This is a genomic window from Chryseobacterium oleae, assembly GCF_900115055.1.
GTDB classification, from domain to species: domain Bacteria; phylum Bacteroidota; class Bacteroidia; order Flavobacteriales; family Weeksellaceae; genus Chryseobacterium; species Chryseobacterium oleae.
In genome coordinates, this window is the sequence record NZ_FOVD01000002.1 from 634385 (window position 1) to 749727 (window position 115343).

Below are 115343 nucleotides of genomic sequence, written 5' to 3' on the forward strand. Positions count from 1 at the left end.
ATTGGGAGAAATATTCATCTCTCCGGCAATGGATTTTACCGAAGGAATTCCATTTTCTATGAGATTTGCGCTGTCAAAATACCTGGAAAGCACTTCCTCAAAACGTTCCAGAAGCTCATGGCTGGATTTTTTCCGGGTGAAAAACTGCCGCTCATAAAAACGTTCAGAATAGATAAGAAGGAGCTCAATCTGCGCCGCAATCAGCTCCTGAGAGAATTTGTCGATATTCGACTGGTATTCTTTTTCTATATTTTTCAGAACATCGACGACAATTTTTTCTTCCCTGTCTGATAGGAAAAGCGCTTCAGTGACGTTATATTTGAAAAAGTCATACGATTTTATCTTTTTTGCAAGCGGCGTATTCCAGAGGAAATCCGGATGAACCACCAGAAGCCAACCCGTGGGTTCTACGACAACATCAGACTTCATTTCCAGCTTCAGAAACTGAAGCGGAGAAACAAAACACAAAACGCCGGAATTAAAATCATATTCCTGCTGACCATAGTTGAACTTCGCATTCACATTTCGCTTCAGCCCGATAGAATAAAAATTCTGAATCCATTTCAACTCATTGTCATCCATAGGGTAGTTGACCTTGCTGTAATCAATCAGACTGATCAAAGGGTGCTCAGGATTGGGAAGATTACAAAAGGCATGAAATTCTGAAATTGAATTGAAGCGGAAGGGAGGTTTCATGATGCTAATTTAATTTTTTTTGTAGAAGTATAATGTAAAAAGTAATGATGGACAAGGTACTAATGTACCAATGTAAAATGTAAAAAGTATTAATGTATTAATGATTGATGCTGTTGTTTAAGGAGTTGGTCTTTTAGTATTAGCGTTGTCATCGTGAGCATAAACTGCAGGTTTACGAACGAAGGTCACAAAGGATCTTTGTGTGGTGTAAAATGTATAATATAAAAGTATTTATTACTAAATGCTTCGACTACGCTCAGCATGACATTTCTAATACATTATGTTCATGTGCTAAGAAAAACATATGATAGACTTGCCATTGTCATTCTGAACATAGACAAAGGATTTAGATTTTAAAGCTATATCACCGTAGACACTGTCAGTGTTTCCCATTGTTTTGCATCGTCGGTAATGGTTTTAATTTTTTGATCCAGCAATTCAGCGGTGCCGCTTCCCAATAAGAAATGAACCGGGGGATTCTGCTCTTCGCTGAGTGCGATGATGGCTGCTGCTCCTTTTTCGGGATCATTGGGCTGGTTGCCATTAATTTCGTTAAGGTGTGCCTGCTCGGAATTTCTCGCGGTTTCATACACTTGAATTGGGGTTTCCGGCGTTTTTACCGAATCTTTACTTAAGAAATCTGTACGGAAATAGCCCGGATATACCACAGTGGCATACACTCCGAATTCTTTGATCTCTTCAGCCAATGCTTCAGTTAATCCCGCTACCGCAAACTTAGTCGCACAATAGATTCCCCAGCCCGGGAAGTTCCCGGCATAGCCTCCGATTGAAGAAATATTGAATATATGTCCTGATTTTTGTTCACGAAGATAAGGAACGGTATTCCTGATGACATTCAGTGTTCCGAAGACATTGACATCGAAATTGGCTCTGGCTTCCCCGTCTCTAAGCTCTTCCAGTGTACCGATCTGCCCGTATCCGGCATTGTTGACCACCACATCAAGCTGTCCAAAATACTCTATTGTTTTTGATACCGCTGACTGTACATCGTCATTATCCGTTAAGTTCAGTTCAATCGGTAAGAATACATCAGATGTTTCTCCAATTTCTGAAATTAAAGACTGTGCATTTCTGGTAGCAGCCGCCACACGGTAGTTATTTTCTAATAATTTTTTCACTAAGGCCAATCCCAGACCTTTTGAGGCTCCCGTTACGAACCATACTTTTTTTGTTTCCATTTTTATTGGGTTTAAATGATGGTACAAAGATCGCAGGATCGGAAAGGGTAGACGTAGCCCAATCAATGAATGATGTAATCAGATCGTGGATGAGATGGGAAAAGAAGATCTTAGGGCTTTCCAGCTGGCTCTTAATGAGGTTCAGGCCGTTGCATAAGTCCCGGGAGCTACTTATCTAACGGTCTTTACCCGCTTTGGAAGGCCATAAAGCCCCTTAGATAAGCCCCTTTATGCCGTTTGTAAACTGCCGATAGTCCCTTAATGAGCCCTGTCTACCCCCTTGGGTAAGGGGGTAGAGGTGGTTGTGGAAGGGGATCGGGATGGTGGTAAGAGGGGATATTGATAGTTAAATGAAGATTGTAGTAAAGTTTTTGCTGTTGCCGTTATTTATTAATAGGGTACTTGTAGCCAGTTGCGAATAATGGGTGTCTTATGATATCCTTTGGTTAATTGATCAATGAGATCTTTTTCATCATTTTTATTGACACCAATTCCTAAATATGTGGAATTCTTATGGATAAGAATCATTCCTTTACGATATTGAGGATGGTTTTTATTCTTAAAATAGAAATCATATTCCCTGTTGGGTTCAGATAAAATAAACGAAAGCATTTCAAAATAATCATCAGTTTCAAACTCTGTTTTTCCAAAATATTGAGGATGGCTAAAATATACCTCTTTAGGCTTAAATCCGACTAACCATTTTTTCATAAAATCAAATATGATTTCTTTATCAATGGTAGGGATGTGTATGTACAGATCCGTTAATTGAGATTCATTAATATCAGTAAAATGTTTGACAACATGTAATGTGCGATTACCCAACCTGGGCACAATAATTTCCATTATTTTAATATAATGATCAATAGATGCAAATGATAATCCAGCCGTAAAGACTACCAGCTTGTTATTTGTTTTTAATAAATAATAAGTATAAACCAGAAAATTTTCTATCGCTTCACATGAGTTTAAGTGATCATCTTTAAAACCAATTATATTTTCAATTTCAAGTTTTAATTTGTTTTTACCTCTTAGTCTGTCATAACTACTACCATAAATTTTAACCGCTTTTTCAATAGGAAAATTCACAGTGGTAAAATCTTTATTATTAATTAAACTTTGATAATCGCTGTCTATGTCTGTTACGAATAAATTCATGCTTTTCAAATGGAATCTGTATCATTGTAAATATAATGGTTCTTACTTAAAATAAAAACCACTACGAGAGCAGTGGTTTATTTTATTTAAATAGTATTGTATAATTTTCCTTTTCCATGAATATCAAAATAATATTCATTTAAGTCTGCATTATCAGGCTGGCAAATAAAATAGTTAAAATTATATTTTTTTTGAAATTCCTCTACCCAATCTTTTAAGTAATCAATACTCATCTTAAAGTTAGATTCCTTCAAATCCTTTAAATCAAAGAAAAATAAGATTTCAACTTCGTCATTATTTCGCCCTAAATTAATAAATACCCTCGGAATAATTTTCCCCTTTATATCTAAAAAATCTGTACTAATAACAAAATCACAGTAAGAATTTGAATTGATTATATTAATCATTTCATCGAAATCTTTGATTGAATTAATTTCGGGATCAATAAAACGAGCTTCTTTGGAGTTTAACAGTAATTTTTCTAAAAAATTAAAATTCAATACAGAAAACAATCCTTTACATATTATTTCTATTAACATTTATATAGTATTTTAATCAATTTCACTTTCAAGGTAGCCAATAACTTCCTCCGAATCTTCACTTAAATAAAATGTTCCTATATAATTGTTATTGTCAATATTTACTCCTTTTAACAGACTTCCGGAATAATTTTTCAGTCCAATTAGTAAATTATTCATTTGCTCTGCGAGTTTATGATGTTTATTATCGACTGCATTTCCTTTTCTTATTTTATATATTCCAATTAAATTTTCTCTTTCAAATCTTCCATTACTTAGCCTCACTTGATAGTCATTAATTTCTCCAGGTAGATTGACTGCTTGTTTTATTAAATTAAAAATATCTTCTATTGTTTTCATATTTTATGGTTTTACGTGTTGTACGTTCTCCCTAATAACAGGTTCGAAAATTAGCCATTTAGCTTCCTGTATTTGTTGTCATGTAGGAGATATGCCGGCTAAGCTTATCATTACGTTAACTAAGTGATCTGTATCATTGTAAATATAATAGTTCTTTTATTAAAATAAAACCACTGCTTAAAACAGTGGCTTATTTTTAAAAGGACACGAGCGTGACGCTCCTCCAACTGAGCGGGTTATCCGATCTTATTTTCAATTCCAAGCCACTGGCAGATTACGGCATATGATACCATAAGAAAAACATACAAAACATACAAAATAATTAAGATTAAAGGAATAATAGAAACTATATTACCTTTTAAATCATTCTCTCTATTGCTTTTCTTTAAATTATAAATAAGTATTAAAGTAAATAGCAATAAACCTGGTATAAAATATAAAAAAATTAAACCAGCTCTTATCTGTTTATATTTATAAGGGTCTATCTGATAAATGAATGCAACACTAATAATAAATAATATAAATATTAATAATATTCTTGTAGGAGTTAAAAAATTAAATATTTTTTTCATAGCTAATTAAATTATTTAGATAAAAGGAATTTACGCCCGTTAGATAAAGATCTTGAATCCGCATTTGTATCTGCTCGACCATTATAAAGAAACTCATAAGTATTAACTCCGAAACTAACTTCATGATTAAGCAATCCAATAAATTTCGACCATCCTCCCCACATAAAGTTTCCAGCATCCATTAAACTATAAATAGTATTTGTATTTCCAAATCTTATATGATAAGAAGAATCATTCTGATTAACATTATTTCCTATATCTAACTTTCGGGATAAATAATGCGCTGAAAAATCAGCCTCTCCATAAGTGGATTCATAGCCAATCAAACTATATGCTAAGAATTGGGCACTTGGAGAGATAATCATGTTTCCTAGTCTTCCTTGGGCGAGCAAAGTTCTAATTTTGTTAGTATTGGGAACACTAGCTATTGCTTTTAAAAATTCATGGTAATCAATGGGATAATAAACATGATCCCCAACATTATACTTCCTTCTTGAGCTTGTTTTATCTACACCTTCAGGATCATTCATAAACAATTCCATCCCGCTCTCATCAAAAAATCTATTAGGCTTTCCATTTCTAACGTAACTTTTGACTTTTCCATTTTTATCTACTGTTATATCATCTCCAATTTTTTTAAAATGAATCCCTTTAAAATATTCAGATTGTTCAATATATGTCATTAGACCTTTAAACTCTTCTGTTTGCCCAAAGGTTGCCGGACCCATTCCTCCTTTGCCGTTTTCTATCAAAAATCTATCCCTATTATCAATTGAGTTTGCTGATCCAAACCATCCTGAGTTGGGATCTTGTCCTAGACCTGGTTCCCCCATAGGAGCCATCGCTTTTCTGCCGTCCGGATCTATAAAGCTTATAGGGTTGTTTAAGGCATAATTGTAAGGTGTAAATCTTCTGGAAGTTTCAGCCAAAGGATCTACAACGCCCCATCTTGCAATATCTGCCATATACATTCTGGCTCCGTAGTCGCTCCAGCCTGTTTCTTTCTGCAGCTCTTTTCCGTTGTAGCCATATTTGTAGGAAGGATTTCCAGCTAAGGCATTATAACCTTCATGTTTCAGTCCGAAAGGATAGAAATTGTTTTCTTCAAGAACTTCTGCGCTGCCATTTGTGTTTTTGGAGTAACTTAATCTGACATTTCCCAAATGGTCGGTATAGCTGTAAATATACTTATTATTTTCAAAATTGTAGTACCCTTCAGATGTCGGAACAAATTTTAGATTAAGAGGGTCATTCTGTGATGTTCCTTTATTTTCGTACTGGAAACCGTTCAGATATTCAGTAATTTTAGTGCTCTCCAGGTTTTGCTTACCCAAACCGTAGGTATAGGTTTTTTTTAGCTTGGTGCCGTCTGCACTGTACAGATATTTCGTGTTTACATTGTACATAAGATTGACCTGATCCCGCGATTTATATTGCATATCGAATTCTACATAATCAGGAAGATCCAGGAAGTTGTAATCAATCTGTAAAATACCTTTATCAATATGGTCTTTCATATTCCCGTTCTCATCATATGAAATGGTAGTTCCTGAAGTATCGGGATATCCGGCATAATCCCCTGAACTGTCTGTAACAGAATTGAGTCGGTTTCCGGTGTAGCTGTACGTAAGGTTATCAATAAGCTGCGCAGTTCCTGTAAAACTTTTCCCGTTTCGCTGCAGTTCGGTGATATTTCCGTTCATATCATAGCCAACGGTTTCATTAAAGAAATTATTCTGCGGTACGGAGGAGTCAGGTTCTGAATATGTCCCCTTTTTCATCCTGTTCAAAGGATCATACTGGTAACTGTATTTTCTCAATATCTGATCCTGTGCGCTTTTCCAGCTTACCTCTTTTATATTTCCGCTGTATTTTCCAGAAGAAGTACCGGCCGGATCAAAATAGGAAACAGCATATCCGAAAAGATCACTTCCCAGAATGGCGGGATCATTTACTTTGGTAATGGATCCTCTTATGTTATAGGTATAATCTATACTTTGCAGATTGTTTCCTACTTTTTTATTGGAAAGCTGTGACAGTTCGTTATAAGTGTTCTCTGACATTAATTCCTGCGGCTGGCTGTTTACCTGATGCCACTGTTTTTTCAGACGATTTTGGCTGTCATATTCAAAGGTTTGGGTAATCACTTTTTCCGTATCCGAAGAAAGCCTTTTGTGATAAACTTTTGTCTGTTGTACCACGGCTGCAAAGTCCAGCTCAGATTCTGTTTTGGTATATCCTCCCAAATGATTCACTGAATAGGTGCCCACAGCTCTTGATTTCTCATCATACCAGATATAGCTTTTGGTCCAGTTATCATCTTCTATATTTTTCACATAAGAAGCAGTAGCCAGATTTTTGGTATTCAGGGAAGCGTCCATAGTATCACCAATGGTGTTTTTTCCCAATACCTGAGCTGGTCTGGAAGGCGAATCCAGCGGGTATGTGTCGTAATAATTTAGGCTTAGTAAGTATTGTACCTTGTCATATTGAGGGTATCCTGCTTCTATTGTGTAATATACAGCCATACCGCTATAATTTACCACTACCGAAGAAGTTCTTGTTTCATTATTTGTGCCTTTAGCATATGCATTATTCTGTTCTTCTTCCCGGGTACTTCCTGCGGCCAGAGATATTCCGGTCATGATAACTCTTGAAAATTGGTCATATTTTGTATACAGCCATTGTCCTTTAGCCCTCATAGCAGCATCCTGTGTAGATACCAGACGGTCCTGCTTATCATACACCATATATTCCCAGCCTTTTCCGGGAATTTTCTTTTCTATCAGCCTGTTTTGTCCGTCATATCTGTACTGGTAGCATAGTTTATCCCGTATGGCCTGATCCGAAACATCTGCGGCAACAGCCAATGGCGGAATGACAAAGGCTAGCTGCCCAAAATCATTATAGGCATAATAGGTGTCAATGTTTTGTGTCCCGTCATTTTTTCTAACCAAAATGATATTTCCGTCAGAGTTCTTGAATTCCGTGGTAGTATTCCCATCCCCGTTTGTTACGGTGCTTTTCATCAGCTGATTGGCTCCGTAGGTTCCGTTTTCAGTAATGGTGGAGACACTGTTTTGCAAGGACGTGGAAACGGTATATTTTTTTACTTCTCCCGGTGTATTGGCTGCATAGGTGATACTGGAAGGATGTGCTGCCCAGTCGTTGCCCGGAGGAGTTATTTTTTTAATTCTTCCTAAAGGCGAATTTTCCAGTTCCTTTTCGGAATAGATTTTTTCGTTTCCAAAGATATTGGCGGCATTATTCAGAGGGTCTGTGTAAATGGCTCCGTTTTGTGTGCCGGTCTGCGGAACAGGAAAATATTCTTTTGTTATTCTTCCGAATTCATCATATTGGATATGGCTGACCACATCTTTTCCGGAAGGCGTTCCTTTAATACTAATCACCTGTTTGGCCCTTCCCAGATTATCAAAATACTGAACCTGTTCAGCTTTTTTGATACAGGATTCATCAAGGCAGGTTTTACTATATATATAATTCTCGTCTGTATTTGCACTGACTGTCTGAGCAGAAGAATATGTCACTAAAAACAGTAGATTCAATAATGATATTATTTTTTTCATCTTAATTAGTTTTATAGTTATACTGATATTCTGAGAGTGTTTTTCCACTGGCATCGGTGATTTTTATAAGCCTGTTGGCGCTGTCATACAGATAAGTGGTTTTTATTCCGTTGGCAGAAATGCTGTTGGTAATACCGATCAGCGGATCATAGGTGGAAGTGGTCACAGAATAGTTTTTTAATACGGGATCTTTCTTTAGGTTTTCTAAAGCCAGCAATAAGGAAGACTCATTGGCCGGATTATCGGCATCAGCATTGGACGCATTCACTGCTGCAATAACGGTCTGGAGATTCATCACCTGACTGTAAGGCAGACCTTCAATTTTAGCAATCGGCTGGGTCTGGTAATATCCCCAGATTGTGGTGGTCGGGATATGCACTTTATTGGAAGCCTGTACAAGATTGCCTTTATCATCATATATATCAAGCGTAGCGGCTGTTATCGGGCTTTGATTCTGCATATTAAATTCAATCACTGATGAAGGATACAGGTTGGATGAACTGTCATATTTTGTCTCCGATTTATTGACAAGAGTTCCGTTTACTTTTACTTCGGTCTGAATAGGGATAGACATCATGTTGGCATTTGTCAGACGGATATTGTTCATATCGGCTGCGTAGCTTATCTTCTTCTCAGTTACTTTCCCTTCAGAAGAAGTGTCCTTTATTAAAGACGTCTGTAAATTGGCCGGATTGGAAAAGGTTTCTGTGATATTCTGTAAGCTGCTTCCGTTATCATAGTAGGTTTTGGATGTGGTTTTGGAAGATTTCATCCAGGAAGCTTTGGACCGGTATCCGGCGCACATGGTATATTCCGGAAGATTGCTGATTTCATCAAAAACATATTCCATGTTTTCATCCGACATTAACTGGTTTTGTTGGCTGAACACTTCTTTTTTGGTCAGAATTCCCGAAGAAACTATATTATAATAAGGCCTGTAGAAAACATTTCCGCCTGAAGTATAGTCATCCGGTGTTTTAAAGTAATATTTTGAATAGCCTATGTTTTCAGACTCTCCGCCATATATTTCCTTTACATTACGGTATAGGATAAAGCCTGTCGCATAGTCTCCATCGCATGATTCTCCAAAAAACTCCTGTCCGCTGGAATCATTGGGATTTGTAAATGAATTATACTGATAGGTGATCGTTTTTTTCAGGCTTAAAATTGAAGTGTAATATTTGATAGTGGCAATACGTGGTACTTCTCTTTGAATCGTATTTTTATAAGGTTGGGGAAGACTCGTAATGGCATATGTTTTAATGGTCCCATTTCCATTGCCTTTTATTTTGAAGGTGTAAGTTCCCGGAGTGAGATTATAATATTTTATTCCGTCACACTTATAAATGGCATATCCATGCATTTCAGCCCCTCCTGAATTCATGAGCTTATAGACTGGTGGGGAAACAATGTCTCCATGTATATCATGAATCGTGTAGACCTCTGAAAGCAAATCGGTTACAAAAAACTTTTTGGTTTCCGTGACTTGGAATGTATAATTTCTGCTGATATTGGTGTCATAATCTGCAGTATTGACAAGATTTAAATACTGTACATCAGGCTGTGTTATTTGATTTGTATCAAACAGGAGCTGACTGCTATCCCGATACATCTCACCGGCTTCAAAGTTATACTCTACATATCCTCCTTCAGGCAGTATCATTTTTTTTAATAGTCCAAGTGTAAAGTGTCCCGGATATTTTGGGCCGTCGACAGGGCATAAGAAATTTCCATATTCGTTCGGATTACCGGACGGACTGTAGTTTGTTTCTGAACCTAATCGGTCATATTCAAGTGTTCTTGCTTCTATAACCCGCTCGTTTTTATCCAGTTTTTTGATATCTGTTAAAATTCTTTTTCCTTGATTACCATTATCCGGAGTACCTTGATACACTGAAAAAGTGGAATATTGTAATCTGTATTTGGAAATAAGATGTGAGTAAGCATCTGACAGTGAAACCGTACTTAACTCATACGGATCATTCTTTCCGGCGTCTTCCATAAAAGCACTGTAACTATACTCAAAAGCCATTTTTCCGTATTTTGTAGAAATAGTCCCTAGCTTACAGTTTTGATAGATAATGACATTTCCTGAGTATTTTGTGTTTTTCTGGTAGCTAAAATCAGCAACAGTAAGATTGTTTTCATCAATTATTTTGGTAAGGAAAAAGGCAGATTTATAATTAAAACCCGCTGCTCCGGTATTGTATCTTGATACACTGTAATCTTCAAAAATATACTTAATGCCTTTATCATTGGTCAGGGTAAAAGAATTAAGGATAAGGGTAGCTGTATTGGAATCTCTTGTATAGTCAATTTTAATATTGTTTCCTGAGATGTTATTTAAGGTGAAAGTATTGTTTAAGGTATCTCTTACAAACTTGAATTTTCCGGATTCTCCCGGAATGTCATAGTAATAAATATCATCAAATATATTTTTCTTATAATTGGGTCTGTTGGGATTGGAGAGTTCTTCATCCACCATACCGTTGATGACTCTTGAAATAACACCGCCTTTCAATAAAGACCATCCTAAACCGACTTCGCTTCCGGGTTTATTACTGATTGCATTATAGGCATGGTAATTCAGGACCGCTGAAAGATCTACGCCTGAATGACCTGAAGGCAGGCTAAATAAAGGAACTGAAATATTGGGGATTCCGGTAGATAAAGAAACCGGCGTATTTACATAAGAAGAAAATGAAGAAACCGATGGCATAGGTTCGGAAGTGTCACCAAAATTTCTTTGCGATAATCCCCAGTTAAAAATTAATATACATAATAGAAGTATCTTTTTCATAATTGTGTTTTATTTCTTGATTAGTTTTGCACTTGCCGTTTTATTATTATCCGTTTTTATCGTCACCAGATAAGCCCCCTGAATCAAATTCTGGGTATTGATCTTCGTGATCTTATTTTTCGTTTTCAAACTCTGCAGCTGCCTTCCACCCATATCATACAGGATAATATCAGCTTCTTTAAAGTCAAAGCCTATTTCTACGTAAGCATAGTCTGAAACAGGATTTGGATAAATTTTAATGTCTTGTTTTTCAATTAATTTATTGATCTGACTGTCACCAAGCTTCACAATCTTCCAGTTCTCTTTTCCAAGCTCTTCCGCGCTGGTTCCTGCCAAAATGATAGAGCCATCTCTGTTTAATCTGATATCCGAAAGTCTTTCCTCTTTCTTTCTGGATTCTCCTTTCACATATTTTCTCCACGCTTCATTGCCATCTTGGTTCAGGTAAAACATCCAGAACGTTTCATCATCTGTTTGTATTTTTCCTTCTGCCTGAGTATAGCCTCCTAAAAGAATTCCCTTTGAGGATTTATCATCTGCTGAATGAAGGACGCTCATACCCATTAAAATATCACGGTTCTTGAAATTGAAAGATTTCTGCCAGATCTCATCGCCTCTTTCATTTAAAGAAATCAACCATAAGTCTGTTCCTTCCTCAATTCCTACCGTTTTATTTCCCGACCTTTCAGATCTGGATTCTCCACCGATTACATATCCTGCAGATGTTAAAGCCAATGTTCTGATATGATCATCACCTTTTCCTCCGTAATTCTTTTCCCATTCTACTTTTCCGGTTTTGTCGAGTTTGACGATCCAATAATCTCCCTCGCCGAAATTATCCGTAGACTTAGCAGTTCGGAATACGGGATACGAGGTTGCCGAAGACGACTTATCTGCGGAACCCGAAATCCGGATCTCGGAACTTCTCGAGTAAATTCCCAACAAGGCTCCTCCATCTCTCGTAGGAATCATTTTCTCCACTTCATCCAAGCCTTTTCCACCCAGAACAGTTTCAGAAAGTATTTTTCCATTTTTATCCAATCTTGAGATCCAAACATCTTTTGATCCATAACCGCTGGTTCCCTGAGGCTCCCGAAGGGAACTTTGTCTGTTTCCGGCTACAAAAAATCCAAGGTCTGTTGTTTGAATAACTGACCTAGCTTCCTCATCAGAAGAACTTCCCAATGTTTTTTGCCAAAGCTCATCTCCGAATTCATTGATTCTGATCATCCAGATATCAGATCCGCCTTTGGAATCTTCTTTTTTATCTAATCCTTTTCCGGAATAAGAAGTTCCGGCCAGAAGAAAACCTCCTTCCTGAGTGGTTACAGAAGCTGACAAATAATCATGGTTTTGCCCTGAGAAATATTTCTCCCAAACCTGCTCACCTTGTTGGTTCAGTTTAATTAAGTGAAAATCGTAACCGTTATTTTGCTTACTGCCTTCAGCCTGAAGCTTACTGCTTTGGATGCTGCTTCCCGAAATAAGATATTGCTGATCGATAGTCGTAGTCACCTGGCTTAGAAAATTCTGCGTAGAAGATCTGATGTCTTTCTGCCACAATACTTCCTGGGCAGACAGCCCCAGAAGCGTGCACAGCGTAAATGCACTGGAGTAGAATCTCTTCATCTATTTGTGTTTTAAGTTAATATTAGTTTTATAAATAAAGCGGCAAATTTAACGTTTTTTAACACACTCACAAGTCTCTTTAATGAGATTTAATGTGAGTTTTATCACCTCTTAGTGTTTTTTACGTCACCTTTAGTTTTGATGAGGTAAAGGTATCATGACATTGCGACAAAAGGTGTCGTATTTTAATTGTTCCGAATTAAATGCGGGGAATTATGGTATTGACAGAATTAATAAAATTAAAGTTTACAGCAAAAAAAAGAGAAACCAGAGTTTCTCTTTTTTGATATATTATTTTCAGTTACAATACTTTTATCCCTGTAAAACCGGAATAATATGCTCCCATTTCAGCTGTTGCGCATAGTCCAGCGCTGTTTTTCCGTTTTTGGATTTTACATTTTTGTCAGCTCCGGCTTCTAACGCGATTTTTACAGAAGTTAAATTTCCTGCAATCGTTTCTTTGTGCAGAAGCGTAAGGCCATTATCATCCGCATGGGTCAGTTCATCAGGATATTCCTGTAGAAATTTCACAAATTCACCTTCCATATTTCTGCTCATTGGATGTTCTGTCAGATTTTCCGGCTTTTCCTTCTGCTCATTGACGACAAGGATCTCGTTGAAATCTCCGAAATCCAGCTGCCAGGCATCATCATGTTCCATTCTTTCATCTTCCGGCATATCGGCACGCATTTTATGAATCGTAAATCCGCCGTAAGTTTTCGGTAGAGGATTTTCAGTTGAAGAAAACAGTTTGGAAAGTCCTGTAGGTTTCTTTACTGCCGGAGTAATGGCAAATAACCAGTCGCTGATCTCATTCAGAGGGATTTCAAAATAATCTCCGGCCTGTATATTGGTCAGATCGTTGGGATTATTGATCAGAAAACCGCTTACGGTGTCACCGTCAAAATCAATTTCATTGATCCACATATGTTCTACAGTAATTTCTCCGGTTCCAGGATCTTCCTGACTGAATGAAGCTTTCACACAGGCAAGGTCAAGGCCCGGTATAATCCTTCTGTTTTCCCAGGACTGCTCCCGCCAGAAATATTTAAAAGTTTCTCTTGCTTTTTCATACGCTTCGATCATTTTGGGATCTTTCCCATCAGTAAATACAAACGAATTCTCTTCCATTGTGATTGGTGGTTGATAAGTTAATAGTTGATAATGATGCCGGGTTCAAAAGTGTCTGAAACGCTCTTAAATCCGGCATATTTTATTTCACTAAAGTACGAAAAAATATAAACAAATGTTTGATTTTTTCGGTAAAATTTCAATGTATTTTATTCTTTATCTGCCATTTTAGGAAGAAGAGCAGCGGTTTTGTAGTAACTTATATCTGCGTCAATTTTGCTTTGCAGATTTTTAAAAGTAGCATATTCATAATGTTCCCATTCCTCATCGTTGTCAGGATTGGGTGTTTTATCAATAGCCAGTTCCAGTTTTCCGTCTTCCTGATAGCTGAATTCGATAGCTGCATATTTTTCGCCGTTTTCATCATCAGCATACCAGCATTTCGTTGTTCTTTCCGGTATGGGCTGAAGCGTTTCATTATCAAGGATTTGAGAGCAGATGAAATTCTCAGGATCATGGTGATAAAAAACGGTCTTTGAAACCAAGGGCTTTTCATCTACAGCCAGCGAATACATTTTATTGGTGGCAATGATGAAATCTCCGGCAGATTCTCTTTTTTCAATATCAAAAAGATCAGATTTTTCCTTCAGATAGTTTACGATCTCTTTTTCATCCTCCTCATGGTTCATGAAATAATTGATGCTGTAGATTTCATCTTCGGTGAGAAACTCGATTTCTTTCAGCACTTCAGAATCTTTTTCGTAATAATATAAATGATAGTCGTCTAATTTCTCAGCTTTGGCTTTTGAAATCACTTCTCCAAAAATGTTTTTGTATACTTTTTTCATGTTAGTCGTTTAATGTACGTTGTGTTACCATTGTGTTTATGTCAGGGAAAATTGGGAATATCTCACACACCCTTAAATCCCGCAGCTTTTAGATGGAATTATCTTGCTTTGGTTAAGTTGGCCATTGAAATTTTATGCAGTTTCATACAGCATTTTTTCAGGATGATTATTCCTGAAGTTCAAAAGCCATTGATATTTACAGTTGTGGTAGAAATTCGTTGATAGTGTTAGGATACACGTATCATTAACGGAATTGTGATCCGTTAAAGGGATTAGGGTTTTATTCTGGTTGTCTGTATGACATACCATTTGTACTTTTTCCCATAAGCATGGATGCTGTCCACGAGTTTAAAATTTTTACTTCTGTACTCAGTTTTCATGGGTGTTTTTTTTATGAGTTCAAATATATTTAAAATCAGAGAATTAAGGAATAATATCTGAATTTTTATAATAAGGATTTTTTGATAAGAAACCCGGGTATATCAGATCTATCTGTGAAGCGTAAATATAGGGGGTCTCTGCATTACAATGTTCGATGGCGGAAAACGCACCATGATCATCATATAAAAGCTCTACACTATACTGAAGTTGTTCGTCAAAATAATATTTTCTGATGATTACCTCTGACTCTCCTTTAAAGTAATTTTCTTCCTTTTCATATATCATCCTATTATTGTTGTCATAAAGGCTGGTAAGATAAAACTCATCATTCTTTCCCTTACTATAGGCTGTACTGAATTCTTTTCTGTATCCACCAATGTTTTCAGTTTTTATCAAAGAAAAATCCACCTCATGAAATGTTTTTACCAAAGCTGAAACTATTTCCTCTTCAGATTCATATTCTTTAAGATAGTACTGAAATTCAGAGTGTTTATCTACAATCGCTTTGTCAAATGGAGCAGTAAGAAGAAAATCTTTCCATGAAAAAAGAAGTTCCTTAAGATCTGAAAAAGGAATTTCCTGCAGGAGGGTCTGCTCAGGATCAATATCCTCAAAAAGAACAGAAATATCCGTGTATCTCATGGTGGGAAAATCAAGATAGATTCCCATGCAGTACTCGGGATCATAGAAACCTTCAGAAATAATGAAATCAATCTCTGAAACTATTTCATCAATGCTGTCGTCATCTTTAAATCGGCTTAGAAAATACCCCAGGAAATCATTGTCCACGCGGTGTATGGCTGTTTTCATATTCACCGTCTTATCACCGGGAAAAGTGAAGGGACGGTCTACAAAAAAAAGCTTATATTTTTCTAAAATCTGCATTATTTCATGATTAAATGTACATTGAAACAGACATTGAGATCTATAGTTTATTAGTTTTTATTAAAAAGACAAAATTCGATTTATTTTATTGCTGTTCGATATTGATTTTTACATTAAACATCTTTTATAAAGTCCTCGTATTCATAGTAAAACCTTTCAAAACCATCCATTTTATCCCAGAAAAATTCGAAAATTTCCTGCCAGGTATTTTTGTTGAATACAGAAACTCCGTGTTTTTCAACCCAGATTTTACTGATGACTTTTCCATTTTCAAGCGTAAAAAATTCTTCCTTTTGAAAGTCTCCGATAAAATCTTTCAAAATATCTTCCAAAGACCAGATCTTCTCATAATAGGCATTCCGGAAGATCTCATCCTTCATTTCGATATCCAATGAGACCTCCGCTTTTTTATTATCGGCATTAAATTTAAATGACATATCCTTGATCTTCGTATCATAGAGGAGCCATTTTCTGGGAAAAGACTTTCCAAAAGCCGTCCAAAATTCCTTTTTTAGCTGTTGAGCTTCTTGTTTACTGAACATGTGACAAACATAAGAATTTAATGGGAAAAGAACAACGTTATGAAAGTTAATGTATCAATAAGAGAAAATACATTTTTTCAATCGTCACGTTCCCATTTATATAATTCAAACTATTTTCTTATTTTTGCTGTAATGCTTTCAAAAAAATCCCAATATGCTTTTAAAGCGCTTTCGTACCTTGTAGAAAAAAGGAATGATGGCCCGGTCCTTATATCCGAAATTGCGGAACGTAAGAAGATCCCTTTAAAGTTTTTAGAAAATATCCTGCTGGAATTAAAAAAGGCAGATATCCTTGACAGTAAAAAAGGTAAGGGAGGAGGATACTTCCTGAGAGAAAACCCTGAAAATGTGAAACTGGCCAAGATTATCAGATTGGTGAACGGCCCTATAGCCATGCTTCCATGTGTCAGCTTAAACTTCTATGAAAAATGTGAAGACTGCAATGAAGATCACTGCGGGCTTCATGATGTACTTATTGAAGTGCGGGACGCCTCACTGAATATTCTTGAGAAAAAAACTTTAATGGATCTGGTTGATTAACCCGGTCCTTTTTTTTGAATAATTAGTCTACTTTTTTGGTAGGATAATATTTTTATTTGATATTTGCAGTAGCCCAAATGACCCAATCACGCTAAAAACTGCTCTGGTGCAGGTATTAAAAGTTTCTGAGACCACAGATCAATCTAAAAAATCAGATTTGTGAAACTGAAAGGGTAGAGCAGGAGCTGTAATGATATGTAATATGATAATTTCAAGAAAAATTCAGATAAGACTCAATGTATTCTTTTTTACAGCCGCAGTCCTGCTGATCTCCGTTTTGTCCATGTACGAACTCGGCTATATGGATGAGCTGCTGAATATTTTAGCCAAAGACAATTATGTATTTTACTGGATGCTTCTGGTAGGAGTTGTAGCAGAAATTGTAGCGGGATCTATGGGAATGGGCTATGGCGTGATTTGTACAACAACACTTCTTTTCCTCAATATTCCGCCTCATATTGTGAGTGCAAGTATCCATTCAGCGGAAAGTTTTACGACAGCTGCGGGAAGTTTAAGCCATATCAAACTCAAAAATGTAAGTAAAAGTCTGGTTAAAAAGCTGGCCATTCCGGCAGTCATCGGGGCTATTATCGGAGCAGTAAGTCTTACATATCTGGGAGAATATTATGCTAAAATCACCAAAACGGTTATTGCTTTCTACACCCTTTACCTGGGAATCCAGATTTTGTCCAACGCTTTTAAAAAGAAACAGAACCGGGCTATGAAAAGGAAGACGAACCTTACAAGGCTGGGTGTCATTGGTGGCTTCATAGATTCTTTTGCCGGGGGAGGTTGGGGACCATTGGTGACCGGAACCCTGATTAAAAATGCATTCACACCAAGATTTGCAGTGGGAAGTTCTACTGTGGCTAAATTTATACTGACCATAACGGCTGCTGTCACTTTTTTCTTTACCCTCGGAATCCAGCACTGGAATATTATCCTGGGACTTCTGATCGGCGGAATTATCACGGCTCCTTTTTCTGCCATGCTTACAGCAAAGCTTCCGGTGAAAAAAATGTTCATAGTCATTGGAATCCTTGTGATTGTGATGAGTTCCATAACTATTTATAAATCAGTTTTTAATTAAATCAGACCTTATTTGTAGAAAAATAAATGCTTGAAAAACATTTTTCGTTTTGAAAATATTCTACTTTTACATCACTAAATATTAGAACATGAATTTACATATAGTAGCACTTTTTAAGTTTAACGAAAACTATCTGATGGACGCTGTAGAGCTCTTCCAAAACCTCGTAAAGGAGACGAGAAAAGAGGAAGGATGTCTTCAGTACGACCTTATTGAAGATAAAGATAACAAAGGAACCTTCTTTCTGATCGAATTATGGGAAAGCGTTGAGCACCATAGCGGGCATCTTGGACAGGACCATCTTCTTAATTTCCGTAAAGATGCTTCAAAAATGATGGAAAGCGCTGCGGAGGTGTATAAGGGGTTTAAGATTTATTGATTTTTAAGATTTAAAGATTTAAAGATTTAAAGATTTAAAAATTGAAGAATTGAAGCATTGAAGCATTTAAAAATTCAGGTTAAGTAATCATAGGATCTCTTAATCTTTAAATCTTTCAATTTTTTAATCTTTCAATTAAAAATAAAATACCACATAAAAGGCGGTCTCAGATTCTGAAACCGCCTTTTGATTAGAAAAAATAGAAAGTATTAAAATTTTGAGTTTATTTATTTCACGATAAGTTTTTTCGTTTCCGTACTGCCTCCGAAAGTGATTTTTACAATATAATTTCCGGCAGTAAGGTGAGATAAGTTCAGATCCTGCTTGTAGAAACCAGCCTGATTGGTCAGTTCTGCAGTATGTACTTTTTTCCCGGTAAGGTCATAGACTTCTATGCTTCCTTTGTTGTTTGCTTTTTCTTTAACGTCAAAAAGAACCGTTACTTTTTTGTCAGCCGTTGTAGGGTTTGGATAGATCCCGAAAGAAGCTTTTTTGCTTACTTCTGTAATCCCTAAAGTGGATGTAATTTTCTTGTATTTGAAATACATATTTCCGGTTTGAGTCCCTTCATTGGAAATGAAATACATTCTGTAATAGTCTGACCCCTGTTTTACGTAATATACCGCATCAGAATATACTCCCGAAGTAGGCTTCCATGAATGACCGATAGTTGTAATATTACTGGAGAATGCATTGGATGCAGGAATAGTAGATGTCGCTGTTTCCTGAGTCTCAGGTCTTACTTTGGCTACTGTGATATTTGAATTCTGGATAACCCCGGACATTCTGTATTTCATGGTTTGTGGGTTTCCCTGTGGGTCTGTATAAGGGTAATCTGTGTAATATCTTGTAAACATCATATCCCAGTTGGCTCTTGAAGGCTCAAGGTTGGAAACCTTTTCACCGGTAGCAAATGAGAAGTAGTTGAAATAAGCATCATCACTTCCGTTGGCAACTGTTTTTGTTTGTGTAGCATCCCATGAAGAGGTAGCTGCATTCCATTTTGCATATTTAAAAGTGTAACCTGAAAAATAATCTTCAATCATAAATTTAACAGATGCTCCTGAAGCGTACTGCATAATGAAGATTACTTTTCCTTCTACATGATGGTTTAAAGGGTTATATTCTCCCCATCCATAGGTTGCCGATCCTTGTTCAAAAGCACCTTCCTGCAGGAAGTTCGTATTGTCAACATTAAAAAGTGGGGCTCCGTAAGAAGCTACGCTATTGCTAGTGATCGTATTCCAGTCAGAAGGGTTAGCAGACGCCTGATACACTTTGATATCATAAGCGTCATTAATTCTTGTTCCAAAATTAGTTGCAGAAGCTCTGTAAAAAGCTACATCCCATGAATTAGCGGGCTGTGATACTATATTATTGGCACTAAAATCGAAAAAAACACGGTTCTGGTAACTGCTCCCCATAGACAGATTAACTGTCGTGTATCCATTAGCATCCGTCTGTGCCAGTACTGTTTGTTGAACTGAAAGTGCAAACAAAGAGGTCAAAAGTAATTTTGTTGTCATAACAAGTAAAATTTATATGTTATTCTTATTTAGAATGATTCTACAAAAGTATATAATTATTTTTAATCATTCTAAATAAAAACATGATATTTGTCGTGTTTCTATTTAATTCTACGATTAATATTCATGATTTTGAAGATAAAAAGAGCCGGCTGGAAAACTTCCAACCGGCTTTATAAAGGGATACTGTCTAATAAACCTTATTTTTTGATGAACTTAGATTTTACTACTGAACCTTCTGCAGTTTCAACAAGCATATAGTAAACGCCTGTATGCAATCCGCTGATGTCAAATTTTTGTGCTTTTAATTTTCCTTCAGCTACTTTTTGTCCTGAAGCAGAATAAACTTCAATATTTTTAGGTTCTGTTCTCGTGATAAATTCTAAAGCTGTGTTGCTTGAATTTACTGCAAATTTGAAGTTCTCATTTACTTTAGCAGTATCATTAACTCCTAAAGAACTAGAAGCTTTATATACTACATCATCAACCTGTATTGCTACGTGAGTGGCTGAAGGTGTAAATTTAAAAACGATATATGAACCTGTAGAAGCTGGAATATTAACAGTGATATTTTGTGTTACTCCAATTGTCGTTACATTAATAAGATTCCCTACTGGTACGAAAGTAGTCATGTCACTAGGGCTTGTAGAAACCCCGATCTGAATGGTTCCAGGACCTGGAGAAGGAGATACCAACGTCGTTGTGAATGTTAAAACTTTATTTCCTGTAGGAGCCTCTATCTGAGGAGAAATAAGGTAAGAAGAAGCTGTTGCATTATTACCTGCATAAGACTGGACAAATCTCTGAGTATTATCACTTTCAAGGGCAGCTACAATCATTCTAGGCGGTGCTGGTGGAAATGCACCTGTTATAGGAGCAACTACCGCAGCCCAGCCACCCTGTGGAAATGTAATGGTTCCGGTAGTAAAGTTGTTGAAATTTTCATTAAGCGTAGCTACTTGTGCATTCGCTGTAAAAGCCGTAAACATTAAAGTTCCTAAAAGTAGTTTTAATTTCATAACGTATCTTTATTTAGAATTATTCCACAAAAATAAGTATTAATTTTTAATTGTTCTAAATAATCATAAATTTAACGTTTAAATTTTATTATTGATCCCATACAAAATCATTGCTTTTTCATTACAAAAAGAGATAAATCAGGTATGGAAGCGGAAAGGAAAGTAGGGAAGTTATTTGAAGTCAGAAATGCATTTACAATAGGGCAGCCACTAATTATAAAGCCAATATCAGCTTCCAGTCTCCGTATTCTGGCTTCCTATCCATTCATTTTCTATTGCCTGCCCCGGATTCATCTGTTTCTAATAAATAACTCTCTTTTTGCAGTTTATTTTAATTTGAACGAAAAAAATTATGATAAATATCAATTTTTGATTAAAAATATTTACACAAGCGCTTCTCTAGAATGTTGTTTGTTGTGAAAAGGCAAAAAAAGAAATAATATTTTCCATTATTTTTAACTATTCTAAATAAAGCGTTATATTTGCCAAAATTTTACTCTATGAAGAAGAAAGTGCTTTCCGTTCTATCATTATCCATTGCCTTTTGGATGAACGCACAACAAAAAGATTCTCTTAATAAAAATAAAATAGAGGAAGTTGTCATTACAGGACAATATACACAGCAGTCGATTAATAAATCCATATATAAAGTTGACGTAATTGATGCCCAGCAGATCAAAAATATGGCTGCAACCAATGTGGCGGATGTTTTAAATCAAAGTCTTAACATACAAATTACACCAGACACCCGCTCAGGAAATTCTACCGCTAATATCATGGGGCTTGACGGGAATTATGTAAAAATACTAATTGATAATATTCCGGTAGTAGGCGATACAGGACTTGGAAGCAATATTGACCTTACCAAACTTTCCCTGAATAATGTAGAAAGAATTGAGATTGTAAAGGGAAGTATGGGTGTAGAATATGGAAATGGGGCAGTAGCCGGAGTCATCAATATTATTACCAGAAAAACAAGCACAAAAAAGGTTGCTGTAAAAGCATCTCTTCAGGAAGAAACGGTAAGAGATAACTACGACCTTAAGAAGAAAGGAAAGGGAAGACATATTCAGAACTTTAACGTAGATTATAATATAGACAACAATTGGTTTGCGAATATCAGTTTCAATCATAACCAATTCATGGGGTACGAAGGCGAGAGTAAAGGATATAAATATTTTGGGACAGACCCGGAGATAAAAAGAGGTTATGAATGGAATCCGAAGGATCAATACGATGCTTCCGCATTGATAAGATACAGCAAAAACAAAACTTCATTCTATTATAAACTTTCTTATCTGAACGAGAAATTTAATTTTTATAATCCTGAGACCAACAGGATTCCTCTTAACGATGGTCTGGGAGGCGTTGTCTATCAGAGCAGAGATAGAGAATACAATACCAACAGATGGGTTCATCAGTTCAATATCCAGGCAAATTTAGGGGATATTCGCTATATGGGAGACTTTTCTTATCAGACCCAGGATAGAAAATACTTTGATTACAACTACGATATTCCTAACAGATCTGTTACCAGTAAAGATGAAAAAAGATCATATTATCAGACAGATATCGTATATTCAAGAGGGATGTTCAGTAATTTCCTGAACAATAAAACTTTTGATTTCCAGCTTGGTTATGAGCTGGACTATACCAATGGCCAGGCAGCGCTTATTGCAGGCCAGTTTTTTGGTGAATCTGTGAAAAGAAAAATCTTTACCTATTCCAATTTCCTTTCAGCGGAATGGAATATCTCAGATAAATTCTCATTAAGACCAGGGGCAAGACTTTCAGTAAGTGATATGTTTGATAATCAATTCAATTACTCCCTTTCTGCGAGACTGAAAACTTCTGAAAATTCAAACCTGAGAGCTGTTGCCGGGACGGCCAACCGTTTTCCTACCTACGATGAGCTGTTTACTTTCTTTGTGAATATTAATCATGATGTTCAGGGAAATCCTGATCTGAATCCTGAAAAAGGGTTTTCTGCAGGTCTTTTCTGGGATCAGAATTTTTCAGCCGCTAATGACTGGAAAATAGCTTATAGTGTTAATGCACTCTATCTGGATGTACAGGATAGAATAGAAATGGTGATGATAAAAAGACCTTCCACCTATAAATATATGAACCTCAATACCTACAGAAACATGCTTTTATCTGCAAACGTAGATTTTAGAAAAGATCAGCTGGCATTTTCTTTAAGAGGTTCGGTGAATGGTACTTCTGTATCATTAAATGAATTGGAACATACTTCTCCTACAGATTTCCAATATCTTGTACAGGCAGGAGCATCCGTAAATTATAAACTGAAAAATATAGGGACAGGCTTTTCTCTATACTATAAATATACAGGTCCCGGAAGAAACTATGTATTGGAAAATGATATTGAAGGTTTCAGACTTGGTAAAACAGACGGTTTTCATATGATGGATTTTATCGTAAGTCAGCCACTTTGGAAAGATCATCTTGAAGTGTCTGCGGGGGTGAAAAATATCTTTGACGTTACAAGTCTGAATTCTACTTCCAGTGCAGGAGCTGGCCATATTGCAGGGGCAGACCGTATTAATTTATATTACGGAAGAAGCTATTTTGCAAGATTAATTTATCAATTTTAAAAATAAGCTATCATTATGAAATATTTAAAAATAGTATCTCTTCTGTCCATCATCGCTCTGCAGTCATGTCTGTCAGCAGATGAAGATCCGGTGCCGGTTGCTCCTCTTACGGGATCAGTAGTAGATGTTGCAGTAGGAGGACCTACAGAACCTAACCAGGTGTGGATTGATTTAAGTGACTACAAGAATGCTGTCACTAATACAAGAACAGACTGGGACCTTGGGTTTTATACAGGAGATGCATTTCGCGTAGTGATCAATGGGTCTATAGCAATGACGGTTGCAAAAGTTCCTAATGCCACAGATATCAATCTGGTAAAGGAATCAGATGTTGCCGCACTTAAAACAACGGCTCAGGTGGGAACATTCAATGCTTCCAATATGCAGTATGTTGATAATCCAATTGGAAATTTCTTGACACAAACTACAGGAATTGATGCCATTAAAGAAAACGATGCAGAAAATCCGATTTATCTGGTGAACATGGGAAGGGATGTTCCACCTTCCAGCAATATTGGAGCCGGATCTGTAAATTTATCAGGAGCTGCGAGAGGCTGGAAGAAAGTGCAGATTCTACGTGCCCTGAACGGATACAAAATACGTTATGCTGATGTAGAAGCGACAACTTATAAGGAATATCTTATCGCAAAAGATACAGAGTATAATTTTACCTATTTCAATCTTAAGACCGGAGCACCCGCTAAGGTACAGCCTAAAAAGAAAAAATGGGATTTAGCATTTACAACGTTTACCAACGAAGTATTCTCAGCTCCGACTACCAGTGCGGGAAGCTATTTCTATGCTGATTTTATTATCACCAATACGCTGGATGGCGTTGGAGTGTACCAGGTAAATGCCGGAGGAAATCTTGAACAGGCTTATAATGCATTCAAATTAAGTGATGTAGATCAGTCTAAATTTATTTTTAATGACCAGCGAGCTCTTGGAGATAAATGGAGAACGACTACCGGAACACCGGATATACCACAACCATTTGTATACTCAGACCGCTTTTTTGTCCTAAAAGATGCAGAAGGATTTTATTTTAAATTGAGATTCAATGCCATGAAAGACAAAAATGGAAATCGTGGTGCTTCCAATTTTGAATTTGACCCTTTATAATCAATCAAATAAATCGTATATCATGAAAAAAATAATCCTTGCAGGTTCTATTCTGATGGCAGTGTATTCATGCAAAAAAGAAGAAGGAGCAAAAAAAGAAAATACAACAGAAACCTCTGCTGAGGTTCCGAGAAGCAATAATAAAATAGTTACCTTAAGCGGTGGCGTTACAGAGATTGTAAGTGCATTGGGCCACGAAAAAGAAATCGTTGGAACAGACGTTACAAGTACTTATCCTGAAACATTAAAAGCTACAGCTAAAGGCCTTGGTCACGTAAGATCAATGACGATTGAGCCGATCATGGCGGTAAATCCTACTTTAATTTTAGCTTCAGAAAAAGATATCAATCCTGAACTGATGACAAAGATCAAATCTTCAGGAATCAAAGTTGAGGTTTTCAAACAGGATTACACCGTAGAAGGAACTAAAAAACTGATTGCTGATGTAGCAAAAGCTGTTGGAAATACAGATTATCAGAAATTAAACGATAAAATCGATGCTGATTTAAAGCAAATCCAGCCTATCGCTAAAAAACCTAAAGTATTGTTCATCTACGCAAGAGGAAATATGCTGATGGTTTCAGGAACAAAAACACCAATGGATGCCCTGATCAGCCTTGCTGGCGGACAGAATGCCGTAACCGATTTCGAAGATTTCAAACCTTTGACACCGGAAGCCGTAGTAAAAGCTAATCCGGATGTTTTATTCTTCTTCTCAACAGGCCTTGAAGGGGCAGGAGGAAACGAAGGAGCTCTTAAAATGCCGGGCGTAGCACAAACCAACGCAGGTAAAAACAAAAAGATCATCGCAATGGATGGAGGGTTAGTTTCAGGTTTCGGGCCTAGACTAGGAGAAGCAGCATTAGGATTAAACAAACTTTTAATTGAGAACACAAAGTAAACTATACTTTTATCTAATAATAGGTGCCGTACTGCTTGCTATCATAGCAGTACTGGCGCTTAATACTGGAGTCTACGACTTTGGAGGAACATCGCCCTTCAAAGTTTTATGGCAATATATAAAAGGAGACCCGGGCTTATCTTTAAGCAACAAATATGTGATCTGGGATGTGCGGGCAGCAAGGATCATTATGGCGATTTTAATAGGAAGCATGCTGGCTGTTTCCGGAACCGGTCTGCAGGGGCTTTTCAAAAACCCTCTGGCGACAGGAGACTTAATAGGTCTTACATCGGGAGCCACACTACTGGCGGCAATTGCTATTGTTTTAGGAGGACATTTCAAACAGTATCTTCCTGAAGCCGTACAATTTTCAATAGTAGGCATTGCAGCATTTATTGGTTCCTTTTTATCCATGATGCTCGTATACAGGATTTCTACAGCTGGTGGAAAAACCAATGTAGTGATGATGCTTCTTTCCGGAGTAGCCATTACCGCAATCGGGTTTTCGATCACCGGATTTTTGATCTACATCTCAAAAGATGAGCAACTCAGAGACCTTACGTTCTGGAACCTGGGAAGTCTGGCAGCAGCAACCTGGACGAAGAATATTATTTTAGCAGTTGTTCTGGTCATTTCTTACATCATTCTGCTTCCCAAAGGAAAGGCTTTAAATGCCATGATGCTTGGGGAAAAAGATGCACAGCATTTAGGAATCAATGTGGAAAAGCTTAAAAAGCAGATCATTATTATTGTAGCATTAATGGTGGGAACGTGTGTGGCATTTTCAGGAACCATAGGATTTGTAGGACTTATTGTCCCTTACATTCTAAGACTTTTATTTAAATCGAATTACACATTTATCCTGCCTTTATCAGCCATATGCGGAAGTATATTATTGTTGACGGCAGATACGTTCAGCAGAAGTATTGTAGAACCTTCGGAACTTCCGATCGGAATTCTTACAGCACTCATGGGAGGTCCTATTTTTATTGCTATTTTAGTTAAATTCAAAAAATCTCTGTAATGATAAAGGCACATCAGATCAGTTACAAACACAAAGACTTCCATATTCTGGACGGGATAGATGTTGCTCTTGGATACGGTGAATTTCTTGCCATTGTAGGTCCGAACGGAGCCGGAAAGTCAAGTTTGCTGAGTGTTTTGGCTAATGAGATCAAGTCCAGACAGAAAATACTGTTTAAAGATAAAGATATCACCCAATGGAATGTGAGAGAACTGTCTCAGCACAAGGCTAAATTTTCCCAGCACAACAGCAATGATATTCCGCTTGAAGTAAAAGATGTGATCATGATGGGAAGGTATCCCTATTTTGATGCCCAACCCGGAAAAGAAGATCTTGAAGCCATGAATAATATGATGTACGAAACCGACATTTTTCACCTTAAAGACAGAGAGTACAATACCCTGTCCGGAGGCGAAAAGCAGCGTGTACATCTTTCAAGAGTTATGGCCCAGCTCGAAAATGAAATTGCCCACAAATTGGTCTTTCTGGATGAGCCGCTGAATAATTTAGACATTAAACATCAGTATAAGGCTTTGGAAATTATTAAAAAATTCACCCAAAAAGCCAACAGTGCTGTCGTTGTACTGCATGATCTGAATCTGGCAGCCCAGTTTGCCGACAAAATTTTATTAATGAAATCAGGAAAGGTGTCTGCATACGGAACGCCACAGGAAGTATTCACAGCTGAAAATATCAGTAATGCCTATAATTTCCCGTGTACTATCTGCGAACACCCTATTACTAATAACCCAATGATCATTTTTGGATAACCATGGAAAAAGATGAATTAAAAATCCTCGCTCAGAACCTTGCCAATCCACAGGGAGAAAAAGGAGTTGAGATCGGCGAGATGATGAACGCTACCAACATCAGCATGACATTAGAAAGCATCAAAACGCTTTTAATAGAAGATGATGAACACATCCTTGAAATAGGACACGGAAATGCCGGACATCTGAAAAATATTTTAAGCAGAGCCCAAAATCTGAAATACACAGGAGTAGATATTTCTGAAACTATGTACAATGAAGCGAAAAAGCTGAACAAAGACTTTGAAAGCCAGGCCGATTTTGTATTGTATGAAGGAAAAAAGCTTCCCTTTGAAGATAAAATTTTTGATAAAATATTTACCGTCAATACCGTTTATTTCTGGGAAAACCCGGTTGAGTTTCTCAATGAGATCTACAGAGTTTTAAAGAATGACGGAACTTTCGTTCTTACTTTCGGACAGAGAAAATTCATGGAAACATTGCCGTTTACGGAATACAATTTCACCATGTACAGTAACAGCGAAATGGAGGAGCTGGTTTCCAAAAGCCACTTCAAGAGAATGAAAATTTCTGAAAAAGAGGAAGATATTCAAAGCAAATCCGGAAACGAAACCATCCACAGAATTTATACAGTTTTAACCATAAAAAAATAAAATAATGAGCACGTTAGTTAATGATTTAAAGGAAAAATGGGAAGCTCTGAAAGCAGAAAATCCACATATAAGAATAAGAAACGCTGCGGCACAGTTAGGCGTAAGCGAAGCTGAATTATTGGTAACAAGCATAGGAGAAGGCGTTACGGTCCTGAATGCTGATTTCCCTGCCATCCTTACCGAAGCAGAGAAGCTTGGAAAAGTAATGGCCCTTACCCGCAACGACGAATGTGTGCACGAAAGAAAAGGAATCTACCAGAACGGTGATTTCAGCAGTCCTCATGCACAGCTTTTCGTAGGAGAAGATATTGACCTTAGAATATTCCTTAACCACTGGAAATCTGCATTTGCAGTAGTGGAAGGAGATAAAAAAAGCCTTCAGTTTTTTGGAAAAGACGGTCTTGCCCTTCATAAAATCTACCTTACAAAAAACAGTGAGGAAGCAGCTTTCGATGCCATTGTAGAACAGTTCAAGGCAGAAGATCAGAACCAGGCATTCGCTGTGGAAGCAGTGGCTCCAAAAGCGCCTGAAAAAGCAGATGCTGAAATTGATGCTGAAGGATTCAAAAAAGCATGGACAGAATTAAAAGATACCCACGATTTCTTTATGATGACAAGAAAATTCGGGGTAAGCAGAACTCAGGCTTTAAGACTGGCTCCGGAAGGATTTGCTAAAAAAATCGATAATGCTAAAGTGGTGAATGTTCTTGAAGATGCTTCAGAAAAGAATATTCCGATCATGGTATTCGTTGGAAACAGAGGAATTATCCAGATTCACACCGGAAATGTAAAGAAAACACTTTGGCACCAGCAGTGGTTCAATGTGATGGATCCGGATTTCAACTTACACCTTGATGTGACGAAAATTGCAGAAGCATGGATCGTGAAGAAACCTACTGAAGACGGAGAAGTAACGGCTATCGAAGTATTCAACAAGGAAGGAGACTTTATCGTTCAGTTCTTCGGAAAGAGAAAGCCCGGAATCCCTGAACTTCAGGAATGGAAAGATCTTGTAGCAGAATTAGAGAAATAATAATTAGATGATTTTGAATGGGCCGTTTTGTTTTTTAATTCAAGACGGCCTTTTGTTTTAAAGCAGATCGCTGGATTTGTGGGAGAATAAATAAACTGCAATTTTTTTTTAGCCACAAAAGTCACAAAAGTTTTTTATTTGAACACTTTAGAGCACTTTAGTTTTAAAGCTCTAGTATCCGGAAAACAACAAGAGCACATAAGCTGAAAATCAAAGACTTTCATGGAACTTAAGTGTACTTCTTGTTCGTAAAGTATTTAACTTTAGAAATAACTTAAGTGTTAAAAGTCTTTTGTGACTTTTGTGGTTAAAAATCAGCGAACAAATTTGTGTTATTTGTGCAGCAACATTTGTGTAATTTGTGTTTAAATCAATTAAAATCAGCGTAAAAATTTGTATAATTTGTGTTTAAATAATATAAAAATGAAGAATATTTTCATAGCCGTTTTGCTGGCAGGTTTTTGCTCATTAAGCGGGCAGGATATCAAAGCCTATCAGTTTTATGACAAGAAAGGAAAAGAAGTAAAGACTGAAAAACTGGTTAAAGAACTGGCTGAATATGATGTGGTTTTCTTTGGTGAAAATCATAACAGTTCTATCAACCACTGGCTTCAGCTGAAGGTGACGGAAGGTTTATTCCAAAAGAAAAACGGACAGATCATCCTGGGGGCAGAAATGTTCGAAAGAGATAATCAAACGCAGTTGAATCAATATCTGGAAGGAAAATTTGATGCTAAAACATTAAAAGATTCCGCCCGTCTATGGAACAATTACGCGACAGATTACAAGCCGCTGGTTGATTTTGCTAAAACCAAAAAACTGAACTTTATCGCGACCAATATTCCAAGAAGATATGCGTCTCAGACTGCAAAAGAAGGCCTGGAATCCCTGAGTAAATTAAGTGACAAAGAGAAAGCTTATATCGCTCAGCTTCCGATTAAAGTGACGCTGGATACTCCCGGGTATCAGGAAATGAAAGCAATGATGGGAGACCATGCGGAAGGCACGAAAGTCATGAATTTCATCTCGGCACAGGCTACGAAAGATGCTACCATGGCTGAATCTATCCTGAAAAGTATGCAGACCGGAAAAACGTTTATTCATTACAACGGAAATTATCACAGCAAGGAATTCGGTGGAATCTACTGGTACATCAAGCAGAAGAACCCGAATCTTAAAATGGCAGTGATCTCTGTTTTTGAATCTGAAGATCCCGAATTGAAAATTCCTGCGAAAGAATATAGCCCGACAGATTTCAATCTGATCATTCCGGCAGATATGACGAAAACATTTTAAAATTCAATAGAAACGGGCTGTGGTCCGTTTTTTTGTTGAAAGATAGGATGGAAAAGGTTTACGAACGTAGTTCACGAAGCCTCCAAAACTAGTGGCCAGTTTATATAAAACCTCCATTCCAGTTACCTGTTTGAAGGACATTATCTATCTTTGTATCACAAATAGTAAAAATGAAAAAAATACCTTTTCTGCTCATCCTCTTTATCGGTTTTATCAACGCACAAAAATTGACACCCGGTGAGATTTCTATCATTAATAAAGGAGACATCAATACGGCTATGCCAATTTATCAGACCACAGATGCCGATCAGCATAAAACCTTATTAAATCTTTCCTCAGAAATCAACGCGTTGGAGCCCAATACCGCTGTTTTAGTGAAAAGAATGAAAGAATCTCTTCTCTCAACAGACGGTGGAGTAGGCATTGCGGCACCACAAGTCGGGATCAACAGAAAAGTGATCTGGGTACAGCGTTTTGACAAAGAAGGAAATCCAATGGAATACTTCATCAATCCGGTGATTGTGTGGAGATCAGAATTACAGAATCTCGGCCCGGAAGGAGATTTATCCATTCCCGAATTCAGGGATCAGTTTTACAGAAGCAAAGTGATTCAGCTGGAATATGTGGATTTGAAAGGACAGAAATACTCAGAGATCGTGGAAGGCTTTACCGCAGTCATTTTCCAGCATGAAATAGACCATCTTTTCGGAATCCTGATTTCAGATAAAAAAGAAAAAGAGAAGAACGATTCTTATAAGAAAGTGGATGCTTTTAAGAAAAGCGATTCTACGACAAGATAATATCTGGTAGAAGCCTTACCTATTGTTTCTTGTATATGTACATTTCGGGAAATTACTACAGCCCCAGAAAGATCCATATTGACCATTTCTTTTAATAAGGTTTCCCCCACAATCTGGGCATGAAATATTTCGGTTGATAGTAGAGGTGGCTATTATTTTTTTATCTTCAGTACGAATGTTTTTCCTTGCAGTGAGAATTGTTGCGACAATTTCGTTCTTGCTCCGTTCATATATATAAGCAGAGTCATATTTTTTTATGGTTTTGATTAACTTATTGGTATACACAACATCAGTATATGTTTTGGTCTTGAGGGTCGCCCTTTTTGTAAATGTAATTATTGAGTAATATCGCAAATAAGGATAGTTTTTCAGGACGTGTTTTAAAGCATAAATATGACCCTGATTTTGTAAAATAGGATTGTAAAACTTACGTCTGTACTTATAAATAACCTGAAACCAATACCTGTCTTTTTCATAGCCTAAAATCCAGCCTTTATAATTCTTGGTTTCAATAACAAATATTCCATAATCTGAAACAATAATGTGATCTATTTGTGAAATGGAACCTTTAATCTTTAATTCTATATTATTCAGGACAATATATTCTTTACTGTTTAATCTTTTGAGAATTTCAGAAACCCTGCGTTCGCCAATATATCCCTTTATTTTTGGAGTATAATATCTAATGATTAAGTACAGGATGACTAAGATAAAAATGATTAAAAAACTACTGTCCATGCTGTTTGTATACTAGTTAAAAATCTGCTTACATAAGAAACAGATTTTATTTTAATTAAAAAAATTAAGCTTGGTTACTCGTAATAGAAAGTTTCACTTCTGATGTCCTTTCCGTCAAAGGGTTCTAAATAAATTGATGATTCTGTTAAGTGCATCGTCAAGGTAGAGGTCTTAAATATTTAATATGTATGAAAAACAATCAATTCTATATGTTTTGATTTTAAATTTTAGTTCACCTCTTTTTCTGGAGTCATTGATAAGTTCATATACCCTTCCATTTTCAGAATCTAAAAAGTATTGATTGTATTGCATTGTTTTTTCAGAATCTTTAAGAATATGCTTGAAAACTGATTGAGTTCTATTAATACAGGAATCGGAATCTTCCGTTTTGTATTTATCCACTCTATAGGTTGAATAAACATAATTTTCGAAAATTTTTGGTTTTAAATAGAGATTGGTTTCAGTATTTAAAATATTGCTCATCATTGCTTTTGTGAAGATTGTAAAGTCTGCCGGTTTTAAATTTAACTCTCTAACTAAAATCTTCATCTGCTTTTCAAAAGTTGTATTGGTTTTCGGATAAAGGAGAGGTTGCTTTTCGTTGATGAAATCCCAATAATCAAGATACATATTTGAAAAGAATGGAATTGAATAAAATCTTTTGTTCTTTTCAAAAACTAAAACTTCGTCGTAATCTTTTTTTTCTGGATTTTTATAAAGCGTTATAGATAAGGAATCCAGATCAATCTTTGTTACTTTTTCTAATTTTTTATCAATCATCGGAAAATTGTCCAATACTGATTTTATACTTTCTTCCGGAGAATCAAAGCCAGATTTGTTTTCTTTATGACATGAAATCAATATTGAGAATGCAATTAGAAGTAAAGTGGCTGGTTTCATTAAAATATCTTTTTTTATAGTCTATTTTTAGTTTCAAATTACAAACATTATTTTCATTATACTCATATTTTTTCCCATTCTTTCCCTCTTCAATCAACTTAAGACTTTTATAAAATTAATAATTTTAACCCGAAAACAATCTTTAAAATATCAGGTATATAAAAATAAAAGCTATTTAACAAAAAAATCTGTTTCGAAAGGAAACAGATTTGATTTTATGAAAGGAATTAAATCTAGTTATTCGTAACCACAATTTTCACCTCCATATTACCTCTCGTCGCATTGGAATACGGGCAAATCTGGTGTGCTTTTTCTGTTAAAGCCTGTGCTTCTTCGATAGAAACTCCGGGAATATTCACATCTAATTCTGCTGCCAGACCGAAACCACCGTTTTCAATCTGTCCGATGCTGATCTGAGCGGTTACCGTTGTTTCTCCTGTTTTGGTTTTCGCTAAACTGATTACTCTGTTAAGTGCACTGTCAAAACAAGCCGAATATCCGGCTGCAAAAAGCATTTCAGGATTGGCAAAATCATCATTACTGCCACCTAAAGCTTTAGGCATTCTTACTTCAAGATCCAAAACTCCGTTTTCACTTTTTACATGGCCATTTCTTCCGCCTTGGGCTGTTACCTGTGTTGTATATAACGTTTTCATTTATTTTTCTATTTTGTTTAATATTTTTTGGATAGTTTCCTTAAGATGAATAAGATCTTCTGTTTCTACTCCGATCTTATTCTGTATTTTTCCGGGAATTTCACATGCCTTTTGCTGTAGCTTTTTCCCAGCTTCAGTCAGGAAAACTTCAACCACTCTTTCATCCTCTTTTTTTCTTTTTCTGTCAATGATTCCCTTACTCTCCAGTCTTTTTAAAAGAGGCGTTAAAGTTCCACTGTCCAGAAAAAGTTTGTCACCAATATGGCTGACTGTAAGACCGTCATTTTCCCATAATACCATCAAAACGAGATACTGCGGATACGTAATGTCGATCTCATCAAGAAACGGGCGGTAAAGTCCCGTAATCTCTTTCGCAATCACATAAAGCGGAAAGCAGATCTGGTTGCCTAGTTGTAACGATTTTGAATTTTCCATAAGGTTGAGCATGAAAGGTTTGTTGTGAATATATTACTTTTCGATGATAAATTCCTCCATAGGAACTCTTACTTTTTTCATCGTTGAAAGCCAGTCTTTTTCTTCGTCTCTGTACCCAAGATACAGAAGGCTGACACTTTTTAATCCTAATTCTTTTAATCCGAGAATTTCATCCACCACTTCATTGCTGAATCCTTCTGCTGGCGTACTGTCGATTTTTAATTCCGCAGCCTGAGCCAAAGCAAAACCTAAAGCAATATAAGTCTGACGGGATGTATGGGCAAAATGTTCCGCAGAAGTCTGATTGCCATACATTTGTTTAAGCATATCCGTATAACTTCCAAAACGTCCCTGTGGCAGTTCTCTTACATCGGTATGATGGTCATACACTTTATCAATTTTTTCATTGGAGTAGCTGTCCCATGCGGCAAACACCAAAACGTGAGAAGAATCTCTCATCACTTCAGGGTTTAGAGCTCCGGCTACCATTTTTTCCTTTAATTCCTGATTTTCCACTACAATGATACGGAAAGGCTGAAGTCCGGATGAAGTAGGCGCCAATCTCGCAGCTTCTAAAATAGTATTAAGATCTTCCTGTGATACTTTTTTTGACGGATCATACGCTTTTACTGCGTGTCTCCATTGTAGGTCTTGTATTAATGACATTTCTATTATTTTAAATTATACTTCTTTATTTAATCATCCCGAAAAATCCGGTGATGAATTTCTTTAGCAAATGTACGATCAATTAAGTTGTGTGCAATTTAATTTTAATAGATTTAATTTATGGCAATTTTAGAAGAAACCGAAAATAGGAATTTCAGGTTGGGGAGTTTGAGGGGTTTAGAGTTTGAGGGTGTGAGGGTTTTAGAGCAGATGAGTTTGAAAGAGGGTTATCAAGTTGCTGGTTAAAAAACGTTCGGGGTTGCTTGTTTGTTGTAAGTAAAATGCACAATCTCAGTCTAAACCTTTGCCTCAACCTTAGTCTAATGTCTGACATCTTGGTTCTTGAATCTATCATTCACCTTTCACTTGCGAAGCAAAATTCACCATTGGCATTTCTAAATCTTAGCCTCAACCTAAAATCAGATATCTAAAACAAATGTTTTATTCCGAACTCACGTTAAAACAATAAAAATCCCCATCATTCTCTGTGATGGGGGATTTTGAAGGATGTGGTTGGTTTTTTTCATCGGCCTGCTTTAAGTGCAGTATTTCGATTGGAAGGAGAGAAAATCCGTGTTAGGGAATTTCATTCACCTGTTTGATAATATTGGTGTTATTTTCTATACCTATATTATATGCTTTTCCTCTTTTTTTACTCTGGCTGGTTTTTTCGAGAAGGGTTTTATAATCTTCCGCTTTTTTAGACAGGTAAAAGATCTGCGGACTTATTCCAATGGATACACGGGTGAATTCCTCCGGTTTTTCCGGATCTTCAGTGACATCAGTGATGACAGAGTTATTATACCAGGTCAGGTTCTGTGAACTTGAGCTTCCGGAACAGGATGTGATCATAAATAGTAATAATAGTATATAAGTCCAGGGTTTCATAGAAAAAATATTTAGTAAACAGCTCCTGCAATTAAATTATTAAAACTGCAGAAGCTGTATAAGTTAATTAAAATCCACAGCTTCCAACATTTGGAGCCGGAGATGGAGAACATCCTGAAAGTGATGAGAATATCGTCAGTACACAATTCGTGTTCACTAAGTTATTGTCATACAGGTAAGAATTGGAAGGGCTTCTGTAGTACACATTTCCTGCAGTATTAGCGTAAGAAGATACTGAAGCAGATCCACATGTCGTGTTGATACAGGCGTTTCTCCATGCTGTATCCGTTACAGGTCCGCTAGGGAACAGGGAAGGATCTATGATTCTTTTTTCAGTAACGCCGGATGCATTTTTATAGCTTACCAGAATGGCAACGTGATAACTCCATGCAACGCAGCAGGTACCGGTAGATGCTTTTAAGTTTCCGTATACAAACTGCTTTTCGCAATCGTAGCCGTTGTTGATCAGGATTTGTCTCATTTTGTGAGCTCTTGCATAGCATCCGTCTACAGGATATCTGAAGGTAATACATGGCGAAGATGCTGTAGAAGTACCGCACGCCTGATTTTTGATCAGGGCAAACATGCTGTTCAATGTAGCTACATTGGGAAGAACGCTGGTTAATTTGTTGGCCTCGCTCTTAGCCTCTTTTGTATAAGCAGATTTGAAGAAACGAACATCTTCTTCGCTTCCTTTTTCTACTTTCGCAATTTCATGCGTGTTTGGCTTGATGAAAACCTGGATTGGAGATTCGTTTTTTACCGCGTCTCTGATCAGGCTGATGTACGCTTCATTCTCCTTTGTAGGCGTAATGGTATAGAACTGAGCTGTAACGATGAAAGATACTTTCAGGGTACCGTTTTCATCTTCAATTCCTACAGGAATCGTTTTTCCAAGAGCTGTTAAAGGCTTATTGCTCGTTTCGTTCTGACTCATTTGCTGTTCTGCGTTAGAGTCGTTACAGGCATTGAATGACAAGGCTGCCACGAATACCATCATTGATAACAGAAATTTTCTCATAATTTTCATAGTTTGGTGGTTAGTAATAAAATGTATTGATCTAAGTTTTGGTGTGTGTCGTTTTTTGGTGAATAATAAAAAAAATAGTTCACTTTAATGTGATATTAAAAGTAGACAAAAATAGTATACTGACAAATTATTTTCCAATAAAATGTTAATTATTTTAACATATGCTTGAACTAAACCTGTATTTTAGGGTGTTGGAATAGGTTTTTAACATTAATATGTAAGTAAATTTTCGATAGTCGTAAAACCTAAATTGAAAGCAGAGAATGACGAGACGTGTGTTTTAGAGATGTAAAAAGGTAAAAAAGTTACTAATGAATCATATAGTTAACCTGCCCGCTTAGCAGAATCAATGCAATTGATTGGCTTACAATAAGCAGTATTAAAGTCAAACTTTGCGTTAAAGAAAAAAAGCATTCTGTATAATGACAACTTATTAAAATATAAAAAGAAAACCGACTGTAGAACTACGGCCGGTTTTTATTGTTATTGCGAAGAATATTATTTGTTTACAAGCTCAGCGCCGAAAACATCTGCAAAATGTTTTCTGATCTTAGCTTTCAGATCTTCCACTTCCTCAGTAGTCAGATCTCTTTCAAGCTCTCTTTTTACAGAAGTTACCTGCTTATCTTTGATTCCACAAGGAACAATGTATTCAAAATAACGCATATCAGTATTGACATTTAAAGCAAAACCATGAAGTGTTACCCATCGAGATGCTTTTACACCCATTGCGCAGATTTTTCTGGCATAAGGTTTTCCCACATCCAGCCAAACTCCGGTTTCGCCAGGTGAACGTTCCCCTTTGAGTCCAAATTCAGCAATGGCCCTGATGATCACTTCTTCCAGATTTCTCATATACAGATGAATATCCGTAAAGAAGTTTTCAAGATCGAGAATAGGGTAGCCAACAATCTGTCCGAAACCATGATAAGTAATATCTCCACCACGATTCACTTTCACGAAAGTAGCATCAATTTCTTTCAGTTTGTCGATTCCGGCAAGCATATTTTCTTCATGACCGCTTTTTCCCAAAGTGTACACATGAGGATGTTCTACCAATAAGAAATGGTTGGGTGTCGTTATGTGCTCTTCTGCCGGTAAATCACGGTTTTTAATTTTGGTATCAATGATATTTTTCATCAGACTCTCCTGATAATCCCAGGCGGGCTGATATTCTTTTACACCAAGATCTTCAAATTCTACTGATTTATTTTGATTTGTATTCATACGTTGCTGTCTGTTTTCTTAATGACCATGGAGTTGTGACGTCCTGCCATTTTTCTGACATACAAATTTAGTGAATTTTAACCTTTTATAGAATGGATAAAATCTATGGCAGCATTCTTCCAGTCTTTATGATTCAAGAGCGTATGCACAAAGGCCGTTCCGATAATTCCACCGTCTGCTTTTTCAGTGACATTTTCAAAGTCTTCTTTAGATTTAATCCCGAAACCAATCATCACGGGGTTCTTAATCGGAAGGGAAGCCAGTCTTGACAAATAGTTTTCATTTTTCAGAACCGCATTGTCATTTCCGGTGGTTGATGATGAACTTACCGCATACAGAAACCCGGAACTTAAGGAATCTAAATACAGAATTCTCTCGTCGGAAGTTTCAGGAGTTACCAGAAACGTAAAATTAAGGTTATACTTTTTTAAGATCTGCTGATAATTGTTTTCAAATTCAATCGGAGGAAGATCAGGAATGATAAGCCCCGAAACTCCGCTTTCCGAACATTCTTTGCAGAATTCTTCAAAACCGAAACTCAAAACCGGGTTGATGTAGCCCATCAGAATAATGGGGATTTGTACTTTGTCTTTGACCGTTTTTAGTTGAGAAAACAGTTTTTCAATGGTCATTCCGTTTTTTAGAGCCTGCTCATGAGCCTGCTGGATCACCGGACCATCTGCCACCGGATCCGAATAAGGCATCCCGATTTCCATCATATCCGCTCCGGACTGCTGGATCAGTTGTATAATATCAGCGGTATCTTCCAGTTGCGGAATTCCTGCTGTGAAGTATATGTTTAGTTTTTTCATTGTTATAATATAGATGTTAGAAATTAGAGATTAGAAGTTAGAAGGGGAATTATAAATTGAGGTTGTCAAAAGACTAATTTCTAATCTCTAGCTTCTAATTTCTCTTAAATACGTTTCCATATCCTTATCTCCACGTCCGCTCAGGCAGATCACGATAATATCATTTTCATTAAATTTCTTTTTATCCAAAACGGCAAGGGCATGAGAACTTTCCAGCGCCGGGATAATTCCTTCCAGTTTTGTCAGTTCAAAAGCAGACTGTAAGGCTTCCTCATCATTGATGCTGAAAAATTCAGCACGTTTTTCTTTAAATAAATGAGCATGAAAAGGTCCTATTCCCGGATAATCTAGTCCTGCAGAGATCGAGTGGGGTTCAATAACCTGTCCGTCTCCGGTTTGCATCACAAGACTTTTGCTTCCATGAAGAACACCTAATGTTCCCAGGAAAGTAGTCGCAGCTGATTTTCCGGAATCAACGCCTAATCCACCAGCTTCCGCAGCAATGATCTTCACCTCTTTTTCTTCCACAAAATGATAGAAAGTTCCCGCTGCATTACTTCCTCCTCCTACACAGGCAATCACATAATCAGGATTTTCCCTTCCTATTTTCTCCTTCAGTTGCTCTCTGATCTCTTTTGAAATAATACTTTGAAATCTGGCCACCAAATCAGGAAACGGATGAGGGCCTACCACGCTTCCGATTACGTAATGGGTGGTCACAGGATTATTGATCCAGTCTCTGAGGGCTTCATTCACTGCGTCTTTTAATGTTTTTGAACCTGAAGTTGCAGGGATGACTTCTGCCCCCAGCATTTTCATTCTTGCCACATTCGGAGCCTGTCGCTGGATGTCGATTTCACCCATATAGACGATACATTCCAGACCCAGTAGAGCACAGGCAGTAGCGGTAGCCACGCCATGTTGTCCGGCACCGGTTTCAGCAATAATTCTGGTTTTGCCCAAACGTTTTGCTAAAAGAACCTGTCCCAGGGCATTGTTGATTTTATGGGCTCCGGTATGGTTGAGATCTTCTCTTTTTAAATAGATCTGAGTATTGTATTTCTGGCTTAAATTCTTAGCGAAATAGAGTGGTGTAGCACGTCCCACATAGTTTTTAAGCAGGTCCTGATACTCATTCTGAAATTCCTCGGATTCTATGATCTCAAGATAATTTTTCTGCAGTTCCTCTACATTCGGGTAAAGCATTTCAGGGATGAAAGCGCCTCCGAATTCACCATAATATCCGTGTTCATCAGGGTTTTTATAATTCATTGTATTATTCTTTAGTGATTAAATAAGCATTGTTTTCCGGGCCAAGCTGTCTGAGCAGCTCTTTTATTTCTTTGGAAGTATTAAAAATTAAAATATCATCATCTTCAGAGCTGATCCATCCGGTTTCATCATTTTCAAGGATGGCTTTGGCTTTATCTTCCAAAATTTCAATATCACAGAGATGGTAAAACGGTCGCAGATCTGTAAAACAGAATCCTATACTTTCAAGATTTCTCTGAATGACATTCTCTGTAAAATACCGGACCAAATGCGATCCGTATCCCTTTTTCTCCTGAGCAGAAACCAAACCAACCGCCTCCGCAAAGGCATATTGTTTTCCGGAGATCTCCAGCACAAAATCAAAATTAAGCCGAATAACCGAAAGTATCTCTTCTTCAGGGCCCAAGAGCAAATGAAATTCCGAATCTTTAAAGGACCTGCGAAAGTCTGAAGGGGTCATCTCGCTCCACTCGGGGACTTCCCAAAGTTTCAGAATAAATCCTATCTCATGATCCGTCAGTTCGTTTGGTTTTTTAATTTGATAATTCATCAGTTAAGCTGTTGATAAAATGGATGTTGTGATTTCGTTGCTGTCTTGTGATCAGTTTTTTATGATGCATAAATTCAATTTTGCTGGTGAGGTCTATTAATGTCGCCGTATCTATTTTAGATTCATACATCGTGACCGCAATTTCCAGATTGTCAATTAAAAAATATGGATCGGAATCTTCATAAAGCAAAAAAATCTTTGCATAAATCTTTCCGAGGTCATATTTAATATTCGCCTTGACATGGCTGTCTAAAAATTTATCAGAAATAATAACCAGATAATAGCTGTTCCAAAGGCTGATTCTTTCAAAGAAATACTGGATATCACTCTCATCAAAGCTTTTGATAATGCCTATGAATTCCTGCAGCTGCCCGTCTATCGTCCAATATTCCGTATCACTGTCATTTTGAGAAACAAAATTATACAGAGACTGGATTTTTTTATTCCCGAATTTTGGCGGAAATAAGGTTTTATAAAATGTTTTTTTTAACTGATGTATGTTCATCATCTTGGTGTGTATTTTTTTAGAGAGTCCCGAAGGGACGATTTAACTGTCGTAAAGGATGAAGTCCTTTACTTCTATCATTGCATTTAATCCCAAACGTATTTTTCATCATAATCAACATGATGTTTTTCCAGCATTTCAATCACTTCATCCTTGAATTTCTGTTTCTGATGATGTACCCGCTGGTTTTTGATGTATTTAATGACCCTGTTCACTTCATCTCTGCAAACCGAAAAAGCTCCATATCCATCCTGCCAGAAGAAGTTTTCATATTGTGGCCCTTTAGTCTTTATCCATTTTGAAGAATGGGCCTTAATTTCCTGAACCAGCTTCATCAACGGTATTTTCCGAGAAAGAAGACATAAAATATGGATATGATCATCACTTCCACCTATCTGCAGTGCCGGGCTTTCAAAATCCTTACACAATACGGCAATATAAGAAAACAACTCTTTTTCTATTTCTTCATCAATGAGATCCTGCCGGTACTTGGTACTGAAAACAATGTGGATGTAGTTTTTTACTAGGGACTGGGGCATTTTATTTTGTGTTTTTTGTTAATCGGACTGTATCCGATTTTTTGTTAAATCGTCCCTTTGGGACTCTTTCGGTATAATTTTTATTTTTTCTGTTTTTATTAATCGGACTGTATCCGATCTTTTGTTAAATCGTCCCTTTGGGACTCTTTTGATATAATTTTTATTTTTTTCTGTGTTTCATTAATCGGACTGTATCCGATTTTTTGTTAAATCGTCCCTTTGGGACTCTTTTGATATAATTTTTTTATTTTTTCCAGGTCTTTATTTCCCGGTTCTATTTCAAATTTTGAGTTGATATCAATAGCAAATGGTTTTTGGTTTAAAAGGTTGATATCTTCAATGTTTTCTTCTGAAATTCCACCGCTCAGAAGATAAGGGAGCGGAATCTCTAATTCATTTAATAAGGTCCAATCGAACTGTTTTCCGGTTCCTCCGAATGCTTTCCCATCTGTATCGAAAAGAAAATAATCGACAATAGAAAGATGAGAATTGATCGTGTTTTCTATTTTTTTTCTGGTTTCCTGATCATTATTCCCAATTCTGATCACCTTTATGATTTTAACATCCGGCTCCAGTTTTTGTCTTAATTCAATAATAAAATCTTCACTTTCATCCCCGTGCAGCTGAATCAGGTTTAGTCCTGCCTGTTCTGCAATTTGAACAATTCTGTCAGTTTCTTCATTCACAAAAACGCCCGTTTTCCCCTGATGATTAATTTTAGCAATATCTTCCGGTTTCAAATAATTCAGAACATATCTCGGCGATTTTTCATAGAAAATAAAGCCAAGAAAATCTGCTTTCATGGAAATCAACTCCTGAATCTGGTCTGGCTTTGTTAAACCACAGACTTTGAGTTGAGGAAGAAGGTTGTTAGTTTCAGCTTTCAGGCTCATAAAATTCATAAAGTTCTTATTTCGCAGTTAATTCATTCCGTTTACACATCACCACATCACCACATCACCACATCATCACATCACCATATTATCACATCTTCAAATCATCAAATCATCACATCATCCAATCGCCAAAGTAAACTCTTCAAACGCTTTCGCCGGATCTTCATTCTTCATAAAATACTCTCCCATCAGAAAACCGTCGAATCCTTTTTCCTTTAAATATTTAAAATCTTCAAGATTATAAATGCCACTTTCAGCGACAGATAGCACATCTTTCGGAAGCTGGTCTTTTAACTGTACCGAATGCTGAAGATCCACTTTAAAGTCTTTTAAATTTCTGTTATTAATCCCCACGAGATCAATGTTAGCATTAAAATGTCCCAATTCTTCCTCCGTATGGATTTCCAATAAAACCTCCAGATTCAGTTCGTGTGCTAATTCAGTGAACTCCTGAACTTGGCTTGGTGAAAGACACGCCGCAATCAATAAAACCGCATCAGCTCCCATGCTTTTGGCTTCATAAAACTGGTATTCATCCACCATAAAATCCTTTCTGAGAATAGGGATTTTGATGTGTTTTCTTACATTCAGAATATCATCAAAACTTCCTCCAAAAAAGTCCTTGTCGGTAAGAATTGAGATTCCGGATGCTCCAAAACTTTCATATGCAGAAGCTACTTCCAGAGGCTGAACCTGATCATTGATGATTCCTTTTGATGGAGATTTTCTTTTAAATTCAGCAATAATTCCGCTTTTGTTTTTTACAGATTCTTTCAGAGAAAAAGTTTTTCTTCCAAAAAATTCAGAATTCTTCAGTTGATCAATGGAGATTCCAGCTTTTGAAACTGCAATTTCTTCTTTTTTTCTTGCAATAATTGTATCGAGTATTGTCATTTTTTTTAACTAGAAGTTAGAAATTAGATTTTAGAAGTTAGATGTGCAGGAGTATAGTTTAAAGTTTTTACTATCAACTGACAACCAGCAACTGGTTATCCATTCACCAATAATTCAAGGCTTCTCAACGCTTTTCCGCTTTCCAGACTTTCTTTAGCCATTAAGAGACAGTCTTCATAAGTTCCGAATTTCTGAGTGTGGAAGAGGGCAGTGGATGCATTGGCAAGTACTACAGAGTTTTGTTGTATTGAACCGTTTCCTTCCAGAATATTTCTGAATATTTTTGCAGATTCCTGAGGTGTTTCACCAGCCAGAATACTTTCCGGGCTTACGGACTCAAATCCCAGATCTTCCGCGGAGTAAATCTCTTCTCCGCTTTTCGTGATAATTTTACTGTCCTGAGTAAGACTTATTTCGTCATAACCATCCAATCCGTGGACAAGGATAAATTCACGTTCTTCTTTCTGCAGAAGGTATTGGTAAATTCTTGCTATTTCAAGATTGTAAACACCAATCACGGAATATTTCGGCTTTGCAGGGTTAACTAATGGGCCCAGAAGATTGAAAAATGTTCTCAGTCCCAACGCTTTTCTCAAAGCACCTACAGACTGAAGGGCAGGATGAAAATACGGAGCGTGCAGGAAACAGATATTGGCCTTATCAAGATCTTTATTTAACTCGTCTGAATTGTTTTTGAACTGATAGCCAAGCTCTTCCATGACATTGGATGATCCGGTAGTAGCAGATGCCCCATAATTTCCGTGTTTGGCCACTTTCTGCCCTGTTCCGGCCACAACAAAGCTTGCCAGTGTTGATATATTGATGGTGTTTTTACCATCGCCTCCGGTTCCTACAATATCCATTGTATCATGATGGTCAAGATGTACAGGGACGGCCATCTGCAAAAGAGCTTCTCTGAAACCTTCCAGTTCTTTTAGGGTAATGTTCCGCATCAGAAAAACACTGATAAAGGCGGTCACTTCTGCCGAATTAAATTTATTCTGAGCAATCTCAATCATGGTTGCCTTCGCCTCAGATTTAGACAAAGTATGATGATTGAACAGGTATTGTAGTATTTCTTTCATTTGTGGAGTTTTTATGGTCGTTGAGGATAGAGATGTCATTGTATATTTTTTAACGCGGTTTCATTAATTCTTCTACAGAGCTGTAATTTAAATTCTTGGCAAGTTTTATTAAAAGTTCGTGATCAGCAAATTCTAAATCCAGATAAGCATGATCATGAAAAATATTGTACAAATCACAATCAGATTTAGGTGTTTCAAATAATTCAAGATAAAACTGTAACCTCTCGTTTACTCTGAAATCGCGGAGATCATTTGAAATTAAGGTCTGAGCGAATAATTCTGTCTGAAAGCCGGTCCAGTGGGGAATATCTTCTTTTATTCTTTCTAAAATATTCTGGCTTCCGTTTTTGATCATGTACATAATATCTGTGGTGCCATGATCTTCGTTCCACCAGTCGCTGTCTTTATTTTCATGTTCCAGAATGTAAGCGTAAATCTGAAGAACTTCTTCATCAGAACTTTGGGTTCTGTTGTTTTGAGCATACGTTTCTTTTTGGGTAAGAAACCGTTCAAAGTCTTGCCTGGTCATCTCAGTTCAGTAAAAAATTTCGGATAATCACTTCTCCATCCGGAGTTAAAATGCTCTCCGGGTGGAACTGCACGCCATGTACATCATACGTTTTATGCTGCAGAGCCATGATCATTCCGTCCTTATCTACAGCTGTGATTTCAAGCTCTTCCGGGAAACCTTCCGGATTGACTGCCCAGCTGTGGTATCTTCCCACTTCCATTCCTGAAGCCAGGTTTTTGAAAATTTTGGTATTTTCTTTAACCAGTTCTGCAGAAGTGGCTACCCCGTGGAAAATTTCTGAAAGATTAATCAGACTTCCTCCGAAAGCTTCTGCAATAGCCTGTTGACCAAGACATACACCCAGAATACTTTTAGTAGGAGCATATTCTTTAATCAGATCCAGTAATATTCCGGCTTCCTCAGGAATTCCAGGGCCTGGAGACAGGATAATTTTATCATATTTTCCGATCTCTTCCAGTGTGATCTGATCGTTTCTTACGACATCTACTTTCTGATCCAAAATTCGTTCAATGATCTGAACAAGGTTGTACGTAAAGCTGTCGTAGTTATCAAAAACCAGAACTTTAAGTTGAGTAGGAGTTTCCGGTTGGTTTATATTGTTGCTCATTTTTTTGTTTTTTTAATGGATTGGGTAGGTTTGCTAGTTGTTGGTTATTGTTGACTTATCACTCATCACTTTTAACTCATCACTATTTTTCCGGCTTTGTCTACCGCTTTTTTCAATGCGTTTAATTTATTGTTTACTTCCTGCAGTTCATTTTCAGGGACAGATTTTGCCACCAGTCCAGCTCCGGCCTGATAATAAAGGGTGTTGTTTCTGCTTAAAAAAGTACGGATCATAATCGCCTGATTGCAGGTTCCGTTTAACCCGATCATCCCGATACATCCTCCGTAATAACCTCGGGAGTCTTTTTCGTATTGATCGATTAGCTGAAGGGCTTTATGTTTTGGTGCACCGCTTAGAGTTCCCTGTGGAAAGGTAGCGGAAACCATGTCAAGCGGATTAATATTTTCCGGAAGATCAGCCGTCACTTCGCTTACCATATGGATGACATGGGAGAAAAGCTGGATCTCCTTAAGTTTCGTAACAGTTACGTTTTTGCCCAGTTTTCCAAGATCGTTTCTGGCAAGGTCTACCAGCATGGTGTGCTCTGCATTTTCCTTAGGATCGTTTTTCAAAGCCTCAATGGACTGCAGATCCGTTTCCAGATGTCCTGTTCTTTTAAAAGTTCCTGCAATAGGGTGGATGATGGCTTTGTTGTCCTTAATAATCAGTTGACTTTCAGGGCTTGAACCGAATAATTTATAATTTCCGTAATCAAAAAAGAAAAGATAAGGAGAAGGGTTGATATTTCTAAGGGCACGGTACACATTGAATTCGTCCCCTTTGAATTTCTGTTCAAACCTTCTGCTTAACACCAATTGGAAAACATCCCCTCTCATACAGTGTTTCTGAGCTGTTTTTACCAGTTCGATATATTCTTCATCGGTAAGGTTAGAAGTTTCGTTTTCTACTTTTTCGAAAGGGTAGACCGGAGTATTCTGGTTTCTGATCAGATTTTCAAGCAGATAAAGTTCAGATTTTAAACCCGGAATCTGATTTTCAATAATGTGCATCTCATCATTGTAGTGGTTGATCGCAATGACATATTGATAGAGTCTGTAACGTAGAATCGGAATTTCCACTTCCGGACTCTGTGGCTTCAAATGGATATCTTCAAAGAACTGTACCGCTTCAAAACTGGTGTATCCAAAAAGACTCTGAGCGGTCTGTTCAATAGGATCGTGCGTGGTTTCACATTCGAAAGTACTTTGAAACTCCTCAAAGATGTCGGTGATATTTCTGTCTCCGATCAACTGTTTGACAGGATCTGAACCCGGAAGTTTGATTTCAAATTCAGTCAGGTTTTTCACTTCAATTCCAGCCACAGCATTCACAGCAATAAAGGAAAAGTTATTGTCAATATTCTTGGAGTCTGAACTTTCCAAAAGAATCGTATCCCTGAACCGGTCTCTGATCTGCAGATAGATATTCATCGGAGTATAAAGATCTCCTAGTGTTTTCTTTGAATCGGTTTTTATTTTAATTTTTTGAGTAGTCATGTGACGTGTATTTTTGTTTTGAGTGAAATAAAAAAAGGCTTTAACGGAATCCGTCAAAGCCTATATATTGTGTATTTTAATTATTCTGCTAAACCATTAGCAACATGACAATACCTCCAGACCCGACGAAGAGTTTGAAAGCCACCACCAAATATTGTTGCTCATATTAAACATGGGACAAATGTAGAAATTTTTTTAATACAAAAACAAGAAAAAGTCCGAAAATTAAAAAACTTAAAATAGAAATCCTTTATTTAAGCTGCTTCAGCTCTGTTTTTAATTCCTCGATTTTCGCTTTGTATTCTTCACTGCCATAGCTTTTTACATAATCTTCGAGGGCGGAAATATATTCTTTAATGAATTCCTTATTTGTTTTGTCCGCCTGATATTTAATCTTGGCTGATTCTATCGGGGCCAATTTTTCATACTTCAGCCTATTGCTTCCTTCTTCAGATTGATTATAAAGAATCACGATGTTTTTCTCGTACCCCGGGATATATTTTACAGGGAAATATTGGCCCATCGCCGGAATCCTGATGGCATTTTCAATAGGGTAGATCGTGGCACTGGTCGTAGAAAAGAAGGTTGAGGTGAATTTTCCGTTCTGCTTTTTGACAATCGCTTCGTAATCATGGATATACATATCATTCAACGTGGAATTGGTTTCTACATCCGAGGTGATGATGGCTGTACTCTCAACGCCGTATTTATTGAGAAACCATGCATTCAGATATTGTCCGGCAACACCATTCAATATAGCTAAAGGAATAATAGGTGCAAGAAACCAGGCCTTTTTAGTCACAAAAGAAAGCAGACCAAAGAATGCCAGGAGAATAATCACAGTATAAAAACCATGATGACTGGTGAAAAACATAATTTTGGAGATGAAAATCATAGCTTAAATTTAAAACTATCGGCACAAATAATCATTATCTAAACATTAATTTTCCGGAGAAATATTGGTAACGCGAACATTTGTCATGAATTTAAACGCTTATTTTTTATATTTTTGTCTAAATTTTATTAGAAAAAATAATGAGAAAAGTATTAGCAATTGCATTTATCGGAAGTTTATTAGTGGTAAACTGCTCTAAAAAACCAGACCATACATTACAGGACAGCAACACAATGCTTGAAGAGCCTGAAACTACAACAGTAGTAGACTCTACAGCTAAGAAAGCGGCTCCTGCTGCAGCTGCAATCCCTGCACCGGCTACTCCTGAAGCAGCTAAAACAGATTCTACTGCAGCAAAAAAATAATGAAAAAACTCCTTTTGGCAGGAGCGTTGGGATTTTTGATCCTATCCTGTTCTAAAAAAGAAAATACGGAGGCACAAGGTGTACCCTCTGAGACATCCGCTGTTTCAGAGCCGGTAAAGACTAATCTTTCAGGTGATCAGATCATCGAAACATTAGACTGCTCAGGATGCCATGCCGTGAATGAGAGAATGATAGGACCTTCTTACAAAGAGATCGCAGAAAAATATTCGGATAAAGATATTGAAATGCTGGCCTCGAAGATCATAGAAGGCGGAAGCGGAGTTTGGGGAGGTGTTCCTATGGCTCCTCATCCACAGGTATCTAAAGAAGATGCTAAAAAAATGGTAGAATATATTTTGAGTCAGAAAAAATAAATATGACTACTGAAAAATCCAGTCTGCACACAAGAAATCTGCATCGCAATCCCTATGATTTTGATCAGCTTATTTCTTGTGTGCCAGAACTGAAACACTATGTTTTCGTTAATGCTTACGAAACGAAGACCATTAATTTTAGTCTTCCCAAAGCGGTGAAACTGCTGAATCAGGCATTACTTTTACATTTTTACAACATTAAAAACTGGGATATTCCTGAGGCCAACCTGTGTCCTCCTATTCCCGGACGTGCCGACTACATCCATTATATCGCAGATCTTTTAGCGGAACAGCAAGCTGAAATCCCGACCGGGACTTCTGTCTCAGGTTTAGATATCGGAACCGGGGCAAATCTTGTTTATCCCTTGCTAGCCCACAGATCTTACGGTTGGAAAATGCTTGGAACAGATATCAATAAAGATTCGTTAGACAATGCTCAGCAAATTTTAGATCACAATCCGGATTTATCATCTGTTATCCATTTAAAACAGCAGCCCGATTCCCATCATATCTTCAAAAATATCATCGAGACTGGTGATCATTTTACATTTTCTATGTGCAATCCTCCTTTCCATGATTCTGAAGAATCTGCCATGAAGGGAAATCTCAGAAAAACAAAAAATATCAATAAATCAAAGGCTAAAAAGCCTCTGCTTAATTTTGGCGGACAGCAGTCGGAATTGTGGTGTGAAGGCGGTGAAATCGCTTTTATCTCAAAAATGATTGAGGAAAGTGTTCAGTATTTCTCACAGGTCCTTTGGTTTACGTGTTTAGTTTCTAAAAAAGATAATCTTCCTAAACTAAATTCCCTTTTAAAGAAAGTTAAAGCAGTAGATATTAAAACTATCGATATGGCTCAGGGACAAAAAGTAAGCAGAATGCTGGCGTGGACTTTTATTCCTCAGAAAGAGAGGAAAGCTTGGTTTTAAAGTGAATTGTCAATTTTGCTGTGCAAGTCAATGGTGAATGATAATCTGGGTGAATAGTTTTACTGTCAGGATGATAAAGTGAATTGTCAATTTTGCTGTGCAAGTCAATAGTGAATACTAATGCATACAAAAAATTCACGGCGAAGCCAATTCACAATTGACCATTCACATTTAATTGCCAGTTCTAATGATAATCTGCATCAATAAAATTCACGGCGAAGCAAATTCACCATTGAGCATTCACAATTAAAAAAATCATCATTGACAAATCACCAAAAATGCCTAAATTTGTACGCTTTTAGAAAAATAAGAAATGCAATTATCAGAACAAGAAATCATTAGAAGAGAAAAGCTGAACAAGCTTACTGAAATGGGAATAAATGCGTTCCCAGCGGAGGAGTATACGATTACAGATACTACAGAATCTATAAAACAGGATTTTTCTGAGAATAAACAGGTGAAGATCGCTGGTAGATTGATGTCCCGCAGAATTCAGGGGAAGGCTTCTTTTGCTGAATTGCAGGACTCTAAGGGTAAGATTCAGGTGTATTTCAACAGAGACGAGATCTGCCCGGGTGATGATAAAGAACTGTACAATGAAGTGTACAAGCACCTTTTGGACATCGGAGATATTATCGGTATCGAAGGAACTTTATTCACGACTCAGGTAGGGGAAATGACGATTTTAGTAAAGAACTTTACGCTTCTTACAAAATCTTTGCGCCCATTACCGCAGGCTAAAACTGACGAAAACGGAGTAGTGCATGACGGATTCAATGATCCGGAATTAAGATACAGACAGCGTTATGTTGACCTGATGGTAAACCCTAATGTAAAGGAGGTTTTCGTTAAAAGAACCAAACTTTACAATGCCATGAGAACGTTCTTCAATGAGGCAGGATATTTTGAGGTGGAAACACCCATACTTCAGTCTATTCCGGGAGGAGCAGCTGCGAGACCGTTTATTACGCACCATAATTCTTTAGATATTCCTTTATATTTAAGAATTGCTAATGAATTATATCTGAAAAGACTTATTGTAGGTGGTTTTGACGGGGTATATGAATTCTCAAAAAACTTCAGAAATGAAGGGATGGATAGAACGCATAATCCTGAGTTTACCGTAATGGAAATCTATGTAGCCTATAAAGACTACAACTGGATGATGGATTTTACTGAAAAATTACTGGAATTCTGCGCGACTCAGGTTAATGGATCTTCGGAAGCAAAATTTGGTGAGCATCAGATCAGTTTCAAAGCCCCTTTTGCAAGAGTATCTATGACAGAGGCTATTATAAGATATACAGGTTTCGATATTACAGGGAAAACGGAGCAGGAATTATTTGATTTTGCTAAATCTATCGGAATTGATGTGAATGAAACGATGGGTAAAGGAAAATTAATTGATGAGATTTTTGGCGAAAAATGTGAAGGAAACTTCATCCAGCCTACTTTCATTACAGATTATCCTGTGGAAATGTCTCCATTAACAAAGAAGCACAGAAGCATAGAAGGTTTAACAGAGCGTTTTGAGCTTATGGTTTGTGGAAAAGAAGTAGCGAATGCTTATTCTGAATTAAATGACCCGATTGACCAGAGAGAACGTTTTGAAGATCAGTTAAAATTATCTGAAAAAGGAGATGATGAAGCAGGCCAGTTTATTGATGAGGATTTCCTGAGAGCATTGGAATACGGAATGCCGCCAACCTCAGGAATGGGAATTGGGATGGACAGACTGATCATGTTCCTTACGAACAATGCATCTATCCAGGAAGTATTATTCTTCCCTCAGATGAGACCGGAAAAAATAGTTCCTCAGATTGAATTGGGTGAAGATGAAAAGGTGATTCTTGAAATTTTGAAATCAGGAGAACAGCTTGCCTTGAATGATGTGAAACAGCAAAGTCAGCTTTCCGGTAAAAAATGGGACAAAGCGTCTAAAACTTTGACTAAGAATAATTTGGTGAAAGTAGAAAAGATTGATGAAGTTCTTTTAATGAAACTCGCATAATCTTACTTTAAAATAAATAAAAACCGGTACAGAATCACTCTGTACCGGTTTTTTTATCTCTATATTCAGATCTTACTTTCTCTGCTTACTGAATGAAGCCATCAGATAAAACAAAAACGGAAGGATAAACAAAGAGCCGAGCATCAGTGCCCAACCCAAAGCATTAATGGTTTTTGGCGGAGCCATGTGTTCCAGTAATGACAGATGCTGTCCGTTTCCAAGCAGGATGATATCGGGATTGTGCTGATAGGTCGCTGCAATCAGGATCATCACCATCTGAAAACCTGCCAATGCCCGTACAGGAAGCAGCTTTCTCCGGTGAAGGGCTCGAAGGATCAATCCTAAAGCCACAGTAGCAAAGGAAATCGCCATGATTCCCAATGGTTTTGAAAATACCCACATCACAAGAGGAATATCAGAAATATATGCGGTCAAAAATACCAGCATCCCCGTAACCACAACAAAAACCATCGTCTGTCTGGATTTTTTGATCATCAGGGTAAGATCCATTTTATCACGGGTTTCCCTTAATGAAAAGATAGAAGCCAGATAAGCGCAAAGTGCCACTGTAAAAAGACCTACGGAAACACCGAACCAGTTCAGCCAGCTGAATATATATAAGTCTAAAAATCCAACTGCATCAGGATTGATTGAATGTGAAACCGTTGCAGCAGCGATCAGTCCTAAGAAAAACGGAGTCAGCAGGCTTGCATAATAGAAAACCTGCGTATATAAAACCTGCATATTGTCTTTCACCGCATCATAATGTCTGAAGGTAAAAGCTGTTCCCCTTGCAATAATACCTAAAAGCATCAGAACCAGAGGGATATGAAGGTAGGTGGACATCGTAGTGTAAATCTCAGGAAATCCTACAAAAAGGATCACGATCGCAATGATCAGCCACATATGATTGGCCTCCCAGACCGGTGCGATCGATTCGTACATAATCTCCTGGGTTTTGTGACGGGCTTTTTTATGGGTAAAAAGCTCTACAATTCCGGCTCCGAAATCAGCACCGCCCAGAATGATATACAGGCAGATAGAAAGCCATAGAAATCCTATTACTACGTAGATCATGATTTTTTGTTTTTATCGTTAAACTGAGCGTCTGTAGGGTCGTAAAGTTTAGGTACCATCTGGATCTGTCTCTTTAAAAGGAAGATAATGATCAGGGATAATGATACGAAAATAGCGGTGAAGAAGTAGAAGGAATACTGTATTCCCGGCATTGGAGTCACGGCATCTACTGTTTTCATAATTCCATAAATGATCCAGGGCTGTCTTCCTACTTCGGTCACTGTCCATCCTGCTTCAAGGGCAATATACCCAAAAGGAGTAGCGAACAGGAATGTTTTTAAAAGCCAGTTTTTAGTCAGCCATTCCTTTCTAAAGAAGAAAGCATACAGGTAAATACTTCCGATAATGATCATGACCACCCCGAAAAAGATCATAATCTGGAATGCATAGTGAACAACAGCTACCGGAGGCCACTCGTCTCTTGGGAAATCATTTAATCCTTTCACTTCATGATTGAAATCGTTGCTCACCAAAAAGCTTAATACTTTTGGAATTTTAATGGCATATTTTACTTCACCTTTTTCCTGATCCGGAATTCCGCCGATAATGAAGGGGGCTCCTTTTTCAGTTTCAAAGTGAGCTTCCATCGCTGCCAGTTTTATAGGTTGTCTTTCAGCAACAGATTTAGCCGCAACATCACCACTTAAAGGCGCTCCGAATGCTCCGATTAAAGCAAATCCGGCCGCAATCCTGAATGCTTTGGTATGGAATTCCACATTCTTTTTCTTCATAATTAAAAAGGCATGAACGCCTGCAACGGCAAATCCGGTTGCACAGAACGCAGCCACCGTCATATGAAGAGCCTGAGGAAACCAGGCGTCATTAAACATCGCTTTTATAGGATCTATATTTAAATACTGTCCGTTGATATAATCGAAACCTGTCGGTGAATTCATCCATGCATTAGCGGCAACCACAAGAATACCGGAAGCCAGTCCGCTAAGACCTACCAGAAATCCACAGAACCAATGGAACCATTTATTGAATTTTTCCCAGCCATATAAAAAGAATCCGATGGCAATGGCTTCAATAAAAAATGCGGTTCCCTCAAGAGAAAACGGCATTCCGAAGATGGGTCCGGCGTGTTTCATAAATCCCGGCCACAGAAGTCCAAGCTCAAATGAAAGCATGGTTCCTGAAACGGCACCAGTGGCAAAAAGAATCGCAACTCCCTTGCTCCAGGCTTTTGTAAGGCCTTTGTATACTTCATTATTGGTCTTAAGGTATTTCCAGTGAGCGAAGGCCATCAGAAAGGGCATCACCATTCCCACACAGGCGAAAATGATATGAAAGCCCAGCGAGAGAGCCATCTGCGCGCGGGCTGCAATAAAATCATCCATATAATCAACTTTTGAGTAAATAAATTTAAGCATAAAATACGGATGTATAATATGATTTTATACAGATGCTATTTGAGAAATAGGTAATAACTTTAAACTTTTTTAGATAAAACACGGTTCTATTTTATTATAATCTCCACTCTTTTTTTGACATATTTTAACTTTCATAAGTCGAAAAAAATCACGATATTTGTAGGTCTTTGCATTAGGCAAAATTTATTAATTTTATATGAGTCAAAAACAATATACAGCTAGCAGTATCCAGGCCTTAGAGGGTATGGAACACGTTCGACTAAGACCATCAATGTACATTGGAGATGTAGGAGTAAGAGGTCTTCATCATTTGGTTTATGAAGTAGTAGATAACTCTATTGACGAGGCTTTGGCAGGGTATTGCGATACCATTTGGGTAACGATCCACAAAGGAGAAAGTATTTCTGTAAAAGATAATGGTAGAGGGATTCCTGTAGATTTTCACGAAAAAGAACAAAAATCTGCTCTAGAGGTTGTCATGACTAAAATCGGAGCAGGTGGAAAATTTGATAAAGATTCTTACAAAGTATCCGGAGGTCTTCACGGAGTAGGGGTATCTTGTGTGAATGCACTTTCTACACTATTGGTGGCTACAGTAAGCCTTAACGGTAAATTATATCAACAAAAATATTCAGAGGGAAAAGCCCTTGCAGATGTTGCTGAAATAGGAACTACTGCTGAGAGAGGAACAGAAGTTTTCTTCCAGCCGGATGCTACGATCTTTCAGGAAACTACTTACAACTACGATACTCTTGCAACAAGATTACGTGAATTGGCTTTCCTTAACAAAGGAATCACCATCACACTTGTTGATGAGAGAGCAGAAAACGAAGACGGATCTTTCGCGATGGAGGTTTTCCATTCGGAAGGTGGTTTGAAAGAATTTGTTGAGTTTATCGACGGAAACAGAGAGTCTATCATGGAGAATGTGATCTTCATGGAAGCAGAAAGAGATGATATTCCTGTAGAAGTGGCGATGCGCTATAACACGTCATTCAGCGAGAATCTTCACTCTTACGTAAACAATATCAATACCCATGAGGGGGGAACTCACCTTGCAGGTTTCAGACGTGCTTTGACAAGAACACTGAAGAAATATGCTGATGATTTAGGTATTCCTCAGAAAGAAAAAGTAGAAATTACCGGTGATGACTTCCGTGAAGGATTGACTGCTGTGATTTCTGTAAAAGTAATGGAACCTCAGTTTGAAGGACAGACCAAAACGAAACTAGGGAACTCTGAAGTTTCAGGAGCTGTAGATAAAATTGTAGGGGAAATGCTGACCAACTTCCTTGAAGAAAACCCAAATGAGGCGAAAATTATCGTACAAAAGGTAGTTTTAGCCGCAAAAGCAAGACAGGCAGCGAAGAAAGCCCGTGAGATGGTTCAGAGAAAATCTCCGATGGGAGGTTCAGGGCTTCCGGGGAAATTATCCGATTGTTCATCCAAAGATCCGGCAGAATCTGAACTATTCTTAGTAGAGGGAGATTCCGCAGGTGGAACCGCTAAGCAAGGTAGAGACAGACATTTCCAGGCTATTTTACCATTAAGAGGTAAGATTCTGAACGTTGAAAAATCAATGCTTCATAAAGTATATGACAACGAGGAAATTAAAAATATCTATACCGCTCTTGGAGTTTCTGTAGGTACAGAAGAAGACAGCAAAGCCCTGAATATGGCTAAGCTGAGATATCATAAAGTAGTGATCATGACCGATGCCGATATTGACGGATCTCACATCTCTACCCTGATTCTTACCTTCTTCTTCAGATTTATGAAGGAACTTATTGAGAACGGATATATCTATATTGCTCAGCCGCCTTTATATTTATTAAAGAAAGGAAACAAAAAGATATATGCCTACAACGAGAAAGAGCGTGAAGAATTCACTTTGGAAATGGCTCCGGACGGAAAGGGTGTGGAAGTTCAGCGTTATAAAGGTCTTGGGGAAATGAATCCTGAGCAGCTTTGGGAAACAACCCTGAACCCTGAACACAGAATCTTAAAGCAGGTGACGATTGATAATGCAGTGGAGGCGGATAGTATTTTCTCAATGTTAATGGGAGATGAGGTACCACCAAGAAGAGAATTTATCGAGAAAAATGCAAAGTATGCTAAGATTGACGCATAATTGTTATTAAAAATATATCAAGAAAAGCTTCTATTTATTAGAAGCTTTTTCTATATTTGGTGAAAACCAATAAAAAATAATAATATGTTAACTCTTTTACAAACAGACCCTTATGATGGGGCTGATGCAATGTCTGGTGCAGCTGCTGCAGGACTGGGAATGGGCTCTATGATCTTCGGATTGCTGATCTATTTATTTTATGGATATTGTATGTATAAAATATTTCAGAAGGCAGGAAGAGAAGATGCCTGGGCGGCTTTTATTCCGATCTACAATATCATCGTACTGCTTGATATTGTTAAGAAACCGATTTGGTGGATCATCCTATTCCTGATTCCTTTCGTGAACTTATTTGCTTCATGGGTGGTGAATGACAGATTGGCAAAAGCCTTTGGAAAAGAAACTCCGGTGTATACCATTCTTCTTTTCTTCTTTGGGTTTATTTTTGTGCCGGTTCTTGCTTTCAGTAGTGATAAGTATGATAGCAACAGAATTCCAAATGATCAGTAATTAATAAAGAAATAGCTAAAAGACTTCAGAAATGGAGTCTTTTTTTTGTGTCTTTTTTCAAAATATAAAAACTTAACAAATTATTCTTTTTAAAATATTTGAGTTGAAAATTGTAAAATATCCTTATTTAGAGATATAATTTGCTTAAATAATAACATAAATAGGTGTTAAAAGTGAAGTATTTTCTAATGTGGTATCATTTATATTAAAATAAAAAAATTAACATTTATTAAGATTTTATTATTTTTGCCCAATTTTAATAACCATGATGAAAAATTTAATTCTCGGAGCCTTGTCTGAAGCGTCATTAAATGATGCCAAAACAGTGTTTTCAGTTCTTGAAAATTTACTTTTTTTCTCAACAACTGAAGAAATGATATGAGAATCAATACCAAACTTAATGCAGCGATATGCTGTCTCGCCTTTAATCTGTTTTTTGCACAGCATAAATTTCTTTCTCCTCCCGCTTTTAGTGAAGATGATCTGAAAAAGACCAGTTCACTGATAGAAAAAACAGCACCGGCAGAAATACTTTACAATTCCGTACGGTATAATTTTATGCCGAATGGTTCTGTAGAAAAAGAATATTATTCGAAAATAAAGATTTACGATAAAAAGAATGCGGAAGAGTGGCTGAATATAGAAATTCCACTTTACTTAGAAGATAAGCTGGAAAAATATGATGTGAAAATATATAATCTGGCCAATAACAAAGTTGAGAAGATTTCAATTGATAAAAAAGAACAGCTTAAAGAAAACTTTACGGAAGGTTTAAAAATCTATAAACTTGCTGTCCCTAATGTTCTGGATGGATCAGTCATTGAATACAGTTATAAAATAGCAACCAACAATATCTTTAATCTGAAATATTTTCTGGAATACAGCATTCCTGTGGTGTATCAGGAGTATAACCTGGAATATCCGGATCAGCAACTAACCTATAATTTCAATACTACCGGGTCTATTATTAAGGCTAAATATAATATTTCCAGTACGGAAGACCGTCTGAATAAACTGTATAACGTATTCCGTTTTGGATATGAAAATATGAAACCCGTTCAAAAGGAAAAGTTTGTGAAAGATCTGGACCGTTATCGAGGGAAAATAAAACCGGAACTGAAGAGATACTCCGGTACTGATTTCATTTATCAGGATTATAAAAGCTGGAACGAAATAGCACAGAATCTTGATAAACATGAAGAGTTCGGTAACTTTTTAAAAGGTAATGTAGATCAAATTCTTCCTGAAAAAATTAAAACAGGCTACAACTCAGTAGAAAAAGCAGATAAAATTTTCAATTTTGTAAAAGATAATTACAAATGGAACCGAGAATATGGAATCCTGACTACTCAAAGCCTGAAACAACTTACAAAAACTAAGGCTGGAAACAGCGCGGAAATGAATCTCCTTCTGGTCATGCTTTTGAGAAATGCTGGAATTGAGGCAAATCCTTTATTGATCTCCACGGTAGATAACGGAATCCTGAATATTGTTTCACCCAGTTTGGGGAATATAAACTTTTTGCTAGCTTCCGTTAAAATCAATAATCAGATCTATTTTTATGATGCCACTTCTTTCAATTCAAAAGTAAATCTTCTCCCGGAAAGAGACTGGAATGATTTCGGAATTTTGCTGGAAAAAAATAATGGGACTGAAGTAAACTTTGCCAATACCAATATCAGTAAAAAAGAACAGATCATTAAAGCCAGTCTGGATGTGGAAAATTCAATGGTTAAAGGAACATACCTGCAGAGAGACAACGGGATGTATGCCATAGAGTCGTATGATGAGTTCGATACCAGTAAAGATAAATACAATCAGTCTTTTGCTACTACATACAGTGCAGATATCAAAGATGTGGAATCCAAACGTCTTGAGAACGGTGATTTCGAATCTCAGATGAAGTTTTCAGGAAATAATCTAATGGATATTGTTGGGAGTAAACTGATCATCAATCCTATTTTATTCCTGAATACCAAAAATGAATCCTTTGACCAGGTTGAAGCCAGAAAACATCAGATTGATTTTATCTCAGCATTTGAAAAAGAGAAGAGAATTGAACTGGAGATTCCTGAAAATTATAAGGTGGTAAGCCTTCCTAAGGAGAAGAAAATAGCCACTGATGACAAGGAAATATCGTATTTGTATAAAGTAGAAACTGCCGGAAATAAATTGATGATCACATCAAAAATAAATATTGGAAGCCAAAATTATCCTAAAGAATATTATCCGTTCTTCAAACAGATATGGCAGGTGATTTCAGCAGCTGAAAATCAGGTGATCACCCTGGAAAAAAAATAATGATCAAAAACTGTTTAATAAATTATTTCGTAAAAATATACCTTCAACCATGAAAATATTACTTCTTGGAGCTTTATCAACAGCCTCAATATATTTTGCCCAAACCTATCCGGCATCCGCCATTCCTGAGAATTTAAAGAAAAATGCTGATGTGGTCATCAGAAAAGATTTTACAACGGCTCAGATTAATAAAATTGATGAAATCAGATACCAGTTCAATACCGTAACTACGGTCTTAAATAAAGATGGTGATTCTAAAGCTTTGATTTATATACCTTACACGAAAGGTGACAATGTTTCTGATGTGAAGGTTACCATTTATGATGAAGCAGGAAAAAAGGTGAAAAGTTTTTCCAAATCTGATTTCGGAGACTTTGCCAACAATAGTCAGGGCGTATTTTATTCTGATAACAGGATTTTAGGATTATCATATACTTCTGCCTATTACCCTTATACCGTTGATTTTTCTTATCAGATCACCAATGAGAATACCATTTTCATTCCTGATTTTGTGCCGTTTTCATCACCGAATATATCGCTTGAAGAAGCACAGTTTAAAATAATCAATAAATCGGGGATTGAGCTAAGAACTAAAACCTATCCTTCAAAATATAATTATGGATCTGTTATAGCCAGTGACAATGGAAGTGAAAAAACATACTCTTATAAGAATATTCCTGCCATCGATGATGCTCAGATGCTTCCGCAGCCTGTAAAAATTTTACCGAAAGTGAGTTTTGCTTTAGCTAAATTCAATCTGGAAGGAAAACAAGGAACGCTGAACAACTGGACAGATTTCGGAACGTGGTACTATACCAATCTTGTAGAGCCTGTTTCTGCCTCTACTCCGGCCATTAAGGCTGAAGTAGCAGCATTGAAATTAGAAGGGACTACCGAAGAAAAAGTGAAAAAACTGTACCAGTATATGCAGACAAAAACAAGGTATATATTCGTAGGGCTTGGTATTGGCGGATGGCTTCCTATGCTTCCGGATGAAGTGCATAAAAAAGGATACGGAGATTGTAAAGGGCTTACCAATTATATGAAAACATTGTTGAATGAAGCTGGAATTCCGTCTAACTACTGTGTCATCAATTCCGGTTCATCTCAGGTGTCTTTTGATCCTGAGTTTCCTGCTATGGGTGGAAATCACGCCATTCTGATGGTTCCTACCGATAAAGGAAATATCTGGCTGGAAAACACATCTCAGCAGATTGCATTTAACCATTTGAGCTACAGTACCGCAGACAGAAATGTTCTTGCCGTAACCAAAAAAGGGATCGAGCTTATCAGTACGCCAACATACACAGCAGAACAAAACACAGAGAAGCAGAATTTAAAAATTACGCTTAGCGAGGACAGTACCATAAAAGGAGAAGGCCAGTTTTCTTACACGGGAAGCCAGTATGACAGTAATCTGTCTTACACTTATCTTTCGCCAAAAGAAAGAATTGAATCCATGAAAAGCAGATTTGATGTTCTGAATTTTGAGAAAGTGGAAATGAAAGACTTCGTGAATGATAAAGATAATGCGCTTGTGAAATTCAATTTAGATTTTAAAGCCAATAACTATTCTAAAACGACAGGAGCGAATATGATTTTCAGGGCCGTACCTATTTTCTCCAATTATCATTATAAAACAGATGAAAACAGAGAACTTCCTTTTGAAATAGGACAGTCTTTTGAAGATGAATATGAAATAGATTTTATACTTCCGAAGAATTATAAAATAGACGAAGTTCCACAGAACGTGACCATCAATTCTGAATTTGGAACCTACAAGTTGACGCTTGTGAAAAACGGCGAATCATTGAAAGTGAACCGTTTTATTAAGATTAACAAAGGAATTTTTCCAAAAGAGAAGTACAACGATTATGTGAGCTTCCGAAAAAAGGCATTAAATGGAGATAATGCTAAAATTTTATTGACGAAAATTTAAATATAAATATGAAGAAAATATTTTTGACAGCTTTTTGCTTCATCGCTATGACTTTATTCAACGGACAGAAGCATGAATTTCTGGATCCTCCGGCATTCAACAATGCAGACCTGTCCAAAGCAAAATCGCTGCTGGATGAGAATGCTCCCGCTGAAATCTTATACAAATCCGTACATTTCGGGGTAGATCCCTCTACAGGAGATCTGCGCAAAAAAGTTTTTTACCGGGTAAAGATCTATGATAAAGATAAAGCAGAAGACTGGTTAAATCTGGAAATTCCCCTGCATAAAAATTCGGGTGGTGATGAAGAGGTTTTAAACAAAATAAAAGCTTTTGTGTACAACCTTGAAAATGGATCAGCAGTAACCACAAAAGTTGATAAGAGCTCAAAATATAAAAGTAAAGAAAGCAAGTACACGACAATCACCAAGTTTGCTTTTCCCAACGTGAAAAACGGCTCCGTTATAGAATATCAGTATGAAGTTTTATCTCCGTTTTTGTATGCTGTGCCGCAAGTCATTATAGAATCTGATACACCTTCACTGTATACGGAATACATCCTTGATGCTCCTACATATATAGCTTATAATGTAAACTATACAGGTTCATTAGCTCCAAAACACAGAATGGTGGAGGAAAAAACAATGTTCGGAATGCAGTTTAAAACGTACAGGTTCGGGTATGAAAATCTGAAAGGTTTTAAAGCTGAAAAATTTGTTAAGAATGATATAAATTATCGTACAAAAATAAGTGCAGAGCTTCATTCTACCAATTTGGGTCAGCTTAAAATGCATTCTTCTTCCTGGGAAGAAATCAAAGAAAAGCTGTATAAAGATGAAGATTTTGGTGCCGAACTGAAAAGAACTAAACTGGCAAAAGAAAATATGCCTGCAGGTATTTCCAGCCTGCCATCAGATGCTGAAAAGGCAGATGCTATCTTTAATTATGTGAAAAATACCTTTACCTGGAATAAAGACCGGGGTATTTATACAGAAGAAGGAATAAAAAAACTGATAGAAACCAAAACAGGAAATGCTGCGGAAATCAATCTTTTCCTGATCATGCTGCTTCGTGAGGCAGGGCTTACAGCAGAACCTCTTATCATTTCTACGGTAGACAACGGTCTTATCAATTTAACTTCTCCAGGTATCGTGGGGATGAATTTCGTTTTAGCCGCTGTAAAAGCAAAAGAAGGGTTCAATCTTTATGATGCTACTGCCAAGCAGTCTTCAAAGAATAACCTTCCTCCAAGAGACTGGAACCAGTATGGGGTTCTGATTGCTAAAGATAAAGCACTACTTATGCAGATGGCAAATACCACATCCAGTTTCAATTATCTTACCGCCGAAGCAAAAATCAATGAAGACGGAAGTATTTCGGGAACCTATTCTGATAAAGATACGGGTACCTATGCAATGTTTGTAAAAGAAAGCTATGATGAAAATGCTGAAAAATATAAAAAACAGTACAAAGAAAATTATTCAATAGACTTCACAGGAATTGATTCAAAAATTTTGGAAAACGGAGATTTTGAAAGTACAATGAAATTTTCTTCAGACAATCTGATTGATAAAATTGGAAAGAAGATGATCATCAACCCAATGCTTTTCCTGAACAAAAATTCCAATGAATTTGATCAGGCGGATGAAAGAAAATATCCTATTGATTTTATTTCTTCATTTACCAAAGTGAAAAAAATAATTTTGGAAATACCGGAAGGCTATACCATAGAAAGTATGCCTAAAAGTAAAAAGATTGTTACTCAGGATAAAGAAATAGAGTACAGCTACGTTGCCGAGCAGAAAGGAAATAAGCTGGAAATTATTTCTACAACCAAAATTGTAAGTCCTGATTATCCTAAAGAATATTATCCTGCATTTAAGCAGATTTGGGGAACCGCTTCAAAAAGTGAAAACCAGGTCATCAGTCTGATTAAAACATCATAGAAGATTGTTTTATTTTGATTTTTAGATTAAATAAAAAATAATTTTGCAAAACCATTCATTTTTTGAATGGTTTTTGTATTAATATAAAAAAATAAATTATGAAAAACACGATTGCCGTTCTGGCAGTTTCTTCTTTTCTAGCTTTTTCAGCATGTAAAAAGGCAGAAAGTACAACGACACCTTCTGATAAGACTGAAGCATCACAGCCTGAAAAATTGACGGTAGATTCTGTAAAAGTGAGCGATTCTACAAAGATTGCAGACTCATTGAGTGTGAAATTCACTTCAAAATTACTCGTTTTTCCAACGTTGAAAGAAAAAAAACTCTTAGACAGTATTTATTTTCATGAGCAGGGAATTAAAGATTTTTCTCAAAAAGGATTGCAAGCTTATCTGGATAATCAGAAAAATGAGTACTTCAAATCTACCAAAAGCGAAAGTAAGGACTGGCTTTCAGATATTTCTTATGCTCAAAACTGGTATACCAACTCCTATATGGATTTGATCTCTAATGAGAATGATTATATGCATATCGGATATGTATGGAGTTCATACGAAGGAGGTGCCCATGATAATTATGGATTTTCAGAAAGAGTTTTTGATCTTAAAAACAATAGAAAGCTGGAGCTTAAAGATGTGACTTCAATGCCAAAAGCTAAGCTGGAAGCCCTGTTGATGAAAAACCTGAATAAGGTAAAAAGCGGAACAACAGATGCTGAAGGAGAGGTGAAAAACTCAGATATGCTATTGGTAGAAGTTATTCCGGCCACAAATAATTTCTATTTTGACCAGAAGAATCTTTATTTCCATTACAGCCCTTACGAAATCGCCGCTTTTGCAGCCGGAGATATTGTTATTCCTGTTTCCTGGGATGAATTGAAAGGAACTTTGAATGCAGAATTTAAAGAAAGAATGAAAATAAAGTAAATTAATGCTTCCGGATCAGGAAGCATTTTCTATTTTTGCGGTAATGGAAAAAGCAGCTTTTATCATTAATCCCTTTTCGGCCAAAAAAAATTATCAGCCGTTTCTTGATGAACTCAAAAAAAAGGTTGACAATCCTTTGTATTATATCTCTGAATCTATTCCTGGGACAGATGATTTTATTAAGGCTAATTTTGACAACGTCGACATTTTTGTAGCCATAGGAGGCGACGGAACCATCTCCACTGTAGCAAGAAATCTTATTAATACAGAAAAAATCCTGGCTATATTTCCGGCAGGATCAGGGAATGGTTTTTCCAATGAAACTAAATTTAATAAGAATCTGGATGAACTTCTGGAGAAAATTAAAGCGAGAGCATTCAGAAAGATTGATACTTTTACGGTGAATGACAGACTGTCGATCAACGTTTCAGGTACCGGATTTGACGGAAAAGTGGTAAAAGAATTTGAAAAAACCACCCGCGGATTCAAAAATTACATCAAAGTCTCTCTGAAGACATTCTTTAATTATAAACCCATTAAGGTTAAATTTACCGAAGAAGCTTATCAGCAGTACAACGGAAGATACCTAATGCTGAACATAGCCAACACCCGTCAGTTCGGAAACAACGCTTACATTGCTCCCAATGCCAGTAAAAGTGACGGATTGGTTGATATGGTACTGGTGAAAAAATTCCCGCTGACCTATTCAGCACTTTTTGCCTTCAGAATGTTCACGAAAAGACTGAAGGATGACGAATATGTAACCTACCTTCCCGTTTCAGAAATTTCATTTAAAGTAACCACCAAAAACTGGCATCTCGACGGAGAGTTTAATAAAATAGAATCACCAATTCATGTGAAAGTCTTGCCTGCAAGTCTGAATATTTTAGTGTAAGGTAAAGGTATAGGTAAAGGTATAGGTAAAGGTAAAGGTAAAGGTAAAGGTAAAGGTAAAGGTAAAGGTAAAGGTAAAGGGTGGATAGAGATAAAAACAATCAATTTGAAATTCAATAGAGGTGGGCTTTATCCCTCCTTATCAATAAACCTTATTTATTCAGATTTAACCAAAATCTAAAAAAACACAAATTCCACAAATAATCACAAAAAAGATTTAACACCATCATCCGTGAAAATCTACGCCATCTGTGGTTAAAAAAAATAATTAGTTTAAATTCTGTTTATTTTTTAATGTTAAAACCTGCATTCTGTTTAACGAAAAGTTTCTGCTGAGTGTTAACGAACCCTTGCGTATGTCCAAACAATCAAATACCTAAACCTCCAGCTTCTTCTCAATCTCAGCCGGATGATTCAGGCAATACTGTAGCTGCTCCTTATCCAACTGCTTTTCCCAGTTTGCTACGACTACCGTGGCTACAGAATTTCCAACAACGTTCGTTAAAGCCCTGCATTCACTCATAAACTTGTCGATTCCCAGTATCAAAGTCATTCCTGCAATCGGAATCTCTGGAACGACTGCCAATGTTGCCGCGAGCGTCACAAATCCTGCTCCTGTAACACCAGCAGCTCCTTTTGAACTTAACATCGCTACCAAAAGAAGCATCAACTGTTTTTCCAAAGGAAGATCAATATTCAGAGCCTGAGCGATAAAAAGAGAAGCCAGCGTCATATAAATATTGGTTCCATCCAGATTGAAGGAATATCCGGTAGGAACTACCAGCCCAACAATAGCTTTAGAACAACCTGCTTTTTCCAGTTTTTCCATAATTCCAGGAAGTGCCGATTCGGAAGAACTGGTTCCTAAGACCAATAGAAGTTCCTCTTTCAGATAATACATCAGTTTAAAAATACTGAATCCATTGTACCAGGCAACCGCTCCCAAAACCAATACCACAAAAAGGATAGACGTAATATAGAAGGTTCCCACTAAAAAGATCAGGTTCAATACCGAATGAAGACCATATTTTCCGATGGTAAATGCCATTGCCCCAAAAGCCCCGATCGGAGCCAGTTTCATGAGCATATGAACAATTTTGAAAATCGGAGTGGATAGATCCTGTAAAAAATCGGTTACTTTCTGGCTTTTTTCTTTGGTTAAAACCAGAGCAACACCCATCAAGATAGCCACCAGAAGTACCTGAAGTATATTTTCACCAACCAATGGACTGAAAAGTGTTTCAGGAATAATATTCATGATAAAACCTGTGAGGGTAGAGTCGTGAGCCTTTTGCTGATATTGAGAAACATCGCCGGATAGAGTAGCGGGGTCGATATTTAAACCATGTCCCGGCTGCAGAATATTCCCGACAATCAGTCCGATGATTAATGCTAAAGTAGAAAACGTAAAAAAGTAGATCATTGCTTTTACGGCAATACGTCCAACTTTTTTGAGGTCAGTCATGTGAGCGATTCCTAAAGTCAGGGTAATGAAGATCACCGGAGCGATAATCATTTTCACCAATTTGATGAATCCATCGCCGAGAGGTTTCATTTTTTCACCCAATTCAGGATAAAATCTTCCTAAAAGGATACCGGCTACTATGGCGATAATGACTTGAAAATAAAGCTGATGATAGAATTGTTTCGCTTTCAAAGGATTCTTTTTTAGATTTTGAAGCCGGAAAATTAAGAATTTTTATCTTAAAACATGACGAAAGTCAGTTAAATTGATAATTTTGAGAGAAGATGGAAGAATGGAAGAATGGAAGATCGGAGATGGGGGATGGGGGATTCGGAAGTTTTCAATTGTTATTTTAGTCTTATGATTGAATATGGCTACCGCAACAAAAAATGCTTCGACTCCGCTCAGCATGACGTACTTATCAACGTTGTCATGCTGAGCGGAGTCGAAGCATATAGTATAATGATAACAAAATTATTCTACGGCAACCGAATCATCTCCGCGGCCATCTGCCACAGCATGGATGTTTCCATTGTCATCCATCAGAATAAGTTCTGTTTTTCCGATGTATTTTATCTTTTCGATCACGTAATTTTTGCTTTTCAGCGCTGAGATTGTACTTTCCGGGAAATTATTTTCTACCGTGATTTTTTCCGGAAGCCACTGATGATGGAATTTCGGTGCATTCACCGAGATATTGGCATTCAGTTTAAAATCTACCACATTCACAATCGATTGATAGACGGATGTGGGAATGGTAGTTCCTCCGGGAGTTCCCACCACCATATATGGCTTTCCATTTTTAAGTAGGATCGTAGGAGTCATGGAAGAAAGCATTCTTTTGTTAGGCTGAATAGAATTAGCTTCTCCGCCCACAGCTCCAAACATATTCGGAACTCCGGGTTTGATGGAAAAGTCATCCATTTCGTTATTTAAAAAGAATCCCGCCCCCGAAACCACGACTTTGCTTCCATAATATCCGTTAAGCGTAGTGGTCACAGAAGCTGTGTTTCCATCTTTATCGATCACGGAAATATGAGTGGTTTGTGTAGATTCATTTGGTTGGCTGATGATTTTTCCCACTTCAGCGCTCGGAGTCGCTTTGTTGAAACTAAAACTTTTCCATCTGCTTTTTAAATAAGCATCAGAAGTCAGATAAGTGGTTTTATCTTCGATGAAATCAGGATCACCCATGTATTCCGCCCGGTCTGCAAAAGCTCTTCTTTCAGCTTCCGTCATGATTTGTACAGCCTCCGTTGAATTCTGCTGGTACTTTTCCAGGTTTTCGTATCCTGCCATGGTCAGCATTTGGGCAAGTAATACACCGCCGCTCGAAGGCAGAGGCATAGTCACCACACGGCTTCCTTTATAATCAAATTCCAAAGGCTTTCTTTCTGCAGCTTTATAATTTTTAAGATCTTCCAAAGTCATGATCCCGTTTCCTTTTTTCATTTCGGAAACCATAAGTTCAGCTGTTTTTCCTTCGTAGAATCCTTTTGCGCCCTGTTTCTGAATTAATTTAAGCGTGGCAGCCAGTTCTTTCTGTACCAGAATATCACCCGCTTTCCACGGAGTATCTTTTACAAAAGCGATAGCTGAGGTGTTGTGTTTAAGGAATTTTTCTCTGTGGGTGTTCAGCATTTCAGCTTCCATTTCTGTGATGGCAAAACCTTTTTCGGCTAAATCAATAGCAGGCTGGATGATTTTGTCCATCGGAAGTTTACAGTATTTCAAAGTAGCATAAAAACCTGCGATACTTCCCGGTATTCCTACAGCAAGCCTTCCGTATTGAGAAAGATCTGTATTGGCTTTTCCGTTTTTATCAACATACATATCCCTTGAGGCTTTCCTGGGAGCAGTTTCTCTATAATCCAGCGTGAATTTTTCACCATTATTTTTTACCCCCACCAAAAAACCACCGCCACCTATATTTCCAGCCTGAGGATAAACAACGGCAAGGGCATATTGTGTAGCGACAACAGCATCATAAGCATTTCCGCCCATCTTCATCATTTTTGCACCGGCTTCACTCGCTAGGGGATGGGCAGATACCACTGCACCTTTGTTTTTTATTTTTACTTCCTTGACAATGTTGAAATCAGTAAACTGTGCCCAGTATGCATTTCCGGCAAACAGTACTGCTGCAATAAAAAGCTTCTTCATAAGATTTTGTTTAAAGCAAAAGTAGATATTTTTTTAATGAAAGTATTTGTCTTTACAGGTGTTTATCTCTATAAAAGCCATTGAACGATTGAGTTGTTGTTGGTTATGTATTTGACATTAAAAAAATAAATTATAATTGTAAATATTTAGTAAAATCAACTATTAATTCATTGTTTTTTAAAAAGGTCTGGTTTTAATTCAATTTAATATATTTTTTATATAGGTCGAATTGCTACTTTTGAGAAAAAAGCAGACATGAAAAAAAACTACCATAAAATCGCTTTGTTGGGAGCATTATTTTTTATTTCCACAAATATCAATGCCCAGGTCAAAGACACAGTAAAAACAAATCAGGTAGATGAAGTAAAGATCACCGTTGGCTCAAGAAATAAGGCCAGGGTAGCTACCGATACGCCGGTGCCTGTAGATGTTATCAATATTGGTTCCCAGTCGGTTTTAAGCCCCCAGACAGATCTGAATCAGATTTTAAATTATGCGGCCCCTTCCTTTACCTCAAACTCTACAACGGTAGCCGACGGAACGGACCATGTGGATCCTGCCCAATTAAGAGGTCTTGGTCCGGATCAGGTTCTCGTACTTCTGAATGGGAAGAGAAGGCATACTTCTTCATTGGTAAATATCAATGGTTCACCGGGACGTGGTTCTGTAGGGACAGACCTCAATGCCATTCCTGCATTTGCTATTGAGAGGCTGGAAGTGCTTAGGGACGGAGCCTCTGCTCAGTATGGTTCCGATGCCATCGCAGGAGTGATCAATGTCATTATGAAAAAAAACACCAATGCGTTCACCGCTGCCATTACGGCGGGAGCATTCAATTCAAAAGGAGCTAATGATCATCGTGGAGGATGGGACGGTGGAAAATACCAGATTGACTTAAATTATGGAACTAAAATAGGAACAAACGGCTTCATTAATTTCACCGGAAGCTTACTGAGCAGAGACGATACCCGACGGGCAAAATCCGCAACAGGAGATATTTTTAATGCTTATAATGCCATTGAGCAGAGGGCTTTGGAAAATGGAGTGAATATTTCTTCGCTGTACGGAAACATTGCGAGCACCCCAAATCAGCAGCAGATCATCAACCTGATTCATCAGTTTGCGCCTAAAGTAGGATATTTTACAGCACAGCAGCAAGCGGATATTCAGGCGGCCAATACGATTACCCAGCTACAGAATTTATTAAAAGGTGATGTGACTGAAAACGAATTAGCCTACAGGAAACTGACGAGAGACGACTTTAATATGAGAGTAGGACAGTCCAAATTAACATCCGGCCAGCTTTTTGTGAACTCAGAATTTGATCTTTCATCTTCGGTGAAAGGGTATGTTTTTGGAGGCATTTCCTACAGAGACGGTAATGCGGCAGGATTTTACAGAAGACCGAATGTGACCAGAACTTCTACATCATTATATCCAAATGGTTTTTTACCGGAAATAGCGTCTGATGTTATTGATCTTTCTTTCGCCGGCGGATTTAAAGGAAAACTGGGGAAAATAAATTACGATATCAGCAATACTTTCGGGCAGAATACCTTTGACTATACCATCAAAAATACAGCTAATGCATCCATGATATATCCTGGAAAAAGAGAATTTGATGCAGGAGGATTAAGCTTTTCACAAAATACGGTCAACGCAGATTTTGATACGAAAATAGACTGGCTGAAAGGTTTTAATGTCGCTTTTGGTGCAGAAGCAAGGTTTGAAAGATATAAAATAGCGAATGGAGAAGAAGCTTCGTGGGCGCTTTATGACATCAATGGAAGAATCCAGACGCCAGCAACTGTTGCTTCTTTAAAACCTACGGATTTCTTTGGGAGTACAAGGCCGGGTGGATCGCAGGTTTTCCCTGGTTTCAGACCTGAAAATGCTTTAAATAAGGGAAGACGTTCCGTAGCGGCTTATGTGGATACAGAGCTTGATGTTACTGATAAATGGTTGGTAAGTGCAGCTTTGCGGTACGAAAACTATTCAGATTTCGGATCTACATTCAATTATAAAATAGCAACACGGTATAAACTGACGGATCAGATCAACTTAAGAGCGGCCCATTCAACAGGATTCAGAGCTCCTTCCTTACAGCAGATCTATTTCAATGCTACGGCCACCCAATTTGTGGGCGGAACTTCATTTGAGGTAGGAACATTTTCAAATGATTCAGATGCGGCCAGGCTTCTTGGTATTCCACAGCTAAAACAGGAAGAGTCAACAAGTTATTCTACGGGTTTTACCGCAAAAATTCCACAGGTCAATCTTACTTTTACGGTTGACGGATATTATATCAAGATAAAGAACAGGGTAGTACTTACAGATCAGTTTTCAAGACCGGCGGGTACTTACGCTGACGGAAGCCCTGAGAAAAACCTGCAGAATCTTTTTGATAAAGCCAATGCCAATGCCGCTACATTTTTTGCGAATGCGATTGATACCCAGACCAAAGGAGTAGAAGGAGTGATTTCTCACAGAGGTAAATTTTCGGAGAAGTTTTCTTTAAATTCAGATTTAGCGGTAACGGTATCGAAAACCAACAGAGTAGGAGAGATTCATGGTTCAGAGGCTTTGATCAAGGCGGGACAAATCAACCGTTATTATTCAGAATCCAGCAGGATATATCTTGAAGAGGCTATTCCAAGATTTAAAGCATCTCTGAACAATGCTTTGGAAATGAATAGGTTCAACGTGCTTGTAAGGAATGTGTACTTCGGAAAAGTTACAGATCCCAATCCAATGGATGCCAACGGAGACGGTATTATCTCCGGTGCCATTATTAACGGACAGGCTGTGGCAACAGAGCATCCTGTGTGGGGTGGAAAGGTTATTACGGATCTTTCGGTGGGTTATAAATTCAGTGATAGCTTTAGACTGACCATTGGAGCGAATAATCTGTTTGATATTTATCCTGATCAAAATTACGGTCCGGCTACAGTGAAAAACCCGGCTTTGGACAGTTCCGGTAATTTGATTTACGTCGCAGGCTCTGCACCTGTGGATCTTACGAATCAGAACCAGTTCGTTTATTCCAGAAACACATCTCAGTTTGGGATGAACGGGAGATTTCTTTTTGCCAGAATTAATCTGAGCTTTTAGTAATTTCTTTTCAGATATTTTGAAAAAGGTGTGTTTTTACATACCTTTTTTATTTTGGTTGACATGATTTTTTTACTTTTGTACAACTCTAAAAAAATATGTAAAAATGGAATCCTATACGGAAAGAATATTGATTACAGGTGCTTTGGGACAGATCGGCACCGAATTGACGAACAGACTTGTTGAAATCCACGGAGCTGACAATGTAGTAGCATCAGGACTGGACAGATGGCAAAAGGGGATTACCGCTGCCGGACATTACGAAAGAATGGATGTTACCAATACACAGCTGGTAAGACAGGTGATCAAAGATTATGAGATCACTACAGTGTATCATCTCGCGTCGCTTTTATCTGGAACTTCAGAAAAGCAGCCTATTTTCGCCTGGAAATTGAATCTTGAACCTCTTCTTCATTTTTGTGAATTGGCAAAGGAAGGGCTTCTTAAAAAGATCTTCTGGCCTAGTTCAATCGCTGTATTCGGGAAAGGAATTCCAAAACATGATGTAGCACAGGATGTGGTTTTAAATCCTACTACCGTGTACGGGATCTCCAAAATGGCAGGAGAAAAGTGGTGTGAATATTATTTCGACAAGCATGGAGTAGATGTAAGAAGTATCAGATACCCGGGACTTATTTCATGGAAAACACCTGCCGGAGGTGGGACCACAGATTACGCTGTTGAGATTTTTTACGAAGCTATCGAGGAAGGAAAATACACAAGTTTCATTTCGGAAGATACGGGAATGCCGATGCTTTATATGGATGATGCGATCAACGCAACATTGAAATTAATGGAAGCTCCAAAGGAAAGTCTTACCGTTCGTTCGTCTTATAATTTAGGAGGAATGTCATTTACCCCGAAAGAACTTGCCGAAGAAATCAAGAAGGAAATACCGGAATTTACAATCGATTACAAACCTGATTTCAGACAGGCGATTGCAGATTCGTGGCCGGCATCCATCGACGATTCTGTAGCGAAAAAGGACTGGGGACTGACGTATGATTTCGGAATTTCTGAAATGTCGAAGGACATGATCAAGAATCTTAAAGTGAAATTGAATAAAAACTAATTACTTAAAGTTGATGTTTAAATAGTTTTTATTTTAACATTTGATTTATAATTAATTATAAATATTATCTAAAATTTAATTTAAATGATTTTATTGACTTTTAACATCTTAAATATAGAGGCTGAAGCCAAAAACAGCGTACAGATTTCTGATGCGGAAAGACTGAAGATCACAGAAGATAACACCAAAGCTATTCTTCGGATTTTAGATATTCATGACATCAAAGCCAGTTTTTTTGTGGAGATTTCCATTGCAGAAAAACTGCAGAATTTAATAAAAGCAATTTCATCCAAAGGGCATGAAATTGCTTTTTATAATTTCAATTCAAATCTTCATGAAATTGAAGAAGTGAAAAAAAATATTCAGGATCTTCTCGAAAAACAGATCAGAGGAATCCGGCAGAAAGATTGTAAGTTGCCCCAGGAAAATCTGAAATCGCTGGAGTTTAATTACGTCTCCAATATCGATAATGCAGATGTTCTTTTTCCATTCAAGCGACTGAAAAGAGATACCGAGATTAATGAAGAGGATGGGCTCAGCATTGTGCCGGAAAGTATCTCACCATACAGTCAGCTTCCGTATAACGATTTCGTGTTTCAGATCCTGCCGATGAACTATTATCAGAGTATGGTTTTTGAAACCCTGAAGAATGATGATTTTGTTTTAATCTATCTCAACTCCTGGCAGTTCACCGATTTTAAAAAATACCGATTCGATATTCCGTTTTACAGAAGCCTCTTTTCAGGGAAGAAAATGGAAGATAAACTCGATGCCCTTCTAACCTGGGTAAACGAGCATGATATGGCGACTTCTCGGATGAAGGATTATATTTTTTAGGTGGCAGATATTAGGTAGCAGGTGATAGGTTGTAGGGATTAGGGATTAGGGATTTTGCCGAAGGTTGAAACTATGGTCTTTTGATTGGGGTTTTGAGTTGTAAGAGCTAAGAACCAAGAAGTCAGATATTAGGCTAAGGTTGAGGCAAAGGTTTAGACTGAGTTATGCATTCTATTTACAACAAACCAGTAACCCGGAACGTTATTTTAACTAGCAACTAGCAACTAGCAACTGACAACCAGTAACTTGATAACACTCTTTCAAACTCATCTACCCTAAAACCCCCAAACCCTCAGACTCTCAAACGCTCTCACTCCCAAACTCAAAACTAGCTCAGCTCAAACAACGTAATCTCCGGCAATACACCCACTCTTCCCGGGTATCCCAATACGCCGAATCCTCTGTTCACATACAGCATTTTGCCCTCGCTCTCATACAAATCGGCCCATTTTGGGTAACGGTACTGAACGGGAGACCACTTAACGTTTTTCAGATCTAAACCGAACTGCATTCCGTGGGTGTGTCCTGATAGTGTTAAATGGATGTTTCCAGGGTGTTTTTTGACTACGTAATCGAAATGGGTAGGGTCATGGCTCATTAAGATTTTCGGAGCAGATTCCGGTACGCCTTTTAAAGCGTCATCAATCTTTCCGAATTGAGGAAATGGTTTTAATCCCCAGTTTTCAACTCCAAGAATGTAAAGTTTTTCTCCGTTTCTCTCGATTACTCTATGTTCGTTTCTCAGCATATCAAAACCTGCCTGTCTTTCGTAGTCGATAAGTGTGTCGAGGTTTTTCTTTTTGGCATCAAGGGAAGTCCATGTTACGTAATCTCCGTAATCGTGGTTTCCAAGAACTGCAAGCTTGCCGTCTTTGGCTTTTATCTTTGAAAATAGCGGAATGAAAGGTTTAAATTCATCAGAAATATTATTCACCATATCGCCGGTAAAAAGCACGAGATCAGGATTTTGCTCGTTGATCAGGTCAATAGCGTGCTGAAGTTTCGATGGATCTGAAAAACTTCCGCTGTGTACGTCAGAGATCTGAATCACTTTATAACCCTCAAAATTTTTCGAAAGTCCCGGAATTTTTACTTTTATTCTTCTTACGGTATGTCTGTATTTTCCGAACGTAATTCCATCGATAAAAAGGGCAGAAAGAACGCCTCCTAGGCCTAGTCCAACGATGCTCAGGAATTTTCTTCTTTCAGGGAAGAAATTTTCCTGTGGTCGTGTTAATCCGATTAAATAGCCTCCGGTTCTGAAAATATCGTCAATTAATAAAAACAGCACCACAAAGATTTTTGGGAGTATAAAGATCAGGAACAGCGAAATGGTGATCTGAACCCTTACGGAGCTTTTATCTGATCTTTGGAAATGAGTAATTTCATAGGCGAAAATCGCGTAAACGGTCAAAGATACCACCCAATACCCAAGCCTGATCCAGAAATTATCTGTTAATGTTCTTATAGCCTGATAGATATAAACTTCCAGAGCCAGAAAGATAGCGGCGATGATCAAAAAATTTCTCTGCATGATAAATCTAAAAAAAGCACAAAGAATATGTTTCCCTGTGCTTTATATTTTTTTGTTAATTAAATATTTTAAGGAAATCTGTAAACGATAGCATTGATGTTCATTCCGGCACCTACCGAAGTCATCACAATGTTACCTTTATCTTTAAACGTTTGACCCTCCATTTTTCCTTTAATTATTAAATCATACATCGTAGGAATAGTTGCTACAGACGTATTACCAAGGTTCTGAATGGTCATAGGAGAGATCGCATGGTCGTAATCTTTCACATCATAAAGCTTGTGAAGTCTTTCAATCATGGCGTAATCCATTTTTGCATTCGCCTGGTGGATAAGGATTTTGTCAATGTTTTCGATAGAAAGTCCCGCGTCTTCAATCGTTTCCTTGATCGCTGAAGGAACATTTTTAAGGGCGTACTCATAGATTTTTCTTCCCTGCATTCTTACATAAAGGCGTCTTTGATCTACGTTTGCGTTGATAGAAGGACCGTTTTCAAGATAACACAATTCCGGACCGTTGTCACAGATGGTGTTGTGAGCAATGATACCCACATTTTCCTGATCTGTAGCCTGTACAACGACTGCACCGGCACCGTCAGCGAAAATCATTCTGTTTCTGTCATGCGGATCTGTAACGCGGCTTAAGGTTTCTGCACCTACCACAAGAATTGTTTTTGCAGCTTTTGCCTTGATAAGGTTGTCAGCAAGGATCATGGCTTCCACCCATCCCGGACATCCGAAAATCATATCATAAGTAATGCATTTTCTGTTTTTAATGCCCAGCTTATTTTTCACTCTTGCTGCCATATTAGGCATGAAATTCACATATCCGTCTACAGTAACTTCTCCAAAGTTGCTTGCGTAAATAATGTAGTCAAGGTCCTCGCCGTCTATTTTAGCGTCTTCCAGGGCTGCTTTTGCAGCTTCAGAACCGATCTGTGAGTTAGAAAGATCGTCTTCAATAAATCTTCTGTTTTCTATTTCTGTGATTTCTACAAACTTCGCGATGGTTTCTTCTGCAGGTTTTTCAATCTTAACTCCGTCTTCAGTGTAGAACTCAGAATCCATGAAATAATCTCTACCAATAACTCTGTTAGGAATATAGGATCCGGAACCAATAATGATCGTATTCGGCATTCGTTTAAATGATTTTTTAAAGATGCAAAGTTAATAATTAATATTAATAACGGAGAATTAAAAATATTATTAAATTTGCAAAAATTGTACTTTACAATCGTATGAAAAACAACTCGTCCTTAAAAGGCTTACTTATTGCAGCTGTGGTGTTTATCGTTGCCTTTGGGGTCTACTTCTTTTTTTTAGCCAAGAAAAATTATTTTGTAGTAGACAACCCTACTCCCAATACCTATTATTTTAAGATCAATAATGGTTCTGAGGGAATAATTTCAGCGGGACAGTATGTTCACGTGGATATCAAAAAGGGAAAAAATTCCATCAAGGTTTTCGACAAGAATAAGAAAATACTCTATGATTCTGCATTTGAAGTGAATAAGATTCGTGGGCTGATTAACATCGCACATCAGGATTATTATATTAATGATCAATATTATGGGTACAATCTTAAAAAAGATTCATTACTTTTGGCCCTGGACAAAATCACAATAGACGGAAAAGATTATTTCGGAGGAGCGAGACGCTTCAACAAGCTTTATACTGAAGATTTTTATTACAATGTGGATGAGGATTACGATAAAGTGATCAAAAACATTCAGCAGGTGGAATCGAGATCAAAGATCTTCAGAAAGCAGGATTTCCTAAATTATTACAAAGAATATTACAAGTTTTAAGTTTTGACAAAAGATATTACCAAAGTTACTCCCTACAATTCTGAGGCTACAAAAAAAAGCCAGGTAGAGGATATGTTCGACAATATTGCACCGAAGTACGATCTTCTGAATCATGTTTTATCTATGAAAATTGATGTTTTATGGAGAAATACATTGGTGAAAATGATGAAAAAAGACAATCCGCAGGAAGTGCTGGATGTGGCTACAGGAACGGGAGATTTAGCAATCACGATTGAAAAAGGAACCGATGCAAAAGTAATTGGTTTAGATTTATCACAACAAATGCTGAATGTTGGCGTTATTAAAATAAAAAAACTTAAATTAGACGGCAAAATTTCCATGCAAAAAGGAGATGCAGAAAATTTACCTTTCGAGGACAATAGATTCGATGCTGTTTCCGTTGCATTTGGAGTAAGGAATTTTGAAAACCTTACCAAAGGTTTGGCAGAATTAAGAAGAGTAGTTAAAGATAACAAGAGTGTTTATATACTGGAGTTTTCAAAGGTTGAGGGGTTCTTAGGTCCATTTTATATGTTTTATTTCAAAAACGTATTACCTGCCATCGGCAGACTGGTATCCAAAGATAATAGGGCGTATACATACCTTCCGGATTCTGTAAATGCTTTTCCTTTCGGGGAAAAGATGAAGCAAATTCTTTTAGATACAGGATTTAAGAAAGTAGAATATAAAAAGCTAAGTTTAGGTATAGCCACAATTTATAAAGCAACAAAGTAACCTATGAATAAATTTCTATTAAGAGCACTGGTTTTAGCCTCAGTTAATATTGCTGTTTTTGCAGATGCGCAATTCAGAACCCGAAACAGAATGGATAAGTTGGAAGACTTTGACGAGCAGAAATTCAGTTGGGGTTTTTATTTGAATGGCAACAGGCTAGACTACCGTATCGTCCTTCATCCAAGATATGGTGCGGAAGGTAATCAGAATCTTGTTAAATCCAGAGAAAGCTACAGTTTCGGAGCCGGTTTGATCGCCAAGTGGAGACTGAATGATCATCTGGACCTAAGATTGGAGCCAGGCTTGCAATTTGCTCAAAGGCAGTTGATTTTTAATACCCAGTCCAATGACCAGTATGCTGCAGGTACATTGACTAATCCACCTTTCTTCCCAATTGCTTTAACTGAGAAAGATAAAGTAAGAGAGATTAAATCTACTTTGGTAGACATCCCTGTACTATTGGAACTTCACGGTAACAGATGGTACAATTCAAGACCGTATATTGCAGGAGGTGTGAACTATATCGTGAACCTTCAGTCTAATTCTGATTCTGTGGATGACAACATGCAGCAGGTTTTCAGATCGACTACGCATAATTTTGCATGGTCTGCTGAAATGGGAATTCAGTTTTACTTCAATAAATTCAAGCTTACCCCGGCGATCAGAGGAACATTCTTCATGAACAACGAGAAAGTAGCTGATAATGCGACGACACCTCCATACTGGGCGACGGCAATGTCTACGCTTCAGACAAGAGCAGTGATGTTTGTATTGAAATTCGAATAAGAAAACAGACATAAAAAATACAAAAGGAGGTGCATCTGCATCTCCTTTTTTCGTACCAAATCAAAATATAGAGACATTTATTTTTGTTACTGTTATTATTTTTTTATTTTTGTTGCTAGTTAGAATATACAAAACCTGAAATGCTTCAAGATTTAGAAAACAATTTTTCAGAATTAGAGAGAAAGATTTTCCTTTTACAAAAGAATTATAAAAGTCTTACTGAAAGATTATCCGACTTAACTGTGGAGCATGAAGAACTGAAAACGAAATATGATGAGGAGAGAAGAAGAAATCAGGTATTAGCAGAAGAACAAAAAAATATAAAACTTTATTCAGCAATATCAGGGAATCCTGAACACAACAGATTAATGAAAAACCATATCAACAGATTGGTAAAAGAAATTGATTTCTGTATTGCGCAGCTTCAAAACAGTGGATTATAATGGAGGTAAGAAGAATAACCATCAACATTGCAGGAAGGGTATATCCGCTGAACGTGCCGGCCGCAGAGGAGGAAACTCTGCGCAAGGTAGGAAAGCAGATCGAAAATATGATTAAAGATTTTGAACAGAACTTCGATGTCAGAGACAAACAGGATGCTTTGGCGATGTGTGCCCTTAAACTGGGAACCAACGCAGAAGTAGTTTCTCTGAACTACGAAAAAAATATAAATTCTACCAACGAACGATTAGTGCAGATTAATCAGTCGTTGAATGAAATCGGGAAATAGAATTCTTTTCCCGGCCAGACTGCCTACAATAATTCTAACACATTTAAGGTAAACTCAACGCTAAACAATTACCGAGCAAATGTCCGCTGAATGGCGTGCCGGGTCTCCCGGATTACAGACAGAGGAAATCAGTTCAAATCGTGTTGATTAGGAGTTTACTCTCAATCCCTGAATTGTTGTAGGTTTTTTTTATTTAGATAAGTGTAAGACAATTAAAACTCAATATATATTATGACAACAGCCATTATAGTCGGCGTTATTTGCTTAGTTATTGGCGCAGTGATAGGGATTCTTTTCTCTAAGAGCTCGCTGAATACCAAGGCAAAATTTATTGTAGATGATGCAAAGAAAAATGCCGAAAACCTTATAGAAAAAGCAAATGTTCAAGCTGAATCCATAAAGAAAGAAAAGAACCTACAGGCCAAAGAAAAATTTTTGGAACTGAAATCTCAGCATGATGCGGATATCCAATCCCGTGAGAAAAAAATGCAGGAGGTAGAAAAAAGAACCAAAGACAAGGAACACAAGCTGAATGACGAGCTTAGCAAGACCGGAAAACTTGAAAAAGACCTGGACAGACAGATTGCAGATTATGCTAAGAAAAATGAGATCTTAGATAGAAAACAGCAGGAACTTGATGTAGCAACCACGAAAAAAGTGGAGATTTTGGAAAAAATCGCTAATTATACTGCTGAAGAAGCTAAAGCAGAATTGGTAGAAACCATGAAAGCAGAGGCTAAAACAAGAGCTCAGGCACACGTTCAGAGCATTATGGAAGAAGCACAGCTGAATGCTAAGAACGAAGCCAGAAAAATTGTTGTTCAGACGATTCAGAGAATTGGGACAGAACAGGCTATCGAAAACTCAGTATCTGTTTTCAACATTGAATCTGACGAAGTAAAAGGTAGAATTATCGGTAGAGAAGGTAGAAACATCCGTGCTTTGGAAGCAATGACGGGCGTAGAGATTATCGTAGATGATACTCCGGAAGCTATTCTTCTTTCATGTTTTGACCCGGTAAGAAGAGAAATCGCAAGATTATCCCTACACAGATTGGTGACGGACGGAAGAATCCACCCGGCAAGAATCGAAGAAGTAGTAGAAAAAACGAAAAAACAGATCGAAGAAGAGATCATTGAAGTAGGAAAAAGAACGATCATTGATTTAGGAATCCACGGATTACACCCGGAACTAATCAAAATCGTAGGTAGAATGAAATACCGTTCTTCTTATGGACAGAACTTACTACAGCACTCAAGAGAAGTAGCGAACATCGCTGCAACAATGGCTGCTGAATTAGGATTAAACGTAAAATTAGCGAAAAGAGCAGGTCTTCTACACGATATCGGTAAAGTTCCTGAGCAGGAATCTGAACTTCCTCACGCTTTACTGGGAATGCAGTGGGCTGAAAAGTATGGTGAAAATGCAGAAGTTGTTAACGCAATCGGAGCTCACCACGACGAAATTGAAATGAAGTCATTATTATCACCGATCATCCAGGTAGCCGATGCCATCTCAGGAGCAAGACCGGGAGCAAGAAGACAGGTACTTGAATCTTATATCCAGAGACTGAAAGATCTTGAATCTGCAGCCTTAAGTTTCGATGGCGTATCAAGTGCTTATGCGATCCAGGCAGGTAGAGAACTAAGAGTAATGGTAGAAAGCGGAAAAGTGAATGATGAAGTAGCGAACCAGCTTTCCTACGATATCTCTGAAAAGATCCAGAATGAACTGACGTATCCGGGACAGGTAAAAGTAACGGTAATCAGAGAAACAAGAGCTGTGAATATCGCGAGATAATAACGATATCAAAATATTAAAAAAAACCTTTCAAGAAATTGAAAGGTTTTTTTATGTGGTTAGGTGTTATACATAAATTATGTACAGTAAGCTCTATAAATTTAAAATTTATAGAAAAAAAATTAAGATTTTAGACTTTTAATTTCTTCTTTTAGTTCTTCTATTTGTTTTTTCAGAAGATTAATATATTCTTGTTGATTTTCAAGAATAAATTCTGGAATATTATAATTGTTATGTACATGGGGATAATAATTTCCTGAGTTATTATCATAATTATCATTAATCCTTTGAGGTATATCATCCTCTCTAATATCTTCTACTGTGGTATCCAATGCTTTTGCCATACGTTCCCATTCTTCATCTGAGATTTTAATTTCTCCTTTTTCTCTTCTTTGGTATTGAGACTGTGTCATATGTAATATTTTAGCCATGCTTTCTTGAGTATACCTTTCTTTACGGGCTTTTATAAGCTTATTTTTTATCATAATTGTGTTTTTTTGTGTTTTACAAATATATCATTCATGCGCTGAAATTCACATAAATTTCACATAAAAACTTTGATCTTATTTCAATACTGCTTGATATATTTGTTATGTCAATAAGATACAAAAACATTTAAAAAAAAATTATTATGAAAAATTCTCAAAAAAAAGATGCTTTGATGATTAAGTTCCAAAATTCAAGAATTGAGAGAACTAAGCTTGACAGTATTAATGGTGGAAAGCTTGTCACTTCTCCAGGACAAGATCTTCAAACAGGTGTAACCTCTGGTGGTAATCATGATAACAATGTTACTGCACCAGATAAATATTATGATGGTACTAGATAATTTTATTGAATAGAATTACTAATAAATTGTATAAAGGATAGAATTATTTTATCCTTTTTTAATTATTTTTTATGATTACAAAATTTAAATACACATTACCTGTTCTATTTCTTTGCATTTTAGGATGTAAAAAAACTGAAAACTATTCTGAAGTTAAAAAAACTTTAGAAAAGGTATTAGTAGACGATCAAAAATTCCGGCAACCAACATACGATTTTATTAAGCAAAATCCAATAGATAGAAAGAATATTAAAATAGTGACAAAGATTATTGATAGTCTAGGATGGCTGGGTGAAGATAAAATTGGGCACGATGCCAATTTAGCTTTATTTGCTGCAATACAACATGCTGATAAATTGGAAACAATGGAAAAATATCTTCCTATTATGAAAGAAGCAGCAGAGGCAGGAAATGCAGATAAAAGACAATTAGCTTATTTGATTGATAGAATTGAACTAGCAAATAATAGAAAACAAATTTATGGGACACAACCTTCAATAAATGAAGAAGGTAAGGCTTTTGTTGAAAATCTTATTAATCCTATGAATGTGAATTTAAGAAGAAAGTCCATGAATCTGTATCCTATTGAAAAATATATTAAAATGATTGATTCCTCCAACAATGTAATATATAAATGATAATAAAATGGTAGTTATTTATACGGAAGATATTGATATTACTACTAATATAGTTATGGATTGGCTTTCTGTTCTATATAATGGGGAAGTAAAGAGAATTAATACCGATTTTTTTCAAATACCAACAGAAGATGAATATTTTATTGATATAAGTGAGAGTATTGATGTAAAAGCTATCTGGTATAGGAGACCGGGAAGAAGGCCGCTTCCTATCAGAACCATTCCCGAAGACTTACTAATAGAAAAAATAGATAATACAAAATTATTAGCATTATTAATGCATTCTGCCAATAAAGAAATTGAAAATATTAATGCATGTGATTTAGCAAACAAATATAAAGCAGAAAATATTTTGGGTGGTCCCTTGAGATATGAAGTTAATAAATTTCAGGTTTTAAGAATTGCTAAGGATATTGGGATAGATATTCCCAAATCTATCTTGACTAATAGTAAAGCTAAGTTAATCGATTTTTATAATGAATGCAATGGTGAATTAATCTCCAAAATGCATGATATGTTGCTATGTGATATAAACGAGACACATTCTACCTATGCAACCTACACTGAAAAAATAGAACTAAGTTTTATTAATAATCTTCCAGATTATTTCTTTATAGGGCACTTTCAGGAAAAATTGGAAAAAGAATACGAAATACGCAGTTTCTATTTAGATGGAGATGTATTTTCAATGGCAATGTTTTCTCAAAAAGATCAACGTACAAGCGTTGATTTTAGAAGATATAACCGAGAAAATATGAACAGGCGCGTTACTTACAAGCTCCCGTCCGTATTAGAAGATCAAATTCGAATGTTAATGCAAAAACTAAATTTAAATTGTGGTTCCATAGATATTGTAAAAACAAAGGATAGATATGTTTTTTTAGAGGTTAATCCTGTGGGTCAGTTTGGGTTTGTTACTGGTGCTTGTAATTATCATTTACATAAAAAGATCGCTGAATACTTAATACAATAAATCATGAGAAAAAAAGAATTTGTAAGACTTTTTGTATCCGAAAGTTATAAATATCTCCCGATAAATTATCATTTAATTAGGAATGTTTATTATACAAAAGAAGAGGTGAAACGATTTAATTTGCATTACTCAGCACAAAGTGACTTTCACCAGACCAAAACATTTGATATTTTTTATAATCATAAGCCAATACTACTTCTCTAATGAATAGATTTTTTAATTTATACTCAAATTGCATTCCAGTAAAAGGGATCGAAGAAAGTATAATTGTTGATTTACAGAATAATGAGCATATCAATGTTCCGAATCTATTACTTGAAGTTCTAAAAAAAACGTGCACCAGTACAGTAAGCGAAATCAAAAATTTTTTTAATAATGATTTAGACGAGGGTATAGATCATTATTTTAATTTTTTGAATGATATTGATTATGGTTTTTTCTTAGATAATGTTGAAAGTTTTCCAGAACTAAATTTAGAATGGTATTCTCCGTTAAGAATTAATAGTGCGGTCTTAGAAATTTACGAAGGCTGTATATATGACTATACTTCTGCAATTAAAGAACTAAATTCCTTAGCCTGTTCTACTATTCAAATAAGAATAAATAATTCAAATGTTAATAGGATATTCTCTAACATAATTGATACAACACAAAAATCAAGAATTAGGAATGTTGAAATTTTTCTACCTGAAATATTATTTGACAAGCAATTGTTAAAATATCTTGATGATATTGAAAATAGAATAACCACATTTATAATTCATAGCGTTGCAGATGAAAATTTAACTAAAGAACTTTATAAAAATTTAAAATATGTAAAAAACAATAAACTGATTTTTACATCAAAGATTATTAATAGTTCAACCTTAGATTCTATAAGGAAAGAAAATTTTATTGTTAATATGGAATTTTTCACAGAATCTCAACATCATAATGTTGCTTTAAATAGAAAGGTTTGTATTGACAATGATGGAAATTTTAAAAATTTTCTGGCACATAAAAATACTTTTGGGAATTTTAAAGATAAAAGCATTACACAATTAATTGAAGATTCTGATTTTACTAGAAAATGGTTTATTAACAATGATAGTATAGATATGTGTAAAGACTGTCAATTTCGATATATTTGTTTTGATAATTCTGATATTGAATTTGATGGTTCTTCATGGAAAAAGGTAAATAAATGCTCTTTTGATCCGTATACTAATAAATGGAGATAAAATAAAGATATTGTATAAAAACCTTTCAAGAAATTGAGAGGTTTTTTATTTTTATCAAAACTTAAAAATGCAAGAACTGTCTTTGTCTTCAAAACTGAAGTACATCTTTTCAATCCCCGTTATCATTTCCGCCCTGGGCTATTTCGTAGACATCTATGACCTGCTTTTATTCGGTATCGTAAGAATCCCAAGTTTAAAAGCTTTAGGCCTGAATCCCGACGCTGATGGTACCTTTATTCTCAACTGTCAGATGGTAGGGCTCCTTATCGGTGGTGTGTTCTGGGGAATCTTTGGAGACAAAAAAGGACGACTCTCCGTACTTTTCGGTTCTATTCTGGTGTATTCACTGGCCAATATTGCCTGTGGTTTTCTTCCTTACTTTCCGAAAGAACATCTTGTGTACCAATACGCGGGTTTAAGGTTCATCGCGGGAATAGGACTCGCCGGAGAACTTGGAGCAGGAATTACCCTTGTTTCTGAAAGTCTCCCGAAGAATTTAAGAGCCATTGGAACTTCTGTAGTAGCAGGATTTGGATTGATGGGGGCTGTTGTGGCCCAGCTTACCGTAGAATTGGCCGGCGGTTGGAATATTTCCTACATCATCGGAGGAATTATGGGAATTATGCTGTTGTTGCTGAGAATTAGTGTTTCAGAATCAGGAATTTATAAAAATATAGTGCATAAAAGTGTATCAAAAGGGAATTTTCTCTCTTTCTTTACCAATAAAGACCGGCTCACCAGATACCTCAAATGCATTGCTGTAGGATTGCCCACCTGGTATTGTATAGGGATTCTTGCTGTTTTAGCCAATCAGTTTGCTCCTGAATTAGGCATTAAGGATCTGAATCCCGGAAAAGCCATTATGTGGGCTTATATTGGCATTTCTGTCGGTGATCTGATGAGTGGGTTTATTTCTCATGCGTTAAAATCCCGGAAGATGGCTATTTTTTATATGCTGCTGTTCACGATCGTTGGTGTAGCGATTATGCTGTTCGGAAATACCAATACGGAAACAAAATATTATATGTTCTGTGTCTGGCTGGGCTTAGGTACTGGATATTGGGCGATGTTTGTAACTCTTGCAGCAGAACAGTTCGGGACGAATATCAGAAATACGGCTACCACAACTGTTCCCAATATGGTAAGAGGTCTGGTACCTGTGATGATTTTGGCGTTTGATCTGCTGAAAAATAATTTCACGGTAATCATCAGTGCGGCAGTAGTCGGATTGGTTGTCTTTGGACTGGCCTTTTATTCGGCACTCACGATTTCCGAAACCCATAATAAAGACCTTGAATTTACCGAATAATGAATGTTGTTTAATAAATGTGATGATTGGGAATGGCGATTATATCGTAATAAACGTAATGGAATCAACCTATTATTAAAATTTTATTTAAATTATGTTGCGAATAATTAATATTTGTTTAACTTTGAAAGGTAACAAAATTATATTGTTTAATCTCAAACCAAATCATGTAACACTATGAAAAACGCTAAGAAATTAAGAAAAGCAGATCTAAAGAACATTATCGGAGGAATCAGCGGAAAACCTGATTTATCACTTTGCGGATGCAGCTGCTCAGGTTCTGTAACCGGACCTTGGTATTGCGTACAGCATATCGCTTGTACACAAGGGTACAACTGTGGTGAGTCTGCAATTTAAGACTGTATATCAGTAAGAAAACTAAAACATTTCCACATTTAATACGCAAAAGCCTTTTGGGACCTTCCAAAAGGTTTTTGTCATTTAAAGAAGAGATTAAAAATGGCCCAAAAAAAGGAATTCATTTTCTAATGTAGTTTTTCATATTGGCCTAGGAAGCTGGAGCGTTAAAAAAATTAAAACTCACTCCGTTAAAAAATTCCCATTGTTTGAGTGCGGCAAAATTATTGAACTGAAATAACAATATTTAATCCGCACGAGTTTGGGAATTTTAGGATTGAGTTTTAATTTTTAGCGGAAGCTTCCAGCCTTGAATTTTTGGTTCATTTTGTTTCAAGACAAAAGAACTCAAAAAAGGAATAAATTATAGAAGTCAATAAATTTAACTTTAAAATATTGATTTGCAGTATTTTATATTTATTTTAGCTGGTGATGTAAACCAAACTCCCTACACTTATCGTGATCCATAAAATAACAGCCACAGCCAACGGCTTAATTCCTATCGTTTTTAAAGTCCCGATCGAAAGTGTAGACCCGATAAAGAATAAAGTAAGATTCAGTCCCGATTTGGCTATTGCAGTCACTGAACTGCTCAATCCATCAAAAACAGGAAAATAAGTATTCAGAAGAATAGCCAAGATAAACCACCCGATAAACCACGGGATTTTAATTTTTGATTCTTTATTTTTAAAAATAAACATCGTGATCACAGAAACCGGGATAATCCATAAAGCACGGGCCAGCTTCACCGTAGTGGCTATTTTTAAAGCTTCATTTCCATACTTTCCGGCCGCTCCAACCACAGAACTGGTATCATGAATTCCCACCGCACACCAAAGCCCAAACTGCTCCTGGGAAAGATGCAGCATATGCCCGATAGCCGGATAAATAAACAACGCTAAAGAATTTAAGGTGAAAATAATGGCAAGACCTAAAGAAATTTCCTTTGTACCCGGCTTGATGATAGGGGAAATAGCTGCGATAGCACTCCCGCCACAAATCGCAGTTCCAGCAGAAATTAGGTAAGAAAGCTTTTTCTCAAGTTTAAAGACTCTTCCCAGAATATAGCCGAGAACCATCACCGTGAAAATACTAACAACCGTTAAAAAGAATCCTGTTTTCCCCGCCTGAAGTGCTTCATTCAGTTTGAGTCCAAAACCCAGTCCTACAATAGAGATCTGAAGCAACAGATGAATGTATCTGTGCAAATGCTTTTCGAACGGATTACCAATGAGAACCGCTAAACCAAAGCCTAAAGCCAGTGCTATCGGAGAAGAAACCAGCGGGGTAAGACATACAACACCGAGTACAATAAAAACAGTTTTTCGGATCATTTCATTTTGGATGAGCTCTTTCATAAGATAAGTTTTGAAATCAGACTCCAAAATTCCGAAATATAGTATTACAAAGTAAATCGTATTTTATTATGATGGATAACTTTTGGTTATGAGTTATGAGTTATGAGTTATGAGTTATGAGTTATGAGTTATGAGTTGTGAGTTATGAGTTGTGAGTGGGAGAGTTTGATAGTGAAGCGGATGATCAGTTGCTAGTTGTCAGTTGCTGGTTGGTAGTAATTAAGCCGATGGATAATTGTTTTATGTTTGATATCTATTATCTGAAATCTGAAATCTGACGTCTGATGTCTAATATCTGAAATCTATCCCAAAAATTCACCATTCACTTGCGAAGCAAAATTCACCATTGACCTTCTACTCCGTCTAACATCAAATCAAAATACATAGTTTAAAACTGCGCCACAATCCCTAATCCCTGCTACCTGCAACCTATCATCTACCACCTAACTTCTCACAAATCTCAAAAATAGTCTAATCATCTCCGACTGTTCTCCTTTCGGAAGAATAAAGTGAAAATTTCTTTCAATACTGAAATTCCTGATATCTATGATGGTCAGCGTGTTATTTTTTAATTCGTTTAATATAGTACTGATCGACAAAAAGGCCATGCAATCTGAATGTAAAAGATAGTTTTTAATGCTTTCACTGCTTCCCAGCTGCATAACTGTGTTGAGCTCTTCGATGTTGATTCCTTTTTCCTTTAAACGGTTTTGGATGAATTCCTGGGTGCCGGAACCTTGTTCACGGAAGATCAGGTTTAAGTCGTAAAGGTCTTTTAGACTTAATGTTTTCTGGGCTAATGAATGATTAGCTTTTGCGGTAAGAACAATTTCATCAGCTTTAAAAATTTTATAGTCAAAGAAAGATGATTGGGATTCTCCTTCGATAATTCCGAGGTCTATTTTTCCTTCTTTTAAAAGCTCGGAAATAATTTCGGTATTATGGGCGATCAGTTCGATCTTGATTTCTTTGTAATAGGTATTGAATCTGGCCAGAAGTTCAGGCAAAACATATTGTGCAACACTGGTGCTGGCTCCGATAATCAGCTTTCCTTTATGCTGTTCATTCACCTGACTGATCTCAAATTCCAGATCACGGTAGAGATTCCGGATCTTTTCTGCATATTCATATAGAATTTTTCCACTCTGGGTAAGATGTACAGAAGTTCCTTTTCTGTCAAATAGTTTTGTACCAAGCTGACTTTCAATTTCTTTAATATGTTTCGTCACAGCCGGTTGGGAAATGTGAAGTTCTTCAGCAGCTTTTGTGAAACTCAGTCTTGAGGCAGCGGTATGGAAAACTTTTAATCTGTAGTCAAACATGGGGTGGGAAGCTTGTGGTAACAAATTTAGTGAAATTATGCGGGTTGAGAGTTGAGGAGTTTGAGGGTTTGAGAGTTTAAGAGTTTGAGGGTTGGAGAGTGCTAGTGTTTGAGTTATATTGGGTTTTAGGAAGAAAAAAGCAAGAGTCAAGATCCTAGATGTCAGAAAATGATTCATTAACTTAATTACTATGAACCAATAACCAGCAACTCTCTTACCCTCAAACTCTCCAACTCTCCAACTCAAACTCTCTTACAAATCTGAAAAAGACTTCCCTCCATCACTTTCATACCTTCGGTTTTTCGCTTCACCGATCTTTTGTTTTGTATAAATGCTGTTGCGGCCGGAAAGCAAGTAGGAAACTACGCAGGCAATAGCGATGTAGACACCGGATTCTGCCCCGAACAGCTCAATTCCCATTAGCATACAGGCCAGTGGAGTATTGGTAGCTCCGGCAAATACAGCTACAAAGCCCATTCCTGCAAGCAATCCGAACGGTAACGGAATAAACAGGGATAATGCGCTCCCAAGAGTGGCTCCGATGAAAAATAAAGGCGTGACTTCGCCCCCTTTAAACCCTGCAGAGAGGGTAACAATCGTAAAAACCATTTTTAAAGCAAAATCATAGAGTGGACTCTGTTGTTTAAAAGATTCCAGAATGACAGGAATTCCCAGCCCGATATACCTTGTGGTTCCCATGGCAAAAACTGCAAGAGCAACAATAATTCCGCCGACTACAGGGCGAAACGGAGGATATTTAATCTTAGATTTAAAAACAGATCCAGTCCAGTGAATCATTCTGCTGAATCCTGCAGCACAGATTCCAAAAGCAATTCCGGCGAGAATGCTATATACAATGGGCAGAAATTCCAGTTTGGGAATAAGGTCTATATGGTAATGGGTATGTTTGGCATTCCAGAGATTGGTGGTCAAGTCTGCGAGAATAGCTGAAGCAAAAGCCGGGAAGATAGCATTGTACCGTATTCTTCCAATCAGGAAAACTTCCAGTGCAAAAACAGCTCCGGCCAATGGTGTTCCGAAAATTGATCCAAAACCTGCGGCAATGGCGGCGATCAACAGAATTTTCCTTTCACTCTTATCAAGCTTGAAAGGTTTGCTGAGTTGGTCTGCAATAGCACCGGCCATTTGTAAAGCTGTTCCCTCACGCCCGGCCGATCCTCCAAAGAAGTGCGTAACAATGGTTCCCAGATACACAAATGGAGCCATTTTAAAGGGAATAATTTCCTTCGGATTATGAATATTATCGATGAGCAGGTTATTTCCTGCCTCTACATCTTTTCCATAATAATGGTATAGAAGACCAATAAGAAAACCTGCAACTGGAAGCAGGGCAATAAGCCAGATATGACTTTCTCTGAATTGGGTTGCCCATTCCAGAGACTGTAAAAATCCTGCAGACGCCGTTCCTACCAATCCACCAATGAGAATACTGATGCACAGCCATTTTGAAATATAGGGCAGGGCAGGGTATTTTCTAAAAAATAATTGGGTATAAAAAACTGCTTTTCTATGAAGTGTCCGTTGTTTTTTTGACATAATAATCCTGATCAGTTATTGGTTAATAATCTCTTAATCAGGCGTCATCAGCTTCTGTAAAGCGGTTGGGTAAGGAAGAGCACCATTTCCTTTTGTTATGCAAATATAATTATTCTCTGTGAATTTTAAAACTCTTTGACGTGATGAAAATTCAAAATACCTATAAGAACGGTTTCATTTCATCCTCAATCTGCGTTCTGAGATCCATCAGACGTTTAGCATATTTTTCCTGTTGTTTTTCTTCTTCCGTTTCAGGAATCCATGCAGGAACAGGAAGTTTTTTTCCGTTTTCATCTACTGCTACAAAAACAATGATACAATGGGTCTTTTTGTCGAAAGTAGGCTGCTTCAGGTTTCTTGAAAAAACATTGATCGAAATATGCATACTCGATTTTCCGGTATAAATCACCTGTGCATCCACTCTTACCACTTCCCCGATTTTGATAGGCTCATAAAAACGGATCCCACCCACATAAACGGTTACGGAATAATTTCCGCTCCATGTCGTGGCACATGCATAACCTGCCTGATCGATCCATTTCATGACGCTTCCTCCATGTACATTTCCTCCATAATTCACGTCTGAAGGCTCCGAAATAAACTGAAAAGTGATGGGCTTGTTCTGCATCTTTATAAAATTTTAATAAAGTTATTTAATAATTTCCAGAATTTTAGATTAAATCCTACTTTTGAAAGACGAAACTTCAATGAAGAAGGAAATTTAACCTATAACAGATTTAAAAATTAACAATGAAGAAAGTATTCCACCTTAATACATGCGATACCTGCAGAAAAATCCTTGCACAGTTTGACCTTGCAGACTGGGAACTTCGTGAGATCAAAAAAGAACCCATCACCAAAGAAGAGCTGGCCGCGATGTATAAAAAAACAAAATCATACGAAGCTCTGTTCAGCAAAAAATCTACACAGATTAAACTAAGAGGGCTGGATGCAAAATCTCTTAAAGAAAAGGATTTCAAAGATCTGCTTCTTGATCACTACACTTTTTTGAAACGTCCGGTTTTTATAACGGATAATGAAATATTTGTAGGAAATGACAAGAAGAATGTAGAAGCTCTGAGAGAATTCTTTGGAGTGGAAGAATAAAAATTAAACTAAGCCTGTTGACATAAGATTCTAAATCCCATCAACAGAAAATGAATCAAATAAAAGAGCTACAGATAAATTCCGTAGCTCTTTGTAGTATTGAAAGTGAAAATTAAAGCCTTATTATTATGTGATGGTATGTGTTTTTTCAGTCATTACTGTGTAAGTTTCTGAAACTACATTGTCTACAAACTTCCATTCTGCCAGTGAGCTTGCGGAAGTAAATTTCACCTGCAGATATCCTCTTTTATAGAGATTGGCATAGTCCAGATCATCTATTAGTATCGAAAACGCCTGAGCCAGTTCTATAGCCTGTGTAGGATCGGAAGTAATTCCCAGATAACCTTCCAGTCCGGGAGAAGATACGGAGCTGCAAGCCAGCTCTGTTCCGATGAAGTTTCCCTGTGCATCTGTCAGTTTCCCCAGCCAGGCATTATGCGTATCTCCTGCCAGTACCACTACTTTTTTTCCGGCAAGAATAGAATAGAGCTGCTCTCTCTCCATAAAATACCCATCCCAAGCATCCAGATTGTAAGGTAATGTCGTGGTGATTCTTGCTATTTCCTGCGGGGTAAGGGTAGGATCGTGCTGCAGGTGTCTCGTTTTAAGAACAATAAGCTGGGTAATGGTATTTTTAAGCAGCAGCATTGTTGCAGGCTGTGCACTTCCGTATTGTTTTATTTCTGCGAGGATTTTATTTAACACCATCAGCATTTCAGCAGGAACCATCATTTTGGTCATTAAGATCTGCTGTCCCAATACTTTCCATTTTGCGGTATCTGCATTGATTTGAGAACCCAGCCACTGCATCTGCTCACTACCGATCAGTCTTCTGCCGGGGCTTAAGAAATCCGTTTTAAACCTTGCCTGATCAAAGTTTCCTGCGGTATCCAGATAATCTGAGTATTCAAGCTGCTTATCTCTTGCAATTACTCTTGTATCCATCATATAAAGAGATACGATGTTTCCGAAGTTAAAGGTTCTGTAGATTCTGAGATCCTTGCCCGTTTTTAAAGGAATATATTCGCTGTAAGCCTGAAATGCTGCCATTTTTCTGACCTCAAAACTTCCTTCATTAGGCTGATGATTCTCTGCTCCGGATTTATAGGTGTCGTTGGCGAATTCATGATCATCCCAAACGCAGATAAAAGGTTTCTTTTGATGAAGAAGCATAAGATTCTTGTCTCCTCTGTATTGTCTGTATCTTTCACGGTAATCGGCAAGGGTAAGGATTTCCTTTGCCGGTTGATGAGCTCTTCCCAGCTGATTGGTGTAAGGATTGGTTCCATATTGTCCCGGAGCGTATTCGTAGATATAATCTCCAAGATGAACCACCACATCGGCGTCAGATTGGGCTATTGCTCCATATACATTGAAAAGCCCTGCCGGAAAGTTCGAACAGGAAACGACGGCCATTTTCACTTCGTTTACAGAATCTGTTTTTGATGGTAGAGTGAGCGTTTCTCCTGTGATGCTGCTTTCTTTGGTTTTAATATTGTAAAACCTGTAATAGTATTTTGTATGGGAAGGAATGTTCTGAACGTCCACTGCAACTGTGAAATCATTCACTGAAGTTACATTGACCTGCCCTTTCCTCACTATATCGGAAAAGCTACTGTTTCTGCTTACTTCCCAGATAATTTCAGCATCAATACCTGTGGAATACCTTGTCCAGATAATGACTCCTGTTTCTGAGGGATCAAAACTGGCTACTCCGGTTTCAAATCCTGCATTTTTCAGATTATCCGGAGCATTTCCGATGTCGGTAAAATCATCATTGGTACAACTTTCAATTAAAGGAGCTATCAGGATTCCTCCCGCAGCCAATAATGAATGTTTAAGAAATTCTCGTCTGTTGATTGAGTTATTATTTTCCATCAATTATTTTTCCTTGCAAAAAAAGATAATTGGAAGAACAAGTCTATTAACTCAGCTTTAATTATACTTTATGATTATTTAATCAGGATAATTTTAAAATGACAGCAATTTATATTTATTAGTATTTTTTTAAATAATTAATTATTAAAGACTTATATTTATTATCACCAAAAAAAATATGACCATGACAAAAGACTTTTTAAAAACAAAAAATCTTACAAGATCAGCATTAAAAGAGATTATCGGAGGCGTGAGACCACCGATTGTTAACTGCTTTACCCTTTGCGGGCCTGGCGGGGGCGTTATTTCCAATACTCCGGGAGTTGGCGATGCCTGCAGTCCCGACAGAAAGGTTTGCTGCATCTGTTATTAATCACAAAAAAAAAGGCTGTAAAATGAATTACAGCCTTTTTTTGAATATTTTTTTGAACCATTATACAAAAGGAGCTTTCACTACTTTTGCAGGAATGTTCTTGTTTCTTACCTGAATAAAGATTTCAGAACCCAGTTTGAAATGAGGCTTGTCTACGTAAGCAAGACCCAAACCTACTTTTTTCATTGGAGACTGTGTCCCTGAAGTTACTTTTCCGATGACATTTCCTTCTGCATCCACTACCGGATAATCATGTCTTGGAACTCCTTTATCCTGAAGTTCAAAACCTACAAGCTTTCTCGTAACCCCTTCTTCTTTCTGTTTTGCGAAAGTCTCTTTAGAAACAAAATCTTTATCGAATTTAGTGATCCATCCCAATCCTGCTTCAATAGGAGAAGTCGTATCATCGATATCATTTCCGTAAAGACAGAAGCCTTTTTCGAGTCTTAAAGTATCTCTTGCAGCAAGTCCTGCGGGAACAATTCCTTCCGCTTCACCTGCATTGATGATGGCATCCCAAAGCTCAACAGCATTTTCGTTGTTGAAGTAAATCTCAAATCCACCGCTTCCTGTATAACCTGTGTTCGAAATGATCACATTGTTTACACCGGCAACGCTTCCTACGGCAAAGTTATAGTAAGGAATTTCAGAAAGATTGGTCTCTGTAAGCTTCTGAAGGATCTCAGTAGCTCTTGGTCCCTGAACTGCCAATAATGACATCTCGTCAGAAGCATTGGTCATCTGAGCACCGAATGTGTTATATTTTGAGATATGATTCCAGTCTTTTTCAATATTTGACGCGTTTACTACTACAAAATATTTGTCGTCTTCCATTTTGTAAACAATAAGGTCGTCCACGATTCCACCGTTTTCATTAGGAAGGCAAGAATATTGAGCTTTACCGTTTTCAAGAGCATCTACATTATTGGTTGTTACAAACTGTAAAAGGTCTTTAGATCCCGGTCCTTCAATAAAAAACTGTCCCATGTGCGAAACATCGAACAATCCTGCTTTTTCTCTTACTGCAAAATGCTCGTCTGTTACACCAGAATACTGTACAGGCATTTCAAAACCTGCAAAAGGTACGATTTTAGCGCCCAAAGAAACGTGTTTATCGTATAAGGCTGTTTTCTTCATATTTAATTTTTATTTCTTTATTTTAAAGCTGTTGAAAGTTTCGTTGAATAGATTCATATAATTTCCGTTCCAGAACTTCTGGCCACAGTTGATGGAAACAAGATACAGATCTTTGTCCTTCTGAAATGCCCTGGTGATCCAGAACAGTTTCTCCTTTTCATCAAAATATTCGTAAAAATATTCTGTATAGCCTTTTCTGCCTTTGTTTTCCTTTATTTTGCTTTCCGGCTCTTCAGATTTATAAAGTGCCAGGATAAATTTTTTCATGTCTGCTTTGGGAAGTTCAAGTCCGTGATATTCTGAAATGGTAATCGCCCCAATCTCATTGGAAGGGAAAATATTCACAATATCGCTGTCATTGGTAGATCGCCAGCCTTCCGGAACATTGATAGAGTAGCCGGGACTGTCATACACTTTTGCTTTCTGGGCAAAAAACAAACTTGCCGATAAAAAAGCGGATACGAGCAGTATTTTTTTCATCAATTAAAAATGGTGTTTATATTCTTCAAGGATAATTTTAAACCACTCCGTAAAATGGCCGGGATTTTCAGCGATTTCTTTATCCAGATCTTCTGTGGAAATGAATCTTACTTCTTCCACTTCTTCAGGGTTTAAATTGAAATCCGTTTCGTGGGTTCCTACAAATACATGGTCGAGTTCATGTTCCCAAAGACCACCTCCTACATCTGCTTTATAGATAAAATTAAACTTTTCCGAAAGCTCAGCTTCAATTCCAAGTTCCTCTTTTATTCTGCGTTTGGCTCCTTCCAGATACGTTTCGCCTTCTCTGGGATGGGAACATACTGCATTGGTCCATTGGTTGGGAGAATGGTATTTTCCGGACGCTCTTTTCTGAAGAAGCATCTCTCCTTTGCTGTTGAACAAAAAGACGGAAAAAGCACGGTGCAGAAGACCGTTGATGTGAGCCTGCTGCTTTTCCATAAGACCCAAAACTTCATCTTCAGGATTTACTAAAACTACAAATTCTTCCATTTCTACAAATGTAAGCCTTATAAATGTATTTTGAAAATTTTTAGTGCAACATCATAGGGCTGAAACGAATGATAGAGGTCATGAAAATGAAATAACCTGAGTTTTACGGAGTGTCCGTTTCATGTTATGGATGAGTAAATATTAACTAAAAACGGCTTTTCATATTCATGTACTTTCAAACCTTTATCCCCTAAACTCATCACTCATCATTTAAAACCCATCACTCTTTAATGCTTTACCGATACGGATCAAAAGCGCAGACAGCCCTGCAAAAAGCAGAACAATCCAAAAAGCATTCATCACAACTTTCATTAACCCTAATTGAGTAACATCAATGAAAGGATAGGGATAAAATCCGGAAAACCCGCCACGAACCAGAATATATATAAAATAGATAACCGGATACACTGCCCACTTTGGGATGATCCGATAGTTTAAAGCTTTCTTATCTTCATACAGATACCAATAGATGAGAACCAGAACCGGGATGATGCTATGAAGAAGTTCATCTGCGACACGCTGCATTCCTGTAGGGTTCCATGTCTGGCGTAAAAGGATCTGGTAAATGAGACCTACGATAAGGATGTAAACGGTAAGAGCACTTAGAATACCTGAATTTTCCGGTTTTGAAAGGTTATTTCTCAACGACTGATATGTAAAATAAAGTGCTGCGAGCAAATTCGTAAGGATGGTAAAATAACTGAAAAACCTGATTGTAGTTTCTCCGAACGGTAATTTGCTGGTTTCAAGCATTAAATAATACTGGATGGTAAGAGCAAACCAGCCCGTAAAACAAAAGAGCAGAGATAAGATTCTTTTCATAAAGAAAATGTGTTTTAAAGGTTTATAAAGATAACAGGTCAGAGTTAATTTCTTACTAATTGTGAAAATGAAATTATAAATAAGAAAAATTTTAACCATAACGGATGAAAATGCGAATAAATTATTTATATTATACATTAAATACTAGTTTTAGTATTAAATTTTTAACTTAAACTAAGTTTAATGTTTCGCTTACTTAGAAAAGGCTTAACTTTGCATCTTAATAATTACTGATGGAATTAGAATATAAAGAGCATTTAAGTCCTATTCTTAAGGACGGGGTAAAAAATTATTTAATAGACATAGACGGTACCATTACAGATGATGTTCCGAATGAAGAACCGGAAAGAATGGTTACCTGCGAACCTTACCCGGATGCACTTGAAACAGTGAATAAATGGTATGACGAAGGACACCAGATCTGTTTCTTCACATCAAGAACAGAAAATCTGAAACAAATTACCATCGACTGGCTGGACAAGCACGGCTTCAAATACCACAGCGTACTCTGCGGAAAACCAAGAGGAGGCAACTATCACTGGATAGACAACCACCTGGTAAGAGCTACACGATACAAAGGCAGATTTACAGACCTTGTAGAAAAGCAGGTAACTATTGAAGTTTTCAAAGAAGATTAAGAAAACATATACAAAGATTTAAAAATTGAATGATGAAAGTGTACGCACTGAAATTCTTTAATTTTTAAATCTTTTCACTTTTAATATCAATTGTATTTATGAAAGTTTTAGCAAATGACGGTCTGGATCAATCTGGAATTGATGCCCTGGCTGAGAAAGGGTTTGAAGTGATCACTGCAAAAGTTCCGCAGGAGTTTTTGGTAGATTACATTAATGAGCATAAGATCCGTACCCTGTTGGTAAGGAGTGCTACACAGGTAAGAAAAGATATTATCGATGGATGTCCGTCGATTGAAATTATCGGACGTGGTGGTGTAGGAATGGATAATATTGATGTGGATTATGCAAGAGAAAAAGGAATTCACGTGATCAATACGCCATCTGCTTCTTCAGAATCAGTGGCTGAGCTTGTTTTTGCCCACTTATTTTCAGGAGCGAGATTCCTTCAGGATTCAAACAGGAAAATGCCTTTAGTAGGGGATACAGAATTTGCAGGTCTTAAAAAAGCATATACTGCAGGTATCGAATTAAGAGGAAAAACCATCGGTATTGTTGGAATGGGAAGAATAGGACAGGAGGTTGCAAGAATAGCTCTTGGATTAGGAATGAGAGTGGTGGCAGCTGATAACAATGTTGGGAAGGCAAGCATCAAAGTAAAATTCTATAACAACCAGTTCATCAATGTAGATATTGAAACTGAACCGCTTCAGGATGTATTGAAGCATTCAGACTTTATTACCCTTCACGTTCCGGCTCAGAAAGACGGATATATGATCGGGAAAAATGAATTTGATATGATGAAAGACGGTGTTGCTATCGTGAACTGCTCAAGAGGTGGTGTTATCGATGAATCTGCTTTAATTGATGCCTTGGATTCAGGTAAAGTAAAATTTGCCGGATTGGATGTGTTCATCAATGAGCCTACTCCTTCTAAAGCGATATTAAATCATTCAAAGATCTCCCTGACTCCTCACACCGGTGCTTCTACTATGGAAGCTCAGGACAGAATTGGGCTTTCTCTGGCAGAACAGATCTCAAGTATTTTACAGATTCAGTAATCGCTGAACCGGATAAAAATAAAAAAGCACCTCAATTTGAGGTGCTTTTGTTTTATATATTATTCTTGCTTTTAAGAAGATCTCTGATCTCCGTCAGCAATTGTTGGTCTGCAGTAGGTCCGGCTGGGGCAGCCTCTTCTCTTTTAACCACTTTATTAGCTCCTTTGATGATCCAGAACAGGACCATAGCGATACACAGGAAGCTGATCACAGCAGAAAGGAAATTACCGTAAGTAACCCCATTCCATGAAAGCTTTGAAATGTTTTCTGCCCCTGCTGCTTTCAGTGCCGGATTCAATAAAAGAGGAGTGATAACATCCTCCACCAATGAGGAAACAATCTTCCCGAATGCTCCACCGATGATCACACCGACAGCCAGGTCAAGCACATTGCCCTTAAAAGCAAAGTCTCTAAATTCTTTAACAAATCCCATAATTTATATTTTTTTTAATTAGTATACACACAAAAATAGAATTAAAAAATGTAAAAAACGTTACTTTTCAGCGTTTTTTTTATTCCACAAATATTGAATTATTGCTTGTATTTACAAGATCTTTGAAGCGGGATTGTAGTTTCAATTAAATATTTCACGGGTAAAATAATATCAATAGATTTTTATGAAGATGATTGGCTCTGAAGTAGAACTTTCGTAATTTGGTTAAAAGTTTGACCTCATTTTATGAAAATATTGACCGCAGAACAAATACGCCGCTGGGATGCATTTACGATTTCTCACGAACCTGTTTCCTCCATACAGCTAATGGAAAGGGCTTCGGAAGCATTAGCCGGCTGGATTTCCGAAAACTGCAAAAATCACAAGAAAATTGCCCTGTTTTGTGGCAACGGAAACAATGGCGGCGATGGATTCGCAGTTGCAAGAATGCTGTACATGAAAGGCTTCGATGTAGATATTTTTGTAAAGTATACTAAAGGTAAGTTTTCAGATGATGCTTCAGTTAATGTAAAAAGGCTCCGGGATCTCTCCGGGATTTCGGTAAGAGAATTCAAAGAAGCGGATCAGTATAATTTTGATGCCAAAACGGTTGTCATTGATGCCCTGTTCGGAACCGGTTTATCAAGACCTTTGGAAGGAATCTTTAAGGAGTTGGTTGAAGTGCTGAATGAGGAAAACTGTATTAAAATTTCTATCGATCTTCCTTCAGGACTTCCTGCCGATCATATGCCCGAAAATGATGCTGCAATTTTTAAAGCAGACTATACATTAAGCTTTCAAAGCTGGAAAAAGAGCTTTCTCCATCCTGAAACAGGAAAATATACAGGAAAAGTGATCATTTTGGATATAGGACTGCATTCAGGGTATCTACAGACAGAAACTACGGAAGATTTTGTCATTAATGAAAAACTTGTCGATGGTATTTTTAAGCCCAGACAGGATTTTTCACACAAAGGAACCTACGGAAAAGTGACCATTGCCGGAGGAAGCTTTGGTAAAATGGGAGCAGCTGTACTCGCCACCCAATCTGCCCTGAAAACAGGAGCTGGTCTTACTTTTACATTGGCACCAAGATGCGGTTATGAAATTCTGCAGATATCCTGCCCTGAAGCGATGTTTACAGAAGGTGGGGGTGAATTCATAGAAAATTTCGAAACAGAAAATGAAACAGTTTATGGAATAGGACCGGGATTGGGAACCCACGAAGAAACTCAGAAAGGACTGCTGAATTTTCTAAAAAGATATACCAAGCCTTTGATTTTGGATGCCGATGCATTGAATATCATCTCAAAAGACTGTAAAAATCTGAAACTGATTCCTGATTTATCTGTTATCACGCCGCATCCAAAGGAATTTGAAAGATTATTCGGAAGCACGGAAAACTCTTTTGAAAGACTGAAGCTGGCCCGTGAAAAAGCTGCAGAATTGAATATATACATCGTGCTGAAAGACCACCACACACAGATCGTAAGTCCGGACGGGAATGTATTCTATAATATCACCGGAAATGCAGGGCTTGCCAAAGGTGGAAGCGGAGATATTCTTACTGGAATTCTGACTTCGTTGATTGCACATGGGTATTCTCAGGAAGATGCCTGTATTTTAGGAGTATGGCTTCATGGAAGGGCTGCCGATCTGGCTGCCGGAAAATATTCCAAAGAATCAATGCTTCCTACGGATGTGATCAATACGTTTGGAAGTGTTTTCGAGGAACTGAACAGGAGAAACGGGGTGAAACTTTAGTGTTAGAGTGTTTGAGAGGTTTAGAGTTAGTGGGTTCGAAGTGCTGCCAGTTGTTGGTTCAGTCTGAAATCTGAGATCTGATGTCTGATATCTAGCATCTTTCCAATAGAAAAAAGGGCAAATTCACTCAATGTAAATTTGCCCTTTCATTTTATAATTTCCTATTAATCAGGTTTTTCGTTTTCTGCCTGAGTAATTTTGAATTTCTTAGAAATAATCATAATAACCACCCCTGCGATCATAAACGGAATGGAAAGTACCTGTCCCGTATTCAGTCCTCCGATCTGGATGAACTCATCGCCCTGAGGTTCTTTAAGGAATTCTACAAAGAATCTTACAGCCCAAAGAATGATAAAGAATAGTCCGAACAACCATCCCTGCTGATATTTTTTGTTTGTTTTTCTGTATAATACCCATAACAGGATAAACAGTAGGAAATATCCGGCAGCTTCTAGAAGTTGACCAGGATAACGTGGAACGGTAGGACCGTATTCACTGCTCTGTTGTGGGAAAAGAATAGCCAATGGAGAATTAGGATCAACGGCTTTTCCTACGATTTCAGAATTGAAAAAATTACCGATTCTTACAAAAGCACCACCTAAGGCAACCACAATTCCGATTCTGTCATATACCCAAAAAGGATTTTTCTTAATGATCTTGAATGAATAATATAGAGTAGTGAAAATCAGAGCTATCGTTGCGCCATGGCTCGCAAGTCCTGAAAATCCTGTGAATTTAAATCCATTTTTAGTACTTATCGGTAAAAATACACTCCAGAAATCCTCTTTAAACAGTTCCGGCTGATAGAAAATAACGTGTCCTAATCTTGCTCCTAAGATGGTACCGATCAAAGTCCACGTGAAAAGTGGCTCCAGATATTTCTGGTTGACATTATCGATTTTGAAGATTCTCAGCATTAAAACATACCCGAAACCAAAGGCGAAAACGAACATCAGGCTGTAAAAATGCAGCGTAACTGGTCCTAACTGAATACCTTTTGAAGGATCCCAGATTTTGAAAGGCGTTTCCAGCGTTACAGATTCAGATGCGGTGATGGGTTTTGCTGACTTTACAGCATATTTGAATGCAGTGATATTGTCTTTTGTAGCAGGTGTTTCGATCAGTTTGAAATTTTTATCAAACAACTGATATTTAAAAGTCTTGTATTTAGCTAAAGTAATGATGCTTGATTCGAAATAAGCAGGTTCAAAATTGGACTCGTTAAAGATGACCAGTACATTGCTGTCCGTCGTTTTTTCCGGAAAAGCATTAAGATCAATCACCTCTGTGGTGGAATAGATCTTTACGGGAACACTGGTTCCGTTTACTTTCAGAGTTCCGTCCGATAAACCTCCCGGATAATCCTGGGCGAATGCGAACTGGGTGATAAACGCAAATAAGACGAGATAAATTCTGAAAAATAGGTTACTCATTTCTATTGATTTAATAGTTTGTTATTGATTTAATTTTTTCGGTGGAACAGGGTCGTAGCCGCTGCCTCCCCACGGGTGACATTTTGAAATTCTTTTAATCCCCATCCATAATCCCCTGAAAACACCATGCACCTGAAGCGCTTCCACCATATAGTGAGAGCAGGTAGGTTCGTAACGGCAGTTTTTGGGAAGTAAGGGCGAAATAAACCACTGGTAAAATTTTATCAAAATTACCAAAGGAAAACTAATGATTTTATTGAATGTAAGTTTCAAAACAATGCAAAAATAGGGTAAAAAATTTAAAATTAGTTTAATTTTGTTATAAGTTTCAGGGATTCAAAACCTGAATCTGTTCATCAAAAAAAATAAAATATCTTGAGCCAAAATACTCCATTAGCCGAAAAATTAAGACCTAAAACCCTGGAAGAAGTTCTTGGGCAGGAACATCTTACCGGCGAAAAAGGCACGATCAGGAAGATGATCGAAAACAATGCCCTGAATTCACTGATTCTTTGGGGGCCTCCGGGAACAGGAAAAACAACGCTGGCGGAAATTATTTCTGAAAAATCAGGGCGCAAATTTTACAAGCTTTCAGCAGTTTCTTCAGGTGTGAAGGATGTTCGTGACGTTATTGAAGATGCCAAAAAGCAGAATTTATTTTCAGGGAAATCTCCCATTTTATTCATAGACGAGATCCACAGGTTCAATAAATCACAGCAGGATTCACTTTTGCATGCAGTGGAGAAAGGGTGGATTGTTTTGATAGGTGCTACTACAGAGAACCCGAGTTTTGAAGTGGTATCCGCTCTTTTATCGAGAAGTCAGGTTTATATTTTGAAAGCATTGAGCTATGAAAAACTTGAAGAATTGATTGATACGGCTTCACAGAGATATAATAAAGACGAAGGAACTCGTTTTAAAATTGCAGAAAAAGAAGCCTTCATCCAATATTCCGGTGGAGATGCCAGAAAACTCATCAATTCAGTGGAGCTTGTCCTTAACCAATACATGAACTCCAGTAAGGAAGAGATCACCAATGCAGATGTCCTGGACATTTTGCAGGAAACCATGGCGCTGTATGATAAAAACGGCGAGCAGCATTATGATATTATCTCAGCTTTTATAAAATCTATGCGTGGTGGTGACCCGAACGGTGCTGTGTACTGGTTGGCAAGAATGATTGCAGGAGGGGAGGATATCAAATTTATTGCAAGAAGAATGCTGATTCTCGCTGCTGAAGATATCGGTCTGGCGAATCCTAATGCTTTGGTGATCGCGAATAACTGTTTCCAGGCGGTGAATGTAATCGGGAATCCGGAATCAAGGATTATTTTAAGCGAAACAGCGGTATATCTGGCCGTTTCTCCGAAAAGTAATTCAACCTATATGGCAATCAATGATGCGCTGGCGCTGGTAAAGCAAACCGGAAATCTGCCTGTGCCACTGCATCTGAGAAATGCGCCTACCAAACTGATGAAAGATCTGGATTACGGTAAAGAATATAAATATGCTCATTCTTATGAAGGGAATTTCGTGGACCAGGATTTTCTGCCGGAAGAGATTAAAAATGCAAAATTATATCAGCCTGGTAATAATGCGACAGAAAAGAAAATCTATGAAGAGCTTAAGAAAAAGTGGAGCAACAGATATTAAAAAAACAAAAGGATACATTCGCGGTATCCTTTTGTTATAATATAGTTGTTAATAATCTATTTATAGTTGGCTACTTTTAAGAAAAGCGTTTTCTTTCCGTTATAATCTTTAACTTCTGTGCTGCCTATAATGTCACCGTAAATCTTTACACTGGTGTCAGGGAATTCATAACCTTCAATAACAACCGCTGTATTTTCAGGAAGTCCATATTGTTCGTTCAGCTGAGCAAGAGATATTCTGTCCAGACCACCAAGTCCGTTTTTGAATTTTACTTCCGTAAGACCTTTTTCAGCAAGGAAACCGTACTTTTTTAAACTTTGAGGAAGTCCTGCAGCATTTTTATAGACATTTGAACTCTGAACTATAGATTTTCTTGCACTAAACATGTCTGTGGTACCGACAATATCATTGGCAATTGCAAACTTTACAGAAGGATTCTTCTGTGCAGATAATGCTACAGATGATACTATTAAAAAAGAATAGAGTATTTTTTTCATAACCGGGATATGTAACTGTTAAAAACTGGATAAATATAATTAATTTTTACAAAATGTGAATGAATTTTTGTGATATTTTAAATATTGCTTATAAATAAAATGTTTTATTAGGGATTTTTGATTTTTGAAATAGCATAATTTAAGACAGGATGATGGAGGATGGAAGAGGGAAGTTGTAGCGGTCTGAAGGGCAAGCATAATTATCTTTTATGAATAAAGCCTCCCTCTTCACTCTTCGTGCTTCCAGCTCAATTGTCCTGTTCCTCTTCCTTCTTGTCTACCATATTTTTAATAATATTCTTCAGTCTCTGGAACGTAAAAGAGCTTAGTAATAAAATAACGCCCAATATAATGAATGCCGTAATTCTTGAAATATTATCCATCTGCCAGACATCATAGCTGTATAATTTCAGAATCATAATTCCGAAGAGGATAAAACCAATTCTGCTGTATTCCGGAATATTCTTTTTTAAACTGATATAAATAAAAATACTTGCCAGAACAGTCCATATAATAGGAAGGTAGAGGATGTTAAAATGTTCCCTGGCTTTATAAAGAAGAGAGATGTCATTCACGGAACTTAAGAGATAAGTGTTATAGAAACCGCAGCTTACCGCAATGACGATGGTTGCTGAAATAGCCAGATAGGATGGTTTTGTTTTGTAAAAACCGGAAACTACAGAAGTGTTCCATACTATATATATAAAAGGAATCCAATGAAGAAGATGGATCATGTAAAAACCAAAACTAAGTTTTTTATGTAAAACAGCCATAGCAACCTCTGATGCAGCAAATGAAGCATTGAAAATAATAAGGATAAGGAACAGATAAACCAGTCCGATCTGGATGGTGCCGTTGATATCAAGCTTTTTCCTGAACAAGATCAATACAAAAATATAAAAGATACTGAACAGAAATCCAATACTGGCCATAGCCGACCATGGCATATCTGAAATATGGTAAATAATTTCAAGCAATAAAGCAAGATAAATAACACCATAACTCACAACTGCGAAAACGTTTTCAAAGAAACTCTCTGTCTGTTTTCCGGCCTCATTGATTCTTTTCAGTAAAAAGAGGTTGAAGATGGTAGTAGCAATCGTCACAAGGCTCGTTAAAAATACCGGATTGAAAACGACACTCATGTCTTTTGTGTTGAAATATTCCGACCATGTCATCAACTGTGCGATGATTACCAGTGGAAACAGAACATAAAAACAGGTCTTAAAAATGCTATGCCCGCTTTTTTTCCAGATATAGAGGAGAAGGGAAGCTTCTATTGCCCAAACGCTTGTGATAAGATGGGTTTTGAACTGAAGGGCAACTGCTACTGTAATCAGACTGATCGTCAATGCTGCAAAAATGGAATAGCTGAAGCCAAAATTTTTCTTTCCGTATTCTTTCGCCAGAAGTACAGCATTGGCTGCCGCAAAAACAAGCGGGAAGATAATAACCGGTTCATAGCTTAAGGTTTTAAATGTATAAATCAGCCCGATAATGCTTGAAAAATTAATCAGGACAAGCATCAGGGTATCCCAGGTGGAAAGCGTATTCTTTTTGAAATAATCCTGAAGGGCGAAAATGTAGAAAATAATGTAACTGATGATATAAAAGACAATACTAAGCAATTGAGGCTGTTCCGATGTCCAGTAAAAAAGGTAAATAGTTGTAAAGGTATAAGCCGTCCATCCCACACTTTTCCAGTGTTTAAGAAATGAAGCTGCTAGCATGCCTACATTAAGAAGAGTGAGATAAGTGAAGAGAAAAGGGTAGTTGCTCTGTCCGGTACTGATCATTAGAGGAGCGGTAAATCCTCCCAGTAAAGCAATAATAATTATTACTTCACTTTTATAATAGTAAGCAAGAACAATAGAAATAATGGTAATTAAGGTGGTGACAACGAATGCTGTATTCTGGGTAAACAGATGGTATTCCCGGAAAGCAATCGTAGTGGTAAAATACAAAACAGCAATTCCGCCTCCTGTAATGATGGATGCGAAGACCGCATAATTTTTCCGTAGAAAATGTCCTATCAGCATAATCCCGGCTCCGGCTGCCAGACCAAGTCCCGCTCTTGGAGCTTCTCCAATCCAGTTTTTATCTATAGCATATTTTACAAAATAACCGATCCCTAGAACAAGTGTGAAAATACCCACGATGGTCAGAATGTTTTGTTTTAAAAAGTCAAAAACAGGTTCCAGCCAGTCTTTTTGTGGTGGTGAAGGAGCTTCCTCAATAGTTCTTTCGTCATGAATGGTACGTTCCTGCAAGGGAATGGGTACAGCTTGTTCTGCTGAAGGCTCCTGCTCCTGTATATTCTTTTGATGAACTACAATATTTTGCTGCAGCGGGTTGATTTTAGAATTCAGATCACCGACCTCCTTCTCCAGTCTTCTGATCTTATTGTTAAGATGGCTGAAAATAAAGATGATTGCTATAATTAATATCGTCAGGAGAATTTCACTCATTCTTTAGTTTTTATCAAATATAAAGTAAATGTTTTTAACCCTATTAAAAATTAATCCATCACATATTCTGTGATGGATTAACTGTGCAGAGCGATTAAATTATGTTCTTAATTAATTTGAAACTTTGTAAATGTAGAAAGATCCTACACTGGCCCCTAATAATCCGATATCAAGAGCAGAAGATCCTGTAAGTCCAAATGAGATTTTGTCTCCCGCCTGGAACGTGTAAAGGGAAGCGATTGTACTTTCGGAGATGGTTAAACTTAAAACCAATGGAACGGTAAGACCACTGAATGAACGGCTGTCGATAAGAGTTCCTACACCCGCCCTGTTTCTGAAAATACCAATTCCCGGAGTATTCGTTAGAATAGCAGCCTGAAGTCCTGAACCGTAACGGAATGAAAATCCTACGTTGTAAACGCCATTGGATGGAATTGTATACGTATTATCCGTATCCGAGAACAATGCTGCAGATCCTACTGATCTTTCAGCTGCCAAAAAGTTAACAGCTCTGAAACCTGCAGGGAAGAGACCTAAACTCAAAAGTGAGATTCCCGTAGTCTTTTTAGCTGAATAAACACTGCTGTTGACTGTAGAATTGTAAATCAATTGAGGATCAATCTTTGCGATTTGGGAACTTCCGGTATTGAGCGCAAGGATTTCATATCCGGGAAGAGCTGGAGTTAAAGGAACATCACGAACCTTAATGGTTCCGTTTACATCTAAAGTAGCACTTGGAGTGTCTGTATTAATCCCAACTTGGGAGAATGCAGAAGCGGCAGATAAAGCTAAGATTAAGCTGTAGATTTTGGTTTTCATGAGTAAGTTTTTTAATTAGTTTTCAGATTTTAAAATGCAAAAATCGTGCCTATTTTATGATTTATTTAACTATATATGAATAATTATATTAATTTTTTAAGCAAATGTTTATTATTTAATATATATTATTTCGTAATATCGTTATGTATCTTTATTTTCAAATCGTTTTACAAATGTAAAAATAGATAATTTATTTCATATATCACTAATTAAGGATTTAATTTATCTTAAAAAATTACCTGATACTGTCACTTTTTGTGACATATTGTGCTGCAAATATGTCAGTGATCTCTGTAGTGGCAGAATATTTAAAGAAAAAAACACCGCGAAATTGCGGTGTTTTTTAAATTTTGTTGATATTTTTTAACTTTCCAATAAGAATTCTTTATAATTTCCTAAGAAATCAACTTCTGCGTTAATTGATTGAAGTTCCAGTAGAGCGTTTCCGTGGAGAACATCTTCCCATTTTCCTTGTACATTGATGAAGAAAAAATAATTACCGAGTCCCGTTTTCAATGTCCTGGATTCAATTTTGCTGAGGTTCATTTTTCTCCAGGCAAAAACTGACAGAACCTGATGGAGTCCTCCGGGATGATCTTCCGGAAGATTGATCAGCATCCCGGATTTTTCACCCAGAACTTCAAGTCTGTCATTATTGTACGAAGACTGTTGTTTGGAAATAACGATGAACCGGGTATGGTTCTGCTCAAAATCCTGGATATTTCTATGGACAATATTTAATCCATACAAATTGGCTGCAAACTGATTCGCCACTGCAGCTATTTTCAAGTCCTTATTTTCTGAAACAAATTTCGCAGCAGCAGCAGTAGAGGAGAAATCCTGTCTGGTGATATCCTTAAACCGGCTGTCCAGGAAATGAAAGCTTTGTGCTAAAGCCTGCGGATGTGAATAAATCTTTTCGATATCCTCCATTCTGTTTTCAGGATGAATCATCAGATGGTGGGCAATAGGCATCACGCCTTCCGCTTCAATTTTGATGGAAGGGGTTTTATAGAGATAATCCAGAGTCATAGAAACCGTTCCTTCAATGGAGTTTTCCAATGGGACTACAGCTTTATCAGCTTCTCCTTTTTCAACGGCATTAAAACAGTCTAAAATATTAGCCTGTGGCAGAAGTTCTTCGTCTGGAAAAAGCTGTGTGGCCGCAAGCTGTGTGAAACTTGCATGAGGGCCTAAAAATGCGATCTTCATATGTAATAAATATAAATGTAGATAAACGTATCACTTAAATTGGAAGTGCAAAGATGCAAATTAGTTTAAAAACAATCATCTTTAATGGATGGATTCCTTCCTCTTACCTGCAACCTAAGATCTGCTACCTGCTACCTAAAATCTATTCTTTCCAATGCTCTTCAATCAGCTTCATCAGGAAATCCGGACACCTGATCACTTTATTGGTTTTGGCGTCTAAAAAGAAGAGCGTAGTGGAGGCTTCTGTGATTTTTACCTGCTGTTCATTGAAAATTTCGTACTCAAATTCTATCCTTACGCCCGGAATTTTTTTTATATAAGTGTGAATTTCTAATTTTTGGTCATACAGTGCCGGACGGATATATTTGATTTTATAGTCCGAAACCGGAAGCCAAATTCCTTGGTTTTCAATTTCATCGTATGCCATTCCTATGTTTCTGAACAGTTCAACTCTGCCAATCTCGAAGTACTGCGCATAGTTCCCGTAGTACACATATTTCATAGGGTCTGTTTCTCCGTAACGTACTCGTATTGAGTGTGTTGTGTGTATCATTTTTGGTCCTTATTTATGCATACAAATATATTTTTAAATAATCAATACCTGCAATATTTTTTTTTGAAAAGAAAAAATTGGACCTTTGTCTTCCTTCTACAAAAAGTACTAACAACGAACTAATCGGGGCATAAATATGGATGAAAATTTAATGATGATATGGCAGAAGTGCCTTCAGTTCATGCGGGATAATCTGAACGCAGCTGAAGACAATTCTGATCTAAAGAAGCTTGAAAAATCCTTCGACATGCTATTCGATAAGGTACAGCCACTTTCGTTGGTTGCCAATAACCTTACGCTTATAGTGCCGAGCGATTTTTACAAGGAATATATTGAGGATAATTACCTATCCCTGCTTTCTGCTGCCCTGAAGAAAAATCTTGGAAAAGGAGTTAAATTGTGGTACTCTGTCATGGAAAACAGGCCTACCGGAGAGGAAAAGCCAATGACTATGAATATGAAGGGAAAAAGCGTTCCTACACCAAAAATGCAGGAAACGATGCCACAAGGATTCTCTGCCAATATTGTTAATCCTTTTGTAGTTCCGGGAATTAGAAAAGTAAATATAGATTCTAACCTGAAGTCGGACTATTCTTTTGATAATTATATAGAAGGAGAGAGTAATAAATTTGCTGCCACGGTAGCCAGATCTATCGCTAAAAGACCGGGAGCAACGGCTTTTAACCCATTATTCCTTCATGGAGGATATGGAGTTGGAAAGACTCACTTGGGACAGGCTGTAGGCCTTGAGGTAAAAAACCAGTTTCCGGATAAAGTAGTTCTTTATCTGTCTTCTGAGAAATTCATCCAGCAGTTTATTTCTGCTGCGAAAGCCCATAAGCAAACTGAGTTTGCGAACTTCTACCAGATGGTTGATGTTTTGATCATTGATGATATTCAGTTCCTGTCCGGTAAATCTGCGACACAGGATAGTTTCTTCCATATCTTTGACCATCTTCACCAGAATGGAAAGCAGATCATTCTTACTTCAGATAAGGCACCTGCAGATATTATGGATATTCAGGAAAGAATTGTTTCCCGTTTTAAATGGGGACTTTCTGCCGAAATCAAATCTCCGGATCTTTCTACAAGAAGACAGATCATCGTAGATAAATTAAGCAGAGACGGAATCGTTCTTCCGGGAGATATGCTTGATTTCCTTGCTGCAGAAGCTAAAACGAATGTGAGAGAGCTTATCGGGGTCATCAACTCTGTGATTGCTTACTCTACAGTATATAAAACAGACTTAAGTCTTGAATTGCTGAAAGATACCATCAATAAGATTGCGGCCAACCAGAAAAAAGTCATCAACATTCCTTACATTCAGGAAGTGGTGTGCGATTATTTCGGAATCAAAAAAGAACAGCTTCTTTCTAAGACAAGAAAAAGAGAAATTGCCCTTCCAAGACAGTTGGCGATGTATTTCTCAAAAGAATTAACGAATGCTACCTTTACAAAGATCGGTGAAGAGATGGGCGGAAAAGACCACTCTACGGTAATGTACGCTTGCGACACCATTAAAGATGTATCAAAAATCGACAAGGAGGTTAAAAAGTACGTTAAAGATCTTGCTGAAAGAATCAAAAAATAGAAAATAATTTAACTGAATAAATTGAAATGGAGAATAGTTTTATTCTTCATTTTTTTATTTAGTTTTGCTTCTGCTGAACGGCGGCGAAATGTTTAAATTCTTTAATCTTTCAATTAAAAAAAAGCGATATGAAAATACTGATGGTCTGTCTCGGGAATATTTGCAGAAGTCCTTTAGCAGAAGGAATTATGAAGACGAAAGTTCCTGAAAAGTTTTTTGTAGATTCCGCAGGGACTATTTCCATGCATGAAGGCAAACATCCCGACAAAAGAGCAATAAAGACAGCGGCCCATCATAATATTGATATATCCAACCAGAAATCCCGACCGATTACCAAAGCTGATTTTGATGCCTTTGACAAGATTTACTGCATGGATATTGATGTGTATGAAGATGTGATTTCAAAGACCAGAAATGAAGAACATCGTCAGAAAGTTTCATTATTTCTGGAAGCTGCGGGTGATCACAAAAATGCTGAGGTTCCGGATCCGTACTGGGGAGATATGAATGATTTTGAAGAGGTTTTTCAGTTGCTGGACCGAGGCTGTGAGGCTATTAAAAAGCAAATCCTGGCTTAAATAAACCCACTCAGGGAAGTGGTATTTTTACACAGGGAAAGAAATTCTTACCTTTGTTAAAATAAACAACGAATGGAAAATTTCAGCCATCACATTTTCCCTCGGACTCGCTCATCATTTTAAACAACCCTCTTTGCAAGAAAGAACTAAAAAACAATAAAATGCTTTTTTTACTCCCAGCTTATTTATCTGAAAACACTTCTATCACTCATTTTTCACCCGTTTTGAAAGAGTACATCATGCAGACGGATTACTTCTTTGTAGAAAACGAAAAAACAGCCAGAAAGGTGGTTAAATTCTTTGCTCCTGAAAAGAAGCAGTCGGATCTGAAGCTGTTTCTTTTGGATAAATACACGGAAAATGCGGATATCAAAGAAGCTCAGAATCTGATGCTGCAAGGACAGGATTTCGGACTCCTTTCTGAGGCGGGGCTTCCATGTATCGCTGATCCCGGAAACCTTATTGTGAAATGGTGTCATGAGAAAAATATCAGAGTAATCCCGCTTTCAGGGCCTTCATCTATAATTTTAGCTTTGATTTCCAGTGGATTCAATGGGCAGGAATTTACCTTCCATGGTTATCTTCCGATAGATAAAAGTGAGAAGAAAAAGCAGATCCAACGTCTTGAAAGCTTGGTACAGCAAACCGGATATTCTCAGATCTTTATGGAAACTCCGTATAGAAATAATCCTCTTTTTGAAGATCTGACGAAGTTTTTATCTCCGAACACCAAGCTCTGTATCGCAGCCAATATCAACGATCCGGAACATGAGTTTATCCAGACAAAAACCATCAACGACTGGAAAAAAGCAAAGCCGGAACTTCATAAAATTCCCGCTGTCTTTGTCCTTGGAAAATAAAGGTTGAAAAGATAAGATTCTTTCGGATTTGCAATCATCAATTCCATCTCTTAACACGGATTGATACTAGGAAAAGTAGTGACGATCGGTGTTTTTTTTTGTAGTTGAATGTGAAGATAATTCTTTTGATGTCTTTGATTGAAACAATTAATTAACATAATTGATTTATGTTAATTAATATTAATCATAATTATATTTATTTAAGTTAATTTTTAATTAAACGTATTAATTATAATATGTTTTTTTAAATTTGAGTATTGCTTTAACGAATTCCGTTTTACTACGCTACAATAGCTAATCTCGTGCGTTTGATCAGACACAGATTTGAAAATACTGAAGTCCCATTTATTAAAACATGGCGACGACAAAATAGAGTAGAATCTTTCCTCCGGATTAGCAAACTTTAATAAACACCTTAAATAATTAAATATGATTAAACTTAGAATCTTTTTTTCAGCACTATTGTTGTGCATTCTGACATTTTCATCAACAAAGCTGTCAGCCCATGGATATGTAATGAGCCCGGCTTCCCGTGGCTATCAGGGAAGCCTTGACAAAGCTACACTCGGTTACACCGCCGCATTGGGAATATATGGCAGCGTCATTAACGAACCGGGATCTCTTGAAGCCAAAAAAGGATTTCCGGCGTTCGGTCCGGCAGACGGAATGATTGCTTCTGCTAATGGAAGTATTGGAGGAAACACCATTCTGGATATTCAAACCGCTGACCGATGGAAGAAAACCAATGTCACAACCGGAGTGAATACTTTTATCTGGAAGTATCTCGCTTATCACGCGACAGCAAAATGGCATTATTATATGACAAAACCGGGCTGGAATCCCAATCAGCCACTTTCCCGTCAGAATCTTGAACTTATTGGTGAGGTGATCCATAATGGGACACCTCCACAGGATAATACACCTCACCATATCACCATTCCGGCTAACCGTCAGGGGTACCATGTTATTCTTGCCGTTTGGGATGTGGCAGATACCGCCAACGCATTTTATAATGTAATCGATGTGAATGTACAGTCTACGGTAACACCTACACAACCGGCTACACCAACCGGATTGTCCAAAATAAACGTAACGAGCTCTTCTGCAAAAATAGGCTGGACACCACAGGCAGATGCAGCTTCTTATACGGTTTTCCGTAACGGACAGGCTGTGCAGACTGTAAATGTTCCTGAATTTGAAGATCAGGGTTTATCGGCCAATACGAACTATACTTACGAAGTACAGGCGAAAGGTTCTACAGGACTAACTTCACAGAAAAGTGCACCACTTATTGTAAAAACGAATGACCAAAACACGCCTGAAAAACCTGTAGCCCCATCGAATCTACATTCGATGGGCGTCACTGAAAACTCTGTTTCGTTGATGTGGATGGCTTCAACGCATACATTGGGCATTAAAAATTATCAGGTCTTTGAAAATGGAGTCAAGGTTGCGGAAACAACGCAAACCAGTTTCTTACGCACAGGTTTAACTCAAGATACCGAATACCGTTACACCATAAAAGCTGTCGCGCAGAACGACCAAATCTCTGATGCCAGTAACGAATTAAAAATCAGGACTAAAAAAATAGAAGGCGGAAACGGACAGGTCTACTGCGGAGCACAGCAGTATAATCCAGCTAATGCTTATCCAACAGCTCAAACAAGCGTATTCTATGCCTGCAAAATCTGGAAAAATAAATGGTATGCCAATCCGAATGAAGTTCCGGGTAGCAATATGGTTTGGGAGGAGATCAGCGCATGTACTGAAGGTCCGAACTGTCAGACCAGCGGTCCTGTTACTTATTGTGGCTCTCAGTCTTATAATCCGGCAAAGGCGTATGCAACTGCCGGTACCAAAGTGTTCCATGCTTGCAAAATCTGGGAAAACAAATGGTATGCTAATCCTGGAGAAGCACCGGGAAGTAATGCAGTATGGAAAGTGATAAGCAATTGCAATGAAGGAACTGACTGTGCTACAGGACGTAATAATCAGGAAGATGGTCTTTCAGTCATTGTATCGGATAATCTGATTAATTTTGCACCAGAAAGCTATTACGGAAAAATTAGTGAAGTGAAGGTGTTCAATACGCAGGGACTTCAGATGCTTTCTTCCGGGAATGTTTCAAAGAACAGCTTGAATATCAGTAGTTTTCAACGCGGAATTTATTTTGTAAAAATTCAGTATAAAGATGGAGGAAGTGTTACTAAAACGATCAAAAAGTAATCGTAAGAAATAATAGATCATGAATAAAGGCCGTCTTCATCGTAAGGCGGCTTTTCTATTAGCTTTTACGGACAAAATTAAAAGATTAAATAAATAATTAATTCAAGTTGGATTAAGAAATTACGTTATTGAGATCCGGAAACAGGATACTATAAACTCCTAAAAACTGCACAGTAGTTCTGTTTTCAGACTTATAGCTGCCTTCTTCCATCTTCGGACTTCCTGACTTCTTTCAACATTTAACAGCCCTTAACATCCGCTTTGCATCATTCTTGTGTTACATAGGATATAACACCAAAAAAAATAAATTATGTCAGAAAAGAAATTAGCAGGACTTTGGATCGATACGGAAAAGGCAATTGTAGTAAAAAATCATGACGCTCAGAATGCATTCAAGTTTTTCCTTTGCAGCCCGGTAAAAGCGGAAATACAGCATGGAAACTCCAGTGAGAATGCGGCGAATAATGCGGAACGTACGAACAGGGTCAAGTTCTTTAAAGAAGTGGAACATCTTCTGACCAATTCCCAGGAGGTTTATATTACAGGCCCGGGAACCATTCAGGAAGAGCTGAAAAATTATCTTCATGATACGGCTCAATTTAAAAACCTTAAAATAACATTAGATACGGCACAGAAAATGTCGGACGAGCAGGTGCTCGAGACGGTTAAAGATTATTTCAATGCTTAAGTCATTGATAGTGCAGTAAAAATCCGGATATCAGCGATATCCGGATTTTTATTTTATATATGAAAAATTATTGATGTTATTTAATCTGAGTGTGGAATACAATTAAGAGCTCGATTATAAAAGAGTGTTTATAATGATATCTCTCGGAGATTTCTCAGGTCATACAGATTTTCATTTCAGACCTTTTAAAACATTAAGATCAATGAAGGATGTAAGGTTAGTTAAGAAAAAATTAAATGATTTTTTGTGCTGTACGTCTTAAAGCGAAGCTAAAACTTAATATTCTTACAAGCTTAACAGAACCTTAATGGTTTGAATTTTTCTACGTCAGATGATACAGCTATCGCAAATTAACAAAAAATCTGTATTTGTTCACTTCACCAGAATCAATGAAATTGATCCCAAATCCCGAAACCACGAACCTCGCATCCCGAACCCTCAGGCTATTTTGTTCTTCCGGCTCTCCATTTTCTCCACAGATAAATAATGATCGGAATAAGTAATAAAAACGGCCAGAATGAAATAATTCCCAACAGAAAGCTCACG

At 37.3% G+C, this 115343-nt stretch carries 110 protein-coding genes and 1 riboswitch (2 of these 111 running past the window's edge); of the genes, 50 read left to right on the forward strand and 60 right to left on the reverse strand.

Going from position 1 to position 115343, the window contains the following annotated elements; genetic code table 11:
* From BM143_RS09870 to BM143_RS09935, 13 genes are all read right to left on the reverse strand, one after another.
* On the reverse strand, nucleotides 1–696 hold the 5' portion of the coding sequence (locus BM143_RS09870) for a helix-turn-helix domain-containing protein (protein WP_090024315.1). 219 nt of this gene lie to the left of the window's left edge; 696 of the gene's 915 nt are visible here — the first part of the coding sequence; it begins with the start codon at nucleotides 694–696; its stop codon lies off the left edge, out of view.
* A 359-nt stretch (nucleotides 697–1055) separates the two neighbouring features.
* Nucleotides 1056–1895: an SDR family NAD(P)-dependent oxidoreductase gene (locus BM143_RS09875; RefSeq protein WP_090024316.1), complete on the reverse strand. Its 840-nt coding sequence runs from the start codon at nucleotides 1893–1895 to the stop codon at nucleotides 1056–1058.
* A 390-nt stretch (nucleotides 1896–2285) separates the two neighbouring features.
* The gene (locus tag BM143_RS09880) at nucleotides 2286–3053 is read right to left on the reverse strand and encodes a hypothetical protein (RefSeq protein WP_090024317.1); all 768 of its coding nucleotides are present in this window, start codon (nucleotides 3051–3053) and stop codon (nucleotides 2286–2288) included.
* An 86-nt stretch (nucleotides 3054–3139) separates the two neighbouring features.
* Nucleotides 3140–3592, reverse strand: a complete 453-nt coding sequence (locus BM143_RS09885; protein WP_139222017.1) for a hypothetical protein — start codon at nucleotides 3590–3592, stop codon at nucleotides 3140–3142.
* 12 nt (nucleotides 3593–3604) lie between these two features.
* The gene (locus BM143_RS09890; RefSeq protein WP_090024319.1) at nucleotides 3605–3931 is read right to left on the reverse strand and encodes an enoyl-CoA hydratase; all 327 of its coding nucleotides are present in this window, start codon (nucleotides 3929–3931) and stop codon (nucleotides 3605–3607) included.
* Between the two features lie 236 nt (nucleotides 3932–4167).
* A complete protein-coding gene (locus BM143_RS09895) occupies nucleotides 4168–4503 on the reverse strand; it encodes a hypothetical protein (protein WP_090024320.1) in 336 nt (111 codons plus the stop codon).
* 11 nt (nucleotides 4504–4514) lie between these two features.
* Entirely contained in the window at nucleotides 4515–8090 is a 3576-nt protein-coding gene (locus tag BM143_RS09900) for a DUF6443 domain-containing protein (protein ID WP_167375268.1), read from the reverse strand.
* 1 nt (nucleotide 8091) lies between these two features.
* Nucleotides 8092–10890: an RHS repeat domain-containing protein gene (locus tag BM143_RS09905; protein WP_139222018.1), complete on the reverse strand. Its 2799-nt coding sequence runs from the start codon at nucleotides 10888–10890 to the stop codon at nucleotides 8092–8094.
* 9 nt (nucleotides 10891–10899) lie between these two features.
* Complete coding sequence (locus BM143_RS09910; protein ID WP_090024323.1) at nucleotides 10900–12519, reverse strand: T9SS type A sorting domain-containing protein; 1620 nt, start codon at nucleotides 12517–12519, stop codon at nucleotides 10900–10902.
* A 312-nt stretch (nucleotides 12520–12831) separates the two neighbouring features.
* Nucleotides 12832–13650: a DUF2314 domain-containing protein gene (locus BM143_RS09915; protein ID WP_090024324.1), complete on the reverse strand. Its 819-nt coding sequence runs from the start codon at nucleotides 13648–13650 to the stop codon at nucleotides 12832–12834.
* Nucleotides 13651–13799: 149 nt separating this feature from the next.
* Nucleotides 13800–14438, reverse strand: coding sequence for a hypothetical protein (locus BM143_RS09920; protein WP_090024325.1), 639 nt, complete (start codon nucleotides 14436–14438; stop codon nucleotides 13800–13802).
* A gap of 423 nt (nucleotides 14439–14861) precedes the next feature.
* Nucleotides 14862–15704 carry a hypothetical protein gene (locus tag BM143_RS09930; RefSeq protein ID WP_090024327.1) on the reverse strand — a complete coding sequence of 281 codons (843 nt, stop codon included), beginning with the start codon at nucleotides 15702–15704 and terminating at the stop codon, nucleotides 14862–14864.
* Nucleotides 15705–15817: 113 nt separating this feature from the next.
* Nucleotides 15818–16246 carry a DUF4268 domain-containing protein gene (locus BM143_RS09935; RefSeq protein ID WP_090024328.1) on the reverse strand — a complete coding sequence of 143 codons (429 nt, stop codon included), beginning with the start codon at nucleotides 16244–16246 and terminating at the stop codon, nucleotides 15818–15820.
* 132 nt (nucleotides 16247–16378) lie between these two features.
* Here BM143_RS09935 and BM143_RS09940 point away from each other — a divergent pair, with 132 nt between their 5' ends.
* The 3 genes from BM143_RS09940 to BM143_RS09950 all read left to right on the forward strand — a co-directional run bounded on the left by BM143_RS09940 (nucleotide 16379) and on the right by BM143_RS09950 (nucleotide 18255).
* Nucleotides 16379–16786, forward strand: coding sequence for an RrF2 family transcriptional regulator (locus BM143_RS09940; protein ID WP_034726378.1), 408 nt, complete (start codon nucleotides 16379–16381; stop codon nucleotides 16784–16786).
* A gap of 202 nt (nucleotides 16787–16988) precedes the next feature.
* Nucleotides 16989–17876: a sulfite exporter TauE/SafE family protein gene (locus tag BM143_RS09945; protein ID WP_090024467.1), complete on the forward strand. Its 888-nt coding sequence runs from the start codon at nucleotides 16989–16991 to the stop codon at nucleotides 17874–17876.
* Nucleotides 17877–17964: 88 nt separating this feature from the next.
* A complete protein-coding gene (locus BM143_RS09950; protein WP_090024329.1) occupies nucleotides 17965–18255 on the forward strand; it encodes a putative quinol monooxygenase in 291 nt (96 codons plus the stop codon).
* Nucleotides 18256–18482: 227 nt separating this feature from the next.
* Here the strand turns inward: BM143_RS09950 and BM143_RS09955 are convergent, their stop codons facing one another.
* Both BM143_RS09955 and BM143_RS09960 read right to left on the reverse strand, forming a co-directional pair.
* Nucleotides 18483–19781 (reverse strand): T9SS type A sorting domain-containing protein, encoded by a 1299-nt coding sequence (locus BM143_RS09955; protein ID WP_090024330.1) that lies wholly within the window; start codon nucleotides 19779–19781, stop codon nucleotides 18483–18485.
* A gap of 200 nt (nucleotides 19782–19981) precedes the next feature.
* Nucleotides 19982–20800 (reverse strand): T9SS-dependent choice-of-anchor J family protein, encoded by an 819-nt coding sequence (locus tag BM143_RS09960; RefSeq protein WP_090024331.1) that lies wholly within the window; start codon nucleotides 20798–20800, stop codon nucleotides 19982–19984.
* A 500-nt stretch (nucleotides 20801–21300) separates the two neighbouring features.
* On the opposite strand from BM143_RS09960, the gene BM143_RS09970 reads away from it, so the two are divergent.
* The 9 genes from BM143_RS09970 (at nucleotide 21301) to BM143_RS10010 (ending at nucleotide 31014) form a co-directional block, all read left to right on the forward strand.
* Nucleotides 21301–23415: a TonB-dependent receptor plug domain-containing protein gene (locus BM143_RS09970; RefSeq protein ID WP_090024333.1), complete on the forward strand. Its 2115-nt coding sequence runs from the start codon at nucleotides 21301–21303 to the stop codon at nucleotides 23413–23415.
* A gap of 15 nt (nucleotides 23416–23430) precedes the next feature.
* Nucleotides 23431–24537: an HmuY family protein gene (locus BM143_RS09975; protein ID WP_167375269.1), complete on the forward strand. Its 1107-nt coding sequence runs from the start codon at nucleotides 23431–23433 to the stop codon at nucleotides 24535–24537.
* Between the two features lie 22 nt (nucleotides 24538–24559).
* A complete protein-coding gene (locus BM143_RS09980) occupies nucleotides 24560–25438 on the forward strand; it encodes a heme/hemin ABC transporter substrate-binding protein (RefSeq protein WP_090024468.1) in 879 nt (292 codons plus the stop codon).
* Nucleotides 25422–26462, forward strand: a complete 1041-nt coding sequence (locus BM143_RS09985) for a FecCD family ABC transporter permease (protein WP_090024335.1) — start codon at nucleotides 25422–25424, stop codon at nucleotides 26460–26462. Before BM143_RS09980 ends, BM143_RS09985 begins: the two co-directional genes overlap by 17 nt.
* Nucleotides 26462–27232 (forward strand): heme ABC transporter ATP-binding protein, encoded by a 771-nt coding sequence (locus tag BM143_RS09990; RefSeq protein ID WP_090024336.1) that lies wholly within the window; start codon nucleotides 26462–26464, stop codon nucleotides 27230–27232. Before BM143_RS09985 ends, BM143_RS09990 begins: the two co-directional genes overlap by 1 nt.
* Before the next feature lie 2 nt (nucleotides 27233–27234).
* Nucleotides 27235–27885, forward strand: a complete 651-nt coding sequence (locus tag BM143_RS09995; protein WP_090024337.1) for a class I SAM-dependent methyltransferase — start codon at nucleotides 27235–27237, stop codon at nucleotides 27883–27885.
* Between the two features lie 4 nt (nucleotides 27886–27889).
* A complete protein-coding gene (locus BM143_RS10000) occupies nucleotides 27890–28918 on the forward strand; it encodes a hemin-degrading factor (RefSeq protein ID WP_034726367.1) in 1029 nt (342 codons plus the stop codon).
* Between the two features lie 423 nt (nucleotides 28919–29341).
* The gene (locus tag BM143_RS10005) at nucleotides 29342–30214 is read left to right on the forward strand and encodes a ChaN family lipoprotein (protein ID WP_090024338.1); all 873 of its coding nucleotides are present in this window, start codon (nucleotides 29342–29344) and stop codon (nucleotides 30212–30214) included.
* A gap of 170 nt (nucleotides 30215–30384) precedes the next feature.
* Nucleotides 30385–31014 (forward strand): peptide deformylase, encoded by a 630-nt coding sequence (locus tag BM143_RS10010; RefSeq protein WP_090024339.1) that lies wholly within the window; start codon nucleotides 30385–30387, stop codon nucleotides 31012–31014.
* Between the two features lie 15 nt (nucleotides 31015–31029).
* Here BM143_RS10010 and BM143_RS10015 read toward each other — a convergent pair whose 3' ends face one another.
* The 5 genes from BM143_RS10015 to BM143_RS10035 all read right to left on the reverse strand — a co-directional run bounded on the left by BM143_RS10015 (nucleotide 31030) and on the right by BM143_RS10035 (nucleotide 34409).
* Nucleotides 31030–31752 carry an NERD domain-containing protein gene (locus BM143_RS10015; protein ID WP_090024340.1) on the reverse strand — a complete coding sequence of 241 codons (723 nt, stop codon included), beginning with the start codon at nucleotides 31750–31752 and terminating at the stop codon, nucleotides 31030–31032.
* Nucleotides 31753–31923: 171 nt separating this feature from the next.
* Nucleotides 31924–32652 (reverse strand): hypothetical protein, encoded by a 729-nt coding sequence (locus BM143_RS10020; RefSeq protein ID WP_090024341.1) that lies wholly within the window; start codon nucleotides 32650–32652, stop codon nucleotides 31924–31926.
* 233 nt (nucleotides 32653–32885) lie between these two features.
* Nucleotides 32886–33308: an organic hydroperoxide resistance protein gene (locus BM143_RS10025; protein WP_090024342.1), complete on the reverse strand. Its 423-nt coding sequence runs from the start codon at nucleotides 33306–33308 to the stop codon at nucleotides 32886–32888.
* Complete coding sequence (locus tag BM143_RS10030; RefSeq protein ID WP_090024469.1) at nucleotides 33309–33743, reverse strand: MarR family winged helix-turn-helix transcriptional regulator; 435 nt, start codon at nucleotides 33741–33743, stop codon at nucleotides 33309–33311. It lies immediately after the preceding gene.
* A gap of 33 nt (nucleotides 33744–33776) precedes the next feature.
* The gene (locus tag BM143_RS10035; protein ID WP_090024343.1) at nucleotides 33777–34409 is read right to left on the reverse strand and encodes an NAD(P)H-dependent oxidoreductase; all 633 of its coding nucleotides are present in this window, start codon (nucleotides 34407–34409) and stop codon (nucleotides 33777–33779) included.
* Nucleotides 34410–34529: 120 nt separating this feature from the next.
* Between BM143_RS10035 and BM143_RS24240 the strand changes: the two genes are divergently transcribed.
* Nucleotides 34530–34655 (forward strand): hypothetical protein, encoded by a 126-nt coding sequence (locus BM143_RS24240; RefSeq protein ID WP_262484249.1) that lies wholly within the window; start codon nucleotides 34530–34532, stop codon nucleotides 34653–34655.
* Nucleotides 34656–34985: 330 nt separating this feature from the next.
* Here BM143_RS24240 and BM143_RS10040 read toward each other — a convergent pair whose 3' ends face one another.
* The 15 genes from BM143_RS10040 to BM143_RS10110 all read right to left on the reverse strand — a co-directional run bounded on the left by BM143_RS10040 (nucleotide 34986) and on the right by BM143_RS10110 (nucleotide 47637).
* Nucleotides 34986–35297, reverse strand: coding sequence for a hypothetical protein (locus BM143_RS10040; protein ID WP_139222019.1), 312 nt, complete (start codon nucleotides 35295–35297; stop codon nucleotides 34986–34988).
* A 67-nt stretch (nucleotides 35298–35364) separates the two neighbouring features.
* Nucleotides 35365–36318, reverse strand: coding sequence for a protein-glutamine glutaminase (locus BM143_RS10045; RefSeq protein WP_139222020.1), 954 nt, complete (start codon nucleotides 36316–36318; stop codon nucleotides 35365–35367).
* A 507-nt stretch (nucleotides 36319–36825) separates the two neighbouring features.
* Entirely contained in the window at nucleotides 36826–37554 is a 729-nt protein-coding gene (lipB, locus tag BM143_RS10050; RefSeq protein WP_090024346.1) for a lipoyl(octanoyl) transferase LipB, read from the reverse strand.
* Between the two features lie 77 nt (nucleotides 37555–37631).
* A complete protein-coding gene (gene trpA, locus BM143_RS10055) occupies nucleotides 37632–38366 on the reverse strand; it encodes a tryptophan synthase subunit alpha (protein WP_090024347.1) in 735 nt (244 codons plus the stop codon).
* 87 nt (nucleotides 38367–38453) lie between these two features.
* Nucleotides 38454–39638, reverse strand: a complete 1185-nt coding sequence (trpB, locus tag BM143_RS10060) for a tryptophan synthase subunit beta (RefSeq protein ID WP_090024348.1) — start codon at nucleotides 39636–39638, stop codon at nucleotides 38454–38456.
* 4 nt (nucleotides 39639–39642) lie between these two features.
* A complete protein-coding gene (locus BM143_RS10065; protein ID WP_090024349.1) occupies nucleotides 39643–40188 on the reverse strand; it encodes a hypothetical protein in 546 nt (181 codons plus the stop codon).
* Nucleotides 40172–40696: a hypothetical protein gene (locus BM143_RS10070; RefSeq protein ID WP_034726356.1), complete on the reverse strand. Its 525-nt coding sequence runs from the start codon at nucleotides 40694–40696 to the stop codon at nucleotides 40172–40174. The genes BM143_RS10065 and BM143_RS10070 overlap by 17 nt, the downstream gene beginning before the upstream one ends.
* Before the next feature lie 83 nt (nucleotides 40697–40779).
* Entirely contained in the window at nucleotides 40780–41232 is a 453-nt protein-coding gene (gene tnpA, locus BM143_RS10075; RefSeq protein WP_090024350.1) for an IS200/IS605 family transposase, read from the reverse strand.
* Between the two features lie 206 nt (nucleotides 41233–41438).
* On the reverse strand, nucleotides 41439–42134 hold the full coding sequence (locus BM143_RS10080; protein ID WP_228430748.1) for a phosphoribosylanthranilate isomerase: 696 nt from the start codon (nucleotides 42132–42134) through the stop codon (nucleotides 41439–41441).
* A gap of 111 nt (nucleotides 42135–42245) precedes the next feature.
* Entirely contained in the window at nucleotides 42246–43022 is a 777-nt protein-coding gene (trpC, locus tag BM143_RS10085; RefSeq protein WP_090024352.1) for an indole-3-glycerol phosphate synthase TrpC, read from the reverse strand.
* 95 nt (nucleotides 43023–43117) lie between these two features.
* Entirely contained in the window at nucleotides 43118–44107 is a 990-nt protein-coding gene (gene trpD / locus BM143_RS10090) for an anthranilate phosphoribosyltransferase (RefSeq protein ID WP_090024353.1), read from the reverse strand.
* A 49-nt stretch (nucleotides 44108–44156) separates the two neighbouring features.
* Nucleotides 44157–44636 carry a hypothetical protein gene (locus BM143_RS10095; RefSeq protein ID WP_090024354.1) on the reverse strand — a complete coding sequence of 160 codons (480 nt, stop codon included), beginning with the start codon at nucleotides 44634–44636 and terminating at the stop codon, nucleotides 44157–44159.
* Between the two features lies 1 nt (nucleotide 44637).
* On the reverse strand, nucleotides 44638–45246 hold the full coding sequence (locus tag BM143_RS10100) for an anthranilate synthase component II (protein ID WP_090024355.1): 609 nt from the start codon (nucleotides 45244–45246) through the stop codon (nucleotides 44638–44640).
* A 71-nt stretch (nucleotides 45247–45317) separates the two neighbouring features.
* A complete protein-coding gene (locus BM143_RS10105; protein ID WP_090024356.1) occupies nucleotides 45318–46742 on the reverse strand; it encodes an anthranilate synthase component I family protein in 1425 nt (474 codons plus the stop codon).
* Between the two features lie 250 nt (nucleotides 46743–46992).
* Nucleotides 46993–47637 carry a hypothetical protein gene (locus tag BM143_RS10110; RefSeq protein WP_090024357.1) on the reverse strand — a complete coding sequence of 215 codons (645 nt, stop codon included), beginning with the start codon at nucleotides 47635–47637 and terminating at the stop codon, nucleotides 46993–46995.
* Between the two features lie 140 nt (nucleotides 47638–47777).
* On the opposite strand from BM143_RS10110, the gene BM143_RS10115 reads away from it, so the two are divergent.
* The 4 genes from BM143_RS10115 to lysS all read left to right on the forward strand — a co-directional run bounded on the left by BM143_RS10115 (nucleotide 47778) and on the right by lysS (nucleotide 51316).
* Entirely contained in the window at nucleotides 47778–48002 is a 225-nt protein-coding gene (locus tag BM143_RS10115) for a hypothetical protein (protein ID WP_090024358.1), read from the forward strand.
* Nucleotides 48002–48376 (forward strand): c-type cytochrome, encoded by a 375-nt coding sequence (locus BM143_RS10120; protein WP_090024359.1) that lies wholly within the window; start codon nucleotides 48002–48004, stop codon nucleotides 48374–48376. The genes BM143_RS10115 and BM143_RS10120 overlap by 1 nt, the downstream gene beginning before the upstream one ends.
* 2 nt (nucleotides 48377–48378) lie before the next feature.
* On the forward strand, nucleotides 48379–49305 hold the full coding sequence (rlmF, locus tag BM143_RS10125; protein WP_090024360.1) for a 23S rRNA (adenine(1618)-N(6))-methyltransferase RlmF: 927 nt from the start codon (nucleotides 48379–48381) through the stop codon (nucleotides 49303–49305).
* A 313-nt stretch (nucleotides 49306–49618) separates the two neighbouring features.
* Nucleotides 49619–51316: a lysine--tRNA ligase gene (gene lysS, locus BM143_RS10130; protein ID WP_090024361.1), complete on the forward strand. Its 1698-nt coding sequence runs from the start codon at nucleotides 49619–49621 to the stop codon at nucleotides 51314–51316.
* A gap of 72 nt (nucleotides 51317–51388) precedes the next feature.
* Here the strand turns inward: lysS and BM143_RS10135 are convergent, their stop codons facing one another.
* Together BM143_RS10135 and BM143_RS10140 are read right to left on the reverse strand one after the other, a co-directional pair.
* Entirely contained in the window at nucleotides 51389–52393 is a 1005-nt protein-coding gene (locus BM143_RS10135) for a cytochrome d ubiquinol oxidase subunit II (protein WP_034726344.1), read from the reverse strand.
* The gene (locus BM143_RS10140; protein WP_090024470.1) at nucleotides 52390–53733 is read right to left on the reverse strand and encodes a cytochrome ubiquinol oxidase subunit I; all 1344 of its coding nucleotides are present in this window, start codon (nucleotides 53731–53733) and stop codon (nucleotides 52390–52392) included. Before BM143_RS10140 ends, BM143_RS10135 begins: the two co-directional genes overlap by 4 nt.
* A 229-nt stretch (nucleotides 53734–53962) precedes the next feature.
* Here BM143_RS10140 and gyrB point away from each other — a divergent pair, with 229 nt between their 5' ends.
* The 7 genes from gyrB (at nucleotide 53963) to BM143_RS10175 (ending at nucleotide 64414) form a co-directional block, all read left to right on the forward strand.
* Complete coding sequence (gene gyrB / locus BM143_RS10145; RefSeq protein ID WP_090024362.1) at nucleotides 53963–55897, forward strand: DNA topoisomerase (ATP-hydrolyzing) subunit B; 1935 nt, start codon at nucleotides 53963–53965, stop codon at nucleotides 55895–55897.
* An 84-nt stretch (nucleotides 55898–55981) separates the two neighbouring features.
* Complete coding sequence (locus BM143_RS10150) at nucleotides 55982–56407, forward strand: DUF5684 domain-containing protein (protein ID WP_090024363.1); 426 nt, start codon at nucleotides 55982–55984, stop codon at nucleotides 56405–56407.
* Nucleotides 56408–56785: 378 nt separating this feature from the next.
* On the forward strand, nucleotides 56786–58708 hold the full coding sequence (locus BM143_RS10155) for a DUF3857 domain-containing protein (protein WP_090024364.1): 1923 nt from the start codon (nucleotides 56786–56788) through the stop codon (nucleotides 58706–58708).
* Nucleotides 58709–58757: 49 nt separating this feature from the next.
* Nucleotides 58758–60647, forward strand: coding sequence for a DUF3857 domain-containing protein (locus BM143_RS10160; RefSeq protein WP_090024365.1), 1890 nt, complete (start codon nucleotides 58758–58760; stop codon nucleotides 60645–60647).
* A gap of 8 nt (nucleotides 60648–60655) precedes the next feature.
* Nucleotides 60656–62593 (forward strand): transglutaminase domain-containing protein, encoded by a 1938-nt coding sequence (locus BM143_RS10165; RefSeq protein WP_090024366.1) that lies wholly within the window; start codon nucleotides 60656–60658, stop codon nucleotides 62591–62593.
* Nucleotides 62594–62691: 98 nt separating this feature from the next.
* Nucleotides 62692–63519: an RsiV family protein gene (locus tag BM143_RS10170; RefSeq protein WP_090024367.1), complete on the forward strand. Its 828-nt coding sequence runs from the start codon at nucleotides 62692–62694 to the stop codon at nucleotides 63517–63519.
* Between the two features lie 4 nt (nucleotides 63520–63523).
* Nucleotides 63524–64414: a diacylglycerol/lipid kinase family protein gene (locus BM143_RS10175; protein ID WP_394332569.1), complete on the forward strand. Its 891-nt coding sequence runs from the start codon at nucleotides 63524–63526 to the stop codon at nucleotides 64412–64414.
* Nucleotides 64415–64789: 375 nt separating this feature from the next.
* On the opposite strand, the gene BM143_RS10180 is transcribed toward BM143_RS10175, so the two are convergent.
* Both BM143_RS10180 and ggt read right to left on the reverse strand, forming a co-directional pair.
* A complete protein-coding gene (locus BM143_RS10180; RefSeq protein WP_090024368.1) occupies nucleotides 64790–66070 on the reverse strand; it encodes a dicarboxylate/amino acid:cation symporter in 1281 nt (426 codons plus the stop codon).
* 282 nt (nucleotides 66071–66352) lie between these two features.
* The gene (gene ggt, locus BM143_RS10185) at nucleotides 66353–68041 is read right to left on the reverse strand and encodes a gamma-glutamyltransferase (protein WP_090024369.1); all 1689 of its coding nucleotides are present in this window, start codon (nucleotides 68039–68041) and stop codon (nucleotides 66353–66355) included.
* A gap of 255 nt (nucleotides 68042–68296) precedes the next feature.
* On the opposite strand from ggt, the gene BM143_RS10190 reads away from it, so the two are divergent.
* The 3 genes from BM143_RS10190 (at nucleotide 68297) to BM143_RS10200 (ending at nucleotide 73061) form a co-directional block, all read left to right on the forward strand.
* Nucleotides 68297–71152: a TonB-dependent receptor plug domain-containing protein gene (locus tag BM143_RS10190; RefSeq protein WP_090024370.1), complete on the forward strand. Its 2856-nt coding sequence runs from the start codon at nucleotides 68297–68299 to the stop codon at nucleotides 71150–71152.
* A 106-nt stretch (nucleotides 71153–71258) separates the two neighbouring features.
* Entirely contained in the window at nucleotides 71259–72224 is a 966-nt protein-coding gene (locus BM143_RS10195; protein ID WP_034726333.1) for an NAD-dependent epimerase/dehydratase family protein, read from the forward strand.
* An 84-nt stretch (nucleotides 72225–72308) separates the two neighbouring features.
* The gene (locus BM143_RS10200; RefSeq protein ID WP_090024371.1) at nucleotides 72309–73061 is read left to right on the forward strand and encodes a polysaccharide deacetylase family protein; all 753 of its coding nucleotides are present in this window, start codon (nucleotides 72309–72311) and stop codon (nucleotides 73059–73061) included.
* A 328-nt stretch (nucleotides 73062–73389) separates the two neighbouring features.
* Here the strand turns inward: BM143_RS10200 and BM143_RS10205 are convergent, their stop codons facing one another.
* Nucleotides 73390–74595, reverse strand: a complete 1206-nt coding sequence (locus tag BM143_RS10205) for a metallophosphoesterase (protein WP_090024372.1) — start codon at nucleotides 74593–74595, stop codon at nucleotides 73390–73392.
* A gap of 68 nt (nucleotides 74596–74663) precedes the next feature.
* Nucleotides 74664–75731, reverse strand: a complete 1068-nt coding sequence (locus BM143_RS10210) for a 3-oxoacyl-ACP synthase III family protein (protein WP_090024373.1) — start codon at nucleotides 75729–75731, stop codon at nucleotides 74664–74666.
* Between the two features lie 101 nt (nucleotides 75732–75832).
* Between BM143_RS10210 and BM143_RS10215 the strand changes: the two genes are divergently transcribed.
* From BM143_RS10215 to rny, 6 genes are all read left to right on the forward strand, one after another.
* On the forward strand, nucleotides 75833–76402 hold the full coding sequence (locus tag BM143_RS10215; RefSeq protein ID WP_090024374.1) for a hypothetical protein: 570 nt from the start codon (nucleotides 75833–75835) through the stop codon (nucleotides 76400–76402).
* 3 nt (nucleotides 76403–76405) lie between these two features.
* Entirely contained in the window at nucleotides 76406–77137 is a 732-nt protein-coding gene (gene ubiE, locus BM143_RS10220) for a bifunctional demethylmenaquinone methyltransferase/2-methoxy-6-polyprenyl-1,4-benzoquinol methylase UbiE (protein ID WP_090024375.1), read from the forward strand.
* Between the two features lie 3 nt (nucleotides 77138–77140).
* On the forward strand, nucleotides 77141–77923 hold the full coding sequence (gene porT, locus BM143_RS10225) for a type IX secretion/gliding motility protein PorT/SprT (protein ID WP_090024376.1): 783 nt from the start codon (nucleotides 77141–77143) through the stop codon (nucleotides 77921–77923).
* A 140-nt stretch (nucleotides 77924–78063) separates the two neighbouring features.
* Entirely contained in the window at nucleotides 78064–78366 is a 303-nt protein-coding gene (locus tag BM143_RS10230) for a hypothetical protein (protein ID WP_034726324.1), read from the forward strand.
* Nucleotides 78366–78653 carry a cell division protein ZapA gene (locus BM143_RS10235; protein ID WP_034726323.1) on the forward strand — a complete coding sequence of 96 codons (288 nt, stop codon included), beginning with the start codon at nucleotides 78366–78368 and terminating at the stop codon, nucleotides 78651–78653. Before BM143_RS10230 ends, BM143_RS10235 begins: the two co-directional genes overlap by 1 nt.
* Before the next feature lie 231 nt (nucleotides 78654–78884).
* A complete protein-coding gene (rny, locus tag BM143_RS10240; RefSeq protein WP_034726321.1) occupies nucleotides 78885–80453 on the forward strand; it encodes a ribonuclease Y in 1569 nt (522 codons plus the stop codon).
* Between the two features lie 122 nt (nucleotides 80454–80575).
* Here the strand turns inward: rny and BM143_RS10245 are convergent, their stop codons facing one another.
* On the reverse strand, nucleotides 80576–80938 hold the full coding sequence (locus tag BM143_RS10245) for a helix-turn-helix transcriptional regulator (RefSeq protein WP_090024377.1): 363 nt from the start codon (nucleotides 80936–80938) through the stop codon (nucleotides 80576–80578).
* Nucleotides 80939–81084: 146 nt separating this feature from the next.
* Between BM143_RS10245 and BM143_RS10250 the strand changes: the two genes are divergently transcribed.
* The 6 genes from BM143_RS10250 to BM143_RS10280 all read left to right on the forward strand — a co-directional run bounded on the left by BM143_RS10250 (nucleotide 81085) and on the right by BM143_RS10280 (nucleotide 85779).
* A complete protein-coding gene (locus BM143_RS10250) occupies nucleotides 81085–81282 on the forward strand; it encodes a hypothetical protein (RefSeq protein WP_090024378.1) in 198 nt (65 codons plus the stop codon).
* 71 nt (nucleotides 81283–81353) lie between these two features.
* Nucleotides 81354–81920, forward strand: coding sequence for a DUF6624 domain-containing protein (locus tag BM143_RS10255; RefSeq protein WP_090024379.1), 567 nt, complete (start codon nucleotides 81354–81356; stop codon nucleotides 81918–81920).
* Nucleotides 81921–81927: 7 nt separating this feature from the next.
* Complete coding sequence (gwsG, locus tag BM143_RS10260; protein WP_090024380.1) at nucleotides 81928–82893, forward strand: grasp-with-spasm system ATP-grasp peptide maturase; 966 nt, start codon at nucleotides 81928–81930, stop codon at nucleotides 82891–82893.
* A gap of 203 nt (nucleotides 82894–83096) precedes the next feature.
* On the forward strand, nucleotides 83097–84113 hold the full coding sequence (gene gwsS, locus BM143_RS10270; RefSeq protein ID WP_090024382.1) for a grasp-with-spasm system SPASM domain peptide maturase: 1017 nt from the start codon (nucleotides 83097–83099) through the stop codon (nucleotides 84111–84113).
* A 67-nt stretch (nucleotides 84114–84180) separates the two neighbouring features.
* Entirely contained in the window at nucleotides 84181–85422 is a 1242-nt protein-coding gene (locus BM143_RS10275; protein WP_090024383.1) for an MFS transporter, read from the forward strand.
* A gap of 177 nt (nucleotides 85423–85599) precedes the next feature.
* On the forward strand, nucleotides 85600–85779 hold the full coding sequence (locus BM143_RS10280; RefSeq protein ID WP_047448256.1) for a hypothetical protein: 180 nt from the start codon (nucleotides 85600–85602) through the stop codon (nucleotides 85777–85779).
* 422 nt (nucleotides 85780–86201) lie between these two features.
* Here BM143_RS10280 and BM143_RS10285 read toward each other — a convergent pair whose 3' ends face one another.
* The 4 genes from BM143_RS10285 to BM143_RS10300 all read right to left on the reverse strand — a co-directional run bounded on the left by BM143_RS10285 (nucleotide 86202) and on the right by BM143_RS10300 (nucleotide 90644).
* Nucleotides 86202–87137 carry a YeiH family protein gene (locus BM143_RS10285; protein WP_090024472.1) on the reverse strand — a complete coding sequence of 312 codons (936 nt, stop codon included), beginning with the start codon at nucleotides 87135–87137 and terminating at the stop codon, nucleotides 86202–86204.
* Nucleotides 87138–87580: 443 nt separating this feature from the next.
* Entirely contained in the window at nucleotides 87581–88459 is an 879-nt protein-coding gene (locus BM143_RS10290) for a LysR family transcriptional regulator (RefSeq protein WP_090024384.1), read from the reverse strand.
* A gap of 252 nt (nucleotides 88460–88711) precedes the next feature.
* On the reverse strand, nucleotides 88712–90016 hold the full coding sequence (locus BM143_RS10295; RefSeq protein ID WP_185116541.1) for a voltage-gated chloride channel family protein: 1305 nt from the start codon (nucleotides 90014–90016) through the stop codon (nucleotides 88712–88714).
* Between the two features lie 31 nt (nucleotides 90017–90047).
* A riboswitch (Fluoride riboswitch) is annotated at nucleotides 90048–90115 on the reverse strand.
* 61 nt (nucleotides 90116–90176) lie between these two features.
* Entirely contained in the window at nucleotides 90177–90644 is a 468-nt protein-coding gene (locus tag BM143_RS10300; protein WP_090024385.1) for an acyl-CoA thioesterase, read from the reverse strand.
* 122 nt (nucleotides 90645–90766) lie between these two features.
* Here BM143_RS10300 and BM143_RS10305 point away from each other — a divergent pair, with 122 nt between their 5' ends.
* A complete protein-coding gene (locus BM143_RS10305) occupies nucleotides 90767–91123 on the forward strand; it encodes an arsenate reductase family protein (RefSeq protein ID WP_090024386.1) in 357 nt (118 codons plus the stop codon).
* A gap of 126 nt (nucleotides 91124–91249) precedes the next feature.
* Here BM143_RS10305 and BM143_RS10310 read toward each other — a convergent pair whose 3' ends face one another.
* Nucleotides 91250–93001, reverse strand: coding sequence for an alkaline phosphatase D family protein (locus BM143_RS10310; protein ID WP_090024387.1), 1752 nt, complete (start codon nucleotides 92999–93001; stop codon nucleotides 91250–91252).
* 184 nt (nucleotides 93002–93185) lie between these two features.
* Here BM143_RS10310 and BM143_RS23740 point away from each other — a divergent pair, with 184 nt between their 5' ends.
* Nucleotides 93186–93374 (forward strand): hypothetical protein, encoded by a 189-nt coding sequence (locus BM143_RS23740; RefSeq protein WP_139222021.1) that lies wholly within the window; start codon nucleotides 93186–93188, stop codon nucleotides 93372–93374.
* Between the two features lie 60 nt (nucleotides 93375–93434).
* On the opposite strand, the gene gcvT is transcribed toward BM143_RS23740, so the two are convergent.
* The 4 genes from gcvT to BM143_RS10335 all read right to left on the reverse strand — a co-directional run bounded on the left by gcvT (nucleotide 93435) and on the right by BM143_RS10335 (nucleotide 96326).
* A complete protein-coding gene (gene gcvT, locus BM143_RS10320; RefSeq protein ID WP_090024389.1) occupies nucleotides 93435–94511 on the reverse strand; it encodes a glycine cleavage system aminomethyltransferase GcvT in 1077 nt (358 codons plus the stop codon).
* A 9-nt stretch (nucleotides 94512–94520) separates the two neighbouring features.
* Complete coding sequence (locus BM143_RS10325; RefSeq protein ID WP_228430750.1) at nucleotides 94521–94991, reverse strand: hypothetical protein; 471 nt, start codon at nucleotides 94989–94991, stop codon at nucleotides 94521–94523.
* Between the two features lie 3 nt (nucleotides 94992–94994).
* Nucleotides 94995–95504, reverse strand: a complete 510-nt coding sequence (gene idi / locus BM143_RS10330; protein WP_047448237.1) for an isopentenyl-diphosphate Delta-isomerase — start codon at nucleotides 95502–95504, stop codon at nucleotides 94995–94997.
* Nucleotides 95505–95714: 210 nt separating this feature from the next.
* Complete coding sequence (locus tag BM143_RS10335) at nucleotides 95715–96326, reverse strand: Pr6Pr family membrane protein (RefSeq protein ID WP_090024474.1); 612 nt, start codon at nucleotides 96324–96326, stop codon at nucleotides 95715–95717.
* Nucleotides 96327–96559: 233 nt separating this feature from the next.
* Between BM143_RS10335 and BM143_RS10340 the strand changes: the two genes are divergently transcribed.
* On the forward strand, nucleotides 96560–96964 hold the full coding sequence (locus BM143_RS10340; RefSeq protein WP_034726304.1) for an LNS2 domain-containing protein: 405 nt from the start codon (nucleotides 96560–96562) through the stop codon (nucleotides 96962–96964).
* A 98-nt stretch (nucleotides 96965–97062) separates the two neighbouring features.
* Entirely contained in the window at nucleotides 97063–98022 is a 960-nt protein-coding gene (locus tag BM143_RS10345; protein WP_090024391.1) for a D-2-hydroxyacid dehydrogenase, read from the forward strand.
* A 52-nt stretch (nucleotides 98023–98074) separates the two neighbouring features.
* Here BM143_RS10345 and mscL read toward each other — a convergent pair whose 3' ends face one another.
* Nucleotides 98075–98455, reverse strand: a complete 381-nt coding sequence (mscL, locus tag BM143_RS10350; protein ID WP_047448229.1) for a large conductance mechanosensitive channel protein MscL — start codon at nucleotides 98453–98455, stop codon at nucleotides 98075–98077.
* Between the two features lie 246 nt (nucleotides 98456–98701).
* On the opposite strand from mscL, the gene BM143_RS10355 reads away from it, so the two are divergent.
* Nucleotides 98702–100219: an NAD(P)H-hydrate dehydratase gene (locus BM143_RS10355; RefSeq protein WP_090024392.1), complete on the forward strand. Its 1518-nt coding sequence runs from the start codon at nucleotides 98702–98704 to the stop codon at nucleotides 100217–100219.
* Between the two features lie 164 nt (nucleotides 100220–100383).
* On the opposite strand, the gene lgt is transcribed toward BM143_RS10355, so the two are convergent.
* Nucleotides 100384–101250, reverse strand: coding sequence for a prolipoprotein diacylglyceryl transferase (gene lgt / locus BM143_RS10360; RefSeq protein ID WP_047449063.1), 867 nt, complete (start codon nucleotides 101248–101250; stop codon nucleotides 100384–100386).
* A 423-nt stretch (nucleotides 101251–101673) separates the two neighbouring features.
* Nucleotides 101674–101925 carry a membrane protein insertion efficiency factor YidD gene (gene yidD, locus BM143_RS10365; RefSeq protein ID WP_047448223.1) on the reverse strand — a complete coding sequence of 84 codons (252 nt, stop codon included), beginning with the start codon at nucleotides 101923–101925 and terminating at the stop codon, nucleotides 101674–101676.
* 102 nt (nucleotides 101926–102027) lie between these two features.
* Here yidD and BM143_RS10370 point away from each other — a divergent pair, with 102 nt between their 5' ends.
* Nucleotides 102028–103305, forward strand: a complete 1278-nt coding sequence (locus BM143_RS10370) for a replication-associated recombination protein A (protein WP_090024393.1) — start codon at nucleotides 102028–102030, stop codon at nucleotides 103303–103305.
* Between the two features lie 56 nt (nucleotides 103306–103361).
* On the opposite strand, the gene BM143_RS10375 is transcribed toward BM143_RS10370, so the two are convergent.
* The 5 genes from BM143_RS10375 to BM143_RS10395 form a co-directional block, all read right to left on the reverse strand.
* Nucleotides 103362–103802: a hypothetical protein gene (locus BM143_RS10375; RefSeq protein ID WP_090024394.1), complete on the reverse strand. Its 441-nt coding sequence runs from the start codon at nucleotides 103800–103802 to the stop codon at nucleotides 103362–103364.
* A 248-nt stretch (nucleotides 103803–104050) separates the two neighbouring features.
* Nucleotides 104051–106270 carry a DUF2339 domain-containing protein gene (locus tag BM143_RS10380; RefSeq protein WP_090024395.1) on the reverse strand — a complete coding sequence of 740 codons (2220 nt, stop codon included), beginning with the start codon at nucleotides 106268–106270 and terminating at the stop codon, nucleotides 104051–104053.
* Between the two features lie 111 nt (nucleotides 106271–106381).
* Nucleotides 106382–107089 carry a hypothetical protein gene (locus BM143_RS10385; protein ID WP_090024396.1) on the reverse strand — a complete coding sequence of 236 codons (708 nt, stop codon included), beginning with the start codon at nucleotides 107087–107089 and terminating at the stop codon, nucleotides 106382–106384.
* 363 nt (nucleotides 107090–107452) lie between these two features.
* Nucleotides 107453–108301, reverse strand: coding sequence for a prephenate dehydratase (gene pheA / locus BM143_RS10390; protein WP_090024397.1), 849 nt, complete (start codon nucleotides 108299–108301; stop codon nucleotides 107453–107455).
* Nucleotides 108302–108443: 142 nt separating this feature from the next.
* Entirely contained in the window at nucleotides 108444–108854 is a 411-nt protein-coding gene (locus tag BM143_RS10395) for an acyl-CoA thioesterase (RefSeq protein WP_090024398.1), read from the reverse strand.
* A 136-nt stretch (nucleotides 108855–108990) separates the two neighbouring features.
* On the opposite strand from BM143_RS10395, the gene dnaA reads away from it, so the two are divergent.
* The 5 genes from dnaA (at nucleotide 108991) to BM143_RS10420 (ending at nucleotide 114797) form a co-directional block, all read left to right on the forward strand.
* Complete coding sequence (dnaA, locus tag BM143_RS10400; RefSeq protein ID WP_090024399.1) at nucleotides 108991–110445, forward strand: chromosomal replication initiator protein DnaA; 1455 nt, start codon at nucleotides 108991–108993, stop codon at nucleotides 110443–110445.
* Nucleotides 110446–110573: 128 nt separating this feature from the next.
* A complete protein-coding gene (locus tag BM143_RS10405) occupies nucleotides 110574–111023 on the forward strand; it encodes a low molecular weight protein-tyrosine-phosphatase (protein WP_090024400.1) in 450 nt (149 codons plus the stop codon).
* Between the two features lie 161 nt (nucleotides 111024–111184).
* Nucleotides 111185–111883: an SAM-dependent methyltransferase gene (locus BM143_RS10410; protein WP_090024401.1), complete on the forward strand. Its 699-nt coding sequence runs from the start codon at nucleotides 111185–111187 to the stop codon at nucleotides 111881–111883.
* 429 nt (nucleotides 111884–112312) lie between these two features.
* Nucleotides 112313–114109, forward strand: coding sequence for a lytic polysaccharide monooxygenase (locus tag BM143_RS10415; RefSeq protein WP_090024402.1), 1797 nt, complete (start codon nucleotides 112313–112315; stop codon nucleotides 114107–114109).
* A 310-nt stretch (nucleotides 114110–114419) separates the two neighbouring features.
* A complete protein-coding gene (locus tag BM143_RS10420; RefSeq protein ID WP_090024403.1) occupies nucleotides 114420–114797 on the forward strand; it encodes a hypothetical protein in 378 nt (125 codons plus the stop codon).
* A 443-nt stretch (nucleotides 114798–115240) separates the two neighbouring features.
* On the opposite strand, the gene BM143_RS10425 is transcribed toward BM143_RS10420, so the two are convergent.
* Nucleotides 115241–115343, reverse strand: partial view of a DUF4349 domain-containing protein gene (locus BM143_RS10425; protein ID WP_228430752.1) — the 3' end only. Its footprint extends 809 nt past the window's final position; the window shows 103 of its 912 coding nt (coding positions 810–912); its start codon lies off the right edge, out of view — the gene reads right to left on this strand; it ends in the stop codon at nucleotides 115241–115243.

Coding starts and splice junctions, on each gene's coding strand:
- BM143_RS09875 (WP_090024316.1), bottom strand. CDS start 1,895: ATGGAAACAAAAAAAGTATGGTTCGTAACGGGAGCCTCAAAAGGTCTG.
- BM143_RS09880 (WP_090024317.1), bottom strand. CDS start 3,053: ATGAATTTATTCGTAACAGACATAGACAGCGATTATCAAAGTTTAATT.
- BM143_RS09885 (WP_139222017.1), bottom strand. CDS start 3,592: ATGTTAATAGAAATAATATGTAAAGGATTGTTTTCTGTATTGAATTTT.
- BM143_RS09890 (WP_090024319.1), bottom strand. CDS start 3,931: ATGAAAACAATAGAAGATATTTTTAATTTAATAAAACAAGCAGTCAAT.
- BM143_RS09895 (WP_090024320.1), bottom strand. CDS start 4,503: ATGAAAAAAATATTTAATTTTTTAACTCCTACAAGAATATTATTAATA.
- BM143_RS09900 (WP_167375268.1), bottom strand. CDS start 8,090: ATGAAAAAAATAATATCATTATTGAATCTACTGTTTTTAGTGACATAT.
- BM143_RS09905 (WP_139222018.1), bottom strand. CDS start 10,890: ATGAAAAAGATACTTCTATTATGTATATTAATTTTTAACTGGGGATTA.
- BM143_RS09910 (WP_090024323.1), bottom strand. CDS start 12,519: ATGAAGAGATTCTACTCCAGTGCATTTACGCTGTGCACGCTTCTGGGG.
- BM143_RS09915 (WP_090024324.1), bottom strand. CDS start 13,650: ATGGAAGAGAATTCGTTTGTATTTACTGATGGGAAAGATCCCAAAATG.
- BM143_RS09920 (WP_090024325.1), bottom strand. CDS start 14,438: ATGAAAAAAGTATACAAAAACATTTTTGGAGAAGTGATTTCAAAAGCC.
- BM143_RS09930 (WP_090024327.1), bottom strand. CDS start 15,704: ATGCAGATTTTAGAAAAATATAAGCTTTTTTTTGTAGACCGTCCCTTC.
- BM143_RS09935 (WP_090024328.1), bottom strand. CDS start 16,246: ATGTTCAGTAAACAAGAAGCTCAACAGCTAAAAAAGGAATTTTGGACG.
- BM143_RS09940 (WP_034726378.1), top strand. CDS start 16,379: ATGCTTTCAAAAAAATCCCAATATGCTTTTAAAGCGCTTTCGTACCTT.
- BM143_RS09945 (WP_090024467.1), top strand. CDS start 16,989: ATGATAATTTCAAGAAAAATTCAGATAAGACTCAATGTATTCTTTTTT.
- BM143_RS09950 (WP_090024329.1), top strand. CDS start 17,965: ATGAATTTACATATAGTAGCACTTTTTAAGTTTAACGAAAACTATCTG.
- BM143_RS09955 (WP_090024330.1), bottom strand. CDS start 19,781: ATGACAACAAAATTACTTTTGACCTCTTTGTTTGCACTTTCAGTTCAA.
- BM143_RS09960 (WP_090024331.1), bottom strand. CDS start 20,800: ATGAAATTAAAACTACTTTTAGGAACTTTAATGTTTACGGCTTTTACA.
- BM143_RS09970 (WP_090024333.1), top strand. CDS start 21,301: ATGAAGAAGAAAGTGCTTTCCGTTCTATCATTATCCATTGCCTTTTGG.
- BM143_RS09975 (WP_167375269.1), top strand. CDS start 23,431: ATGAAATATTTAAAAATAGTATCTCTTCTGTCCATCATCGCTCTGCAG.
- BM143_RS09980 (WP_090024468.1), top strand. CDS start 24,560: ATGAAAAAAATAATCCTTGCAGGTTCTATTCTGATGGCAGTGTATTCA.
- BM143_RS09990 (WP_090024336.1), top strand. CDS start 26,462: ATGATAAAGGCACATCAGATCAGTTACAAACACAAAGACTTCCATATT.
- BM143_RS09995 (WP_090024337.1), top strand. CDS start 27,235: ATGGAAAAAGATGAATTAAAAATCCTCGCTCAGAACCTTGCCAATCCA.
- BM143_RS10000 (WP_034726367.1), top strand. CDS start 27,890: ATGAGCACGTTAGTTAATGATTTAAAGGAAAAATGGGAAGCTCTGAAA.
- BM143_RS10005 (WP_090024338.1), top strand. CDS start 29,342: ATGAAGAATATTTTCATAGCCGTTTTGCTGGCAGGTTTTTGCTCATTA.
- BM143_RS10010 (WP_090024339.1), top strand. CDS start 30,385: ATGAAAAAAATACCTTTTCTGCTCATCCTCTTTATCGGTTTTATCAAC.
- BM143_RS10015 (WP_090024340.1), bottom strand. CDS start 31,752: ATGGACAGTAGTTTTTTAATCATTTTTATCTTAGTCATCCTGTACTTA.
- BM143_RS10020 (WP_090024341.1), bottom strand. CDS start 32,652: ATGAAACCAGCCACTTTACTTCTAATTGCATTCTCAATATTGATTTCA.
- BM143_RS10025 (WP_090024342.1), bottom strand. CDS start 33,308: ATGAAAACGTTATATACAACACAGGTAACAGCCCAAGGCGGAAGAAAT.
- BM143_RS10030 (WP_090024469.1), bottom strand. CDS start 33,743: ATGGAAAATTCAAAATCGTTACAACTAGGCAACCAGATCTGCTTTCCG.
- BM143_RS10035 (WP_090024343.1), bottom strand. CDS start 34,409: ATGTCATTAATACAAGACCTACAATGGAGACACGCAGTAAAAGCGTAT.
- BM143_RS24240 (WP_262484249.1), top strand. CDS start 34,530: ATGGCAATTTTAGAAGAAACCGAAAATAGGAATTTCAGGTTGGGGAGT.
- BM143_RS10040 (WP_139222019.1), bottom strand. CDS start 35,297: ATGAAACCCTGGACTTATATACTATTATTACTATTTATGATCACATCC.
- BM143_RS10045 (WP_139222020.1), bottom strand. CDS start 36,318: ATGAGAAAATTTCTGTTATCAATGATGGTATTCGTGGCAGCCTTGTCA.
- lipB (WP_090024346.1), bottom strand. CDS start 37,554: ATGAATACAAATCAAAATAAATCAGTAGAATTTGAAGATCTTGGTGTA.
- trpA (WP_090024347.1), bottom strand. CDS start 38,366: ATGAAAAAACTAAACATATACTTCACAGCAGGAATTCCGCAACTGGAA.
- trpB (WP_090024348.1), bottom strand. CDS start 39,638: ATGAATTATAAAAACCCTGATGAACACGGATATTATGGTGAATTCGGA.
- BM143_RS10065 (WP_090024349.1), bottom strand. CDS start 40,188: ATGAATTATCAAATTAAAAAACCAAACGAACTGACGGATCATGAGATA.
- BM143_RS10070 (WP_034726356.1), bottom strand. CDS start 40,696: ATGATGAACATACATCAGTTAAAAAAAACATTTTATAAAACCTTATTT.
- tnpA (WP_090024350.1), bottom strand. CDS start 41,232: ATGCCCCAGTCCCTAGTAAAAAACTACATCCACATTGTTTTCAGTACC.
- BM143_RS10080 (WP_228430748.1), bottom strand. CDS start 42,134: ATGAATTTTATGAGCCTGAAAGCTGAAACTAACAACCTTCTTCCTCAA.
- trpC (WP_090024352.1), bottom strand. CDS start 43,022: ATGACAATACTCGATACAATTATTGCAAGAAAAAAAGAAGAAATTGCA.
- trpD (WP_090024353.1), bottom strand. CDS start 44,107: ATGAAAGAAATACTACAATACCTGTTCAATCATCATACTTTGTCTAAA.
- BM143_RS10095 (WP_090024354.1), bottom strand. CDS start 44,636: ATGACCAGGCAAGACTTTGAACGGTTTCTTACCCAAAAAGAAACGTAT.
- BM143_RS10100 (WP_090024355.1), bottom strand. CDS start 45,246: ATGAGCAACAATATAAACCAACCGGAAACTCCTACTCAACTTAAAGTT.
- BM143_RS10105 (WP_090024356.1), bottom strand. CDS start 46,742: ATGACTACTCAAAAAATTAAAATAAAAACCGATTCAAAGAAAACACTA.
- BM143_RS10110 (WP_090024357.1), bottom strand. CDS start 47,637: ATGATTTTCATCTCCAAAATTATGTTTTTCACCAGTCATCATGGTTTT.
- BM143_RS10115 (WP_090024358.1), top strand. CDS start 47,778: ATGAGAAAAGTATTAGCAATTGCATTTATCGGAAGTTTATTAGTGGTA.
- BM143_RS10120 (WP_090024359.1), top strand. CDS start 48,002: ATGAAAAAACTCCTTTTGGCAGGAGCGTTGGGATTTTTGATCCTATCC.
- rlmF (WP_090024360.1), top strand. CDS start 48,379: ATGACTACTGAAAAATCCAGTCTGCACACAAGAAATCTGCATCGCAAT.
- lysS (WP_090024361.1), top strand. CDS start 49,619: ATGCAATTATCAGAACAAGAAATCATTAGAAGAGAAAAGCTGAACAAG.
- BM143_RS10135 (WP_034726344.1), bottom strand. CDS start 52,393: ATGATCTACGTAGTAATAGGATTTCTATGGCTTTCTATCTGCCTGTAT.
- BM143_RS10140 (WP_090024470.1), bottom strand. CDS start 53,733: ATGGATGATTTTATTGCAGCCCGCGCGCAGATGGCTCTCTCGCTGGGC.
- gyrB (WP_090024362.1), top strand. CDS start 53,963: ATGAGTCAAAAACAATATACAGCTAGCAGTATCCAGGCCTTAGAGGGT.
- BM143_RS10150 (WP_090024363.1), top strand. CDS start 55,982: ATGTTAACTCTTTTACAAACAGACCCTTATGATGGGGCTGATGCAATG.
- BM143_RS10155 (WP_090024364.1), top strand. CDS start 56,786: ATGAGAATCAATACCAAACTTAATGCAGCGATATGCTGTCTCGCCTTT.
- BM143_RS10160 (WP_090024365.1), top strand. CDS start 58,758: ATGAAAATATTACTTCTTGGAGCTTTATCAACAGCCTCAATATATTTT.
- BM143_RS10165 (WP_090024366.1), top strand. CDS start 60,656: ATGAAGAAAATATTTTTGACAGCTTTTTGCTTCATCGCTATGACTTTA.
- BM143_RS10170 (WP_090024367.1), top strand. CDS start 62,692: ATGAAAAACACGATTGCCGTTCTGGCAGTTTCTTCTTTTCTAGCTTTT.
- BM143_RS10175 (WP_394332569.1), top strand. CDS start 63,524: ATGCTTCCGGATCAGGAAGCATTTTCTATTTTTGCGGTAATGGAAAAA.
- ggt (WP_090024369.1), bottom strand. CDS start 68,041: ATGAAGAAGCTTTTTATTGCAGCAGTACTGTTTGCCGGAAATGCATAC.
- BM143_RS10190 (WP_090024370.1), top strand. CDS start 68,297: ATGAAAAAAAACTACCATAAAATCGCTTTGTTGGGAGCATTATTTTTT.
- BM143_RS10195 (WP_034726333.1), top strand. CDS start 71,259: ATGGAATCCTATACGGAAAGAATATTGATTACAGGTGCTTTGGGACAG.
- BM143_RS10200 (WP_090024371.1), top strand. CDS start 72,309: ATGATTTTATTGACTTTTAACATCTTAAATATAGAGGCTGAAGCCAAA.
- BM143_RS10205 (WP_090024372.1), bottom strand. CDS start 74,595: ATGCAGAGAAATTTTTTGATCATCGCCGCTATCTTTCTGGCTCTGGAA.
- BM143_RS10210 (WP_090024373.1), bottom strand. CDS start 75,731: ATGCCGAATACGATCATTATTGGTTCCGGATCCTATATTCCTAACAGA.
- BM143_RS10215 (WP_090024374.1), top strand. CDS start 75,833: ATGAAAAACAACTCGTCCTTAAAAGGCTTACTTATTGCAGCTGTGGTG.
- porT (WP_090024376.1), top strand. CDS start 77,141: ATGAATAAATTTCTATTAAGAGCACTGGTTTTAGCCTCAGTTAATATT.
- BM143_RS10230 (WP_034726324.1), top strand. CDS start 78,064: ATGCTTCAAGATTTAGAAAACAATTTTTCAGAATTAGAGAGAAAGATT.
- BM143_RS10235 (WP_034726323.1), top strand. CDS start 78,366: ATGGAGGTAAGAAGAATAACCATCAACATTGCAGGAAGGGTATATCCG.
- rny (WP_034726321.1), top strand. CDS start 78,885: ATGACAACAGCCATTATAGTCGGCGTTATTTGCTTAGTTATTGGCGCA.
- BM143_RS10245 (WP_090024377.1), bottom strand. CDS start 80,938: ATGATAAAAAATAAGCTTATAAAAGCCCGTAAAGAAAGGTATACTCAA.
- BM143_RS10250 (WP_090024378.1), top strand. CDS start 81,085: ATGAAAAATTCTCAAAAAAAAGATGCTTTGATGATTAAGTTCCAAAAT.
- BM143_RS10255 (WP_090024379.1), top strand. CDS start 81,354: ATGATTACAAAATTTAAATACACATTACCTGTTCTATTTCTTTGCATT.
- gwsG (WP_090024380.1), top strand. CDS start 81,928: ATGGTAGTTATTTATACGGAAGATATTGATATTACTACTAATATAGTT.
- gwsS (WP_090024382.1), top strand. CDS start 83,097: ATGAATAGATTTTTTAATTTATACTCAAATTGCATTCCAGTAAAAGGG.
- BM143_RS10275 (WP_090024383.1), top strand. CDS start 84,181: ATGCAAGAACTGTCTTTGTCTTCAAAACTGAAGTACATCTTTTCAATC.
- BM143_RS10280 (WP_047448256.1), top strand. CDS start 85,600: ATGAAAAACGCTAAGAAATTAAGAAAAGCAGATCTAAAGAACATTATC.
- BM143_RS10285 (WP_090024472.1), bottom strand. CDS start 87,137: ATGAAAGAGCTCATCCAAAATGAAATGATCCGAAAAACTGTTTTTATT.
- BM143_RS10290 (WP_090024384.1), bottom strand. CDS start 88,459: ATGTTTGACTACAGATTAAAAGTTTTCCATACCGCTGCCTCAAGACTG.
- BM143_RS10295 (WP_185116541.1), bottom strand. CDS start 90,016: ATGTCAAAAAAACAACGGACACTTCATAGAAAAGCAGTTTTTTATACC.
- BM143_RS10300 (WP_090024385.1), bottom strand. CDS start 90,644: ATGCAGAACAAGCCCATCACTTTTCAGTTTATTTCGGAGCCTTCAGAC.
- BM143_RS10305 (WP_090024386.1), top strand. CDS start 90,767: ATGAAGAAAGTATTCCACCTTAATACATGCGATACCTGCAGAAAAATC.
- BM143_RS10310 (WP_090024387.1), bottom strand. CDS start 93,001: ATGGAAAATAATAACTCAATCAACAGACGAGAATTTCTTAAACATTCA.
- BM143_RS23740 (WP_139222021.1), top strand. CDS start 93,186: ATGACAAAAGACTTTTTAAAAACAAAAAATCTTACAAGATCAGCATTA.
- gcvT (WP_090024389.1), bottom strand. CDS start 94,511: ATGAAGAAAACAGCCTTATACGATAAACACGTTTCTTTGGGCGCTAAA.
- BM143_RS10325 (WP_228430750.1), bottom strand. CDS start 94,991: ATGAAAAAAATACTGCTCGTATCCGCTTTTTTATCGGCAAGTTTGTTT.
- idi (WP_047448237.1), bottom strand. CDS start 95,504: ATGGAAGAATTTGTAGTTTTAGTAAATCCTGAAGATGAAGTTTTGGGT.
- BM143_RS10335 (WP_090024474.1), bottom strand. CDS start 96,326: ATGAAAAGAATCTTATCTCTGCTCTTTTGTTTTACGGGCTGGTTTGCT.
- BM143_RS10340 (WP_034726304.1), top strand. CDS start 96,560: ATGGAATTAGAATATAAAGAGCATTTAAGTCCTATTCTTAAGGACGGG.
- BM143_RS10345 (WP_090024391.1), top strand. CDS start 97,063: ATGAAAGTTTTAGCAAATGACGGTCTGGATCAATCTGGAATTGATGCC.
- mscL (WP_047448229.1), bottom strand. CDS start 98,455: ATGGGATTTGTTAAAGAATTTAGAGACTTTGCTTTTAAGGGCAATGTG.
- BM143_RS10355 (WP_090024392.1), top strand. CDS start 98,702: ATGAAAATATTGACCGCAGAACAAATACGCCGCTGGGATGCATTTACG.
- BM143_RS10375 (WP_090024394.1), bottom strand. CDS start 103,802: ATGAAAAAAATACTCTATTCTTTTTTAATAGTATCATCTGTAGCATTA.
- BM143_RS10380 (WP_090024395.1), bottom strand. CDS start 106,270: ATGAGTGAAATTCTCCTGACGATATTAATTATAGCAATCATCTTTATT.
- BM143_RS10385 (WP_090024396.1), bottom strand. CDS start 107,089: ATGAAAACCAAAATCTACAGCTTAATCTTAGCTTTATCTGCCGCTTCT.
- pheA (WP_090024397.1), bottom strand. CDS start 108,301: ATGAAGATCGCATTTTTAGGCCCTCATGCAAGTTTCACACAGCTTGCG.
- BM143_RS10395 (WP_090024398.1), bottom strand. CDS start 108,854: ATGATACACACAACACACTCAATACGAGTACGTTACGGAGAAACAGAC.
- dnaA (WP_090024399.1), top strand. CDS start 108,991: ATGGATGAAAATTTAATGATGATATGGCAGAAGTGCCTTCAGTTCATG.
- BM143_RS10405 (WP_090024400.1), top strand. CDS start 110,574: ATGAAAATACTGATGGTCTGTCTCGGGAATATTTGCAGAAGTCCTTTA.
- BM143_RS10410 (WP_090024401.1), top strand. CDS start 111,185: ATGCTTTTTTTACTCCCAGCTTATTTATCTGAAAACACTTCTATCACT.
- BM143_RS10415 (WP_090024402.1), top strand. CDS start 112,313: ATGATTAAACTTAGAATCTTTTTTTCAGCACTATTGTTGTGCATTCTG.
- BM143_RS10420 (WP_090024403.1), top strand. CDS start 114,420: ATGTCAGAAAAGAAATTAGCAGGACTTTGGATCGATACGGAAAAGGCA.